This window comes from Agriterribacter sp. (assembly GCF_035445465.1).
In the GTDB taxonomy this organism is placed as follows: domain Bacteria; phylum Bacteroidota; class Bacteroidia; order Chitinophagales; family Chitinophagaceae; genus Agriterribacter.
On the sequence record NZ_DAOMQT010000002.1, the window covers coordinates 1 to 115,343 of the forward strand.

Consider the following 115,343-nt stretch of genomic DNA (forward strand, 5'->3'; position numbering starts at 1 on the left):
TCAGCTTTACCCAAATGACATTGGAGGAAAAAGCGGCTTTTTACGACAGGCAGGTAAGACTCAGGCATATACGATATGGTTTGTATTGTGATGTGGCCAACTTAGAGAACGGCGATCTTTCCTCCGTAACATTAAGGCCACGCGACAGCGACAATCTCTGGACTGCCATGTACCTCGGCAGCCAGTTGTTCAGGTACCTCGTTACGCATGAAGCGGAGGCTAAGCAAAATTGCATCGAATCTTTTGAGGCGATGGAAAGACTGTACACGATACATTCCATCCCCGGTTTTTTTGCCCGATCCTTTGAACGGCGGGGTATCATGTCTTTTAAAAATGAGCACCGCCCATACCTGCAGCACTACTGGTACCCCGGTTACCAGAACACCATTAGCTGGCGACATGCCGCTGATGCGGAGTGGGACTGGAAAGGTGCGGCCAGCAGTGATCAAACCGTTGGACAAATGTTTGCACTCACCCTGCTTGCCCAATACATGGATGATGAAGGAATAAGAAAAAGAGCCATACAATTAATGGATGGGCTGATGTCGCATATTATTGACCATAAGCTCCGGCTGGTTGATTATGATGGCAGGGCTACACTATGGGGGATCTGGCACCCGGAATATGTAAACCGTTTCCCGGAAATGGTGGGCGACAGAAAGTTATATTCTTCCAATATTGTAGCTTTTCTGCAAACCGCATGGCATTTTACGGGGAAAGAAAAATATAAACAGGTTGCGGAGGATTTGCTGTACCAGCACGGTTATCTCCAAAATTTAACGCGCCCCTTTGCTGCTATTGGAAAGGCCCCGCCTGAAGCGGACGCATGGAGCCAAGCCCTGTCGGGAGAATGGAACCATTCGGATGATGAAATGTACTTCCTGGCTTACTGGGGTTTGTATCCTTATGCACTGAACGACTCGCTGAAAGAACAATACCGAAACGCCATACGGGATCACTACGAAATAAAAAAAACCGACAGGAATGCCCTCTGGAATTTTTGCTACGCCCTTACAGGCGCCGGCGATTTTAATTTGAAGGAAAGCGTCTGGCATTTAAAAGAAATGCCGTTAGATATGATTGAATGGACGATGCACAACAGCTATCGCGCAGACATTACTTATATAGAAGAAAACTTCAGGGGTCAAACCACTACCGAAGTGCTGCCTCCCGATGAACGGCCGGAACAGAAACACAACCGGAATCTTTTTACATTAGACGCGCAAAATAAAGGGCATAGCGAACAGGGCGCCGGCGATACTTACTTATTGCCTTACTGGATGGGCCGCTACCTGGGCGTGATCAGTGCACCGGATAAGCCGTAAAAGAACGAAGGGGAAGGAGCCTAACGTTCACCCATAACCGTTTTAATAAAACTTTATATATTCTTTTATACCACCGGCACAATTTTCGCGTTTTCCTCACTCCCCGTTCAGTTGTTAAGCAATTGAATGATTTTTAAGTATTAAACCCGAATGATGTTTGTATGAGCCGCCTGGTCCGGAATATATGCCTTTTGCTTTTGCCTGGTGCGTTTTGCCTGTTGGCCGGCACTTCCGGATTAAGCCAGACAAGCCCGGCTACGCTGCATTTCAGGTCATTTGAGGCGGGTATCTTTAATAAAAACGCTATTCAGTTAAAATGGGTAATAGCAGGTGAAACATCAGACAGCATTCATTTTATCGTGGAACGCTCTGCCGACGGCATCCTTTTTCAGCCGCTGTATAAAACCATGGTTTTGCCGGAGCCCGGCACTGCCCATTACCAGTATACAGACCACTTTGCTTTAACAGACAGCGCTTTTTACCGGGTAGCGGGATTCAGTGAAAAAGGGGTGGGACCTGTTTCGGAGGTTCGTAAAATTCAATTCCCCGGCAAATCCAAAACCGAAGTGATCATTATGCCTAACCCTGTTTTTAACAATGCCGCTTTAATTATAAATGATGAAAGCCTGGGTGATATTTCCTGCATTTTATATGACATGACCGGGAAAAATATACGCACCTACCAGATCAGGAAAACCACCGCCTACCTGCAGCAGATATTGGATATGTATAGTGTACCCAGGGGAGAATATATTTTAAGCATCCGCGGCGCTTCTATCAGCGAGTCCAAAAGAATTCTAAAGCAATAGAAGGCTTATCTTTGCCCGATATGATGAGCAAGAAGTCTTTATTGGCCGTTATACTCGCAGGCCTGCTTCCCTTAACCTGTTATTTTTTGCTGAAATATTTTACAGCGGAAGCCGTTGTAATGCCCAAACGCTATTTTTACGATACCGTGCAAAACAATACCTCTTACGGCAAAACAACATCTGATACCGTTTGGCATAAAGTAAGAGATTTTACCCTTACCAACCAGTTCGGGAGGCAGGTTTCCCTCAGCGACCTGGAAGGAAAAATTATAGTAGCGGATTTCTTTTTTACTTCATGTCCCATCGTTTGCCCTACCCTTACCCGCAATATGAAACGTTTGCAGGATGCTTTCAGCAAAACAGATACTATCGTCAGGTTTCTCTCTTTCAGTGTAGACCCCCAAAGAGACTCGGCCGAGCGGTTAAAAAAATACGCAGACAAATATGGCATCAATCATGATACCTGGTGGATGCTCACCGGCGACAAGGATGAAATTTACGATATTGCCAAAAAGGAATTCAAAGCCAATGTTGCCGATACCAAAGTAGATACTAATTTCATACACACCGAATATTTTTTCATCCTCGATAAAGACAGGGTAGTGCGTGGATGGTATAACGGTATGGACAGCATTCACCTCAACAAATTAGCCAGCGACGTGGTGCTGCTGATGCTGGAAAAAGATAAAAAGAAAAAGCGAAGGTTTTTCGGAAGCTAAGTGCTTCTTAAAAATCATAAAACAAAAGAGATGGCAACAGAAAACCTGCTTCCGCCCCTTATAAAAAAGAATGATAAGCTGGCCCGTTTGCTGATAAGCATTGTTTCCATCCTGATATTTATAGCTATAGTATTGCTGGGTCGTATAAAAATTGAAGCCAGCCTGGGATTTGATGTGCATGTATTTGCAATGATTAATGCGATAATCAATTCCTTTGTATCGCTTTTATTAGTTGCCGGCCTGGTTGCCGTAAAGCGCCGGAATTATGTGCTGCACAAAAAAATAATGATCAGCGCCATTATGCTATCCGTGCTGTTCCTGGTTTCTTATATCTGCCATCACCTTTTTGCAGGCGAAACAAGGTTTGGCGATATCAATCATGATGGGCTGGTAACCGATGCCGAAAAAGCGGCAGGAGGAACATTAAGAATATTTTACTACATTATTTTAGCCACGCATATCCCGCTTGCAGGAATTATTCTTCCGTTCATTTTATTTACCGCCTACCGGGGGCTAACAGCGGAATTTCCACGGCATAAGAAATTAGCCCGCATTACCTGGCCTATTTGGCTGTATGTTTCCATAACCGGGGTGCTGGTATATATATTAATAAGACCTTATTATTGATGTAATATCCTATATATAATAACTCCTCTTACAGTATCCTCTATATAGATTGACTTAAATCAATTTTTAAATTTTTTCAATAATTTTAACGCTTTACCCCATCCGTTTTTTCTATTGGGTTTTATCTTTGGCCTCATTAGCTTTCAACCTTAAAATAACTTAATTATATCTCAACGGGTGTGCATTAAATATACCCATCCCGGCAAACTATTTTCCCTGTCATGATTCAACATTTAAGAAAGCATAAGAGAACCATAGCATACTTCCTGCTGCTCGGCTTTTTGAATATCATGACCTTCCTGCCTGTAAGCCTTATGGAAGACAGTTCCGCCAACATGGATTACCCGGTTTTCAAAAGCGGGGAATGGACTGCGATGTATGAACAGGAGGATAACGCGCCTGCTACTATACTTGAGCTGCTGCTGGAAGATATTGCTGGGCTGAAAGACAGGCTTCCTGATCATGAAAAGCCCGGCTTCAATGCGCATTTCTTTAATTCCAAGAACAGGGTAAGCGTTTGCTTTTTCCAGAGCTTCATTATACCACCGGCTATCCCGGAAGTTCAGCCCATGCTCATTGCAAAACATGACTTCCCGGAGGCTTCTCACGCGAGTAAGCTACCCCATCTGCAACATCATAATTTCATCTTCCGGCTTACTCCTTTTTGAGGTTGTAAATTCTTTCATGCATTCAATGAATGCTATTTGCTATTTCACAATTCTCATTTGAAATCCGATCAGCTGGTCGGGTTCATGTCATTCATTTTAATTACAACCCCAAAGGATGAAAAATATAAGGTATATCGTTGCCGGCATTATTATGGCAGGATGCTCGGTGAAAGGAAATGTTCAGGATAATAAAGACCTGCCCCAATTACCCGTTTTAGAAGTATCGCTTAAAGATACCTCCTTACATCAGGATTATGTAACCAGCATTGAAGCTGTAAAAAATGTAGAAATCCGTACCAGGGTACAGGGATTTCTGAATAAGATATTTGTAGATGAAGGACAGGTGGTGAAAAAAGGACAACCTCTTTTCCAGTTGGATGAAAATGAATTTGTAATTGCCCTCTCAAAGGCAAAGGCGAATGTAAGCAATGCCATGGCCGAAGCAAGAACAGCCGAAGTAGAACTGCTGAGGGTAAAAGGTTTGCTGGCGAAAAAGATCGTATCTCCTACCGAAAAGGATATGGCAGAGGCCAAACACAAAGCGGCAAACGCTAAGGTGGAGGAAGCTTTGGCTGCTCAAAAGAAAGCAGAAACCAGTCTTTCCTATACATTTATACGCTCCCCGTTTGATGGCATCATTAACCGTATTCCGTTTAAAGCCGGTAGCGTACTTGATGCCGGCGCCCTGCTCACCACTATTTCAGACAACCATGAAGTATACACTTACTTTAATGTTTCGGAAAATGAATACCTCAATTACCGGAAAACCGCAACGGAAGACAGGAATAATAATATCAACCTGCTGCTTGCCGATGGAACGGTATATCCCTACTCCGGAAAAATTGAAACAGTGGAAGGTGAATTTGATGAAAGCACAGGATCTATCGCGTTCAGGGCAAGGTTTCCCAATCCTTCCAGGCTGCTCAAGCATGGCGCGTCGGGTAAGGTAAGGCTTACAACAAACGCCGGTGACGCTTTGATCATCCCCCAAAAAGCTGTATTTGAAATACAGGATAAATATTACGTGTTCGTTGTTAACGCCGACAATACGGTAAAAATGAAAACCGTGGTGCCGCAGGCAAGAATAGCGCAATCGTATATTATCAAAGAGGGGCTGAGCAAGGGAGATAAAATTGTATACGAGGGTGTACAGAATATCCGCGAAGGCACCCACATACAACCTATTCTTATACAAAGGCAATTATAACAACCCCAGCTTGTATAGTGGCAATGATGCTTCATGCGCACCCTGGCTGCAGATGCCCGGCTATGCAGGTAAAGCGCTTGCTTTTATATTACCTGTTGATACATGAAACAAAACATTTAAAAACCTACCTGTTACAACAACCGTTTTTATGATAGAAACTTTTATCAGGCGACCCGTATTGTCGCTGGTTATTTCATTGATCATTACTTTACTGGGTGTGCTGGCACTGTTTACCCTGCCCATTACACAATTCCCGGATATTGTGCCGCCCTCAGTAACCGTAACGGCAAGATATACGGGCGCCAACGCCCAGGTAAGTGCCGATGCGGTTGCTACACCGCTCGAAAGGGCAATTAACGGGGTGCCTGGGATGACCTATATGAATACGGTAACCAGCAACAACGGAGTAACCCTCATCACTATTTCTTTTAAAGTAGGCACAGATCCCGACCTGGCTGCCGTAAATGTGCAGAACAGGGTAACTACCGTGCTGGATGAGCTGCCCGAAGAAGTGATAAAAGCCGGTGTGGTAACGGAAAAAGAGGTGAACAGTATGCTACTTTACCTCAATATCGTGAGTGAAGATACCGCCATGGACGAGCAGTTCATTTTTAACTTCACCGACATTAATGTGCTGAAAGAACTGAAGCGTATTGATGGTGTGGGCTTCGCCGAAATAATGGGCGCAAAGGACTATGCCATGAGGGTTTGGCTGAAGCCCGACCGGATGCTGGCGTATAACGTGTCGGCAGATGAAGTGATTGCGGCCCTGCGCAGCCAGAATGTAGAAGCCGCTCCCGGCAAAACGGGCGAGGGCTCAGGCAAGCAATCTAATGCAGTGGAATATGTGTTACGCTATACGGGCAAGTTTTCGGAACCCGAAGAATATAAAAATATCGTGTTACGCGCAAATGAAGATGGCTCGGTACTCCGGCTAAAGGATGTAGCCGGGGTAGAATTTGGCGCGCTCAGCTACAGCATGGTTTCCAAAACAGACGGTAAGCCTTCGGCATCTATTATGATTAAACAGCGGCCGGGGTCTAACGCAAGAGAGGTAATCAGTAATATTAAAACACGTATGGCGGAACTGAAGGAATCTTCTTTTGTGCCCGGCATGGATTACAATTTCGCGTACGATGTATCGCGCTTTCTTGATGCTTCCATCAGTGAAGTATTAAAAACATTACTGGAAGCTTTTGTACTGGTATTTATCGTGGTTTTCCTGTTCCTGCAGGATTTTCGATCTACCCTTATTCCCGCGCTGGCCGTGCCGGTAGCGCTTATAGGTACCCTGGCTTTTATGCTGGCGCTGGGCTTTTCCATTAACCTGCTCACGCTTTTCGCACTGGTGCTTGCCATTGGTATTGTGGTAGACAATGCCATTGTGGTGGTGGAGGCCGTGCATGTGAAGATGACGGAAGATCACATGGGAGCAATGGATGCCACTATTGCCGCCATGAAAGAGATCACCGGCGCTATTTTGGCCATTACACTGGTCATGTCGGCCGTGTTTATACCGGTAGCGTTTCTGTCCGGACCCGCAGGCGTTTTTTACAGGCAGTTTTCCTTAACCCTGGCCATTTCCATTGTAATATCGGGCATTAATGCTTTAACGCTTACCCCCGCGCTCTGCGCTCTTATGCTGCGGCATCCCGCGCCGGGAAAAAAGAAAAGCCTGGCGCAGCGGTTTTTTACGGGTTTCAACAAAACGTATAACAGCACACAAGGTAAATACCAGCACTTAATAAAACGCCTGGCCGGTAAAAAAGCAGTTACTATGGGCCTGCTGGTCATTTTCTTTGTGGCTACATGGGGCACCAGTGCCGTGCTGCCATCGGGCTTCATTCCTACGGAAGACCAGGGTGTGATTTATGTAAATGTTACTACACCTGCAGGCTCTACGGTTGAACGTACCGGTAAAGTGCTGGATGAAGTACAGGAGGCAGCACAAAACTTAGATGCCGTTGATAATATTTCAACCCTGGCGGGTTACAGCCTCGTTACCGAAGTATCCGGCGCCTCTTACGGTATGGCTATGATTAATATGAAAAGCTGGGACAAAAGAGCGGAATCCGTAAACGAGCTGATTGAAATACTGCAGCAAAAAACGAAACACATTGCCGATGCGAGTATTGAGTTCTTGCCACCGCCAACTGTTCCGGGTTTTGGTAACTCAAGCGGGTTTGAGTTCCGGCTTTTAGATAAAACCGGCAGCGAAGATTTGCAGCAAACACAAAAAGTGGCCAATGATGTAATTGCCGCCGCAATGAAGTCGGGCGCGGTAAGCAACGCGTTCACGGGCTTCAATCCCAACTTTCCCCAGTACATGATTCATGTAGATCAGGATATGGCCGCAAAAAAAGGCGTCACCATTGAAAATGCCATGAACACCCTGCAAACGCTGCTGGGGAGTTATTACGCCACCAATTTTATACGGTTTGGCCAAATGTACAAGGTAATGGTACAGGCCTATCCTCAGTATCGCTCCGGCCCAGAAGACATACTTAACCTGTACCTTAAAAATAAAGATAATGAAATGGTTCCCTTTTCCACTTTCATAAAAATGGAAAGGGTATTTGGACCGGAACAGTTAACCCGGTATAATATGTATACTTCTGCACTCATTAATGGAGACGCGGCACAGGGTAAAAGCAGTGGCGATGCCATTAAAGCGGTAGAGGCCGCTGCCAAAGAAGTACTGCCGAGAGGATTTGATTATGAATGGTCGGGTATGACCAGGGAACAAATCCTGTCGGGTAACCAGGCCCTCTACATTTTTATTATTTGCTTAGTGTTTGTATACCTCATCCTGGCTGCACAATACGAAAGCTTCCTGCTGCCGCTGCCTGTTATTCTTTCGCTGCCCGCGGGAATTTTCGGGTCTTTTCTGTCATTGAAGCTGGCAGGACTGGAAAACAATATTTATGCACAGGTAGCGCTGGTAATGCTCATCGGGTTACTGGGTAAGAATGCTATTCTTATTGTGGAGTTTGCCATCCAGCGAAAAAAACTGGGCTCTTCCATATTAGAAGCAGCTATAGCCGGAGCTACCTCCAGGCTACGGCCTATTTTAATGACCTCCTTTGCTTTTATTGCCGGGCTTATCCCGCTTTGTATTGCAACCGGTGCAGGAGCGCTGGGCAACCGGTCTATCGGCACCGCGGCCGCTGGTGGCATGCTTACGGGAACCCTGTTAGGCATTATACTGATACCGGGGCTGTACGTTGCTTTCGCAGGTATTGAGGAAAAATTTGGGTTGAAAAAGAAAATAAAACTAAAAGTGCAGGCTATGAAGTTTAAGGTAACACCGGAAAAAGAATAACCTACAGGTTTGCAGTACGGCTGCTTCTGTAGGCAGACCGTACTGCTTTTATCTAAAAAATTTAATTACATATCATTTTATGAAAAAAATCAGCGCTGTTCTGTATCCCCGGCTTTGCGCATATGCTTTTTTGTTAGTATCTATACCGGCCTGTGTAACCCAGCAGCCCGCGGTGCAATACCCAATGCCTGATGTACCCGGCAGCTACAGCAACCATGCCGATAGCTCCAGCTTAAGCAGTCTTACCCGTGAACAGTTTTTCCGCGATGCCGTACTTCTCGGGCTTATTGATACAGCTATTAAAAACAACCTTACGCTCAAAACCACGGTGGAAAAAATTATGATAGCGAGAGCCCACCTGCTTGTGCAGAAAGGGTTAAGGCTTCCTTCCCTGAACGGTTTTGCTTCGGGCGCAGTAGATAAATACGGCAAATACACTATGACGGGCGTAGGCAATTTTGATACCAACCTTTCCCAGAATATTACCGAGGATCAAAAAGTAACAGACCCGCCCCGTGATTTTTTCCTGGGGTTAAAAAGCTCATGGGAAATTGACCTCTGGGGAAAGCTGAAAGCGAAGAAAAGATCTGCCTACAATACGCTGCTGGCTTCCGAAAAAGGAAGGCACTGGGTTACCACCCAACTGGTAACGCAGGTGGCCTCTTACTATTATGAACTGCTGGCTTTAGACAACAGGCTGGAGATCATCCGCAGGAACATAACATTACAGGAAAGAGCGGTTGAAATAGTAGAGGCACAAATGGAAGGCGGACGTGCCAACGCGCTGGCCGTTCAGCAATTCAGCGCTCATTTAATACACACGCTCAGTCTTGAGCAGGAAACCCGGTTAGCCATTATTCAACTCGAAAATGAAATGAATGTGCTCCTGGGCCGTTTTGCACAAACGCCTATCCCCAGGGGCCTGCCCATACGGCAGCAACAAACGCCGGAAGTGATAGCTTCCGGGATACCCGCAGATTTATTAACAAGACGGCCCGATATACAGCAGGCGGCGCTGGAGCTGGCAGCAAGCAAAGCCGATGTAACAGCCGCACGGAAAGCTTTTTTGCCCTCGGTTACCCTTACTCCTTACCTGGCGCTGAATGCTTTTAAGCTGCCTTTATTATTCAACGGCAGCTCCATTGCCTATGGATTACTGGGAGGAATTACACAACCCCTGTTTAACCAGCACCAGCTGAAAGCCGGTTTTGCCGTTGCCAATGCCGAACAACGCATTGCATTTTATAACTACCGGCAAAGCATTTTACACGGTTACGAGGAAGTATTGAGTAATTTAAAAGGAATTGAACATTACATGAAAATTGTTGAGCTGAACCAGTCTGAAGTGGGCATGTTAACCGATGCTGTTAGTACATCAACCGAATTGTACCTGAACGGGTATGCCAGTTACCTGGAAGTGATAACCGCACAAAAAGGCGTACTGGAAGCTGAATTAAAACACACTGCTTCACAAAAGGAATTGCTGACCGTTGTGCTGGACCTGTACCGCTCCCTGGGAGGCGGCTGGGAATAAGTAAATAAACGCAGTGTAGCAGCCGGTCATTTTATTTTTAACTTTGAAAATTAAAGAACCGGTGGTAATGCATATTACAGGAAGAATACAACAATCAGCCAATTACAGAAAAGGTTCATTTCAGAATTTTTCGCAAACACCTGTGTTCAGAATGATGTACCGCCTATAAACCTGCGGGCAAAATGTTTACTTCCCGTACATTGGGGAAAATTTTCCCTGGTCAATCATCCATGGAATAAGCCTGTTACCCTGGCTGTAAAAAAAGCTGCCGGATTAAACGTACCTATTACTACACCAATGATGAGCGAAACTGTGATTATTAATAATGCTGAAATTGAATTTTTTTTCCGGGAATTATACCCTGTCATACAGGAGCAGGCATACCTTGTAAAACAGAAGGGAAGCGGGTTAACGGTGGCTTAACAATAAAAAAAGCAGCCTGAAGCATTATTTAAATAATTAAAAACATATTTGTGCCTACTAATTCCTCCAACCGTTTTGGTATGCGTTCCGCCACCTTAAAATGGATAGTGCTAACAGGCGCCGTTGTTATCGGCTTAATTATAGCCATGCAGCTATACTGGCTAAACCATATCTACAAATTAGAGCAAAAGCAGTTTGATACCAACGTAGTAAAATGTGTTCGCGGCCTTTTTGAAGACATGAACTTATCCGATAGCCCCGGCAGTCATTTGCAGCAAATGATAACCCTGCGGCCTTCATCCAACACCTTCGTTATAAGCATCAGCAACTTACCGCATGAAGATACGCTTGCATTTTATCTTACCCATGAGCTCATGGACTTTGACATTTTAACCGAATGCAATGTAGCCCTGTACGACAAAACAAAAGGGTACTATATTTTCCAGCAAAATATTGCTTCCCCGGCATCAGCATCGGGGGTTGCACCTGTATCGCCGGCGGTATATTCTACAAACTACCATTATATTCTTCTCCATTTTCCCGACAGAAGCGGGTATATCTTATCGCAAATGAATTTATGGATTATCGGCAGTATTGTTTTGGTGCTGGTATTGATTGGTCTTGCCATTAGCCTGTTTTATTTTTACAAGCAAAAGTTCCTGATCGAAATACAAAAAGATTTTGTTAATAACTTTACCCATGAATTTAAAACGCCACTGTCGGTAATGAAAATTGCTTCGGAAGTACTGTCGCAGCCCGGCATAGCCAAACAGCCCGAACGCATGGAGAAGTACACAACCATCATCACGCACGAAACGGAGCACCTGCAAAACCAGGTGGAGCGGTTATTAAAAATGGCGGTATCTGAGCAACATGTGCTTCGCGTAGAGATGGAACCCATCCCGGTAAAAGCGCTTATTGAGCAGGCAATATCCAAATTGCAGCCTCTTGTGGAAGCAAGAGGCGCAAAAATTGAAATTAAAATTGAAGCGGATGAGGTGGCTGTAACAGCCGATAAAACGCACCTTGAGCTGGCTATTGTTAATCTCATTGAAAATGGCATCAAATATTCCGGCACACCTTTAATTATTATTGAAGCCGGCAAGTGTGGCACAGACAATTTTATATCGGTAAAAGACAATGGCGTGGGCATTGATAAAAGATTCTTTAAGCATATATTTAAGAAGTTCTACCGTGTGCCTACGGGAGATGTGCATAATGTAAAAGGGTTTGGCTTAGGCCTGAATTTTGTTAAAAAGATCGTGGATGCCCATAATGGGAAAATTGTTGTAAACAGTGTGCCCGGTATTGGTACGGAATTTAAAATCATTTTACCCGGATAATTTTTTACACCATGCAATCTGTTAAAGCCAATGTATTACTTGCTGAAGATGATCTGTCGTTAGGCTACGTTATTAAAGATAACCTTGAACAGGAAGGATACCAGGTGCTGCTCTGCGCCGATGGGGAACAGGCGCTGCAATACTTTCAGAAAGACGAATTCGACATTTGCCTCTTAGATGTGATGATGCCGGTTAAAGACGGCTTTAGCGTAGCCAAAAAGATCCGGCAGAAAAGCGACCTGATCCCTATTTTATTTATTACAGCCAAATCTATGGAGGAAGATAAACTGAAAGGCTTTACCAGCGGTGCGGATGATTATATTACCAAGCCGTTCAGCATGAAAGAACTGCTGATGCGGATGGAGGTTTTTTTACGCAGGACAAAAAAATTATTTTCAGACCAGACCCTTGAATTTGAGCTCGGTAAAATGCATTTCTCCTATACCGATCTTAAAATTTACAATGGTGAAGAGACTTCCAATTTAACGCAGAAAGAGGCAGACCTGCTGAAGTTTTTATGTGAACACCCCAACCATATTTTAAAAAGAGATGAAGTATTGCTGAATGTATGGGGAAAGGATGATTATTTCCTTGGCAGGAGCATGGATGTTTTTATCACCAAGCTGCGTAAGCATTTTAAAAACGACCCCTCGGTTAACCTCGAAACCATACACGGTGTGGGGTTCCGGTTTAATGTACCGGCATGAAAAAAATATTTCTTGTAGCGGTTTCAGGTTTATTAATAATAAGTACAGCATCTGCACAGCAAAAAGCTACGGCAGTTCATACGCTGCAATCGTTCAGGATACTGGCTCTTTTCGAAAACGGCGGGCATCACCTTGCATTTACAGATGCCGCGCGGCCCTGGTTAGATTCACTCGCCGTTAGGTATAACTTTTCTATAGATTATATCCATTCAACCGATACGATCAGCAATGCCGTACTCAGCAGTTACCAGCTTTTTCTTCAACTTGATTATCCACCCTATGGTTGGACGGAACAGGCCCAACAGGCATTTATTCAATATATAGAGCAGGGCAGGGGTGGATGGATCGGGCTGCATCATGCAAGCCTCCTTGGCAATTTTGACGGGTATAATATGTGGTCATGGTTTTATGATTTCATGGGTAGCATACAATTTAAAGACTATATACCCGCATTTGCCAGTGCGCAGGTGCATATTGAGGACACTTCACACCCCTGTGTAAAAGGACTTCCGGAAAACTTTAGTATAGAAAAAGAAGAATGGTATACTTACGATAAAAGCCCACGGTCCAACGTGCATGTTATTGCATCGGTTGATGAAAAAAGTTATGCGCCCGGTTCACCTGTAAAAATGGGCGATCACCCGGTAATATGGACGAACGACCACTACCCGGCCAGGAATATTTATATCTTCATGGGCCATTCCCCCGGTCTCTTCCAAAACGAAGCGTTTACCCTTCTTTTCCGAAATGCCATTTTATGGGCCTCGCAAAAATAAGCTGCACGGTGGTATACACCTATTTCCCGGCTCATCACCACGCTATGAGATGCCATATCTATCGCATATTTTTTTCCGTGAATACTCCAAACTATCTGTAACAATATAAAATATGCATACCAAACAAAAACGGCTATACGCAGTTTGCTATTCCTGTGCAAAATATAATCTGCCATTCTAAAAGAAATGAACTAACTTAATACCACTAAAAGTTCTTTTTATGATACACCTAACGATTTCCCGCATAGCCATATGGCTCCTGGCCGTTGTTATGATTATCTTCGGTATTATGCATTTTACCCATCCGAATGAGATGCTCAACTATGTGCCGCTGTATCTTCCAAGAGGAATAGTATGGGTTTATGTGGTTGGCATTGCTTTTATTCTTGCTGCCATGGCTTTTATAACCAACCGCTTTGTATCGCTTGCGGGGTACCTCCTTGCCGCGTTGTTAATTGCATTTGTGCTGCTAATTCATATTCCCAATCATTTAAATTCAGGTGATCCTACGATGCGGCAGTTAGCGCTTGTGAACGCACTGAAAGATACTGCCATGGCAGGGTTTGCAATGTACATCGCCAGTATTGCAAAACACCAGCGGTTAACCGAATCTGATAAGTAATACCGCGGTCTTTATGATCCCCCCGTTTTTACCCTGTTTAAAAAAGGAGGAAAATGCATTTCATTTTCCCCCCTGAATTGTGCCTGCTACAGTCTATTTTACCGATAAGGCCTGATCAATAATAAAATTAAGGTTGGTGCGGTGTGCCCGGGTTTGTTCGTTGGCGGATACTGCCGTAGCCAGCATGGCTTTTACTTTTTTGAGTGAAGCCAATGCCGCTGCTTTGGAAGCGTTATCATACGTGTTGGGCAACGGACTTGCCGCAATGGCCGCCAGAGCCTTTACATACTCCGTTTGCAGGTTTATCCTGTAAAGATTTACATTGGTCTTAAGATCGTCTGCAAAGAAATACCTGTTCAAATCGGATGTAAGATTAGCGGTGCTGTACGTATTACCATACAACCCGCTGTTATTGATACGCTGTAAAGTAACCGGGTGCAGCAATTGCGCTAACACCGATAGCTGAATGCCCTGAACGGTTGACTGGGGTTTATAATCCTCCGTAGAACTAAAGAAGTTGAAGCCTCTGCGTTGCAGCTGCAGGTAAGGAAACAATGCCGCATCGGCATTAAAAACGTTGGGAGAGAAAATATATTTGTTCAGCAGCGCAAGCGCTTTCTTTTGTGTTGCGGGAGGAACAGGGGTAAACGGTTTAGCGGTGGTATTTTGGCCTGCAAAGCTCCTGTCTACATATACCCCGCCAATATAGCGGCTTACTGCGCTGGCCATCTGGGCCCGCTGGCTCTGCAGCATCAGGTAGCGCTGGCGCAGTTGCTGGTAGCTTTGGCCGGGCTTGCTGTACCGTTCTTTTAATTTGGGCATCATTATATTCACCAGCTTAAAACGGTCTTCGGCATAAGCCATCATATCATTGCTCATATCGCTTATCATTACTCTTGGGTCTATCCCTCTTCCCGGCGAACGCATATCATCGGCATCATTACCGAAAGCAAGCTGCGGATCGGTGCTGCGGCTGAGTATTTTATTCAGCGCCGCTTCCTCTTCGCCGGCAGCAAAAGGCGTGTAGCCATATTCGATAGCCCATAAATCATACGGACCGGCTTTTGTTGTATAGTAATTGCCCTGCTTACTGCGGTTGAGGCTTACATTAATGGAAGGATAATCCATTACGGAACCGATCATCCCTATTTTATCCGTAATGCTTTTATCGTTTACCTGCGCGGGGCTAAGCATCTGGCTGGCCTTCATGTTATGATTCAGTCCGAGGGTATGCCCCATTTCATGCATAATAAGATAAATAAGAAATTCCTTATGCATTTCCTTTACTTCTTCCGGCCTGTTATCCAGCGCTTCTAATACAGTTAGGCCGGTTATATACTGCGCCTGTAACTCCCGGGCTATATTACAATACTGCAGATGCTGTTTATCAAAGCTTACATGTGGCTCATCACCGGCGTCAGTCCAGGGTAGTTGAACGGCAGGTAGTCCTGTGCCATTACTACCATTGAACAGGTCGTCATAATTAACGGTACCCGCGCCGCTTCTCCATTCTACCGTAATGTCTGCCCCCAGGATCTGGCCGGTACGCGGGTTAAAAAAGCTGGGGCCAATGGCGCCATAGCTGGGGTAAGGGCTGCTCACCCAGCGGATAACATTATAACGGATGTCTGCCGGATCCCAGGTAGCGGTATCGGGCATAATCTTCATTATAATAGCATTTTTAAAACCCGCCTTTTCAAAAGCTTCATTCCATTTTTCACCGGCTTCTTTAATGATTGCGCGATATTCAACCGGCGTGGTATTTTCTATCCAGTATACCACCGGTTCCACCGGCTCGCTTAGCGCGGCAGCAGGGTCTTTTTTTACGAGGTACCAGCGGCTTATAAAATCTTTATATGGCGTAGCCGATGTAGAAGTAAGGTCCTGCACCTCCGCTCCAAAATAACCTACTCTGGGGTCATCGCGGCGCGGGCGGTAATCATTTTCCGGCATGGCAAGAAAAGAATGCTGCATCCTTACCCGGTTATAGCGCGCATCCGTTACATCATCTCCTCCCCGGTTAAAAGGTGCAGGATTATCGTAAGCGAGGTCTACCAACACATCGGTATTGTCCGGATAAGATCTTATCTGGTGGTATTTCGATTTGGCAGCATTGAGCATGCCCAGGTTAAAGACCGCGGCAGGTGGTACCCCTGGCGGTACCGTGGGCTTTACCGGGTCTAATTTATCGCTGATAAATAAACCGTCGGCGGCAATCAGGTAGCCTGTAGAATCTTCGGCCACTACCTTCTCTGAAAAAAAGATTGCCGGCGGGGCATCTACATTCGCAGCTTTACTTACCGCATTGAGCGGATCGTAATAAAAATTGGTATTCTGCTGTGCGAATTCCAGCTTGTCGAATGGTTTGGCGATACTGAAAACAAAGGTTGTCCTTATCATATTCTGGTTCAGGTAAAGCCTTGTTGGCCCGCCCATAGAAAAACTCTGGTAGATATATTCTTTTCCCAATTGATCCTTCTTTATATACAACTGTATGCTACCCGTAGCGGTATCCTGGTATATGGTAAAAAGACCGTCTGTTTTTTTACTCGATTTTATTTTTTCTGTAATAGCAGGCTTCGGGGGTTTGGGAGGTGCTTTTTTTGTTGTATCCACTACAGCGGCAGGAGCGGAAGTATCTTTTTTCTTTTGTTTTTTTTGAGCCAGCACCGTAAAGCTGATGAAGCAGCAGCTTAAGGCAAGCAGGAAAGCTTTTCTATACATAAACCGGTATTTTTTACCAAGATAGAGCGTTTGGCTTTTATACCGGTAATATTTTTTTAGGAGGCTTATTAACGTGTTAACAGAATAAAAAGAATTACAAGTGGAAATAATGCGAAGGCGGTAATGCGCATATGTTGCTTTTGTTTAAATACCCTGTTTATCCGCCGGTATGCTTCACTTTTCCATCTTCAATCTTCCTGCTCTCATACTCCTCTTTCATTTCCCATTTCCAGCGGTTATGACTCCATAAGTATACCTCCGGTTGTTTCCGGATCACTTCTTCGAGATAGCGTACATATTGCAGGGTAAGTTCTCCTTCCTTCATCTCTGCAGGGTGCAGGCTGGCTAATTTCGTTTCAACAAGATAGTATCCTCTTTTAGGCTTGGAGAAGCGGGCAAATACAACAGGTATATCATTAAACCGCGCATTTTTTTCAGGGCCCATAACAAAGGGGGTCCAGCGGTCAAAAAATTTCACCCAATGCGCCCGTGAAGGATCACCCGGATTCTGATCGGCTACCAGTGCCAGCAGGTATTGTTTACTGCGGTAAGGCAACATGGCGTTTTTCATATCCGTTGCAGGCAGCATGATCGTGCCTGTTCTTTCCCTGAAATATTTAAACACCCGGTCAAGCAATTTGCTGCCAATAGGTATATATACGGCAAGGTAAGGGTATAGCAGCTCCTTCGCCACCCTTACATTCACCCATTCCCAGTTAAAATTATGTCCCGCATGCACCTGGCAGCTTTTACCCGTGCGGTACAGCTCATTTAAAACGGATGGATCGAATTGTATCCTTTTGCGGAGATTTTTTTCAGATATGGAAAGCAGCTTGATGGCTTCCAGAAAAGTATCGGTAAAGTTCCTGTAAAACTTTCTGATGAGCGCCATTTTTTCCTTATCCGTTTTTTCGGGGAAGGCAATAGAAAGATTTTTCATCAGCACCTTCCTGCGGTAGCCTATCACATAGTGCAGCAAAAAGCTGATAAAGTCGGATATGCGGTATATAACCCACAACGGCAGAAAAGAAAACAGATACAGTAAACCAAGTATAAGATAATACATGAGCGCAAAGATAGACAGGATTTGAAATTACCAGCGATCAGCTTTCAGCCGTGAGCTATCCGTGAGTTATTGCTGATTTCGGATTTGCTGGTTTATCGTTTATTCCTTCGGATTTCAAGCTTAAAGCTTCGGATTTGAATTTTTTTTGTTTCTTGTTATTTTTGTCTTTTGGTGCTTTGTATTCCCTTCGTTTTTCGGATTTAAGGCTTCGGATTTGAGACTTATTTGGTGCTTGTGATTTGGTTCTTGGTTCTTTATATTCACTTCAAATTCCGGGCTTTGTATGTAAACTTCGGACTTCTGATCTACAATACAATATTCTGCACCTGTTCACTCTTATGCGGATAATCGGTATTAAAATGAAGCCCCCGGCTTTCGTGCCTGAACTGGGCCGATTTAACGATGAGGTATCCTACGGTGATCATATTGCGCAACTGGCAAAGCTGTGGCGATACTTCCGTGGTTTTATACAGCTCTTCCGTTTCTTCATGCATCATATCTAACCGGCGCATAGCGCGCTCCAGGCGGGTATTGGTTCTTACAATGCCCACGTAATCGCTCATCAGCAACTGCAGCTCTTTCAAACTCTGGGTAATCAGGATCATCTCTTTAGGAGCAGTGGTTCCTTCGGCCCGCCAGTCGGGTATGGCATCCCGGCGCCAGCTTCCCCATTCCTCCGCCGAAGTGTTCTTTATTTTTTTTACGGCATCCACGTAAGCCCTGTGCGCAAATACCATTGCTTCAAGAAGAGAGTTGCTGGCCAGCCTGTTGGCGCCATGCAGGCCCGTTGAGGCACATTCGCCCGCCGCATATAAATGGCGGATGGAAGTTCTTGCCCATTCATCCGTTTTAATACCCCCGCAACTGTAATGTGCGGCCGGCGCTACGGGAATCATATTTTTAGCCACATCAATACCAATGGATAAGCACTTTTCGTGGATATTGGGAAAGTGATGCAGGAATTTTTCCTGATCCATATGGCGGCAATCCAACCACACATGCTCCGTTCCGGTTCTTTTCATTTCATTGTCTATGGCTCTTGCCACAATATCGCGCGGGGCCAGGTCTTTGCGGGCATCATATCTTTCCATAAAAGCTTCGCCATCACTATTGCGCAGTATACCTCCATCGCCCCGTACGGCTTCTGTTATCAGAAAAGCCTGTCCCTTTACACCCGGTTCGTATAAGGCAGTAGGATGAAACTGAATAAACTCCATATTTTCAATCCGGCCTTTGGCCCTGTAGGCCATCGCTACTCCGTCGCCGGTGGCAATAACGGGGTTGGTAGTAGTACGGTACACCTGCCCGTTACCTCCTGTAGCCAGCAGGGTAATACCTGCTCTTACTTTTTCAATTTTTTTTGTACGGAGGTTCAATGCATACACGCCGAAGCACTCGATATCGGGGGTAGACTTGGTAACCAGATAACCTAAGTGATGCTGTGTAATAATATCTACTACAAAGCAGTGGGTGACCACCTCAATATTGGGTTGCGACTTTATTGCGTTTAAGAGCGCCCTTTCCATTTCCCTGCCGGTTACATCTTTATGATGCAGTATACGAAATTCGCTATGGCCGCCTTCCTTACCGAGCGCATAATCGCCATCCTGGTCTTTGTCGAACTTAGCGCCCCAGCTAATGATCTCCCTTATCCTGTCTACACCTTCCCGCACTACGATCTCCACCGTTTTCTCATTACATAAGCCATCGCCGGCAATGAGTGTATCTTCAATATGCTTTTCAAAACTGTCGTTTTCATTATCCCATACACCGGCTATGCCGCCCTGGGCATATTTGGTATTGGTTTCATCGGAAGTGGTTTTGGTGAAAATGATTACTTTTTTATCGGGGCAGTCGTTGGCAACTTTTAACGCATAGGTAAGTCCTGCAATGCCGGAACCTATAACAAGAAAATCGGTGTGCATGGTTATTGATGAATATTTAATGCAAGGTAAGATGGACAAATTGAAAATGAGGAAAAGGTCCGTATTTGAAATTTAATATCTGAAATTTGAGATGGAACCGGTACTGATTTCTGATGTTTTCTTCGTATTTCAGGGTTTGAAGTTTATCCGCCCCGGCGGACAGGCCTGCCTGCCGATAGGCAAGTTTGTTTCTTGTGCTTTGTATTCCCTCGGATTTCGAAATTTAATATTTGGATTTGAGACTTGTTTGGTTCTTGTGATTTGTCTTTTTGTGCTTTGTATTTCGTATTTCCCGGCTTCGGATTTAATTTCCCACCCACAACCTATCCCTGATTTTAATCAGTTCAATAAATGATTTTGAGCAGTTTACGCAGAGATGACGATTTTATGACAATGTGCTGACGGTAAGATGGCAGTTGTCTGCTACATTTGCACCTGTTTATGTTACACCCTGACACATACGATGTTTGTAGCGGATTAGACCATTTTGTTATTATTGGTGTTAATTATCATAACGCCGATACCTCCACCCGCAGCAGCTTTGCAGTATCTGATGCCGCTTACGGCAGGATCACTGAACAGGCTATACAAAAGGGAATTACAGATATTTTTGTGCTCTCTACCTGCAACAGAACCGAGGTATACGGCATTGCCGGCGCCGGCGCGTTAACAGACCTGCTGTGTGAAGCCACAGGCAATACGGTTCAGGGGTTTAAGCAACACGGATATGTGCATCATGGAATCAATGCCGTAATGCACCTCTTTAAAGTAGCCGCAGGGTTAGATTCCCAGATCCTCGGGGATTATGAAATTTTGATGCAATTAAAAAAAGCAACAAAATACGCAAAAGAAAAGGGTTTACTCGGTACTTTATTAGACAGGCTTGTAAACTTCTCGCTTCAGGCTTCCAAAAGGATCAAATCGGAAACCCGCCTCAGTACCGGAACCGTTTCCGTGGCCTACGCCGCCATTGAAGTAATACGCGAAAAAGTAAAGGATATTGAACATAAAAATATTTTACTGGTTGGGGCAGGCAAGTTTGGCTGTAACGTGGCTAAAAATATCAATGAATACTTTCCGGGCGCTACGGTACGCATTACAAACCGTACACATCAGAAAGCGGTAGCATTTGCACAGCAATACCAACTGGAATGCGTTCCCTATGAGCAGCTTGGCATTATTGCAAATGAAAGTGATGTGCTGATTGCCAGCACTACTGCCGAAGATTTTACTATTCTTCCCGGGTTCTTTCCTGTACAAAAGCCCAGGCTGCTGTTAGACCTTTCTGTACCCAAAAGCATTGATCCCGATGTAGAATCATTGCCGGGTACCACGCTAATGGATGTAGATGAAATATCCGCTATCCTCCATAACACTTTCGCTATGCGGAAGGCGGAAGTGCCTAAAGCATTGGCCATCATTCAGGAAACCCTGGGCGAGTTTGTGGAATGGCATAAAATATTTTTACACCGTCATTTTTTGGGTGAGGTAAAATCCAAATTGTATGAATTAAGCGAAACACGTGCCTGTATAATGCCGGATAGCAACGAAAAAGAGGTTACAGATGCAAGAATACAGAAAGCCGTGAAGACGCTTGCCGTGGACCTTCGTACACATACCGCAAAAGGCTGCCAATACATCAGCACGATCAATAAGTATCTGCAAATGGATCCTTCATAAAGAGAGGAGATAGCAACCCCTCATGTTTCTGAAAATTTCCGTTTAAGTATAACCCGTTCATGAAGCATATAGTAAAAATTGGCACACGTGATAGTGCGTTAGCCGTTTGGCAGGCAAAAAAGGTTCAAACGCTTTTGGCAGAGCAGGATGTGGCCTCAACCTTAGTATATATAAAAAGCGAGGGCGACATCAATCTTACCGTACCGCTGTACGAAATAGGCGTGCAGGGCATTTTCACCAAAGCCCTTGATGTGGCATTGCTTCAAAAAAATATTGACGTTGCCGTACATTCCTATAAAGATGTACCTACGCAACTGGCAAAAGGAATAGTGAAGGCGGCCGTACTCAAACGCGATTCGTACAAAGATGTTTTAATATATAAAGCCGGAACACCACTATTAGAAGAATCACTTGGGTTTGCCGGTGGAAAATGGCTTCAGAAAAACAGTGATGTAGCAGGAGAAATAACCAGCTTCACCATTGCTACCAGCAGCATACGGCGCAGGGCACAATGGCTGCACCGCTACCCGCATCATACTATAGACAATTTACGCGGAAACATTAACAGCAGGCTCAGAAAGCTGGAGGAAAGCAACTGGCAGGGAGCCATTTTTGCCGCTGCCGGGCTGGATCGCATTAACCTGCGTCCACCAGCAAGCATCGAATTAGACTGGATGCTGCCTGCCCCGGCGCAGGGGGCCGTGGTGGCTGTTTGCCGTGCCGAAGACCAATGGCTTAGAGATATTTTTATATCCTTAAATGATATGCATACGGATATATGCACCGGGGCCGAGCGCGATTTTTTACGTGCCTTATCCGGCGGCTGTTCTACACCCATAAGCGCATTGGCACAAATTGATGATGGCTTTCTTCACTTTAAAGGAAGCATTACTTCGGTTAACGGGAAAGAAACAATAGAAACGGAAAGAAAAACGGAGCTGAATAAAATGGAAGACACCGGTAAAGAAGCCGCCCTGGAAATTTTAGCTAATGGCGGAGATAAAATAATTGAATCTATCCGGAATGGCGGAAAATAAAATTGAAATATTATCAACGCGGGAGCTAAACACTGCATTGCTGCAAAAGGCAGCCTTGCAAAATATAAATGTGGAGGCCAACGCTTTTATAAAAATTATACCGGAAGTTTCGCAGGAAACAAGGGCGTTAATTCAATCACTGGCCCAGCAGCAGCTCACCGTTATCTTTACAAGTGTTAATGCGGTTAATGTCATCACCACACAACTAACCGTTGTTCCTGCATGGAAAATTTTTTGTATAGGCGGCGCTACTAAAAACGCTTTACTCCGTTTTTTCAACGCCTCCTCCATTATAGCCTCTGCAAAAAATGCCATCCTGCTTTCCGAAAAAATAATGGCATATGGAAATGTAAAAGAAGTGGTATTCATTTGCGGAAACAGCCGGATGGATCATTTACCCGACAGGCTCGGCGCTGCGGGCATAAAGGTAAACGAGCTGGTGGTGTACCAAACGGTAAGCACGCCAATAGCCACTGTAAAGGATTATGGAGGTATATTGTTTTTTAGTCCCAGCGCCGTGCATAGTTTTTTTTCCATCAATACCCTCCCTGTGCACACGGTATTGTTTTCCATTGGTGAATCTACTACTGCAGCAATAGCCGCCTACTGCAGCAATAAAGTGGTCACCAGCTCATGGCCAGCGGAAACAGACATGCTGGACATGGTTACAGCTTATTTTAAATGATTATGAAGAACGATTTATTATTAAAAGCACTCAGCGGTAAACCTGTAGAACGCCCGCCGGTTTGGATGATGCGGCAGGCAGGCCGTTATTTACCCCAGTACATGAAGCTGCGGGAAAAATATGGTTTTTTTGAGCGTTGCCAAACCCCTGAGCTGGCATGCGAAATTACTTTGCAGCCCGTAGATATCATTGGCGTGGATGCGGCTATCCTTTTTTCTGATATACTGGTAGTGCCGCAGGCTATGGGGCTTGAAGTGCAGTTGATAGAAAGTAAGGGGCCCTTTCTGCCAAACCCCGTAAAGACCGCTTCCGATTTACACCGGGTATGTATACCCGATGTGCACGAAAAGCTGCAATATGTGTTTGATGCCATACAACTGATTAAAAAAGAATTGAACAGCCGTGTGCCGCTTATCGGCTTTGCAGGAGCGCCCTGGACCCTATTATGCTATATGGTACAGGGTAAAGGCAGTAAAACCTTTGACGAGGCCAAAGCTTTTTGTTATACCCAGCCCCGGGTGGCACATCAACTGCTGCAAATGATCACCGACACTACCATTGCTTACCTCGAAGCGCAGGTGGAAGCCGGGGCGGATGTGATCCAGGTATTCGACAGTTGGGGCGGGCTGCTAAGTCCTGCTGATTTCGAAACCATTTCCTTACAATACATCCGGCAGATCGTAACCGCGTTAAAAGACAAAGTACCGGTTATTGTTTTTGCCAAGGGAGCATGGCATTCTTTGGATGCTATGGCAGAAACGGGCGCACAGGCACTGGGCATTGACTGGTGCATTACCCCGCAAATGGCCCGGAGCTTAGCGGGAGATAAAGTAACTTTACAGGGTAATTTCGATCCCGCAAAACTATTGTCACCCATCCCTGTTATTAAAAAAGAAGTGGAAGCAATGCTTGCCGCTTTTGGCGGGGAAAGATATATCGCAAATCTCGGGCATGGTATTTTACCCAATATACCCGTTGATCATGCCCGCGCATTTGTAGATACGGTTAAGGGATGGAGCAACGGGAGGGCGCAATAAAACGCATTTTAATGAAAACCTGAATGGGCTGTATTAAATAAACGAAAAGAAATGAAAACCCATAATCTGTCGGGCATTGACGAATCATTCACCATTCACCATTCACAACTCACTACTAACAGTTGGATCAGTTATATACATGATCTTCAAAACCATATTTGCCATGCAGTAGAGCAGGAAGATGGGGAAGCCGGGTTTGTGGAAGATAACTGGGACCGGGACGAAGGAGGAGGAGGAAGAACCAGAGTGATATCGAATGGAAAGGTATTTGAAAAGGCAGGTGTAAATACATCGGTTGTGCACGGCAAAGTAAATGACGCCATGCGAAACCAGTTGAAGATCAATGGCGATAGCTGGTTTGCCTGCGGGCTTAGTATTGTTATACACCCGCTTAACCCTTTTGTGCCTACGGTACACGCTAACTGGCGCTACTTTGAGCTATACGATACGGCAGGAAAGATAACAGACCGGTGGCTTGGCGGAGGCGCCGACCTTACCCCTTATTATTTGTTTGAGGAAGACGCGCGACACTTTCATCAAACCCTTCGCGATGCCATGCAGCCCTTTGGGGAAGCGCTATATCCAAAGTTTAAGCGGCAATGCGATACCTATTTCTCTAATACCCACCGCGGTAATGAAATGCGGGGGATCGGCGGCGTGTTTTATGATTATCTCCGCCCGCTGAATGATGAAGACGCTAACCGGTTATTCGCCTTTCAGCAGGCTAACGGCAATTGCTTTATTAATGCCTACCTGCCGGTTGTTGCTAAAAGAAAAAACACGGAATGGAACGAAAAGCATAAGCACTGGCAGGAGATCCGCAGGGGACGTTATGTTGAGTTTAACCTCATACACGACAGGGGCACCCTGTTCGGTTTAAAAACCAATGGAAGAACCGAGAGCATACTCATGAGCCTGCCACCCACTGTACGATTTGAATATAATTATCAGCCCGAAGCAGGGAGTGAAGAAGATAAACTGCTGCAGGTTTGTTTGCATCCGCAGGAGTGGGTGTGAGGGTAAAATTAAGCCCGAAGCCGGAATTTCGAAATCCGAGGGAATACAAAGCATCAAGAAACAAATAACAAGAAACAAATAAAATTCAAATATTAAATTCAAAGCAGAATACAATTTCAATGCTCAAAAAAAATAGCTATAATACGGACTACTGAAAAATGAGAAAGCAGCAGCGAAATGAAGTAGAAATCACAGTAGCAGAAAAGCACTATCAAGGCTCCTTCCCGAAAACGGGCAGTAATCGTTTTCGGGCGGCTTTTTTGGTTACTTTTTTTCCGCAAAAAAAGTGACAAACAGTAAAAGACAATTTAACTCCGAGGCTGGAATTTCGAAATCCGAGGGAATACAAAGCATCAAGAAACAAATCACAAGAAACAAATAAAATTCAAATATTAAATCCGAAGCCTTAAATCCGAAAAACGAAGCCAAATGCAACGATAAACTACAAACAACAAATATCAAACTGATACCATGTACTTACAACGCAGAAACCGTATACTTCGCAGCAATGCAGCCATTCGCAGCATGGTAGCCGAAACGGTATTAACGCCCAATGATTTTATTGCGCCCCTTTTTATTGATGAAGGTAGGGATATCGCTTACGAAATTCCTTCCATGCCCGGATATTACCGTTATTCGGTTGACAATACGGTTAAAGAAGTAAAAACACTGTGGAGCATGGGCATTAAAAGCGTTTTGCTTTTCATAAAATGCAAAGACGAATGGAAAGACAATACGGGCAAAGAAGCATGGAACGAAAACGGGCTGATGCAACGCAGCATTAAAGCCATTAAAGATGCGGTGCCGGAAATGATCGTAATGACGGATGTGGCACTGGATCCTTATTCTGAATACGGCCATGACGGCATCGTAAAAAACAGAAAGATATTAAATGATGAAACGGTTGAAGCCCTTGTAAAAATGAGCCTGAGCCATGCCCTGGCAGGCGCCGATTTTGTTGCGCCCAGCGATATGATGGATGGCCGCATTGGCGCCATCCGGAAAGCGCTGGAAGAAAATCGTTTTACCCATACCGGCATTATGTCGTATAGCGCTAAATACGCTTCCTGCTTTTACGGGCCGTTTCGCGATGCATTGGATAGTGCACCCGGCTTTGGTGATAAAAAAACCTACCAGATGAATTATGCCAACCGCATAGAAGCCGTGAATGAAACACTGAGGGATATTGATGAGGGCGCCGATATTGTAATGGTAAAACCGGCTATGGCTTATCTTGATATTATAAGAGAAATAAAAAATACCGTTACCGTTCCAGTAAGCGCGTATCATGTAAGCGGGGAATACGCCATGATAAAAGCCGCGGCAAAAATGGGCTGGCTCGATGAGTCAAAAGCCATTATAGAAAGCCTTACTGCTATCAAACGCGCTGGTGCTGATCTTATAGCTACTTATTTTGCAAAAGATGCGGCGGGGATGTTGACCTGAGGAAGGTGAATGGTGAATGAGGCAATGGTGAATGAATAGACAGCATATGAGATGTAAGTGTAAAACAATTATTTTGCAGCCAGTGATTTAAACTATTTGAATAATATTGACATGAAAAATATAGAAGAAAAGATGGTCAGCACCTTTAAATTATTGACGGGGTTAATACTATCTTGTTCAAAGCATTAATATAGGCATCGCCCAATCACTATTCACCATTCACTTATTCACCATGAATTACCAATCCAGCAAAGCCTTATTTGAACGTGCCCAGCATTCCATCCCCGGCGGCGTAAACTCTCCCGTACGGGCATTCAAAAGCGTTGGAGGCACCCCGGTATTTATTGAAAGAGCCAAAGGAGCTTATTTATACGATGTTGACGGGAATCAGTATATTGATTTCATCAACTCCTGGGGTCCAATGATCTTAGGTCATGCCTATGAACCGGTTATCAAAGCTATTCGCGATAAGGCTGGCTCATCTACCTCCTTTGGCGCGCCTACCGAACTGGAAATTGAAATAGCCGAGCTCATCAAAAGCATGGCGCCTAATGTTGACCTGATCAGAATGGTAAGCAGCGGCACCGAAGCCTGCATGAGCGCTATACGGCTGGCAAGAGGCTATACCGGCAAAAATAAGCTCATCAAATTTGAAGGTTGTTATCACGGCCACGCAGATTGCTTTTTGGTGAAAGCAGGAAGCGGTGTGGCCACCTTTAATATACAAAAAGTGCCGGGGGTAACACCAGGCGTTGCCGCCGATACCTTAACCTGCGCTTATAATGATATAGCTGCCGTTGAGAACTTAGTAGCGGAAAACAGGAATGAAATTGCCGCTATTATTATTGAACCCGTAGCCGGTAACATGGGCTGTATTTTGCCTGGAGAAGGATTCCTGGAAACGCTCCGGAAAATTTGCGACAGGGAAAATATATTACTGATCTTTGATGAAGTAATGACCGGGTTCAGACTGGCCAAGGGAGGCGCACAGGAAAAGCTGAAGGTGAATGCCGATATTATTACTTATGGAAAAATTATCGGCGCCGGCATGCCGGTAGGTGCTTTTGCGGGCAGAAAGGAGATCATGAATCATATAGCGCCGGTAGGGAGCGTATACCAGGCCGGTACCTTAAGTGGCAACCCTTTGGCAATGATTGCTGGATACACGCTGCTTCGGGGGTTAAATGCCAACCCGGTAATATATGATGAGCTGGAAACCAAGGGCGCCTATCTTGAAAAAGGATTGAGTGAGGTATTCAGGGCCGGGCCGCATCCTTTCCGGATCAACCGTTTGGGAAGCATGATCAGTGTGCATTTCAGCGACCACGATATTACAGATTTCACCTCGGCATCGGAAGCAGATATTGAAGTTTTCAATAAGTTTTTTCATCATATGTTGAATTCCGGCGTATATTTGCCTCCTTCTGCTTTTGAAACCTGGTTTATAAGTAATGCCATTACCTATCAAGACCTGGACCGTACCATTGATGCGGCGTCCCGTTTTTGATCCATCATATCAATAAAGGTCACCCTGCGTGACCTTTATCATTTTACTGAAGCAAGTATATCAATTATCATGATAAACACATCTGCCAAACAGGGGATAATATTAATGAATCTCGGCTCGCCCGATTCAACCGAAGTGAAAGATGTTCGCCGTTATTTGATGGAGTTTTTAATGGATGGACGGGTGATTGATTACCCTTACCCGTGGCGGCTGCTGCTGGTAGGCGGTATAATTGTACCCTTTCGCGCTCCAAAATCAGCGGCTGCTTACCGTTCTATATGGACGGAAGGCGGTTCTCCCCTGATTGTAATTACCCAACAATTACAGGAAGCGGTGCAGCAACAAATGGAAGCGCCTGTTGAAATAGCCATGCGGTACGGCAACCCATCCGTTGCCACAGCTTATAATAATTTGATGAAGCGGTTGCCGTCGCTTGAAGAAGTGATCGCTGTTCCGCTCTACCCCCACTTCGCCATGTCATCGTACGAAACAGCGGTAGAACATGCGAAAACCATACACAAAAAAGGAAAATATCCTTTTTCCCTTTCCTTTATCAAACCATTTTACAACGAGCCCAATTATTTACAGGCAATGGAAGAAAGTATCATTCCTTACCTGCAGCAGGATTATGATCACATTTTATTCAGCTATCACGGTGTACCGCAAAGGCATATACATAAATCGGATATTACGGGCAACCATTGTTTAAAAACAGAGAACTGTTGCCAGACCGATTCTCCCGCGCATGCTTTTTGCTACAGGCACCAATGCTTTGAAACCACACGCCTGCTTACCCAAAAGCTTAATATCCCGGAAAGCAGGTACAGCATTTCCTTTCAGTCGCGGCTGGGTAAAGGATGGCTGGAACCTTTTACCGATATACGCCTGGCGGAGCTCCCCAAAGAGGGTAAAAAGAAAATAGCAGTGCTTTGCCCTGCCTTTGTGAGTGATTGTTTGGAAACGCTCGAAGAAATAGCAGTGGAAGGAAAGGAAACCTTCTTACATGCAGGCGGGGAATCTTTCACTTTTATTCCCTGTATTAATACGGATGCCGCATGGGTAAATACAATAACTTCATGGATGAAAGCGTACGCGAAGGGTGAACGCAGCATGATCCTGCAGTAACGCAGAACAATAGCCCTACAGTACAGGAAGCGGCTTAAAACAAAATGGCATTTATAGATACCGCTTCCGGATTTAATAACAACAGCAGAAAGAATTAATTTATTGTATTGCATGAAAGCCCTGGTATACAAATCTACAGGAAGCTGGTACGTAGTGAAAAGCCAGGACGGATCGTTGTACAATGCGAGGATAAAAGGCAGGTTTAAAATGGATGGCATTACATCTACCAACCCCGTTACCGTTGGCGATGAAATAGATATAGTAATAGAAGAAGGCGAGGAGCAAAGCGCTGTTATCACGCATATTTATGACCGGCGTAATTATATTAACCGGCAGTCGCCCGCTCATAAATACCATCATCATATTATCGCGGCCAATATTGACCAAACCTTACTGATCTGTACACTCAGGGATCCGCGCACATCACAGGGATTTATTGACCGTTTTTTGGTTGCCGCTGAAGCCTACCATATACCCGCGGTATTGGTATTCAATAAATCCGATCTGCACCGGGAAAAAGAAATGCGCCAGTTTGAAGAGAGAAAAGCCATGTATGAGGCAATCGGGTATACCGTTATTTTAATGAGTGTAGAAAAGGGTGAAGGGATAAAAGATATACAACAAATTTTACAACATAAAACTTCTTTGATCAGCGGGCATTCGGGCGTGGGAAAGTCTTCATTTATTAACGCGGTAATGCCGGATTTTGCGCTCAAAACACAGGAAGTAAGCGGCTGGAGCGGTAAAGGCCTGCACACTACCACGTTCGCGGAAATGTTTGATCTTCCTTTTGGCGGAAGAATTATTGATACGCCGGGGATCCGTGAATTTGGGCTTGTTGATATTTCAAAGCAGGAGCTTTCGCATTATTTCCCCGAGATGAGGGAAGTTATAACGGATTGCCAGTTTAATAATTGTTTGCATATTAATGAACCGGGCTGTGCTGTTAAGGCAGCGGTAGAAGAAGGGAAAATCAATATAGAGCGTTACCTGAGCTATTATAATATACTCGATTCTATTTCGGAGAAAGGATACTAACTGAGCTGCTGCAAAACCATGGCCAGCTCTTTTATCGCTTCATTGTCTTTTGCAACGGCCCGCCTTAGCCGCACAGGTAAAATAGATACGCCATCATATATGTTATAATGCAGGGTAAGCTTATGTCCGTTGTAATTAAAATCCCAGTAAGACGTATCGAGGTCATCAATTTTGTTGGTAAACTGTACCTGTAGCTTATCGGCAAGTAAACCGGCTACGCCATAAAATTTGTCGAAGCCGCAGTTTTCATCAATTACAGCCTCAGTACAGCCATAATCGTTACGCAGGGTCAGGTTCATAGCTTTATTTTTAGTGGTGAGACTAATTTTTAAAAGACTTTGCCTTAGGCGCCTTTTCCCCGCTCAGTACTCTTTCTGCTCCAACGCTCTTACCATTAGCCGGGCACCCATATTTTGGTGAGCACCCACTTATATACGACACCAGCAAAAAGCCGCATGCTGCACAAATGATCAATTTTTTCATAGCATTATGGTTAAATGTAGCTATTGCTTTCCCTTATATTTTTTATTAATAGGAACGATTAAGGATGATTTTTGGTATGCAGGTATAATAAAAGCCGCCTAAACAGAGTTATGCTGCCGGTTAAAAGCTGCTTAAAAATAATTCCGGGGGTCTAGTATAATGTGTTGCCTTTATCCACGATACACTAATTATCACGAATAATTCGTGCCATTTGTAACATTCTGTACAACAAGAGCCTGCAAGGGTTTAATACGTCACTAATACACGAATGGATGTACCAAAACACATTAAGTATTCATGCATTAGTGGCTGATTCAAGTTGTATTTAGCTGGCACTTTTTTTCAGATAAACGGCATATCATCATTTTATAAGGGATATTTGCCTTGCCACATATAAAAAAAAGGAAAACATAATGTTACTGGCTACTGATTTAGACGGCACATTTTTAGGCGGAGCCCCTGCGCAGCGGGCAGCGCTGTATCGTATAATAAACAGTCATAAAGCGCTTCAGCTTGTTTTTGTTAGCGGCAGGGGACTGGCAACCATTTTACCTCTTTTTGAAGAACCCTTAATGCCGAAGCCGGATTTTATTATTTGTGATGTGGGTGCCACTATTGTAAGTGGCAATTCGCTTGAACCCGTTGAGCCCATTCAATCATTGATTGAAGAAAGATGGCCGGGAAAAAAACAGGTAGCCGAATTACTATCCGGCGTAAAAGGCCTCGTAGCGCAGAACGTTCCGCAGCAACGGCGCTGCTCTTATTTTTATGACGTGCATACGGATGTTGACGATTTAAAGGATAAAGTGGAGCAATTGAATTGCGACCTGGTGTTGTCTGCCGGAAAGTTCGCGGATGTATTACCCAAAGGCATTAATAAAGGATACAGCCTGCAGTTGCTGGCCAAACAATATCATTTTACCATAGAAAACATTCTGGTGGCAGGCGATACCTTCAACGACCTGTCTTTATTTAAAACAGGATACAAAGGGGTTGTAGTGGGCAATGCAGAACCCGGCTTAATGGAAGCAACGGCAGGCTTTCCTGCTATATACCATGCAAAAGAAGAGGGCGCAGGCGGCATACTGGAAGCGATGCAGCATTTCTCTTTATTTAAAAAGCTGGTGATCTGATCCGGGCGTTGATTATTATTTACCTAATCCCTATTTTCTTTATCTTTCTTCCGAAAACCTCCAAATTATGCCTGAAAAAAAATTTCAGCCCTTTATAGCACCCGAAACCAGAATGGCCGAATTTACCATTAAAGCCGTATTAACCGGTTCGGTGTTTGGTATCATCTTCGGCGCGTCTACCGTATATCTCGCGCTCAAAGCCGGGTTAACCGTTTCCGCCTCCATACCCATTGCGGTAATGGCTATTACACTCAGCAGGCTTTTTTTAAAGACTACCATTCTCGAGAACAATATCATCCAAACTACCGGGTCTGCCGGTGAAAGCATTGCGGCAGGGGTTGTATTTACACTGCCGGGGTTTTTATTTTTGAGCGATAAGGCCAATGAAGATTATTTTAATTATGTAACCATACTCACCCTGGCAATACTGGGCGGCATACTGGGCACTTTAATGATGATCCCCCTGCGGCGGCCGCTGATCGTAAAGGAACACGATACGCTTCCCTATCCGGAAGGAACGGCCTGCGCTGCTGTATTAAAAGCAGGAGAGAAAGGGGGTGATTTTGCTAAAACCGCTTTTACAGGAGTAGGCTTTGCGCTGGTGTACGCTTTCTTACAAAAGATCGTTCATGTAATTGCCGAAACGCCGGAGTTCATGACTAAGCAGGTTAATAAATTCCTGCCCTCAGCCAAAGTGAGTGGTGAAATAACGCCTGAATACCTGGGCGTAGGTTATATCATCGGGCCCAAAATAGGTGGCGTGCTGGTAGCGGGCAGCGTACTGGCCTCTTTTGTATTGATCCCTTTGCTGGCCACACTGGTACCTGCCGATGCCATTGCCGCGCAACTGGTAAAGCTCGGGGTACTCGCCGATATGAGTACTGCAGGAGGAAGAGGCGGCTGGAACCCCGATACCCATACTTTTGCCGATTTTTCAAACGCCATTTATTGGGCCTATATCCGGCAAATAGGGGCGGGCGCCGTTGCGGCAGGCGGTTTTATAACGCTGCTGAAAACCTTACCCACTATCGTCTCTTCATTTAAAAGCAGCCTGGGATCATTAAAAAATAAGAATGCCGGCAACATAACCACTGAAGAATTGCGCACAGAAAAGGATCTGAGTTTAAAAGTGGTGGGCTTCGGAAGTTTGGGACTGATATTGATCGTATCGGTTTTACCATTCATCCCCGGCGAAAATTTTATCAGCCGCTTGCTGGTGGGGGTGCTTATTGTAGTGTTTGGCGCATTGTTCGTAACCGTTTCTTCCCGTATTGTGGGGCTGATCGGTTCTTCCAATAACCCTATTTCCGGGATGACCATTGCCACTATCCTGGGCACCTGCTTAATTTTTATAGTGGTAGGCTGGACGGGTAAATCTTATGAACCCATGGTGCTGGTGGTTGGAGGAATGATATGCATTGCCGCCGCTAATGCAGGCGCTACTTCGCAGGATCTTAAAACCGGTTATATCATTGGTGCTACACCACGGTACCAGCAATTGGCGCTGTTCATTGGAGTAATCGTTTCTTCCCTGGCAATAGGCATAACCATAAAAGTGCTGGATACCCCCACACCTGAAATGGTAGCGCAGGGCATCCATCATGCCATTGGCCAAAGCACCTATGCGGCGCCGCAGGCCACGTTAATGGCTACACTAATAAAAGGCGTGCTGTCGTTTAACCTGGACTGGCAGTATGTGCTGGTGGGTGTTTTTGTGGCTGTGGTGGTAGAGCTTTGCGGTATTAAAGCTTTATCATTTGCCATTGGTTTGTACCTGCCTTTGGCAACCACTTTACCTATTTTTATAGGCGGCGCTATACGGGGTATTGTTGACTGGCAGGCCAAAAGAAAAGGGGAAGCCATTAAAGCAGGTGAAGAAGACCTTGGCAAAGGCAACCTGTTCGCCACCGGGTTGGTTGCGGGCGGCGCCATAGCAGGAGTGATCGTAGCCTTCCTGGCTGCCAACGATACCATTTCAAAAGGATTGGAAAAGCTGAGCTTTGAAAACGGGATCACTAATGTGCTGGGCGGGGCCTTAGGCTATGAAATATTGGGGGTGATCTTTTTTGCCGTGCTGGGTGGGCTATTGTATAAAGTGGCCAAACAGAAATAAGTTTCTGGTATAACAGGTAACAGCAATTAAAAAACAATATGTCTCCCTTTACCATTATTACATTCGTTACCGGCTGTACACTTATTATTGTCAGTGTAATAACCCTGTTACATTCACCTGAAAAGATCAATACGGTTTACGGTTACAGAACAAAAGCATCCATGCGCAACCAGCAAACATGGGAGGAAGCCAACCGCTATTCTTCAAAGCTGATGCTGCTTTGCGGTGGTATACTTACCGCAACAGGGCTGCTTTCCTTCTTTCTCTCATTCTTAAGCCAAACAGGTATTATTACAGGAATTGTACTCACTTTTTTATTCAGTATCCTGCCCATTCCGCTTACGGAGCGGCACTTAAAAAAGTTGTTTGACAAAGAGGGGAACAGGAAAACGGAATAACAGGTCATACCGGCCGGGTAATCCGGAATACGCTTGTATAAACCGGGTGCTTCATTTAGCTTATATTTATAGCAAAGCTTTTAATTCCGTCAATGGCTACCGAAAGTTCGATCCTTTTCAATATTTCAAGTCCTTAACAATGAAACCCACTCGTTTACTCATCATTTCACTTTGCTTTTTGATTACCGCACCGGCAAAAGCACAAACCATTGCGGAGTCATTTATTAACGGCGATGCATTACCCGATGCCCCGGAACTGGCGGCAAGAGGCCCATATAAAGCAGGTGTACGCACTTTAACCCTTATAAATAAAGACCAGGCAGATATACTACATTCGAAAGGAGGCGTTGATCCATTGTATAACCGCCCGCTGAAATTAGAAATATGGTATCCTGCTATAGTGCCTGAAGGCAAAACCATGCTGGCAGTTTACGAAGATATATTAGGCAGCTCAAATGATTCGTTAAGGCCCATTGTTCCTTTTACTTTTAAGGGCAGGGCACTGCGCGATGCCGTTCCTGATAAGGAAGCTGCTGCATTTCCCCTAGTCATCGTATCACACGGCTACCCGGGTTCAAGGGTATTGTTATCCTATCTCACCGAAAACCTGGCGTCTAAAGGTTATGTAGTAGTGGCCATTGACCACACCGAATCTACACACGCCGAGACAAAAGGCTTTCAAAGCACTTTACTCAACCGGGCTAAAGACATACGGTTTGTATTGAACCAGATAGCGGCCTTAGCGAAAAGTGACAGCGGAAGTTTTTTAGCGGGATTGGCAGATGCCGGCAATACTGCGCTCATTGGATATTCAATGGGAGGCTATGGTGTATTAAATGTTGCCGGCGCAGGTTACAGTGAAAAGTTAGCAGGATTTTTTACTGCCATCACCAATGGAAGCAAAGCCATCAATACCCTTCTGGCAAATAACGCAGACTTTAAAACCTCTTTCGATCCAGGGGTTAAGGCTGTAGTGGCTTTTGCTCCCTGGGGCATGCAGCGTGGCGTATGGGATGAAGAAGGGTTGAAAGGTTTAAAAATACCAGTTTTTTTCGTTGCCGGTAACAAGGACGATGTGTCGGGCTATGAAGATGGAATTAAAGCTATTTATGATGGCGCGATAAATGCCAGCCGTTACCTGCTGACTTACGAAAATGCGAGACATAACGTGGCGCCCAACCCTCCTCCTCCCGAATCATTACAGGCGGGGCTAGCTATGCAGGAATACTATCATTATGCGGAGCCCGCATGGAACGAGCGGCGTATTAATAATATTAACCAGCATTTCATAACCGCTTTTCTGGATGTTCACCTGAAGAAAAAGGACTTAGGGAAATACCTGATGGTAAATGAATCGCCCGCTGCCCAAACCTGGCCGGGATTTAAGCCACGCACTTCCGTGGGCTTGCAATTGCTGCATGCCAGCCCGGGAAATTAAGTATACAACACCCTCGCATAATTTCCGCACCTTCGCATAAATGCGCGCTACATGGATAATGCGATAATGAATGGAACGGTTACTTCCGTTAATCACGAAAAGCAGTACGTTTCCATTGAATACATGCATAAAGATAAAAAGAAAACAATCACCTGCAGAACAGACGATAAGGAAGGGCAGAAAACGAAGAAGCCGCATCAGTATCGTATAGGCGATGTTGTGCATTTCCAGATAAAAGGCGCCGACAGGGGTAAAAGGATAATAGCCTTTAATTTAAAGTTCTTATACAATACGGCAATAGAGCAGCTTATTCACAAAGCGGCAACGGATAACCGCTTTACAGGCTATTTGAAACGCGTGGAGGATGCCCTTTTTGTGAAAGAAATCGGTAGTTATATTTTTTTCCCGCTGGTATTATCTCCATGGGAAATTCCGCCTGCGGAAAAAAGTTTTAATGAACCCGTTGAATTTAAATTGCTGCACCCCGATAAACCCAACCGCCTGTTCGCCGAACTTTTTACGCATAACTATATTCCCGAATTCCGTAAAGCGGTACAGTATTTGAAAAATAAAACGCCAATAGACGCCACTGTAACTAAAGTTTCGCCCTATGGTGCTCATGTAAGTTTCATTAATGACAAAATACAGGCTAAAATGCAGTTGCCCGGTGAAGCCCTTGCCACTATAAAAACGGGCGATTTAATTCCTGTAAGGATTGCTCATTTAAGCAACGCCCGCATCGTAGTAGAAATGTTGCCGTGAAATAAAAAATTGATTTTGATTTCCGAACATCCAAAGTTCGCGTTATATTGGTTTTCATACCGCCTCACTTATGCAAAAATTATTACTCCTGCTGCTCATCGCATGCTTAGGACAATTAAAGGCCGGCGGCCAGTCTGCCGCTGAAAAAGCCATTCTGAAAATATTAGATGATCAAACCCTGTACTGGAACAAGGGAGACCTCAACAATTTTGTAAAAGGTTACTGGAACAACGATTCCCTTATGTTTATTGGCAGCAGCGGCGTGGTGTATGGCTACCAGAACACCTTAACCCGCTATAAAAAAAGCTACAGCGACACTTCAAAGATGGGCCGGCTCCGGTTTGAGATCCTGCATATAAAAAACCTTTCCCCGGAATATTATTACGTGGTGGGTAAATGGTTCCTCAAACGAAGTATCGGCGATTTGAGCGGACATTATACTTTACTGATCCGTAAAATCAAGGGTGAGTGGAAAATCGTTGCTGATCACAGCAGTTAACAACAGGCAGCAGGATTTACCGGCCGTGAAGAAGAAATAAACCTATTAAAAGAAGCTTTACATTTAAAAAAAGCAATGGGCATAGCAGCCGTTTATACTGAAGCCGGCGGCGATGCCGGAGGAGTACAGATAGATATGCTCATAGACAGGGCAGATAATATTATTAATGTATGCGAAATAAAGTTTTATGATGCTCCTTTTATCATAACAAAAAAATATGCAGCGGAGCTAAGAAATAAAAGAGCCTTGGTAAGAATGGCGGCGCCCGCAAAAAAAACGGTGTTTATTGCTATGGTAACCTGCTTTGGCATACAGGAAAACAGCTATGCTACCGAATTGGTGCAAAGCCAGGTAATAGCAGGCGACCTGTTTGGCTGATAAATATTACCGTTAAAGGAATTTTACTGCATAACGGCATCTTATTTCAAAACCCCCGATATTGTCATATTTGGCGGAATGTGGCTATCTTAATGCGATTCCGCCAACTATAAATACCCGTACAACACGCCCTATTCGCTCCAGATCCTGTAGAAATAATAGATCAGTGCCGTAAAGCTTATTACAAACCAGGCATAGAACATCGTATTAAAGGTATTAAAAGATCCCCTGATCAGAGCCCACTCTAAATACAAGCCGAAGAAGATGGTAATAACAGACCACACGATTATAGCTGTTATCACCCGCAAAATTTTTGTGATGATCCGTTTTAATTCGGGTTCAATGCCGTTGCTCATATATGAATGCTTTTGTTTTTAATTTAACAACAACCGGCGGAAAGCTGCCGAATCACCGTTAAACACATTAAAGTCTACCCTGGTGCTAATGCCATTAACCTTCCCGGTTTCGCTGTGCTGCCAGAATATCCACGGTCTTTCAATACGCGGCTTATTAGGCTGCAGGTAGTGCGCAACCCATAACGGGTAATCGTCAAACGCTTTTCCCAAATACTGATCATAAAAATCAACATTGGTATAAATAATGGGTTTTACCTTATAGTACGTTTCAATAGTAGTGAGCCATTCCTGAACCCTTATGCGAAGGGTTGCGGGCTTTACGCCGTATAATTGCTCTACATCCAGCACCGGGGGCAGATCCCCGGGCTCCAGCGTTACCTGCGCAATAAAATTATCTGCCTGCTTTTTCCCGCTTTTTGTAGCCAGAAAAAAATGGTATGCACCTCTTGTCATTCCTTCCTCTCTTGCCCTGTACCAGTTGCGCTTAAACAATTTATCTACGTTTACCAATCCTTCCGTGGCTTTAATAAAAGCAAAGCTCAACTGCATATCTTCTACATTCATCTGCCTTACTTCTTGCCAGTCTATCACATCCTGGTGATGCGAAACATCTATGCCATGAATATTATAATTAACCGGGATCTCAATACCGAAAGCAGTGTAACGCACAAAATGAACATGGTATTCTCTCCAGCGTATATAACCATATATAAGACCGGCGGTTAATAGCATTAAGCCTGTCATTAGCAGCAAAGCCTTCCAGCCGGGGATTGTCTTTTTTTTACGCGCCATGCGGTTTTAAATACGAAGAAATAGAAAAGCACCAGGAAACAAATAACAAGAACCAAAAAAGTTTCAACTCCGAATATTAAATTTCGAAATCCGAAGGGAATACAAATCACCAATAATCAAAGATAAAACCTGTTTGCCGTGGCAAATTCAACTCCGAAGCGGAATGCAATCTCAAACCCGCCTGCCGGACGCAGGTATTAGATTTCAAATTTTAAATCTTTTCCGTCCGAATCGAACAACAATAAACCACAAATCTCAAACTACACATACTCTACACCAGCACGCCTTTGCTTTCGTACATCGTTTCTCTCAACTGTTTCACCCTGCTGTCTTCTAAGTATTCATCAAACGTGGTCAGCCTGTCTATTATTCCTTTAGGCGTTAGCTCTATTACCCGGTTGGCAACGGTTTCCATAAAAGTATGGTCGTGCGAAGTAAGCAATACCACACCCTTAAAGTTCACCATGCTTTCATTGAACGACTGAATGCTTTCCAGGTCAAGATGATTGGTTGGCTCATCTAATATTACCAGGTTGGGGTTTTGAATCATCATGCGGCTGATCATACACCTTACCTTTTCGCCACCACTCAGCACACTTGTTTTTTTCAGGATCTCATCGCCGCTGAAAAGCATTTTTCCCAGGAAGCCACGCAAAAATGGTTCATCCACATCCGCAACATTTGGCGGTACAAACTGCCTTAGCCAATCCATCAGGTTAACATCCTTCTGCTCAAAATAGGGCGCATTATCATTCGGCAGATAGGCTTTGGTAATTGTAGTGCCCCATTCATATTTACCGCCACCCGCCTGCATTTTACCATTAATGATCTCAAAAAAGGAAGTGAGGGCCAGGTGATCTTTGGAAAAGAAAGCGATCTTGTCGCCTTTGTTTACCGAAAAGCTAACATCGCTGAACAACACTCTCCCGTCATCTGCTTTTTTGAATAGTTTCTCTATATTCAAAACCTGATTACCCACTTCGCGGTCCTGTTTGAAAATAATGCCCGGATAACGCCTGTTAGAAGGTTCAATATCTTCTATTACTAATTTTTCAAGCGCTTTTTTACGTGAAGTAGCCTGTTTGCTTTTGGAAGCGTTAGCACTGAACCGGGCAATAAAATCGAGCAGGTCTTTACGCTTATCCTCCATTTTCTTATTCTTGTCAGACAACTGGCGTGCCGCCAACTGGCTGCTCTCGTACCAAAACGTATAGTTCCCGGTATAGATCTTTATTTTCTGCCGGTCCACATCGGCTACATGTGTACACACGGAATCCAGAAAGTGCCTGTCGTGGCTCACTACAATTACAATATTCTCATAATCAGCCAAAAAGTTTTCCAGCCAGCTAATGGTTTCCACGTCAAGATCATTGGTTGGCTCATCTAATATCAGTATATCCGGGTTGCCAAATAAAGCCTGAGCCAGCAATATGCGCACTTTTACAGCTCCCGGCAGATCTTTCATTAACGCCAGATGGTATTCTTCATTAACCCCCAGCTCTCCCAATAATGTTCCGGCGTCACTTTCAGCGGTGTATCCACCCATCTCACCAAACTCGCCCTCCAGCTCGCCGGCACGCATGCCATCTGCTTCGGTAAAATCCTCTTTGGCATAAATAGCGTCTCTTTCCTGCATTACCTGCCACAATTTCTGGTGCCCCATCATTACGGTTTGAAGGGCAGTATGCTCGTCAAAAGCAAAGTGATTCTGCTGTAAAACCGCCATCCGTTCCCCGGGTGTAATGTCTATTGTTCCCTTGCTCGGATCAATTTCACCGGAAAGGATCTTTAAAAAAGTAGATTTCCCGGCGCCGTTGGCTCCAATAACACCGTAGCAATTGCCCTTGTTGAAACTCAGGTTTACTTCATCAAATAATACCCTTTTGCCAAAGGATAGCGATACATTGTTCACTGTAATCATAGCTGCTTCTTATTTTAGATTCCGTCTTTTGCGAAAACAAGGCGCAAAGGTACGATTTAAAGCGCAAGAGAAGAAGGGTTTGGGACTGCAGATTGCATACCTGTTGTGCTGCTGTTTCTTCTAAAAGGAGCAGATATTAGCCTCCGGGTTAACCAACCACTAAATTTTCCCATTCTACTGATCGAAGCTTTTGATTCAACCACCGAATTGCTAATTAGCTGTATTAACCCGGATTGTGGGTCCCGGCTCTCTTGATAGCTTATCTTTTATCAATGCAGTATATCCTTCAAAAATTTATATTCCAATAAAAATCAACGCTATGTAAAATTTACTCTTAATATGATTAGATGGATTTGTTCATAATAATAAGTGTATCGCCCGTCGAAAATAAGCAATAACACTTATTGGGTCGCGTTATGTTTGCGTAATATTTAACCCCCAATTAAACCGCCATGAAAAGATTTTTACTCCTCTTTATAAGTCTTGTTTTATACGTATTATGCGCCTATAGCCAGCCCTGTACAACTTCCGGTAATCAAACTTCTTATGGAACCGGTAATATATGGATAGGCTACGCTTATAATAATACGAACTTTACGGATTACCGCAGCTATGTAAATGAAGGAACGGCAGGGAGTCCTAATTTTGACAGGAACTTTGGAGGAAGCAATGTAAACTACCCTACTACCGGCTGTTTCGTACAAACGGAAACCTTCAGCATGCGCTATAAGCTTACCAAAACCTTTGCCAGTGGCAATTATATTTTTACGGTAGGCGGAGACGACGGCTACAGGCTGAGCCTTGATGGCGGCGCCACCTGGGCAATTAACCGCTGGAATGATCAGTCTTATACCACTACCACCTATTCCATTGCGCTGAGCGGTACCTATAACATGGTGTTGGAATATTATGAGAATGGAGGAGAAAACAGGATTTCGTTTGCCGTAGCCGCTACATGTAACGGAACTGAAGACACGGGTATTTATGGAACAGGTAATATATGGAACGGTTATGTTTACGATGGAACTAATTTTGGAGTATTTGCAGGTATGGTACATGAAGGCTCCGCCAGTGACCCGGCTTTCGACCAAAATTTTGGAGGGGGCAATGTGTCTTACGCTACCAGCGGCTGCCCGGTTCAAACCGAAACCTTTAGCGTTCGTTACCGGCTTACTAAAACATTCGCTGCCGGAACCTATATGTTTACCGTAGGCGCCGATGACGGCTACAGGCTCAGCGTTGATGGCGGCGCTACCTGGATCATTAATAACTGGGCGCTTCACTCGTATACCACCACCAGCTACAGCGCTTCATTGAGCGGAACGCATAACCTGGTGTTGGAATATTATGAAAACGAAGTGGATAACAGGATTTCGTTTGCCATGCAAACCCTCAGCATATTACCTGTTACCCTGGAATCTTTCACCGCCCGCGAAAAGGAAAATACAGTGCAATTGAACTGGAACGTCTCTTCCGGCAGCGATCCCCGCTTGTTTGAAGTAGAAAAGAGCATAGACGGCCAATCTTTTTCAGGTATCGGGGCAGTGCCTTCTCATAACAGTGCTGTTACACAATACAGCTTTACCGATCCGTCTCCTTTCCGGGGCATTGGTTATTATCGCTTAAAAATGACAGACAGGAGCGGCATCTCTACTTATTCAGCAACAGTAAGCATTCGTTTGGCCGCAACTTCGGCAAATACAGTAAGCGTTTATCCTACTGTTGTAACGGGTAATTCGTTTTTTGTAACCAGCAGCAGTAATATTCGCAATGCGGTGATTACCCTTACTGGTTTAAACGGAAAGATCATCTCCAAACAAAAAGCGGGAAATATCACCGCAGGACAGGCCATCCGCGTTTCTGCAGGCGCTGCCGTTTCAGGTAAGGGGATATATGCGGTTACGCTATCCGGCAGCGACTTCGGAATAGCTACAGGAAAAATAATTATACAATAAGCTTATATGTGAAGGGGGTTAAAGAAAGCAGGTTTAAAAGGGAGCCCAGTTACAGCTTTGTAGTTGGGCTCCTCCTTTTAATGAAACTCGTAAAAGATGTTTATATTTATTGATTTAAGTACCTCTTTCAGCGTTTAAAACCCTCTTTTATATGAGCTTTGCCTTTCCCGGGTTGCCCCGTCAATTAACTGGTATTATATTTTTTTTGTATGCTGCTTTTTCGCTTGCCCTGTTGCTGGCAAGTTGCCAATCGCCGGGGCAAAAGAACGAAGAGAACAAGCCGCTTTCCGAAGCGCAAAAGCATATTCCGGAAAATGCATTAAGCGGTTTGAAAGGAGCCGAAGACCTGCAGATCAGCTTATTTGCTCATGAGCCTATGCTGCTCAATCCTACCAATATGGATATTGATGAAAAAGGCCGCGTGTGGGTATGCGAAGGATATAATTACCGCTATTCGCTCAACCCCGATAATCCTTACAAAAAAGAAGGAGACCGGATTGTAATACTTGAAGACAGCAACGGCGATGGGATGGCGGATAAGCAAACCGTTTTTTACCAGGGTGAAGATATTAATTCTGCTTTAGGCATCGCGGTGCTGGGCAATACTGTAATTGTTTCCCGGAGCCCCGATGTATTTGTTTTTACCGATGAAGATAATGATGGCAAAGCCGATAAAAAAGATACGCTTTTTACGGGCATCAGCGGGCAGGAACATGATCACGCCATACATGCTTTTAATTTTGGGCCCGATGGCAAGCTGTATTTTAATTTTGGCAATGAAGGCAGGGGATTAAAAGACAAATACGGTAACCCGGTAAAAGATATTTCAGGGAAAGAAATTACAGCCAACGGCCACCCCTGGCGGCAGGGTATGGCTTTTCGCTGCGATACAGATGGTAAAAACGTAGAAGTGCTGGGTAATAATTTTCGTAATCCCTATGAGATTACAGAAGATTCCTACGGCACCCTGTGGCAATCCGACAACGATGATGATGGCAACCGTGGCGTACGCATCAATTACGTAATGCCCTATGGCAATTATGGCTTTACAGATGAAATAACCGGCGCCTCCTGGCCCGAAAGACGTATTAACATAGAAGATTCCATTCCTTACCGGCACTGGCATTTAAATGATCCCGGGGTTGTTCCCAATATGCTGCAAACCGGAGCCGGTTCCCCAACAGGAATACTGGTGTACGAAGGCGATCTGCTGCCCGAACGATTCCGCGGACAACTGATCCATAGTGATGCAGGACCCAATATAGTGCGTTCTTATGCCGTTGTTCCTGACGGAGCCGGGTATTCAGCTACTATCAATAATATTGCTGAAGGCACCGGCGATAACTGGTTCCGTCCTTCAGATGTTTGTATAGCGCCCGACGGATCTTTATTCATTTCCGACTGGTACGACCCCGGTGTAGGTGGTCACCAGGTAAAAGACTTTGCGAGGGGAAGGATTTTCAGGGTTACGCCTAAAAAACATAAAGGCTATAAAGTTCCTGCGCTGGATCTTTCCACAACCGAAGGCGCTGTAACGGCTTTACAAAGTCCTAACCGCTCTACCCGTTACCTGGCATGGCAAAAAATAAACAGCATGGGTGAAGCGGCAGCGCCCGCTTTGGAAAAATTATACACTTCAGAAAATCCACGTTTCAGGGCCCGGGCTTTATGGCTGCTGAGTAAAATCCCCAATAAGGGTATTACTTATGTACAGGAGGCATTAAAAGATAAGGATCCCAACATCCGCATTACCGCGTTAAGAGCCGCGCTGCAGGTAAACGCAGACACCATTGCCCTGGTAAAAACATTGCTCCATGACGAAAATATACAGGTAAAAAGAGAGGCGGCCTTGGCCCTTCACCGCAACAGTTCAGATGAAGCCCCGGCAGCCTGGGCCCAACTGGCGCAGCAATATGATGGTAAAGACCGCTGGTACCTTGAAGCCTTAGGCATTGCCGCCGAAGAGCAATGGGATCGCTTTTTTAACGCCTGGCTGCAATTGGTGAACAATAACTGGAATACTCCTGCCGGAAAAGATATTGTATGGCGGGCAAGAGCAGCAGCTTCATTGCCCTTACTGGCTAAGATTGTCAGCAATCCGGCAGGCGATCCCCGGCAGGAACTGAAATTTTTCCGCGCCTTTGATTTTTATAAAAACGGTAATAAACAAAAAGTACTGTTATCCCTGCTGGAAGGACACCACCCGCAGCAGGGCTATATTAACGCAATTACGCTCCTGCAGCTTGACCCTTCAATACCCCATACCACCACCGTTAAACATGCTATAGAAAATGGATTGAACAGTGTGGCTCAAACACAGTTATACATTGACCTGGTTAGAAAATTCAGATTAAAGGGTAAGAACACTGAACTTTTGAAACTGGCCAACCAGGGCAGTAGTGATGCCATTAAGGCAGACGCCCTCCGGCTCCTGCTCGAGTCGGGAGGAAGCAAGCTTATAACAAAAGCATTGTTACAAAAAAATGATACGCCGGGGTATATGATAAGCCTTCTGGGCAAAGCGGGCAGTGATGCTTCAAGAAATATTCTTCAGCAATTCCTTATCAATAAAAGCAACCCGGTTGAATTAAGAACAGCGGCGGTACGGGCCTTCTCTACCGGACGACGGGGGGAAACCAGCCTGCTTGAACTGGTAAAAAACAAAAAATTACCCAAGGATCTTGAACCTGTTGCTACAGACATCTTTACAAAAACACACCGGAAAGACCTGAAACAGGAAGCAGCCCAATACCTTGCCATATCATTACAAACCAATAAGCTGCCGCCTCCCGAAGAGCTCATGGCAATGCAGGGTAATGCAGATTCCGGCGCCGTGGCTTTTACCACGTATTGCGGCACCTGCCACCAGGTAAAAGAACAGGGTATCGCTTTCGGCCCCGATCTTTCGGAAATTGGCTCAAAATTATCAAAGGAGGCTTTATATACTGCCATTCTTGAACCATCGGCCGGAATAAGCTTTGGATTTGAAGGTTATGCGTTTAAGCTTAAAACCGGGGCTACCGTATCGGGTTATATCGCCAGCCAAACCGAAGACGAGATCAGTATTAAAATGATCGGCGGCATCATTGAAAAATACAGGAAAGCAGATATTGTTTCTAAAACGCAATATGATCAGTCGCTGATGCCCGAAGGGTTGGCAGAAGGCATGGGAGCGCAACGGTTGGCCAACGTTGTAACATACCTTGAGCAGCTCAGAAAAAAGTAGGCGTGCTGAGGGCAGGTGTTTTATTATTTTAGTTTGTCAATTGAAATTGCCGGTGAACTAATAGGATTGTTTGTTTCAGAAATTTTTTTAATCGTTTTAATGTCAATAGATTTATTAATCAAGAAACCAGATCTGATGGTTAGGTTATCACCCTCTATTGTATAGTTTGTTGTCAAAAATATATGAGTAATAAATAGAATTGCTAATAAAAGAATTGTAATTCTTATCCAATCAGGTTTTTCGCTTATAGTCAAAAATAAAACTGTTCCAAATACAAGAACAAGCGGTATTACCAATTCAAGTCCAATTTTTGAGTTATACACCTTTTTCACTTCAAAATCCAAATTTTTGATCAATGTCATTCTGAGCTTGCCGCCAACGGACAGGGCTTTATGCAGGTTGGGAATTAGGTCTTATGTATGAGTTGAATATTTCACCGATATTAATTTTACAGTGAAATATAATTTTATCATCATAAAGCTTATTGCCATGACTAAAGTTAAAGAATTAGATTTTAAAGGAACTACCATTTTTTGTGGTCTTGATGTACACAAAGTAAGTTGGCGTGTAAATATCCGGGATACAGAACTTGAGTTAAAAGACTTTATCCAACCGGCAAGTGCTGATTTATTACACAAGCATCCCACCAGAAATTACCCAGGTGCAAAGTACAAAGTGGGGTACGAAGCTGGCTTTTGCGGCTTCGGGATTCAACGTGAACTTTCTGCCCTCGGCATAGAATGCATTCTGCCGACAACCGCTGCCGATTGAAACAGGTAAATGCCAATGCAATTTCTAAAGGTGGCGACCATCACAACAGAGACTTCACTGAAGGTGAGTTAAATAAATTATTGCATCTTTTTGGCATCTATTTTTTTCCCACCATCTATTAAAAATAACCCTGCAACAATCCCGGAAGAATCTTTTTTAAATTCTATCTGAACATCAGCACCCCTGATAAAGAAAAAATCTTCCTTTTGTGGAGTTAAAAGGATTTTATCTTGCCCTGTTGCTTGCCCAAAAAGCTGCCCGTTCTCAACAGTAATTGCAATCGAAACCTGTGGGGCAACCTGATAGGAGCCAATATACCTGTTTAATATTTCAGGGCTTAAGGTTACTTCTTTAATTGTTTCTGGCAGCCTGTAGGGTTTATCATAAACAATATCCAAAACATCTTTTGCAATATCGTTGATAGATGTATTTACAATATTATTCAGAATAACAATGCTAATGTCATCCTGATCAATCCTTCCCAGGTAAGAAGAATAGCCAAATGTCAGGCCGCCATGAGCAATTAATTTTTTACCATCTATATTGAGGGTATAATTTCCATAGCCATAATTGTTTTTATTCGGTGTTGTTGCTCTATCAAAAGATGCTCTCGATATTATTTTATATAATGAAATGCCTTTCTGCCATTTACTCAAATCGCTGGTTGTAGTATACATAGCACCGGCAGCATAAGACACAGTAGGATCAAATTCCAATGATTCTTTCCCACCTTCTTTTGAATATATCATATAGCCTTTTGCCTTATTATCACTTTTTAATTCACTAAAGTTGAAGCCGCTGGAGGTCATTTTAAGTGGGTTGAATATCATTTCCTGAACCACTTTTTCATACGGTTTTTTGGTTATCTTTTCTATGATGTAACCCAATAGAATATAGTTAGAATTACTGTATTCCCAATTGCTTCCCGGTGTAAATTTTAATAGTTTGTTTTTGAAGGAAGCTAGCATTATTTCCTGGGTGACAGGTTTCATTGCTGCTGTTTGCATAAAAACCTTGTCATCCGTATAATTGAAAATACCTGAAGTATGGTTGAGCAGGTTTTCAATAGTAATGCTGTCACCGTTTGGGTAATCAGGAAAATACCTGCTTAATTTATCAGTTACATTCAGCTTTTTCATTTCCTCTAACTTTAGTATTACTGTAGCAGTAAACTGTTTAGTCAAAGAGCCAACCTGAAAGACCGTATTTGTATCATTAGGAAGGCTATCTGAAATGCTTCTTAACCCATATCCCCGGTTTAATAAAATTTTGCCGTTTTGCGTAACCAGTACGGAACCATTAAGCTTATTTATATTGAAGTATGCTTCCATTAACTGATGCAGTTTTTCCTCCTTAGTCTGTGCATATATAGTTATGGAGATAATGGTAATAAAAAGTGATAATAATGCTTTCATATCAATTTGCGATTTAATTAAGGATGATACCTTTTTAGTTATAAACTTTGGTTATTAGTTTCATGTGGAGAAGATTTCCTTATCCCTTTACTCAACAGATAAATCCCTAATGTAAACTCAAAAAAGGCAACCATTATAGCGGATGCTCCTGTCAAAGGAGATGAACGATCTATAACACCAAACATGAGGGAAAAGTAACCAGCAAATAATGGGAATGCACCTATTATGCCAATGACTGAAAGCCAACGGGGCACTAAACGTGATTTGTATAACAATATACCCAACAATAAATCATCAATTGCAGGCATAAAGCTTTGACCAAGTACAAAAATGCGGTCATAAAGTGCCACTAATGCACGACTCGTGGCTATGGCATTTTCTCCTACTCCTTGTTGATGCAGTGTTACTGCCCCTAATATGAACGCCACACCAACGAATATGGTACATGCCTCTAATATGCGGGCTGCAACAAGTCCAAAAGCAAGTATTTCATTTTGCTTTTTTAAAACGGAATACATAATAATGGATGATATGATGCAACACAAGGCAACAATGATTTCTAATATTGCACCCATTACAATCTTGTTGTCATTGGCATTGCTTAGCAAATAGTCAGGCTCGTGTATGGGTTGATACAGAAATAGTGTAGGGATAGAAACAAAGGTGAGTATGTAAAAGAAACCCGCCCAGAAAGCAGTTTTACGGGACAAATGTATCGTACCATTTTCTATTGATATGAAATCATTAGTGGTTGAAAGTGCTGAGTTCATTTCATTTATTTTTTATTAATGAATTTTTCTTCTATTAACTCTTTGTTTACCATCATTCCAGTTGTTGCCCCCATTGAAACTGCATTGGCAACTGTCCGTATACGGCTTACATTATCACCACAGGCATAAATACCTTTGATTGTCGTTTTTGGGGAATGGTCAATTCTTATATATCCGTCTTCGGTAAGTTCACAACCTAATTGTTCAGGTATTGGGCAATGTTGTTCAAAAGGAAGCCTTGTATAAATTGCTTTAACGGTTTTCTTTGAGCCGTCTTTAAAAACGATATTTTGAAGTTGCCCGTTGATGTGTTCAAATTCCTTAATTTCTTTTTCTTCTGTTTTGATGCCATGCCTTTTAAGGGTTGCTGCTTGTTCGGTAGTCAATGCAGATTTTCCATTTGTAAACAGTGTTAACTCTTTTGTCCAATTTGAAATGAGCCTGGAAAATTCAAATCCATATTCACCATTGCCCAAAATTCCTGTCGTTTGATTTCTTACTTCGTATCCGTGGCAATAAGGACAGTGTAGAACGGAAATACCCCAACATTCAGATAAACCTTTGATATTCGGCATTTCGTCCTTAATACCTGTTGCAAAAATTAATTTGGCTGCAGTGAATATATATTCCGATGATGTTTGAATTTCAAAACCATTTACGGTTTTACTTGCGTTTGTAGCCAAGTCGTCTAAAAATTCAACGGTGTCGTACATTGACACTTGTTTCTTTGCAAGTGTTGCAATTTCTTTTGGCGTTTTCCCGTCTTGAGTTAAAAAGTTATGTGAATGCGGGGTTTGTCTGTTACATGGCTTGCCGCTGTCAATTACCAGTACTTTTCTCAATGCTCTACCCAATGCCATTGCTGCTGCAAGTCCTGAATAACTGCCTCCTATAATAATTACATCAAAGTGCTTTTTATCTATCATTTTATTTTTATTTAAAAGAGGATTGAAACTTAACGGCAGAGCAAATGCTGTTGCCATTATCCCACTTCGTTTTATAAAAGTTATTCTGCTAAGGCTTTTCACTACTCGATATTTTTTGCTGTATCCTATTTAGCATGGGTAATCCTACAAACACCATCCACGGGACCAAAACTAGCGTTAAGGCAAGTGTTTTCATATACAATGGAAGGTTAGATAAATAGCTTCCGAACAAAATATTAAAGAGAGTAATAGAAGGATAAATCACTATCCATATCTTAATTGCTTGCATTATTTTAGCTTTTGTAGTCATTTCAATACTTTATGGTTTAATAATTTGTCCAGTTACTGTTCCAAATAAACTTTTCTTGAAACCAAACTCCAGTTCTTTCATGGTTGTAGGTTTTTCACCTGGGAAATACGGAAAATAGTGTGGCGAATCTTCAATAACAGTAGGGCTTACAGCATTGATACGAATACCATTTTCCAACTCAATAGCTGCTGCTCTTACAAATCCTTCTATAGCTCCATTTGCAGCTGATGCATTGGCAAAATGAAGTTGCGGATCGTGGGTCAGAGCACCTGTAATTAAAGTAAAAGAGCCTTTTGGTTTTATATAATGCTGACCAATTAATACCAAATTGATTTGACCCATCATTTTCCCTTCAACTCCGGTTCTAAAAGTTTGGTCATTAAGGTTTTTCCAAGGACCTACAAATGTGGAGCCGGCAGTTGAAACCAGTGCATCAAAAGTGCCAACCTTTTCAAACATCTCTTTTATTGATTTGGTAGATGTCGTATCTACTTGTATATCGTGAGAAGTGCGACTTACTCTAATTACTTCGTGGTTTTCTTTTTCAAGTAAATCAGCTAAAAACTTTCCCATAATACCTGATGCTCCTACTATTATTATTCTTTTTTTATTTTCCATTTTTTAATGATTGTGATGTAAAATTATATTGACTTAACCGCTACCCAATAGGACATTTGATTAGTTCAATAGGATTGCTACAAAGTTTTGTCTATGCTGATTATAAAGTCAATTTTATAAATACGCCATAATTGTTTTTGGTACTTTTATTTGCACCATAGCGATCATAATTGTTTGCAAGTCCAAAGCTGAAATATTTGTACGTTAAGCCCAAACGACTATACGCATAGCTCCGGAAATGATTTCCATTTTCTAAATCATGGTTGTAATGTAACTGTAGGCGTGAATAAACAGCCCATTTCTCATTTATGGCAGGCTTATACTCTATGAGGGCAAAATTGGAAATCTTGTGTGAATTGATAAAATAATAGCTCGGCATATATATCAACGAAAGCGTTTTGCTCTGATACATATATTGCAAGCCTATAAAATTTTTTAAGCCCTCTATAGAAGTAAAACTTACACCGGAGTTGATGCTGACTCCTTTGAACAAGTGATGATAAATAAGTGTCGTGTTTTGAAATTCATTGTTGCTGAGATTGTCTTTGTAATCGGCAGCATAAGACGAAATGGAGAGCAAGCCAATTTTTTTCTTTTCTGCAAAAACCTTGTTTACCAGAAGTTGTAAAAATTGTCGTTTGCCACCAACCATTTCTTCCACAGAAACTGTTTTAGGTTTGAAATTAGCAGTTGAATCCTGGGCGTTTAAATTTTGCGTGCTGAATGTAGCAGCGATTAAAATTGCTAAGAGATGAATCTTTTTCATACAAATACTTTTTTTGAGGTAATTAAAAAATTAACTCCGCAAAAGTATCTACATGGAAAGCCTGCCTTATAGGACAGGCTTCAAGTTGAACAGCACTTATTTAAATTTCTGTCTAAATAGCTCGGGAGTAAGTCCTGTTTGCTTTTTGAAAAATCGTATAAAATAGGAGGGGTCTTCGTAGCCCAAATCCCACGCAATGTCTTTAACCTGCCTGGGCGTAGCCAATAAATATCTTTTTGCTTCAAGTAGTATATATTCATCAATGAGAGTTGAAGCAGTTTTCCCCATTGTTTTTTTTGTTATTTCATTCAATTGGTAGGAAGAAAGATTCATTTCACCAGTATAATATGCAACTTGTTTTTGTGTTGCAATATTTTTTTCCAATAATTCAGTAAACTCTTCTAAGCGTTCCATAGTATACCCGCTACTGGATACTGTATTGCTTTCAGGGTTTTCGCTCTGTCGTACGTACTCTATAAAAAAGAGTTCAAGGGCAGCCCTGATAGCATCCTTATACCCCTCCTGTTTATTAATGCATTCTTCAAAAATGTTGTCCAAAAAAAAGCCGAGTCTTTGAAATCGGTTAGATTCAAATTCACAAAAATTCTTATTGCTTGCTTTACGTAAACGTTGTGTTGATAACTTATCAGATGGGTGATAAAATTCAGTATCAAATTCCATCAGGTATCCTTGTGTACCTGCCTTTAATTGAAGTTGGTGAACCTGCCCGGGACGCAAAAAGAAAACACTTTTATCTGTAACCCGATGAGGTGTAAAATCTATTTCGTGAATGCCTTTGCCTGATTGGATTAACAAAACAAAAAAGAAGTTGTGGCGGTGCAAATCATGTTGCAAATCATTTCCATTGAGTATACCCTCAATCTTACGGATACTAAATCGTCCAGTATTATTTAGCTCCTTTTGAGCAGAAGTTATATGTCGTACAGGAATTGACTTCATACACTAAAGGTATCAAAATATAAACGTAGTCCTTTGTTTGACATATGCAATGAAAATTATTAGCGGCATAAACGTATGATTAAAGGATTTGCTGTAGTTATGGGTGGGTGGTGCGTTGCATTTTTAGTTTTTGTCCCGATAGCTATCTGGATTGGCTTTTGTGCGGCAGTTATGTGCGCCTTGCAATGTGCTAAAAATAGCGTGGGGCAGGGCGGCAATGTTTTAGGTTGTGTCAAACTGGAACGCAGCGTTCCAATAGGGTGACACACAACGCGTGTATTTATGGCAGCAAAAGAACAGATAGGAAAATATTGAGCGAGTCCTGTTTATTGTGCCCTAACTACGGGCGCTTTATATACCGGCACTGTGCTGCAGGGTTCGCCGTACATAAGACTTTTAACCACGGGGCGCAGCTTTTGCGTAATGGCGGCATAGGCTGCTTCAGGCAGCACCGCATCGCCGCATCCCTTTATAACAATCCTTTTACCATCGTAATCCGCGGCATTAATATTTGTAATATTATTTAGCATCAGTGTTTGTAATAAATCTTTTTCGCTGCCAAACACCACGTCTTTCGCTATAGGCTGTAAATAAGAAACGATGAGCATATAGGCCCACATAGGTATAATGGCATCTGCGGTATTGGTTAAGGCAATATACTTCCCGCTGTACTGTTGCCAGTTTGTTTGCTTTAATGCCTCCCTGAAATCTTTTTCTTTTAAAATCAATCCTTTAAACAGGTAGTCTTTAATATCAAAAACCGCTGTCTCCACTTTTGGATAATACGTTTCCAAATCTATGGTAACAATACCGCTTTCGGCTACTTTGTTAATTATCGTATCGGTCATAAGTACAAAGTTACCGAAATAAAAAAGGTCGCCAACTTTAAGCCGGCAACCCGTTTTATAAAAAGATAATACCGTTATTAATACCCGGCCTTCAACCGGGTGTCTTTTATGGTTGCGGCGTCTCTTAATGCCTGCATTACCGAATAGCTCATCGTTTGCCTCATTTGCATTGCCATAGCTTTTCGTTGTTCTTCCACATTTGCTGCATCATTGGGCAATGCAGCAATATTTTTTACCTGCACCACATATACACCTGTATTACCGGTCAGCGGCGGTGATACTTTTGACTGGTAATTTTTATTCAGCGCAGCGCCTATTACAATCAGCTCATTGCCAAAGCCGGGTTTAAAATTATCGGCAAAACGTATACTATCTGCCTGCTGTACTTCCTGACCGGTATTTTTTGCGGCTTCGTCAATAGTAGCATATGTGCCAAATTTTGTAACCAGCTGAGCCGCTTTCTTTTGATCCCGTAACCTGGGCTCTACCGTAATTCTTGCTTCCGCGGCGGATTGCAGGCCTTCTTCCTTTTCGCCGGTAATAAGCGCCACTACGTATTGGTCGCCCACCGATACCGGATCGGAAACCGTTCCGGGTTTATTGCTGTATATCCATTTAATAAAAGCCCTGGATGGTCCAACTCCTATAACCTGGTAATCCATTTCTTTTACACTTTCTGCCAGGCGCTTATTAAGCTTTTCCTTTTGCACCGTTTCGTCAAAGGCTTTGGCGGTACGGCTTTGAGAAGCAAACTGCGTTGCTGCTGCCGACGCCGCACGATCTGTTTCCACACTGGCTTCTATCGGCTTCGATAAATAGGCAATTTTATATGCCTGTTCAAAATTCTTCTGATCCTGGATCTCTATATAATGATACCCGTATTCTGTTTTAACAACGCCTTTATCGCCTGTTTTTCCTTCAAAGCAAAAATCATTAAAGGCTTTTACCATTTGCCCGTTAGGGAAATAACCCAAATTGCCAAACACCGGTTTCGAACCCTGGTCATCAGAATATTGGGTAACCAGTATCTCAAAAGAGGCGCCACCGGCTATAGCCTGCTGTATACTGTCTATTCTTTTTTTGGCAACAGAGTCGGGCAGCGTTGGCTGCCCCGTTTGCGGATCAATGGTGGCTATTAATATATGACGGGCTTTTACGGAATCGGGCAGCACTTTTGATCCGATCATTCGGGCAACAACAATGGAATTACCATCATAATAGGGACCATATAATTCTCCCGGAGCTAAACTAAACAAAGCATCCTTAACGGGTATCTGTATCCGGCTTTTGCTCATGTATCCGTCAAAGAATGGCGACTTGGTTCCCTGCCTGGTAACAAAAACACCCGGGTCTTCCGCTTCGCTAAAAGGTTTTTTGAGCTCCTCCATTTTGTTCCACAAATTCAGGCTGTCTTCTTTATTAGGCGCCGCATTAAATAACACATAGGCAATGCTGCGGCTTCTCTCCTGCTTGAAATTGTTTTTATGCTTTTGGATATAATCGTTGATCTCGGCATCAGTAACTTTTACGGCCGAATCGGCAACGGTTGAATAAGACAAACCCACAAAAGAAATATCGGCTACCTGGCCTGCTACTGCATTTTGTTTTTCAATTAACCATTTTGGTATATACGTACCGTTAGTATAAATGCTCATCAGCTTTCTTTGTATCTGGCTCAGCACAATAGGATCAATAAGCTGATCATGCACCTGGCGCAATTGAACGGCATCCTTGCTTCTTTGTAATGTTTTAAACGCATTACGCGCCGCTTCAATATTATATACGCCGGTTTGCGGGTCGGTAAACTGTTGCTTAAATTCCTGGGGGGCATCTTCACTAAACAACAAATCGGTAAACTCTTTCGATGTAAAATCTATACCCAGTTTCGCCGCTTCTGCGGTTACCAGTTCTTTACTGATCAAACCGTTCCATATCTGGTTTTGAATTTCCTGACGCATAGATTCATCTACCCGGTAGCCCTGCGACTGGTATTGCGTTTCCATTGTTCTCGTTCTTTCATCAAAATCTTCCTTTCCGATTTTAACGCCGTTTACTTTTCCAATTGTAGAAGAAGGTCCTGAAAACATCCGGCCGGCTCCTCCTACAAAAGCGTCCTGAACTACAAAAGCAATTAAACTGACCCCTATGACCCCAAACACAAAAACAGCAGCTTTGTCGCGAATCGTCTGAATAATAGACATATAATATTGAGTGTATTTTTTATGGACGGCAAAAATAGGGTAATATACGTTTATCAACAAATTGTGGAAAACCATCGTAAAGCGGTATCCCGCTGCTTTTCTAAAAGTGGATATCTCTTTGCAAAACAAAAACAATAAAAAAGAGCGGAACTACGTTTATAGCAATGCACAGCCATTTGTTAATAGTGTTCCTTTTCTGTGGAAAAGCCCGGCTTTCCTTCTTTTTTTATGTGCTGTTCCGGGCAACAGATTATTTTGGAATTCTCCTTCTTTTTTACCGTACCGGAACAAGGGTTAATAAAAGGAACTTCACCACAGCTTATGCACAGCATTTTATAGAAAAATAATCAAAAAGTTTTCCGCAGCCTTAATCATTCAACATTGTGCATAAGGTATTAAAAATACTTGCTCCCTCTTACTTTCCTGTTGTTGATAGCCTGTGAATGAAAGTGTATAAAGTATTAGTTTTAACTTTGACAAGAAAAGGGTTTACTTATGTTTCCCCATATTCACAGCCGTAATAGTAATAGGGCTTTTAAATAAATAATTAATTATTATTAAATACTATGGCAGTAATTAACATTGACGAAGCAAAGCAAAATGTACAGCGGGTAGGTTTTTTAGATGTTGATATTGATCCCCGTTTAGATTTGTTTAAGGAGATAGAAAGATTAAAGCGGGAAAAGAATGCTGTAATACTGGCGCATTACTACCAGGAACCGGATATACAGGATGTAGCGGATTATATAGGAGACAGCTTGGGACTGGCACAGCAGGCGGAGAAAACTACTGCCGACATTATTGTTTTTGCCGGCGTTCATTTCATGGCTGAAACGGCAAAGATTTTGAATCCGCATAAAAAAGTTCTACTACCCGATCTAAAAGCAGGCTGCTCTTTATCTGATTCGGCGCCACCACCTTTGTTTAAAAAGTTCAAGGATGAACACCCTGGTCATATCGTAATTTCCTATATTAACTGTTCGGCGGGTATAAAAGCACTGAGTGATATTATCTGCACTTCTTCCAATGCGCGGCAAATAGTGGAGAGCCTGCCGCAGGAGCAAAAAATAATTTTTGCCCCGGACAGAAACCTGGGTGCTTATATTAATAAAAAATCGGGCAGGAACATGGTGCTATGGGATGGGGCTTGTATGGTGCATGAAATTTTCAGCAGGGAAAAGATCACTAAATTAAAAGTGAGATATCCTGATGCTAAAGTGATCGCTCATCCGGAATGTGAAGAAGTAGTGTTACAGTTAGCGGATTTTATTGGATCCACTACACAACTGCTTAAGTTTTCGGAAAAAGATGAAGCAAAAGAATTTATTGTAGCCACGGAAACGGGCATCCTGCACCAGATGCAAAAAAATTCACCCGGAAAATTATTTATTCCTGCACCGCCCGATAACAGTTGTGCCTGCAATGATTGTCCGCATATGAAGCTTAATACGCTGGAAAAATTGTATTTGTGCATGGAGTATGAGTTGCCGGAGCTAACAATGGAAGAAGATTTAAGGATTGCCGCATTAAAACCAATAAGGCGAATGCTGGAGATAAGTGCTTCCTTAGGCTTGTAGATGCCTCTTTAAGCGCTTTAAAACTATCTGCCCATATACACCATCAAAATTTGCACATCGCTGGGATTGACCCCTGAAATGCGTGAGGCCTGACCGATGGTTCTGGGCTTAACAGAAAGGAACTTTTGCTTAGCTTCCGCAGAAAGGGCGGAAATATGGCTGTAATTGAAGTTTTCAGGGATCATCAGGTCCTCTAATTTGCTCATTTTTAAAACCAGTTCCTTTTCTTTTTCTATATAAATATTATACTTAATTTGAATTTCAGCTTCTTCTAATGCTTCCCGGGTGCTGTTGCCAAGGGCTTCCGATAATTTTGGAAGGGTGCCCTGCAGTTCATTTAAACTGATACCCGGACGCAATAGCAACTGTGCTGCTTTTTGTTTTTGGGTGATAGGGGAAGTAGAAATAGTGGTAAGATAATCATTTACCTCATTTGGTTCAACAGATAATGAATTAATTATATTTGTAATATTAATAACAGCGTCTCTTTTTTCTTCCAACATTTTCATTCTTTCTCCGGAAGCTAACCCTAATGCGTATGATTTTTCAGTGAGTCGCAGATCAGCATTATCCTGGCGAAGCAAAGTCCTGAATTCTGCCCGGCTAGTAAACATACGATAAGGTTCCTCTGTTCCTTTGCTGATGAGGTCATCAATGAGCACGCCAATATAAGCATCGCTTCTTTTAAGAATAAAAGGTGCTTTTTGCTGTGCGGCAAGATGTGCGTTCATTCCGGCCATGAGCCCCTGGCAGGCAGCTTCTTCATAACCGGTGGTACCGTTAATTTGCCCGGCAAAAAAGAGGTTTTTTATGCGTTTGGTTTCTAAAGAATAATGAAGCTGTGTAGGTGGAAAATAGTCGTACTCTATGGCGTAACCCGGACGAAACATCTTAGCTTTTTCAAACCCGGGGATCATGCGAATAGCCTGAAGCTGCACTTCTTCCGGTAAGGAAGTAGAAAAGCCGTTTACATATATTTCTATGGTATTCCAGCCTTCGGGTTCTACAAAAATCTGGTGCCTGTCCTTGTCTGCAAAGCGGTTTACTTTATCTTCTATGCTGGGGCAGTACCTGGGACCAACGCCTTCAATTCTGCCTGCGTACATGGGGCTTCTGTCGAACCCTGTTTTGAGTATATCGTGTACTGTTTGGTTGGTATAAGTGATCCAGCAGCTTTTTTGCTGTTCGGGAGTAATTTTAGGAAGTGGCAAAAAACTAAAGCCGCTTATTGTTTCATCGCCTTTCTGTTCTTCCATTTTAGAGTAATCAAGGCTTCTTCCATCTACACGGGGTGGCGTTCCTGTTTTCAGCCTGTCACTTTCAAAGCCCAAGGCTACTAATTGTTCGGTTATGCCTGTTGCTGCTTTTTCCGCTACCCTTCCCCCACCAAATCTTTTTTCACCAACATGAATGATACCATTTAAAAAAGTGCCATTGGTGAGCACAACCGTGGTAGCTTTTATTTCATGTCCCATGCCGGTAACTACACCTAAGCAACGGTTATCTTTAACGAGCAGACCTTTAACCATATCCTGGTAAAAATCTATGTTTGGTGTTTGTTCCAGCATTGTTCTCCATTTCTGAGAGAAGAGCATGCGGTCGCTTTGAGCCCGCGGACTCCACATTGCGGGCCCCTTGGATTTGTTCAGCATTCTGAACTGTATCATGGTGGTATCGGTAACGATTCCCGAATACCCTCCTAAGGCATCAATTTCTCTCACAATCTGGCCCTTGGCTATTCCACCCATAGCGGGGTTACAGCTCATTTGCGCGATTGTTTGCAAATTCATGGTAACCAGTAAAACCTTGCTGCCCATATTGGCTGCTGCTGCTGCTGCTTCACAACCTGCATGACCTGCACCTACAACAATAACATCATATACTGAAAACATGCGGCAAAATTACGGTAGCGGAAAATAAAATGCTTTTTTATTTAGAGGGATCAATTGATATATGATAACAGTGTTTCACGTGGAACGATGGTATTAATTGCAGGAAAAATTCTGAACCATAAAGAACTGGTTTATTTTTCCTTTTATTGGGTAAAAGGACACGGCTATACTTTTCATGCCTGGATCTAATATATTTTTGCGGTGCCCCAGGCTTTTTACTCCTGTATCAATAAGGAGGAAAATAACAGATTGCAAACCGTTTTCTTTTCCTTCATACACATTTTCAGAAACGCATTCAAAATAGCCAAAGCTGTTCATGCGTTCCTGGAATAATTTCCCTTTGGAGGAATTGTGCGAAATGGTCATTTTGTTAGAGCCAAGGTCTTTGGCATGATTAGCGGCTACCTGATATAATTTTTCAGATGGTTTTATTAGAGACAAAGGAGCTAATGCAGATAATTCGGCGATAAGGGAGCGGGTATAGCTGTTTTTTACTTCCGGAAATTGTTCTAAAAAGGGGTATAGAATGTTGTTTAAAAAATCCCTGGGACGGCTTCTTACCATATTAACCCAGTATACTGCTTCTTTTTCTTCTTTTGAAAGCGAAGCATATCCGCTACTGGCAGCTAACCAGTTTTCAACCATCGTATCTTTTAAATGACTAATAATGAATGGTTTGTCAGTTAAAACAATAGAACCCTGTCCAAAACCAGAGACACAAAAAAAGGAAACAATAATAATAAGCAAAAAACGTTTCACGTGGAACGGTATTTATTTTTGTTGAAATACAACTGCAATAAACGATCTTCTTTTCTTCTCATGTCTTCTTTTTCGCTTTTTAACTTATCCTTATGTCCGCACAGGTGTAAAATGCCGTGAAAAATCACCCGGTGTATTTCTTCTTTAAAGCTGGTGTGCATTAACCGGGCATTCTCCTTAACCCTTTCTATGCTGATATATATTTCTCCTTCAATATTGTTTTCCGTTCCCAGGTTAAATGTTATAATATCGGTGTAATAATCATGTTGTAAATATTGCCGGTTGATGGCTAATAAATATGCATCAGAACAAAATATGCATTGAAGAGAAACCATTTTTTTCTTTTCGGCCTTGAAGATGTTACGGATAAATATTTTTAGGTCTTTTCTGCTTTTTAGCGCAAATTGCCGGTATGGGAAATAAAAGTTAATAACAGGCATCAATAATCCTTTTCCGAAAATCGTAAATAATGCTGCAAAACTACCAATAGATTTGTTGATATATGAAGAGACTTTCTGAAATAACGCCCGGTATTACCGTAATCATCAGGGAAGTAGAAAATGATGAGCTGTTTTTGAAGCTTATGGAGATGGGCTTTATTCCGGGTGAAATGATCACTGTAGACCAGATAGCGCCGTTGGGAGATCCCATTTCAGTGTCGGTTGCGGGATATAGTTTAAGTTTGCGCTTAAATGAGGCTAAAAGTGTACTGGTAGAAGAGTTGATGATTAAAACAGCCTGATAGTATATTAGCATGTATATAGGTTTGTATTTTGGATCGTTTAACCCTGTTCACCATGGGCATTTGATCATTGCAAGCTTCATTGCAGGCCATACGCCGCTCAACCAGGTTTGGTTTGTGGTTTCTCCTCAAAATCCTTTTAAAGTATCACATTCCCTGTTAAATGAATACCAGCGCCTGCATCTGGTTAGAACGGCCATAGAAGGAGAACCGAAGCTCCGCGCTTCCGATATTGAATTTCATTTGCCCAAACCCTCTTATACTATAGATACCTTAGCTTATCTGGAAGAGAAATATCCGCAGCATCGTTTTGCCGTTATTATGGGCAGCGACAGCTTTCAAAACCTGCATAAGTGGAAGAATGCAGATGTGCTGATGCAGCGCTATCCTGTTTTTGTATATAAAAGAGCAGGCTTTGAGGTCTCCGCCGGACAATCGACTAATATTACTGTATTAGACGCTCCCCTGCTGCAAATTTCGGCTACCCAAATACGGGAGATGGTGCAACAGGGAAAATCTGTACGGTACTTGGTTCCGGACAGTGTTAAAGAAGAAATAGAAAAAAATGGGTACTACAGATAAAGTACGTTTAACTTAACGCTGCTTATTTTATCAATGAAAAATCAATCCAAGTACCAGGCATATCAATGCAATTACAGGGGCAGGCAGTTTGGTAAAAGTGAGCAGCAAAAATGTTCCGGCAATTACGCCAATATTTAAAAAGCTGGTGGTGGCTTCTTCGTTTACTTCAAAAAAAGAAATGTCTTTCATCAGGAAAAAAGCAGATGCCGCCATAATGCCTACTACGGCCGCGTTTATTCCTTTTAAGGAGCGGTAAATGGCCGGGTATTTTTTTAGATTGTGCCACACCGGGAAGAAAAACAATACCAGCAGGGCGCTGGGTAAAAAAATGCCAAAAGTACCAATGGCACAGCCAATAGCCTGCATGCCGGGGCCTTCATTTTTTAGCGCCTCCCCTCCCACAAAAGCCGAAAAAGAAAAAGTAGGGCCGGGTATGGCTTTTACCATTCCCGCCCCGGTAAGAAATTCATTCTGGTCAATGCTGATCACGTTTTGATTTTTGAGCTGTACGCGCTGGGTTGCCGGACGAACCACGTATTGCTCATACATCATGGGCATCAGCACATCTCCCCCGCCAAAAACCATTCCGCCAAAACGATAGGTATTTTCAAAAAGATTAAAAGCCTTACGGTGCTGCCATTCATTTTTGCGCGATAGCTCACTGAAAAATCCCGCAATAATAAATATTAAAAAAAATATTACTATATTACCCCATTTAACGGGTCTTGGCTCAATACTTATTGTTTTGGAAGTCTTTTCCGTAAAATTGGTGATTAGTCCGCCCAGTAAAATAACTGCCGGAAAAATGACGGGTGAATTAAAAAGAAAATAAGTGGCGATCATGGCGCCGGCCATAATGAGCCGGGCAATGCGGTTGCCAGAAACCAACGTATATGCCCTGAAGGCAGCAAAGGCCAGGAAGCCAACAGCCATTGGCTTTATAAATTTAAACAGATCGTTTTGCAGCGTTGTTTTACCGGCAAAATCGAGGGCAAAAGAAAGCCCGCTCATGAGCAGGCAGGCGGGCAATATCCAAAGCAGCAACGTTAAAATGGCCAGGGGCAGCTTTCCTTTTTTATAACCTATGAGGGTAATGATTTGTGTAGAGGATGCGCCGGGAAGCAACTGGCAAAAGGCATTGTATTCCAGCAGTTCCTGCTCCGTTATGTCTTTTCTTTTGGCAACGAAAGTTTTCATCATCATTCCAAAATGGCCCTGCGCTCCCCCAAAAGCTGTTAAGCTATATAAAGTAACAGCCTTCAAAAAAGAGATATGCCGTAAAAGTTTCAAACTCATCCTATAAGCATTAAAAGGTAACTACAGGAATATGCATAGCGGGATTTTTAGCGTATTTTGAGTACCGAAGCGGAATTTTGCATGAAATTAGCATCAATTCTTTTAAAATTGTATTTCAGAGAAGAAAGCCCTGCCCATTGTGCTTATGAACAACTAAAGCCAGCTATATTTTGTTAAGTAAAAAACAGGATGATGAAAACCATTATTGTTCCTACAGACTTTTCACCGGTGGCTATTAATGCCATGGAGTATGCCGTGGATCTTGCGCTGGCTGTTGATGCTTCCGTAATGCTGCTGCATGTATACCAGGCGCCTGTATCGTATGACAACAGTGATATTCCGTTGCCACTGATGGATATTGGTGAGCTGGAAAAGATCAACAAGGAAAGAATTGATGAGCTAAAAGAACAGGTGCAGCGGGTTGCCCCGGATAAGCTTGCCATAACTGCCGAAGTAAGATTAGGCGACCTGTTAGACGAGCTGAAAGCAATATGCGCTGCCAGTCATCCCTTTGCCGTGGTGATGGGAACAAAGGGCGCCGGTTTTGTAGAAAGGTTATTGGTGGGAAGCTCTACTTTATCGGCCATACGGCATCTTACCGCTCCGGTGCTTGTTATTCCGCCAGGCGCCGTTTTTAACGGTATACAACGGATCGGCTTTGCCTGTGATTTTAAAAAAATAGTGGATGCCGCACCCGCGGCTGCTATAAAGGAATGGGTAACCACCTTTAATGCAACGCTAAGCGTTTTAAACGTGGATGATAAAAATAGTAATATAAAAGATTCGGCTGAGCAGTCGGTATTGCTGTACTCGTTATTGCAGGAGCTCCGGCCAAAATATTTTTATATTGATAACCCCGATGTAGAAACGGGGATCAGCGCATTTGCAGAAAGCAATGATGTTGACCTGCTGATTGTAATACCCCGCAAGCACCGTTTATTAGACTTACTGTTTCAAAAAAGTCACACCAAAGAACTGGTCTTTCATTCGCGTATTCCCATTTTATCGGTGCATGAGAAGGACTAGGGAATAGTTTCTGGTTTACAGTTTATGGTTTACAGTTGCATTTCGCTTCGGATTTGAATTTGCCACGGCAGACTGGGTTTATTTGATTATTGGTGATTTGTATTCCGCTTCGGATTTCGAAATTTAATATTCGGATTTGAAACTTGTTTGGTTCTTGTTATTTGTATCTTGATTCTTTGCTCAATACATGGAACGGCAAAAGCAAATAACAGCCGATGGCTCACACACTTTATATGAGCCTGTTCTCAACGTAACCTATCATTCTGTTCACGGCGCGGTGCAGGAAAGCCGGCATATATATGTGGAAGCGGGCTTGCGCTGGTGGATGGATATACAGCCTGTGGCACTTAATATACTTGAAGTAGGTTTTGGTACGGGGCTCAATGCTTTATTAACGCTGGAAGCAGTACAGGAAAGGCAATTGACGGTTCATTACCATGCTATAGAGCCCTTTCCATTGAATGATCGGGAGTTCAGCGGACTGAACTATTGTGCCGTATTGCAGCGGCCAAACCTGGCATTGCCTTTCAGGCAAATGCATGTTGCGGCAGGGAACGAACCGCTCGCTGTTTCCCCCTGGTTTATTGTATACCGGCATTTAACAACGGTGCAGGAGTTTCGGACACCGCAGTTATTCAACCTCGTATATTACGATGCTTTCGCTCCGGATGTGCAGCCGGAATTATGGGCATGGGAGCTGTTTAAAAAGATCTTTGACGCTATGGTAATAAACGGCGTGCTGGTAACCTATTGCTCTAAAGGAACAGTGCGTCGAGCGCTGATTGAAGCTGGGTTCAGTGTTGAAAAAATACCCGGTCCGGCGCATAAGCGGGAAATGATAAGGGCCGTAAGAAAATAGAGATGCGCTAAGGCAAAATGGTAGTATACAAGCCAACTTCTTTCGTTGTATAATGGCCGGATTCGTCAAGCGGTATTCCTTGAAAAAAAAAATATCCTTTAATTACTCATTATATTGAATAATTTTACTCATTATATTGAGTAATTTGTAAAAAATGTTTGTACGCCCTCATTTACAAGAGCTTATTCAAAGGATACAGGAGCCACGCAACTTCGTACAGGTGGTAATGGGACCCCGGCAGGTGGGAAAAACCACATTGGTTGTACAGTTAGCGGAGAAAATAAAGATACCTCATCATTTTGTGTCTGCCGATGCTATAGCTGCAACGAATACTACATGGCTGGAGCAGCAGTGGGAAGCAGCCCGCACAATGATGGATCAGCAAAAAATGCCGGAATTTCTATTGATCATTGACGAGATTCAGAAAATAGAGCAGTGGAGTGAAGCGGTGAAATTATTATGGGATACAGATAGCCGGAAGAAAAGAAATATGAAAGTGATACTGCTCGGTTCATCCCGGCTGCTGCTACAACGGGGGCTTACGGAATCGCTGGCGGGCAGGTTTGAAAGCATGTATCTGGGCCACTGGTCTTTTACCGAAATGCAAAAAGCGTTTGGGTGGAATGTTAATCAGTATGTGTGGTTTGGCGGGTATCCCGGATCAGCGGAACTTATAAAAGATGAAAACAGGTGGAAAGCGTATGTTCAGCAATCTTTAATTGAAACGAGTATCTCCAAAGATATACTCATGCTTACCAGGGTAGACAAACCGGCGCTGATGAAACGGCTTTTTGAAATGGGGTGCCTGTATTCCGGCCAGATCCTTTCCTATACCAAAATGCTGGGGCAATTGCAGGATGCAGGTAACACCACTACCCTGTCGCATTATTTAAATTTACTAGATACCGCCGGGTTGCTTGGCGGACTTGAAAAGTATGCTAAAGATATCATCCGTAAGCGGGGATCCAGCCCGAAGTTCCAGGTACACAATACTGCATTGATAAGTGCTCAGCGTAATGAAACCTTTCGGGACATCATTGTACAACCTGCTCAATGGGGACGCATGGTAGAGTCGGCCGTAGGAGCTCATTTGATCAATCATGCGCTAACAGAAAGGTTTATGCTGTATTACTGGAGAGAGCGAAATGAAGAAGTAGATTTTATTATTGAAAAAGGGGGTAAGGCTGTGGCTTTGGAAATAAAGAGCGGGGCAGCACAAAGCCGTTCGGGGATGACGGCCTTCCAAAAACAGTTTAATCTATATAAAATATTGTTGGTTGGAAATTCCGGCATGCCCTGGCAGGATTTTTTGAAACTAAATCCTGTGGAGTTGTTTGGGTGACCCCGTTGCGGCAAAGGTGCAGGAAGAACGGTCTGTGAAAAGCTGCTAAAACCCCATTGTAAAGGGCTTTCTTAAAACTCCGCGCTTCCCGGCGTTCTCGGAAAAGCAATGGCATCGCGGATATTGCTCATGCCGGTAACGAATTGTACCATGCGCTCAAAGCCCAGTCCAAAGCCGGCGTGAGGCACCGTGCCGAAGCGGCGGGTATCTAAATACCACCATAGCTCTTCCGCGGATACATGCATGGCTTCCATGCGTTGCAACAACAGGTCTAACCTTTCTTCACGCTGGGAACCGCCCACGATTTCGCCAATGCCCGGCGCTAAAATATCCATGGCGGCAACGGTTTTGCCATCATCGTTCCGGCGCATATAAAATGCTTTTATGTTCATCGGGTAATCCGTAACGATAACCGGCTTTTTAAAATGTTTTTCAACCAGGTATCTTTCGTGCTCGCTCTGCATATCAATGCCCCATTTTACTTCGTACTGAAATTTCTTTTTCCTGTACGCGGGCGACTGCAATAAAATATCAATGGCCTGTGTGTAAGTAATCCTTTCAAAATTATTATTGAGCACAAAATCCAATTTCTCCAGTAGCCCCAGCTCACTGCGTTTATCCTGCGGCAGTTGTTTCTCTTCATCGGCAAGGCGTTGTGCTAAAAACGCCAGATCTTCGGGGTTATGTTCTATAGCGTAGCGGATGATGTATTTAATGAATTCTTCCGCCAGGTTCATATTGTCTTCCAGGTCGCAAAAAGCCATTTCGGGCTCAATCATCCAAAACTCCGCCAGGTGTCTGGGAGTATTGGAGTTCTCGGCCCTGAAAGTAGGTCCGAAAGTATATATTTCACCCAGGGCGGTGGCGCCCAGCTCGCCTTCCAATTGTCCGCTTACCGTAAGGTTGGTTGCGCGTCCAAAAAAGTCTTCTTTATAATCAATAGTGCCATCTTCGGTAAGCGGCGGATTATGGGCCGGTAAAGTAGTTACCCTGAACATTTCCCCGGCTCCTTCTGCATCGCTTGCGGTAATTACCGGTGTGTGCAGGTACACGAATCCCTTATCATTAAAAAACTGATGTACAGCAAAGGCTAAGCTGTGCCGCACCCTGAACACCGCGCCAAACGTGTTGGTGCGAAAGCGCAGGTGGGCAATCTCCCTTAAAAATTCCATGCTGTGTTTTTTGGGTTGCAGCGGATATTTTTCAGCATCGCTGTCGCCAAGGATCTCTATGGTGGCGGCTTTCAGTTCCAGCTTTTGGCCCTTGCCTAAAGAGGGAATAACCGTGCCGGTAATTTTTAAAGATGCCGAAATGGTAACCCGTTTCAGCAAAGCCTCATCAAATTTGCCCAGTTCGGCTACTACCTGCAGGTTATTATTGGTAGAGCCATCGTTGAGTGCAATAAACTGGTTATTTCTGAAACTGCGCACCCATCCCATAACTGTAACCTCCTGGCTCTCTGGTTCCTGTAACAGCAATTGCTTTATTTTAATTCTTTTATTGAACATATGATTCTTTTTAAACAGGCTTCACAAAAATGCGTTGCAAAAAGGAAAGCGCACAAAGATAAGGGAGTAAAAATTTTTTTAGATTCCGGAAATTTGATGTATTATTGCCACGGAATCAAACTGATCAATTCTTACCAAGCTCCGGGATTCTATCAGTTTTAGCCATTCCGCACCAATTTCATTCAACCAAAAATTCATTTCAACATTTCTCTTTCAATTATCAGGTGTTTTTGATGAGAGGTTAAACCGTTAAGTATATTTATGTACGACATTCTGCAACTGAATGATATGCTCGTTCCTGAGCTGCTTGATATTGCCGAGCAATTGAGCATTGCTAACGCTAAAAAACTCGATAAACAGGAACTCATCTATAAGATTTTAGATAAACAGGCCATTGAAAATAGTGCGGCAACCAAAGGAACGGAAGAGAAGGGCAAACGCAAACGCGTTGTAAAAACAACTACATCCAACAGTACGGAAGAAGCCCTTGTGGAATCTGAACCAGAAAAACCAACCGCTCCCGCTCCCGCCAGGAAAAGAAAAATTGTTGCCGCTGATCCCGAAAAAAAGACGGAAAAGAAAATAGTAAAGAAACCCAGGCTTTTCCAGGACGAAACCCCTGAGCAGGCTGCAAAAAAACGGGAACAGGAAGCCGCCGCTGTTGCTATTCCTCCTGCCGATGAAACAGATGATGCCGATGAAGCAGAAGAGCAGGAAGAATTAGCCGGAGAAGAGACGGTACAGCAGGAAACAACACCGGCCGAAGAATCGCAAGCCGAACGGAGGCAATACCCTAACCGCCGTGAGCAGAACTTTAACATTGAGTTCGATGGTGTGATCATGAGTGAGGGCGTTTTGGAAATGATGCCTGATGGGTATGGCTTTTTAAGAAGCAGTGATTACAATTATCTTTCCTCTCCCGATGATGTATATGTTTCTCCGTCGCAGATAAAATTATTCGGTTTAAAAACCGGCGATACGGTGTCGGGTGCAGTTCGTCCGCCGAAGGAAGGCGAAAAATACTTCGCCTTACTTAAAGTGGAAACGATCAATGCCAAATCGCCCGAAGAAGTAAGAGACAGGGTGCCTTTCGATTACCTTACACCTTTGTTCCCTTTTGAAAAGATGAACCTTTTCACGCAGCCATCGGCATTGAGCACAAGAATGATTGATTTATTTACACCTATCGGTAAAGGGCAGCGCGGATTAATTGTGGCGCAGCCTAAAACGGGTAAAACGGTTTTACTGAAAGATATAGCCAACGCTATTGCTGAAAACCATCCCGAGTGCTATATGATGATCGTGCTGGTTGATGAACGCCCCGAAGAAGTAACCGATATGGAAAGAAGCGTAAGGGCGGAAGTTATTGCTTCTACCTTTGACGAGCCCGCGGAAAAGCACGTAAAAGTATCTACCATTGCCCTGCAAAAAGCCAAGCGTTTGGTAGAATGCGGGCACGATGTGGTTATCCTGCTTGATTCCATTACCCGCTTGGCCCGCGCACATAATACCGTTGCTCCTGCATCGGGTAAAGTATTGTCGGGCGGCGTGGAAGCCAACGCCATGCAAAAACCCAAACAGTTTTTTGGCGCCGCAAGAAAAATTGAGAATGGCGGATCATTAACCATACTGGCTACGGCTTTAATAGATACCGGTTCAAAAATGGATGAAGTGATCTTTGAAGAATTTAAAGGAACCGGTAATATGGAGCTGCAGTTAGACAGGCGCCTGGCCAACAGGCGCATATTCCCGGCTATAGACCTTGTAGCTTCTTCTACCCGCCGCGAAGACCTGCTGTTGGATAAGGATGTGCTGAAAAGAATGCATTTGCTGCGTAACTACCTGGCCGACATGAATGCCGAGGAGGCCATGAATGAATTGCTGAAACGGATGAGAGGAACAAAAGACAACCAGGAGTTCCTGGCCAGCATGAATAGCTGATAAGGCATAAAGCTGTCAGCAACCAGCATTCAGCTATAAGTAGTACATGTGAAACAATCCGAAGCGAGGCAACAATAAACCACAAATCACAAACAATAAACTTATAAATCCATTGAACCGGGATTTTTAAAATGACCATTCAGCTTTATTCTTTCTTTTAAGGTTTCTGTTTCTTTTAATACGGAAATGATGGTATGAAGGTGCCGTTTTAAATATTCCTGCCGGTGTATTTCCTGTGTGAGCCCAAGCAGCTCCTGCTCTTCCTCAACAGACAAGCCCGCGTGGTGTGCTATATCAAAAGCTTTCAGGCGTTCATCCGGGAGCCTAAATTGTTTGGTGATTTTTAAAAGCCGGTGCATTTCTCTCATGCTCTTTAACACTTTTTTCATGAGCGTTTCGCTCCCGGTTTCATTGGTTTCGGGGTAATTAACGATGGCGCCGCTATACAGCTTATCCGGAATGCGTTTGATAAGCTCCAGTATCCGGAAAACAGCAGTACCTTTTATGCGGATATCCATTTCGCCGTTATCATATATTTTCACCAATTCCTGCACCTTTACAAGAGTGCCCAGATCACCCATTCGGCTATTGATAATGGGCGGTATGCCAAAAGGCTTTACATCGCTGAAACATTCTTTAATAAGCTGCTTATAGCGGGGTTCAAAAATATGCAGGTTTACTTCTTCCCCCGGAAATACTACAATGCTTAATGGAAAAATGGGAATAAAATTAGTCATGAATTGTAAATCGCTAAGAAGCTGTTTAAAATCAGGTTTTTGAATAACCATTGAGCCGTTTCTTGAGGCTGTTTCAAAAAGGCCGATATAGAAGATATGCCACTAAGCCACAAAGCGCTGATCTTCCCGTTTTATTTATCTTGGTGCCTTCAACGCATCATAATATCCATTCTGCGGTTCCCCACAGCCATTTTTCTTCTTTTTTATTAGCTGTTTCAACGATCAGCAGCCCGTCCGGCGTTACGCCTTTTACGAGGGCCTCCAGCAAAATGCCGTTGTGTTTAAACTTCACCTGCTCATTTAGCTTATACATTGCCTGCCCGTAGTTATGTAAAATTAGTGTTTCATTTCCTGCTTTTAAAGTTTCATACCTTGCTTCCAGGCATGCACACAACTCTTTGGCAAGATCAATTACTTCAAAGCTTTTACCGGTTATTTGCCGGAGTGATGTTGGCCGGGCTACGGTTTCCTCAAAATGGCACTGGTTAATATTGAGGCCTATGCCGGCAACCGCATATAACCATTTCTTAGACCGTATGCTATTTTCTATTAATATGCCGCCTGCCTTTCTGTCACGCCAGTAAATATCATTCGGCCATTTGATGCGGGTTTCATCGCCGGCGTATTTTTTAAAAAAGTCATACGTACCCAGTGCAATAGCTGCATTCAGCAAAAAAGATTGTACAGGAAGTAAAAAGGAAGGCGCTGTAACAACGCTTATAATTATATTTTCCCCTGCCCTGCTTCGCCAGGTTTTCCCTCTTTGCCCTTTGCCCTTAGTTTGGTTAAGCGCAAACCAGGCATCGCCATGCTTTGCCAAACGGGCATGAACCATTTGCATGGCATAGTTGTTGGTGCTGTCAATACTGGGTAATACGGTAAAAGACTGTCCGAAGGATTGCATAAGAGAATACCGAATTAATTACTATTTTTGAGCAAGTTATATAATCGTAAAACAAATAAGCAGTTGCATCGCATTGCTTTTTTAAATGATAACCAAATCAGCCCCGAAAAAAAAGGGTAAATCTAAAATTGATTCTATTGGCAGCATTACAGGTGTTAGCTGCACGGCCCAAACGTGCAGCCAGGTTGACGAGGAACAGTAAGCTATTTAAAACCATCATCAGCGCCATCCGTCAAAAAAAAGGAGAAAATATTGTTTCGCTGGATCTGCGTAAAATACAGGAAGCCGTTGCAGATTTTTTTATCGTTTGCGAAGCTTCCAGCAATGTGCAGGTAAGGGCTATTGCCGATGCAATAGAGCAGGAAGTTAAACTACACACCGGTGAATTGCCGTATCGCCACGAAGGTTACCAGGCCCTGCAATGGGTGCTAATTGACTATGTAAATATTGTAGTGCATGTTTTTCAGCCGGAAACACGGAAGTTTTATAAGCTGGAAGAAATGTGGAATGATGGCGGTTATACAGAACACGAAGCATGATCTGCAGAACAAAACCTAAACGGTCATTTTTTTAATAACCGGGCGTATCCGGTTTTTTAATTATAATTTAAATTATTTAAGCGAAGAAGTTTATGGCACAGGATAATAATCAGGATAAAATTCCCGGATTCAAAAAGCGACCGGATGGAGACGACAAATCTCAGCGACGCGGTCCAAAGTTCAGTATTTACTGGGTATATGGTATCGTTGCGCTTTTGCTGGTAGGCTATCAGCTCTATAAAGGCGCTACGCCAACAGCAACCATTATTTCGGATCTCCAGTTCCGTAACGAAATGCTTGTTAAAAATGATATTCAGAAGCTGGAGCTGGTTCGCAATAAAGATATGGTAAGGGTTTTTATAAACAAAGACAGTTTAAATAAACCCATTTACAGAGAATTACTGGGAGACAGGTGGTCAATTGTTTCAAGAACCGAAGGACCACATTTCCAGTTTGAAGTTCCGGATGCCAAAACCTACACGGGCACAACGCTTGCTGAGTTTTACAAAGAGCATGCGCAGGTAAAAGAAGTGCCTGTTAAGATAGTAAGTGATCCCGAATGGTTTGGCTCTTTGCTCAGCTACATCTTTCCGCTGCTCATGTTTGCCCTGCTGTTCATTTTAATGATGCGTAAGGTAGGCGGCCCCGGTGGTGGTGGTGGCCCTGGCGGTATTTTCAGCATTGGCAAATCAAAAGCTACTTTGTTTGAAAAAGGCACGAAGGTGAATATCACTTTTGCCGATGTGGCCGGACTGGAAGAAGCCAAGCAGGAAGTAATGGAGATCGTGGATTTTTTAAAGAACCCCAAAAAATATACGGCGCTCGGTGGCAAAATTCCAAAAGGCGCATTGCTGGTTGGCTCTCCGGGTACCGGTAAAACCCTGCTGGCAAAAGCCATGGCGGGGGAAGCGCAGGTGCCTTTCTTTAGTTTGAGCGGCTCCGATTTTGTGGAGATGTTTGTTGGCGTAGGGGCAAGCAGGGTAAGGGATTTGTTTAAGCAGGCCAGGGAAAAGGCACCCTGTATCATATTCATTGATGAAATAGATGCGATTGGCAGGGCAAGAGGTAAGAACATGATGATGAGCAACGATGAAAGAGAGAATACGCTTAACCAGTTGCTTGTAGAAATGGATGGCTTTGGCACCGACAGCGGGATTATTATACTTGCGGCTACCAACAGGCCGGATGTGCTGGACAGCGCTTTATTGCGCCCGGGTCGGTTCGACAGGCAGATTACTATTGACAAGCCGGATGTAAAAGGAAGAGAAGAGATTTTTCATGTGCATTTAAAACCCATTAAAAAATCGGCCAAGCTAGATGTATTTAAACTGGCTGAACAAACGCCCGGCTTTGCCGGCGCAGATATCGCCAACGTGTGTAATGAAGCCGCTTTGATAGCTGCCCGTAAAGGAAAGACCGAAGTGGAGATGAACGATTTCCAGGACGCGATAGACCGTGTGATTGGCGGGCTGGAAAAGAAGAACAAGATCATATCGCCCGACGAAAAAGAGATCATTGCTTATCACGAAGCCGGACACGCTATTTGTGGTTGGTTCCTTGAACACGCGTATCCTTTGCTAAAAGTTACCATCGTTCCCCGTGGCACGGCCGCCCTCGGGTATGCACAGTATACACCAAAAGAGCAATACCTTTATAATACAGACCAGTTAAAAGACCAGATTGCCATGACCCTGGGCGGAAGAGCAAGTGAAGAGATCTTCTTTGGAAAAATTTCCACCGGCGCCAGCAACGATTTGCAGCAGGTAACCAAGATCGCTTATTCGATGATTACCATATACGGCATGAACGAAAAGCTGGGGAATATCAGCTATTATGATCCGCAGCAGGAAAACTATTTCACCAAGCCTTTCAGCGAAGAAACCGGGAAAATAATTGATGAAGAGGTAAGAAAGCTGATAGACGAAGAATACAGCAGAACCAAGAACCTGTTGCAGGAAAAGAAGCAGCAGGTGGAAGTCATTGCAAAAGAACTGCTCACACGCGAGGTGCTTTTTCAAAGCGACCTGGAGCAATTGATCGGCAAACGGCCTTTTGAAGAGAAGAAGCCCGCCGATGTGGTGCACGACCATCATCATCATGGTGACCATACCGGATCCAATGGTTCTGAAGGCGGCGGCATCAGCGCTGGTGTTCCTCCTGCTGAAATCATACCAAACTCCTAACGTAATGAAGGTTTCTCCTGCAAAGGAAAATATGCTTAAAAAGATACGAAAGGCACTGAGCACACCAGTGCCTTTGCCTTTTCCCCAAAGCGAGGGAAACCAGTCTGTGTTTTTACCCCCTGCGGATGATCCTGAAATACTTTTTGCCGAAGCGTTCAGCGCGCTGCAGGGCCGTTTTTTATATTGCGCCGGGGAAACAGAAATGCAGCAGCAATTATCGCTGCTTATACAACAGAGGCAATGGAAAGAGGTTTTTTGTAAAGAAACCCTGCTGCGGGAAAAGCTGGCTCATATTGCTTTTTCTCAAAAGCCCCTCGCCGGGGCCGATGTGGCTGTTACGGGATGTGAAATGCTAATAGCCAGAACAGGAAGCATTGTGATGAGCACGGCACAGCAAAGCGGCAGAACAACCAGCGTGTATGCACCGGTGCATATTTGCGTAGCTTATGTTAACCAACTGGTGTATGATGTTAAAGACGGGCTGCAACTACTAAAAGAAAAATATGCAGGCAAAATACCCTCCCTCATTACTTTTGCAACGGGTCCGAGCCGGACGGCTGATATTGAAAAAACGCTGGTGGTTGGCGTGCACGGACCAAAAGAAGTATTTGTGTTTTTGACAGAAAATTGAAGCATTTCATTTTATCTTGCACAAATGCAGGTTCCTACAGGAAAAAATATATACTTTCTTTCCGATTTTCACCTGGGTGTTCCCGATCATGCTTCAAGCCTGAAACGGGAAAAGCATATTGTTCGCTTTCTTTCCGGAATAAAAGAAGATGCCGCGGCCATTTTTATCGTGGGCGACCTTTTCGATTTCTGGTATGAGTATAAGAAAGTAGTGCCCAAGGGATTCGTTCGCATCCTGGGTAAAATGGCGGAGCTAACAGACAGTGGTATACCCCTGTATTTTTTTGTAGGTAACCATGATATGTGGATGAGCGGGTATTTTGAAAATGAGCTAAGCATCCCGGTATATTATGAGCCAAAGGATTTTGAGTTTAACGGAAAAAAATTTTTAATCGGTCATGGCGACGGGCTTGGCCCCGGCGACACGGGTTACAAGTTCTTAAAAAAAATATTCCGGAACAAAGCCTGCCAGTGGCTGTTTGGGCTCCTCCCTCCGTATATAGGTATGGGCATTGCGCACTGGTCGAGCAAAAGCAGCAGGGCGGCAACGGGCGAAGATGATGCGCAGTTTTTGGGAGAAGACAAGGAATGGCTGATCAGCTATTGCAAAGAAGTGCTGCAGCAAAAGCATTACGACTTTTTTATTTTTGGCCACCGGCACCTTCCCATTGATTTTTCTCTGAGTGGCGGCAGCCGGTATATTAATTTGGGCGACTGGATACGTTATAACAGCTATGCGGTATTCGACGGACAGCGTCTTGAACTGAAATATTTTGAATCCTGATGCGCTTCCTCCTTACTATATTATTATGCAGTGCCGCGTTACAACTATATGCGCAAACGGATACGGTATTGCAAAGCAGCAGCGTTGTTGCGCTTTCGCCTTCCGTTACCATCTATACCGGTAAGGCCAGGCAGTTTGCTGCCGATAACCTGGGAAATGTGTATGTGCTTACCCCGGCTGGTCTTTTAATAAAATTTAATGATAAAGGCGACACACTGAATGTTTTTAACGAAGTACGCCGCTATGGAACGGTGTATGCGATGGATGTAACCAACCCTATGAAAGTGCTGCTGTATTATAAAGACTTTTCAACGATAGTGATGCTGGACCGCTACCTGAACAGGATAAATGTAATAGACCTGAGAAAGACCGGTATTTTCCAGGCAAAGGCTGTAGGTCTTTCCTATGATAATAACGTTTGGATATTTGATGAACAATCGGCAAAGCTTAAAAAGATTGATGAAAACGGCAGGCTGCTTATTGAAACCGCCGATCTGCGCCAGGTATTAGATGTAATGCCTTCCCCGGTAAAGATAACAGACAGGGACGGGTTTGTATATATGTATGATGCGGCGAACGGACTGTATATATTTGATTATTATGGTACGCTCAAAAACACCATAGCGCTAACGGGTATCAGCGATTTGCAGATAACAGGTAAAACCATTGCAGGCCGGCGGCGGCATGAGTTTGTTCGGTATACGCCGGGAACGCTGGAATTAAAGGAGGCGCCGCTTCCCGTGGCAATACAACAGGCTGAAAAAATATACATCACGCAACGGGGTATATATGTGCTTAACGATACGGGAATAGAGCTGTATCCTATCAACTAAAGAACGGTAACATGAATGAATTTCTGAACAGGATTGTTTTAGATAACAGTATCGGAGATTATCTTACGGTAAGCCTTATTATTTTGGGCATGTACCTGCTCAAAAAATATTTCAGCAGGCCGATAGCCGCTGCTATTATTTATTTGCTCCGCAAAATTGGCCGCAGGGTAGACCGGCAGGCCTTCATAAAGCTGATACTGGCTCCCCTGGAATATTTCATCATTGTACTTACCGCCGTTATCGCCCTTTCCTCGCTGCATTTCCCGGAAGTATTGCAATATGATTTTTACAAAACCAACACAAAAACAATTGTAGACCGCATAGCAACCGCGCTGCTTATTGTTTCCTTTTTTTGGTTGCTGCTCCGGATGATTGACTACCTGGCACTCGTTATTGCTAAAAATAATGCCGGCGGAGAACTACAGGGAGAACACCAGCTCATTGTTTTTTTTAAAGACTTCCTGAAAGCCATTGTAAGCATAGCAGGCATATTAACCGTTATCAAATTTGCTTTCCGCTACCAGATCATGGACCTCCTTACCGGATTGGGTATCGTAGGTGTGGCGCTGGCATTGTCTGCCAGGGAGAGCCTGGAGAATCTTATCGCTTCCTTTATCATTTTCTTTGATAAGCCTTTTGTTGTAGGTGATGTGCTTAAAGTACAGCAAGTAACAGGTACGGTAGAAAGGATCGGTTTCAGAAGCACACGGTTACGTACAACCGAAAAAACATACGTTAGTGTGCCCAACAAGCAAATGGTAGATAGTATTGTAGATAACCTGAGCCTGCGTACACAGCGCCGTGCCGATTTAAAGCTGGAGCTTGACACCGCTACAACGGCAATGCAAATTCAACAACTGTTAGATGGGATGCAGGAAATTTTACAGCATCCCAAAATAGAGAACAGGAACATTTTTTTAAACGATATCGTACAACAGGGATATCTTGTACAAACCGATTATTATACAGCTCCCATCCCCATGGATGAGTTTAATGCCATAAAGCAGGAAATAAACCTTAAAATGATCCGGTTAATGGAAAGCCTGGGCATTGAAATGTCGAAATTCCCGCAACAGGTAAAGCCATAAGAGGTATAGAAGCTGTTATTTGAAACCTGTTCGGTAAAAAATTTTTATCTTGAACCTTACTAATATTTGATGCATAATGGAACAGGAACAACTCACTTCAGGCATTGGTACCCGGTTGCAGCATACGCAGTTTGGCCCCGGTGTTATTGTAGGCGTTAAATACGCGGTCTATATCATTTCTTTTATTAACCACGGCATAAAAGAAATTGATAAAACCGATCCGCAACTCGATGAGATCATTCCGGAAAATGTAACAGCAGAGGTGGAAACCGTTTCAGAAACGGAAAAGTCGCTGCTTAAAATATTACGCCTATGGGGAGATGTAACGGAGAAAGTGCCTTTGGGCGACAGGTGGACCGGGGGAACAATGCTCCTGCAACCGGCAGACCGCTCATTGAAGCCGAAAGAGATACCCGTGGAAGTTTTCTTTCACAAAGTTGTAATGCTGCGCGACAGGCTGCGGGTACTGGAGCAGCAGATCAATGCGCACAAAAAACTCAGTGATGAGGATAAAGTAAACCTTCAGCAATACATTACCCGCATTTATGGATCCTTAACTACATTTAATGTGCTTTTTAAAAATAAAGAACAATGGTTTATCGGCGAAAAAGGAGGTAAAGAGGAGTGAGCTGCGGAACAACTCCTGTTACGGGGCAGTCTCCTTCGTTGAGAGAATTAAAAGCTATGTGTGTTTATGTGTCTCCTATGATCCATTTGTTAAAAAAAATACATTTAAAACACATAGGCACAGTAGGAACAAAGGAATACAATGGAAAGAATAAAAAGAACTATGTGTACCTATGTGCCAATGATCCTATCTGTTAAAAGAAACGCGTTAAACATAATTTTTGAAGCATGAAGCAACACGTTCTTCTGTTATTTATTTTTTTGTTGTATAATATAGCTGTTCATGCACAAAACTATAGAGCCATACACCAGAAGGCCGTTGTGGTGGATACACATAATGATGTGCTTTCTTCGGCTACCATGCATGGCCTGAACATAGAAAATGATCTTACCGGTAAAGCCCATTCGGATATTGCCCGGTTTAAAAAAGGCGGGGTGGATGTGCAGGTGTTCTCCGTTTTTTGCGATGACACTTTTGGAAAAGATACAGCATTCCAATTTGCCAATCTGGAGATAGACTCCCTGTATGCTATTGTTAAACGTAACCCTGCTAAAATGATGATGGTTACTTCGCCTGCGGATTTACAAAAAGCGGTGCGCCAAAAGAAGCTGGGCTGCATGATCGGTGTGGAAGGCGGGCATATGATAGAAGACCGGCTCGATTATTTAGACAGCCTGTATAAGCGCGGCGCCCGTTACCTTACGCTTACCTGGAATAATTCTACTTCATGGGCCAGTTCGGCAAAAGATGAAACATCTAACAAGGGTGCCGATACTGAAATGCCCCGTGGGGAAATCAAAAGGAAAGGGCTCACTGATTTTGGCCGGCAGGTAGTAAAACGGATGAATGCAATGGGCATGATGATTGACCTGTCGCATGTGGGGGAGCAAACATTTTATGATGTAATAAAGCTTACCACGAAACCGGTATTGCTGTCGCATAGCAGCGTATATGCCATTTGCCCGGTGTTTCGCAACCTTAAAGATGAACAGATAAAAGCGGTGGCAAAGAACGGCGGTGTGATACAGGTAAATTTTTACTCCGGTTTTTTAGACAGCAATTACCAGGAAAGGCGGAAGGAGATATTTGAACGCCACCGTGCCGAAAGAGATTCGTTGAAGCAACTGAACTGGCAGCCCTATGCCATTGCAGAATGGCTGGGGAAAAAATACGCCGCCGAAATGGAAACAATCCGTCCGCCCTTATCCCTGCTCATAGATCACATTGACTATATTGTAAAGCTGGTGGGAGTGGATTATGTGGGGTTGGGAGCAGATATGGATGGTATTGAATCACTGCCGCAGGAATTAAGCGGTGTGCAGGATTATCCGAAAGTAACAAAAGCGCTGGTTGACAGGGGATACAATGAAAAAGATATATTGAAGGTTTTAGGTGGAAACTTTATCAGGGTTTTTAAAGCCAATAGTAACACAGCTTTAACGTCTCAATAAAAAGCCGGCATATCAAACGGCTTCATACCATTCTCCCAGCCCTATCCTTACCAGCACCGGCGAGCTGCCCGTGCAATCAATAACGGTAGATGGCGTTACGCCGCCAATGCCGCCATCTACTACAATATCTACGAGCTTATTAAAGTTATCTTCAATGATTTCTGGATCGGTATACGCTTCCACTATATCACCGGGCAGTGTTGTGCTTAATATGGGGTGCCCCAGCTCCTGCACGATCATTCTTGCAATTTTATTTTCAGGTACCCTGATCCCTACTGTATTTTTTTTGCTTTTTAAAATTTTGGGCACTTCTTTACTCGATGGTAAAATAAAAGTATAAGGCCCGGGTAAATAGGTTTTTAGTATACGGTATAAAGGCGTATCAATACTTTTGGTATAAATGCTCAGGTCGCTGAGATCGTAGCATACAAAGGAAAAATTAGCTTTTTCCGGATCTATATGTTTGATACGGGCAATGCGTTCTATGGCTTTATGCTGAAAGATATCGCACCCCAATCCATAAATGGTATCCGTTGGGTATATAATGATACCACCATCCTGCAAACATTCAACAATGGTTTTTATCTGGCGCGGTTGCGGGTTAACCGGGTGAACGTGTAGAAGCATATATGAATAGCGGGTTTTTTTGTAAAATTATATAATGGTACGCCCCAGCGCCTGAAAGGTGAAAGAATAGAAGGGCAGAGCGTTTCTCCTTTCCGGTAATCAGCCCCACACTTTGGTTCCCTCGCTGCAGTTGGCGCAAATATCAATATTCCTGCGGCTGGTCATCAGCTCGCTGCGAAACTGTTTGTAGTTGTCGTTATGCCATATTTCCTTAAACGACTGTGTTTTTAAATTACCCAGGCGATGCATGGCATCTTTATCAAAACAACAGGGAACTACCAGCCCGTCCCACGTAATTACATTGGCGTGCCATAGCTTCCAGCAATGATTATCCAGCCTACTCTTAATTTTATAGGTGCCTTCCCTGGTTTTTTTGTAACGGCTGAATTTATCAATAGCAGGGATCAGGTTGTTGGGGTCGTTTTCATAGTCGTATACCTGGGCGGTCTTATACCACACATCGTCAACTCCTACTTCTTTTGCTAACTGTTTTACATCCTGTATCTGGTGTTCGTTGGGTTTCACCACCAAAAACTGGAATATTACAAAAGGGGTCTTACTTTTTAGTTCCCGCTTCCACTTCACAATATTTTTAGCGCCCTCTATTACCTTATCTAATTTGCCGCCGCGGCGGTATTGCTGGTAAACTTCCTGCGTAGTGCCGTCAATAGATATGATGAGCCGGTCTAAACCGCTTTCAATGGTTTTTCGGGCATTATCGTCATTAAGATAGTGTGCGTTGGTAGATGTGGCGGTATAAATTTTTTTGTTTGAAGCGTACCGCACCATTTCCAGGAAGCCGGGGTTAAGGTAAGGCTCGCCCTGGAAATAAAATACCAGGTACAGCAGGTCTTTATATATTTCATCAATCGTTTGGCTGAAGAAATCTTTTTTAAGCATGCCGGTAGGCCGTGTAAAGCTCCTTAACCCGCTCGGGCATTCGGGGCAACGCAGGTTACAGGAGGTGGTTGGCTCAAAAGAAATGGAAATAGGATAACCCCATTGTACGGGCTTTTTTTTCCAGCGGCTGATATAATAGCTGCTTAACACCTTGGCTGCATTCCAGGTACGCCGTAAGCTGAGCTTTGATAATAAATTAATGCTATCGTAAATATGAATGCCCGGCATGAACGTAAAGGTAAAGAATATGAGCTATCCACTTTGTATATAGCGGTCTGAGGCTGTCTCAAAAGGGGCCGGTATGGAAGAAGTGCCACTAACACACAAACCTGCTGACGGCAGGGAGGAACACAAAGTTCTGATCTTCCCGTTTTATTTTCTTCGTGCCTGCCGCCTGCTGTCTGGCAGGCAGATTAGCGACTTAGTGCAAATATTACTTTTTAAACAACCCCCCGGCTATATACTTATTTCAATAATTCATCCACCCGCACCAGGCGGTATTGTTTAGCTTTCAGGTATTGCAGCAGGTTGCCCAAACGGTTATACATTTTATCCGTTCGTTTGGCGTCGGTACCAATATGCAGTAATAAAATAAAGCCATTCAGCCCCTGCTTTTGTTCATAAGCTATTATAGATTGATATATGGTATCCGTTGAGCGGTAATTTTTCATGTCGGGTGTAGTGTAATCGGCATTGCTTAATGTGCCTGGTGTAAAGTTGATCAGCTTCAGCCCCTGCTGCTTTGTCCAGGCGGTAATGCTGTCGTTGTACCATTCGTAGGGAGGCAGAAAAAAAGGCGCATTGCTTTTTGTGATGCCAAACCGGTTCATAGTGGTATAGCTATCCTGCAGATCAGAAGTGAATGTTTCTTTTGTTACCAGTAAGCTGTCTCTTTTATACCAGTCGCAATACAGCAAATGCTTATCAGAATGGCTTCCTAAGTAATGTCCGTCTTTCTTTAAAGTGCTGATGAGCGTTGTAAATGCAGGATTGCGGTAAAAATTCCCGGTAAGGAAAAAAGAAGCCTTTACCTTTTGTTGCTTTAAGGTATGAGCAATAACGTTACCGCCATCTCCAAATTCATCTCCTGTAAAAACAATGGCAATGGTTTTAGCGCTTGTGTCGCCCCTCACAATACCGCCATGGTTGTAGCTAAATTTTTTGTGCTGGTTATTGCCGGCTATCGTTTTTTTTTAGATGAATTTTTTGCCGGTAAGGAATCGCCGCTTTCCTTTGCCGCCAGCAGGTAGATCAGCGAAGCTGTTCCGTCCATGGTGGGCTCGTTGGTGCTGTAATCGCCCGAATCATCGTGGTATACGGCCAACGGACTTTGAAACTGCGCATATTCGTCGGGTTTAGTAAGCTGAAGCCCGATAAGGTTTCCAAAAATGCTTCCGTACACCGGCCCATCCACAATGCCGCCATTAACCGGGAAATTTCCCACTTTTAAAAAAGAGGCATGCGGGTCATCGGGCGTGTCGCCCCAGGCCGGCAGGCCATATACCATGCCGGTTCCCCACGGATTACAGCCAAACAACCAGTCGAAATTTGCCTGCTCCAGTTCTTCGAAGCTTTTATCGCCTGTGGCCTGCCGGTACCAGTAACATTGTATGGCAAATGAGGTAGTAAGGTTATTGCTGCACCATATGAAGGGCACGCCGCGCAGAAAAGCATTCTGCTTTGCTTTGTTCCATACCAGTTCAATGCCCTGCTTATAATAGGCCGCTACTGTGTCTCTCCGTTTATCGTTGAGTTTTTTGATCAATTCGTAATGGCCTACATTGATGAAGGGATACCATTGGTAATGGCTGGCGGTATCGGCGCCCAGCCAGGGGGTTAGTGGCTCCTTTTGCGCCAGGCTGTACGCATAATCTATACCGGTAGTTCCTGCTAACTGCGGTGCGGCGGCATTGCCCAGCATTGCGCCCGCCAATTCCATATCGTCCATCCAGTTGTCTTCGGCATAAATATAGGGTGATACCACCGAAGCGGTTTGGGTGTTACCCGGTTTCTTTAATCCAAATGCAAAGGCAGAATAAGATCGCTCCTTTAATGTTTGCGCGTAATTATTGTCGAGGGTATGAAATAGCTGCCACCCCAGTGAAAACGCGCTGCTGAATTTCCCTGCCGTTGAAGAAGTGCCTTTGGTATCGTTCATAAATTTTCCTCTTATTTGCGGCTCACCGCTCACAAAATACACGGGGCGCTGGTATCCGCGGCCATATTGACTGTCCATTGCGGGCATACGCATCCCAATATGATCACGGTCATCTGCTACCTGGTTGAACATCCAGTCTGCACGCGGGTGCATTTTCAGCAGCCAGTCTAATCCCCAGCGTGCTTCATCCAGCACATCGGGTATATTATTGCTGCCTTCCAGCCCGTTAGCCTGGTGAGCATCGCCAAAAGCCCCGGGGAAATCGCGGTAAGCGGCCAGCAGGTGAAAGGTGGCATTTGCCGAAGTGGTTACGTATTGCAGGTAATCGGTAGCATCGTGCCAGCCGCCGCTAACATCAATAAATGTACTGTCGGGCATGGGGCCGTATAAGGTATAGCCATCCTGTGTATGGCAACTGTCTTTGGTTATTGGGTTAAAATTGTTGCGTTGCTGGCGCATATAGTATAAACAAAAATCTGCCGCGCCTTTATACACATCCTTACCAATTTCAAATTCGGGTGATACAATAGTGCCAGCCTGCAAATAATAACGCCCTGGTTGTTTAAACGCGGAAAAATTTAAACGCAGTGTTTCCCTGAATGGACCGTAAGCACCTAAAGACCTTCCTGCTTTTGCGCTGAATACCACTTTTTTTGAAGCCGCGTCTATTAATTGCCATTGCTTAAACGATAGCGTTTCTTTGCCGCCCCATACCGCCACTTTAATGCCCTCAGGTGTATAGCCCAACTGGTTAATGCGAATCCACGTGGATTGTGAAAAAGCAGATTGAGCACCTGCTATTATGCAAATAAGGATAATGATCCGGGTAATAACATTCATTTTATTTTATGTTTTGTGTGATGCTATGTAAACAGGAAGACGTCTTGCTTTCCTTCTGGTTTTGCATGCACGGCTCACTATTCACCACTCTCTATATTAAAATTTTTTAGATCCGGAGCAAAGTTTCGTTTTCGCTCTAACTCGTACCGGTAAATAATATCCCCCACCTCTTTAAAAAAAGGGTAGCCTAGCTCTTCGTATTCGTAGGTATCATCATTCAGTATCCCATCGCGGTTTACATAAATGGTGCCGCTCAGCATAAACTCCACCTTATTTTTGAAATCAGCGATGTAAGCGATATCCGTTAAAAAACCATAGCTCCAGCCTGTTTTATTGAACACTTTAATATACGACGGTATTTTGGTTCTGCCAGATCTGAACAGGAAAAACTTCGTGTAGCTGTCGAAGTATGTGGCGGTATCATATTCAGGATATTTACTTTCGGCAGGAAGCATAGACATATACCGGTAAAGAAGCCGGTAATCGCCGGGTGTTAAATTAAACCGTTGCCTGGCGTTTACTGATGCAGGAAACAAAACGGACTGTAGTATTTGCTGCAGGTCTTCAAGCGGCGCGTTGTTATGGGTGGTAAAATCCATAGGCTCATGTACCAAAAGGTCATCGCGGTTATAGTGTGCCCGTCCCACCAGGATCTTTTTACTAAAATCAAATGCTATGTTGCTGTAAGCGGCGGGTTGCGTGTACAGGGGTTCTCCCGCTCCGTCAACAAAGCGCACAGGGTTGGTATGGCGGTTCTCTTCTTCGGTGGCCCGAACAAAACGGCGGGTAATGCGAAAATCTGTATACCCCATTTGCCAGAGCCTTTCATTGATGGTTTTTTGCCCTATAAACTCGTACAGGCGGTTATAGGCGTCGTTATCGCTTACTAAAAATATTTTTTTGATGTAATGTGCTATGGAGGGTAACCCGTGTTCAGCGGTACTGTCTGTGAGCACTGCTGTTTGGCCGGAGTAAGCACTGTCGGTTAACATGGGTGTATATTTATTTACACCTGCCTTGCTCAGTGTATTCAGCTTTTCCAGTGCGAGGAAAGCCAGCGGCATTTTTACGGTGGAAGCCGGGTTGAAATACCGGTTTTTATCAACATGGCAATAGTAGTGTTTAAAAGAAGGGGTATTGTTGCTGTTGCGGTCAATTTGTGTATAAATCAACTGGTATTGAAAGCTGTCGGGATTGTTCAGGATGTGAAGCAGGGGCGCAGAAGCGTTGCTATATAATAATTCAGACAGCCATGCATCTGTTTTTATCTGGGCGTTCATATATTGTGAGGTGAAAAGCAAAATGAAAAGCAGGAAAAACATTTTCATACGAAAAGATACAAAAATCTGCCTTTAATTCTATCCGTCACTTTCCTTTGAGCACCTTATTGCTAAAAAAAACCTGTTTGAACCAATAAAGCGCTATTGTAAAACATTCCTTTATATTGCAATATAAATCTTAAGCGTGCAATTAGTTTCATACCACCGCGAGTCGCATGACCAGTTAGCCCTGCTGATAAACGGACACTTGTATAATACAGATGAGCTGCATCCCGACCTGCCCGGCAGCATGGGCATGTTCCTGAATTACTGGGAAGATGCTTTTCCTTTAGCCAAAAGGGCCGAAGAAGGGGTAAAAGCAGGGCGGTTCCTGCAAAACAGGGGTATTCCTTATGATACGGTTACAATATTATCACCTGTTCCATTTCCCACTTCTTACAGGGGCGCACACGCATTCCGGCAGCACGTAGCTGCGCTTGGGCGTAGCCGTAATGCACCGGTAGCGCCGGAATTTGATCAGTATCCTGTATTTTATTTCGGCAACCATTACAGCGTACAGGGTCCCGGAGAAGTACAATGCATGCCGGATCATTTGGAAAAGTTAGACTTTGCACTGGAGGCCGCCGTGGTAGTATGTAAGCAGGGCCGGAATATTCCGGCGGCTCTTGCGGATGAATATATAGGAGGGCTTATGATCATGAATGGTATATGCGCAAGAAAATTACAATCAGTAGAAATGCCGCTAAATCCCGGCGATGTCAAAGGAAGAGATTTTTCAACCGCTTTAGGCCCGGCGTTGATAACCCTTGATGAGCTGGAATTTTTAGAAATACCCGCAAAAACTAATCATACCGGCAAGTGCTGGAACCTGGTGATGAAATGCAGGGTAAACGGCGAGCTGGTAAGCGAAGGCAACCTGGGCGATATGGACTGGACATTTGCCGAAATTATCGAAAGGGCTTCTTACGGCGCCAATTTGTATCCCGGTGATATTATTGGCAGCGGAACCGTAGGCACGGGATGTTTCCTGGAACTTAATGGCACAGCTAAATTGAGTAACCCCGGATATACTGAACAATGGCTGCAACCCGGCGACACGGTACAATTAGAAATAGACCGCCTTGGCATCCTGAACAACCTTATTGTAAGGGATGAGGAGAACTGGAGCATTTTAAAGCAGAAAAAAATTTAACCGGAAGGTATCCGCAATTGCACCCCATCTCTCTACCTTTATACTATCAATTTATAAACATGACCAACAAAATACCGGCTATCGCTTCCCTGCTTTTTGTATTGTTCTTCAGCTCCTGTTTGGATACCGAGGAAAAGATTGTAATCAATAAAAACAACAGCGGCGTGTATACTGTTACCTTAGATATGAGCAAAATGCTCGCGCTCATGGATCAGATAGGACAGGAAAATAAAGATGAAACCAAAATACCTGAGAAGAAAGACTCCACTGTTTATTTTAAGTCTTTTACAGATACCTCCACCACGCTTACCGCTAAGGAAAAGGAATTGTTTAAAGAGGGGAGCCTGCGGATGCAGGTAGATGAAGCTGCAAAAGAATTGATAGTCACCCTTAATTTTCCTTTCAAACATATTAATGATTTACCGGAACTGAAATCATCTTATTTAGCAGTGATAGATAAACTGGGCGTATCCGACAAGCTGAAAAATGAAGGTGATAGCGGATCTGACGAAAATATTCCTTCCGATTTATCAAAAGACAAGAATATTTTAAACCCTTCGCAGGAGGCATACGCTTTTGCCGCTGCTGCTGGTAAGATATCCAATACCCTGATCAATAAAGAATTGTTCAATAATAAGATACAAAATGATTCGTCTATGCAAATGCTGCAGCAAATGACGATGATGATGGGCGATATGAATTATAAGACGATTATTGTAGCACCCGCCAAGATAAAAAAATACAAAGGCAATCAAACCATTTTGTCGGACGATAAAAAGACCGTTACTTTCCTAACCACGCTAAGCGATATGCTCAACCGGCCCGAAGCCGCCGAGTATAGTGTGGAATATTAGTTGTGTACCGGATCTTTGCAGATGCTTCGCGGCCAGGCGGCCAATGACAGATATGGTTAAATCCGAAGCCGGGAATCCGAAATCCGGGGAGAAGAGAAAGAAGAAGTATCCCTTCTATTGTTGGCAGTTACTCTCCTGATACCTGACGGCTGAGCCGCTGATACGCGATATCTTATGTCTGATTGCCTGCCGGTTAACAGCCATCTTAGTTTTGTTTACCTTTGCATGTAGTTTTCTTTTATACTTATATTATGCAATGGTATTGTGAATCCTTAACTGAATATAAAAGGCTAAAAACCAGGGAAGTAAATATTGGTGGATTGTTAACCGGCAACTTTCATCCCATTCGGCTGCAAACCATGACCACTACAGATACTATGGATACCCTGGGCACTGTAGCGCAGTCTGTTCGCTGTATTGAAGCCGGCGCGGAAATGGTACGCATCACGGCGCCCAGCAAAAGAGAAGCGGAAAACCTGCTGAACATTAAAAATGAACTTCATAAAAGAGGATACCATACGCCCCTCGTTGCCGATATACATTTTACGCCCAATGCCGCCGAAATTGCCGCCCGTATTGTTGAAAAAGTACGGGTGAACCCCGGCAACTATATTGATAAAAAGAAGTTTGAATTTATTGAATATACTGATAGCGCATACCATTCCGAAATAGAAAGAATAAGGCAGCGGTTTACCCCATTGGTGAAAATTTGCAAAGAATATGGAACGGCTATGCGCATTGGCACTAACCACGGATCGCTGAGCGACCGTATTATGAGCCGGTACGGAGATACGCCTATGGGCATGGTGGAAAGCGCTATGGAATTTTTGCGGATCGCCCGCGATGAAAGTTTTCACAATATTGTGCTGAGCATGAAGTCCAGCAACCCCCAGGTAATGGTGCAGGCCTATCGCCTTCTGGTGCGGCAAATGGCTGATGAATTTAAGGAATGTTACCCGCTTCACCTTGGTGTTACGGAAGCCGGCGACGGGGAAGACGGGAGAATAAAATCGGCCATCGGTATCGGCACATTGCTGGAAGACGGAATTGGCGATACCATACGGGTATCCTTAACCGAAGACCCCGAGTTTGAAATACCCGTGTGCCGCGATATTGTGAAACGCTACAGTGCCGCCTCACTCACCACTCACCATTCACCACTCACCATTCACCACTCACCCCCCACCGCTCCCTACTCCCCTTTCCAGTACAAACGGCGGGATACCTTTGTGGTTAATCATATCGGCGGACGCCACGTTCCGGTAGTAGTGGCAGATGTAAGCAAAGCAGGTGAAATTACAGCAGGAACTTTACAACGCATAGGGTATAGCTACAATGAAGCACTTGATAAGTGGAACATCAGCGACCTGGCGGCCGACTATATATTTTTTAACGGTAATGAATTGCCATTTGCATTACCCGGCACATTAAAAGTAATACTGCCTGCAAAAAAATGGACGGAATGCTCAGACAAAGAAAAGTATTATCCTTTATTTTCTTTTGATGAATACCCCGATGCGACCGTGCAAAACAAAAGCACGATATTAAATGTAGTAATGCTGGACTGTTTCAATGAAGGCGATTCGTTTAATTTAAATAGTCTGAACAGCATTAAAGATGACCCCACTGTTGTGCTGGCATTAAGCAGCACCAATAAAAACGCGATGCAATCGGTACGGCGCATGTTCATGGAACTGCTGCAAAAAGATATCCGTAATCCTGTTATATTAATGACGGACAGCAACTGGCAAACACCTGATGAGCATCTTATTCATTTTGCAACAGAAACCGGCGCTTTGTTTTTGGATGGCTTTGGCGATGGCATTTGTTTGGGAATAACAACAGGCAGCTATGGGCTGCTTTCCAACAGCTACGGGCAGCTCAATGCCAGTGGCAGAAATTACGTAGATAACCAAAGCCCTGAGCAGTTCATCAATAGCACGGCTTTTTCCATTTTGCAGGCAACCCGTACCCGTATTTCAAAAACAGAATACATTTCCTGCCCTTCCTGTGGCAGAACGCTGTTTGATTTGCAGGAAACCACCGCCAGAATACGTGCGGTTACCAATCATCTCAAAGGCGTTAAGATAGCCATTATGGGCTGCATTGTAAACGGTCCGGGTGAGATGGCCGATGCCGACTTTGGTTATGTGGGCAGCGGTCCCGGTAAAATAACATTATATAAGGGCAAGGAAGTAGTGAAGCGTTCTGTTGACAGCAATATTGCTGTTGAAGAACTTATTAAGCTGCTTAAAGAAAGCGATGCCTGGGTAGAGCCATAAGGCCGGGCATAATATTTCCACATCCTTTAGCTACTTTACTTTTCTTAATACCGGGATGCCCGTCATACCCGCCGCATCGCGGTAATCAATTACCAGCTTACTTCCGGTATGTTCAAAACGATAGCGCTTCCCGGTAATGGAACCGTTTACGGTGAGCGCTGTTTTGCCCGTGTACTCAAATTGCACATCTTCCCCCATTTTGGGCGTGTAATTATACACAGCGCCTGCAGCCTGGTGCTGTTCCTGCTGCCGGTTTTCATTTCTTTTTTGTCCGCAACACGACATGATTTTTATTTTTTAATCTTCTGAATACAATGTTTTATCAACCCTTGTTGTATTGTTTGAGCTGAACTGTTCAAACAAACATGCTGCACCTGAAATAGCCGGCCACAGCAGCAAAAGTACTTGCCAGCTAAATGCCATCCAACATGCGAAGGGCAGGGCTACCCAAATGCTCAGGCAATAAAAGCAGTCGAGCAGGTTTCCTAAGAAACCCGCTCCTGCTTTTTTCCTTAACCGGTAAATGATATCGAATGGTCCGTCTTCTTTGGAAAGAAGGTGCGTAAGCCGCCAGGTTGCCAGTATGCAAACCACAAGTTGAAGCCATTCATTCTGTAGCATGGTTAAGGTTTTTGTATGCCAATTAATACCTGTCCGCCTGAGAAATAAGGGTAACCGCTTTCTCCGTTGGTTAACCGCAGGTAGCCGCTCAGTGAAATACCGAATGCGCAGAAAGGTTGACCGGGTTCCAGCCAGTGACCACTTGCCGGAAGCAGCGTAACGGTGTAATAACCTGTTGCATCTGCTGCGGCTTCATTGATCGTTCCGCGGAAATAGGTAATGCAGTTCAGGTCATTGCCGTGTACATAATTTCTTCCGCTGTTTATAGTGGCATCGAGTATGCCCGGCGCCATAAAATTAGCGGGAGCGGCGGCCGGAGTAAATGCAAAGCCACCTGCGCCTTTGGCCATGGATAATCCATAATTGTTCATAAAGCCGATTGAAGATGCAGGTTTATGTATTGCTTTAAACTTTACGGTAAGCCCCGCGCCTTCCACAACAGTTCCGTTTACCAAAGGTAATGTAAACAGGGCGCATTCACCCAAAGGCCCAACGCCATCCATTGTAATTTCAGGATCAATGTGCGCAGCTACTTCCTGGCTTTCAAAATACAGGGGAACGGTTTCTTCCGTTCCGGCCACAGGGTTGAGGCTGGCATCGAATCCCTGGATCCTGAAAATATAGCTGCCCGGAACAAAGTCGCCGGTAGCTATCCTTGCTTTTATATTGCGGTAGGCAATAAGCCAGCTATAGGTAGTATCCGTTTCCACGTTCAGGTAAGCATCTTTTGCCGTATCAAACACAGGCGTATCCACTACATTAATACCCTGGAACCGGGGTAATGAAAATTGTTTGGTAAAGGCCGTGAAAAAGGTGAACGGCGCATTGCGGCGGTACCACAGCCGGTAATATTTCACGGCGTTATGGCTGAGGCAACCTCTTAACTGCAAAGTGCCGTTCCATGCGGCGCAACGCACGGCGGGCGCACCGCTTCCATAAGCGGTAATAATGCCCAACTCGTTAAGAAAATTATTAGAACCAATGCGCGTACCGGAAGCTGCAGGCGGCCCCAGCACAATATTTCCAACACCCTGTAAAATATGCTGCCCGTTGCATGCCAGCGGAATGAGGCACGATTTTGTTTTGGGAACACAAATATTGATCCTTCTTAAATGTCCGATATTCCAGTTAGGGGCAGATTCAAAAACGGGCACAGCAGAGCCGGGGCAGAGCAACTGAACCAGCACATCGGGCGCCAATTGTTCGGTAGTGGTTTCACCGGAAGCCGTATCTGTTTCTATTTCATCAGCAATGTCTGCCGCATTAACCTTAAAGCGGAAAATGTAATTGCCGTTGCGGTCGGCAAATGAACTGCCGAGTTCTGTTCTTTCTCCGTTGCCGGTATAGGGGTCGCCCGATAATTCACCTGTACTGCGGTCATATTCCTGGAAGCTTAGTATAGCATTGGGCAGCGATCCGCTTTCGCAATACAAACGGTAGCGATCCACAATTGTTATGGCATCGGAGCGAAGGCTGTTGGCTATATTACCTGAAATGATACCCGCTGCGCTGGTAGATTTTTGTGCGGAGATCAGTCTGTTAAATGCAAATCCTTCTTCATTTTTACCGCGTGGCTCACCTGCCGCTGAAACCGTATCCGGTATGCTGCGAACGGTAAGCCTTTCTTTTGCCGGGATAGGCGCGGCTTCAGTTAGCGGAACTACCATTGGTGTAAAGGGATCTCCGGGAGAGGGCGGTAGTGGTTGCGGATTCAGCGCCACTGCTTCCAGCGCTTTTACCCTGCCCGGATAATAGCTTCCGATGAGTTTTTTTAATGCCGGGTTAAGCAGGGCATCTTTTAATGCCACCAGGGTATCTATTACTATATACCTTCTGTTGCATGGATTGAACAGGCAAAAGCCCTCATAATAACTCACATTGCCATAAATGATATAATCATTGGCATCAACCGGTGTACGGCAGGTGAGTATCAGATCATCAAAATCTTCATCTCCTCCCGCATCATTGGATTGAATATCGAACCGGTAAAAACCGCCCGATGAAACAGGAAAGGTGATCTGCATGCCGGAGGGAATAAATCCTGTTCCGGGATTGTTTTGTATGGTAACAGACCAGTTGCTGCCGTTTACAAAAACTTCGGGCGATCCGGGTGTGCCGGCATAAGTGCCGTTGCCGGTATCGGCGCCTTCTATCTTAAACTGTTGGGGAAATGCGGCCGATTTTGATTTTACGCTCACGAGCCACATGCCCTGCATTTTGATTGACATAAAAAATGATTTAATAATTAAAAGATAACAGTAACTGTTTTTTACAGGCTTTGCACCGGCTCCTGAAAGGATATTGAATAATAGTAAGGGGGGTAACGAATGCGGTAGCGGGTATTCTTAAATACCTGCGGAATATTTTTTGTTACCCCCTGTGCGGATCATTAACATGGATGTTTTATGTAACGGGAATCGTTTTATTATTTTACAGGATTATCTTTACCGCATGAGCATGATCAGAAGGCAAAGCATTATTTCCTCCATAGTAATATATATGGGTTTTGCCGTGGGGATGCTCAATGTTTATTTCTTTACCAAGGAGGGACTTTTTACGCCGGCTCAATATGGATTAACCAAAATGTTCATGGATATATCTATCATGATGGCGGCTTTGGCCGGACTCGCCATGCCGTCCTATATTTTTAAATTTCACCCTTATTATAATTATCATCTTCCCGCCCGTAAAAATGATATGATTAGCTGGGCATTGCTCATTGGCTGCATTGGCTTTTTGCTGGTAATGCTGGCCGGCTGGATATTTAAAGACCTGGTGATCCGTAAATTCGGGGAGAACTCCCCCGACCTTGTTACCTACTATTACTGGATGTTTCCGATGGGACTGGGCCTCACCCTGTATACCATACTTGAATCGTATGCCTGGAGCATACATAAGCCGGTACTCACCAATTTTTTAAAAGAAATATTGTGGCGCCTGTTTACCACAATGCTTATTGTTTTATTTATTTTTCATGTCATTACCGGCTTTGGTGTATTTATAAAGCTGTACGCTTTTACCTTCCCCGGTATTGCCATCGTTCTGTTTACCTATTTAATTGCTACTAAGCAAATCCATTTTACTTTTAAACGGAGCAAGGTTACGCGGCGCTACTTTAAAAAAATTATTTCGCTTTGTCTTTTCGCATATTCAGGTATGATCGTTTTTACCCTTTCGGGTGTGTTTGACTCGCTTGTTATTGCTGCCGTATTAGACGATGGATTAAGCAAGGCGGGCATATTTGGGCTGGCGCAGGTTATGACGAGCGTAATACAGGCGCCGCAAAGGGGTATTATTGCGGCTTCTATTGCACATTTATCTAAGGCCTGGAAGGATAAGAACATGCAAATGCTGCAAAAGATCTACCAGCGTTCCTCTATTAACCTGCTGCTTTTTGCCGCCGGTATTTTTGTATTAATAGCGCTTAATTATACGGAAGCCATTTATACATTGGGACTGAAAGATGCCTACCTGGCGGGGTTCAGTGCTTTTATACTGCTGGGGCTCACCAGGGTAGTTGACCTGGGCACAGGCCTTAATGCGCAGATCATCGGCACTTCAAACTACTGGCGTTTTGAGCTGGTGAGCGGAATCATCCTGCTGGCATTTATGTTACCGTTAACCTATTTTCTTACAAAGCAATATGATATACTGGGGCCTGCCATAGCCAATCTTATCTCCCAGGGAATAATTTACAATTTGATTCGTATTATTTTTCTCTGGAAAAAATTCAAACTGCAACCTTTTACGCCTGCCAGCCTGTATGCCGTAATAGTGGCGGTTTGCTGTTACGCCATTTGCTACTTTGGCTTTAAAAATATACATGGCTTTGCCGGTATGTTTTTGCGCAGTGCGGCATTCATTATACTATATGGTGGCAGCGTTATTTATTTTAAGCTTTCGCCTGATGTGCAACCGGTTTGGCAAAGTATTAAGGAGAGAATGGGGGTGTAAAGTCCGAAGCCGGATCCCGACATGTGCGGAACGAAATCTGAGGGAATACAAAGCACCAAAAGACAAATAACAAGAACCAAACAAGTCTCAAATCCGAATATTAAAATTCGAAATCCGGGGGAATACAAAGCATCAGGAACCAAATAGCAAGAACCAAACCTGCCTGCGGCAGGCAAGCTTGTCCGCCGGGGCGGATAAGATTCAAATATTTAATTCGAAGTCTTAAATCCGAAAAACGAAGTCCAATGCAACCATGAACCACAAATTAGAAAATCCGAAGCCGGAATTTCGAAATTCGAAAGGGAATGCAACTAAGCGCAAAGTGAGGGAAAAAAGAAGGAGGACTTATCCAATTTTTAGTAGCTACTTCCCTGATACCTGATCGCTAATTACCGCAACGGATAGTCCCTGCATCCTGCAACTTGTAACCTGCATCCTGCACCCATCCTCAAACCCCCTCGTGCGTAAGCTTTTCCGCATTTTCAGCAAACTGGAGCGCATCAATAAACTCCTGGAGGTCGCCGTTCATTACATTATCAAGATTATATACGGTAAGGCCTATACGATGATCGGTAACCCGTCCCTGCGGAAAATTATAGGTCCTGATCTTTGCCGACCGGTCGCCTGTGCTCACCAGGCTTTTCCTGTGCCGAGCAATTTCATCTTCCTGCTTGCGCACCTGTTCTTCATATAGCCGGGTACGCATCATTTGCATGGCTTTTTCACGATTTCCCAATTGCGAACGTTCAGTCTGGCATATAATAACCGTGCCGGTAGGAATATGCGTTAGCATTACCTTGGTTTCTACTTTATTTACATTTTGTCCGCCCGCGCCGCCGCTTCGTGAAGTTTCCATTTTAACATCGCTTTCTCTCAATTCAAAATCTACTTCATCCGCCTCTGGCATCACCGCCACGGTAGCAGCGCTGGTGTGCACCCGTCCGCTGGCCTCGGTATGCGGTACCCGCTGCACCCGGTGTACGCCGCTCTCGAACTTCAGCGTACCATACACATCTTCGCCTACCACTTCCAGCTCAACTTCTTTGTACCCGCCAACGGTACCTTCATTTTCGCTAAGGATTGTCGTTTTCCATCCCCTGCCTTCACAATAGCGGATGTACATGCGCAGCAAATCGCCCGCGAACAACGAAGCCTCATCGCCTCCCGTTCCGGCACGTATTTCCAGAATAGCGTTCTTTTCATCCTGCGGGTCTTTGGGTATCAGCATCTGGCGGATCCCCGCTTCCATCTTTTCCTTCTGCTCTTCCAACAAAGGCAGCTCCTCTTTGGCCAGCTCCCGCATTTCCGCATCATCTCCATGTAATACTTCAGTATAAAATGCAAGATTCTCCAATACCTTTTTATACGCGTCATACGACTGCACAATCTTTTCAAGGCTGCGGTATTCCCTGCTGGTAGCGGTAAACCTTTTATTGTCGTTTACAATTTCCGGATTGGTTAACGCAACACCCAACTGGTCAAATCTTGCCTTTATCGCTTCTAATTTGTCTAACATCGCTATGGTTCCACAATTGCCCGTGGATGGTTTTGTGTTATTTTTGTGCTCCCGGCTTTCGAACCGCTGCGCAACTTATCTTGCCTGCCTGGCGGCAGACAGGCGTTGCACACTTCAGGTTGCGGTAAGCCCTTCAGCTTTTCAGGGCAGCAAAGTTAATTCAGCTATGGCGTATTGCAAATTTCAGGCAGATCAATTATTTACCGGGCGCCAACTGCTCGGTCATTCACATATTCTCATTACCGATGAAGGGGGCACTGTACTGGATATAATAACTGAAGACGCAGGGGAGGACATTCAGCAACTCACCGGCATGCTCATGCCCGGCCATATAAACTGCCACTGCCACCTGGAGCTCAGCCATATGCGCAACCATATCCCCGCAGGGCAGGGACTTACCGCCTTTATATCGGCCGTAATGCGTTCGCCGCAGGTTGAACAGGAAGAAAAAAACCGGCACATGGCCCTGGCCGACCAGGAAATGTATCTTAAAGGAATTGTAGCAACAGGCGATATCTCCAATCAAACCTGTTCTTTACGGCAAAAAGTTAAAAGTCCTGTACAATGGTATAATTTTCTTGAAATCACCAATCTTGATGACACAAAAGCCGCAGAACGGGTGGCACTATACAGCCGGATGGAAGACGAATTTATGCAGGCGCTTCCGGCTGATTCAGCAACAGCGCTTTCCCCGCACGCCATATACAGTGTTTCCCCACTCACTTTTTCTCTTATCAATACCCATACAAAAAACAAAACAATAACCATACATAACCAGGAATGTGCCGATGAGGATGAACTGCTTACTAAAGGAAGCGGCCGTTTCATTCCCTTTTATGAAAGTATCGGCCGCAAGTCTGTACCGTTACCTGTATCCGGGAAAAGCAGTGTACGCACCTGGCTGCCTTATTTCAACAACGGGCAAACCATTATCCTGGTACACAATACCTATATGGCTGAAGAAGATATCGTGTTCGCCAATACATACGCTTTACAAAACGGGTTGCGGTTAGTATATTGTTTTTGTCCCAATGCCAATTTATATATAGAAGAAACACTGCCCGCGGTTGATCTTTTCATCAAACACAATTGTCATATCGTTCTGGGAACGGATAGTTATGGCAGCAACCGGCAATTAAGCATTACCAGCGAAATGGTGGCTATTCATTCTCATTTCCCGCATATTCCGGTAGCTACCCTGCTGCAATGGGCTACCTTAAACGGAGCGGAGGCCCTGCATTGGGAAAACAGCCTGGGCAGCTTTGAAAAAGGCAAACAGCCGGGCATCGTACTGGTAAAAAAAGATTTAAGCAATTCGGTAAGGATCCTGTAAACCGGCTCCTCCTTATCTTTGTTTGCTTATGGGCCACAAAAAATTAATACGGTTTGAAGCAATTAAAGCGTTCCCTAACGTATTGCAATACCCGCAGGGCATGCAGGGAAAATGGAATGCCTTTTTTGGCAACGGTAATGGCATTACGCTGGAGCTGGCCTGTGGCAAAGGGGAGTATACGGTAGCGCTGGCTCAAAAATATCCCAACCGGAACTTCATAGGTATTGACCTGAAAGGCAACCGCATATGGGCAGGCGCAAAAAAATGTTTGGAAGAAGGAATAAAGAATGCTGCGTTTTTACGCACACAAATTGAAAAGATCACCGATTATTTTGCAGCCGGCGAGGTGCAGGAAATATGGATCACTTTCCCCGACCCGCAGTTGCGGCTTTCAAGAGCAAAGAAGCGGCTCACACACCCCAGGTTTTTACGGCTGTACCGGCAGATACTTGCGCCTGGCGGCTTTGTTCACTTAAAAACAGATTCACCCAACCTGTATCATTTTACTAAATTAGTATGCGCAATATATGAGCTTCCCCTAACGGAAGATGATGAGGATGTATATGCCCGGCAGGAGGTCAGCGAAGAGCTGAAAATAAAAACCTATTACGAAAGCTTAGACATTGCAGGAAGTAACCGGGTGCACTATTTGAAATTCAGCCTCCCCCAGAACCTTCCGCCGGAAAAAGATGAGCAACTAAAGCAATTATTGCATGAAACGCAGATCAAAACCGGCGGTTACGGATAACAAAACCGCTATACCGGCAAAAGTAAAACGAAAGGACTCTTTTTTTGAATCGGTATATGACGTGGTACGGCTCATACCCAAAGGACGCGCCACTTCATACGGTGCCATTGCGGCCTACTTAGGCACAAAGCTATCAGCCCGTATGGTAGGCTGGGCAATGAACGCAGCAGGCACCGCGCTTCCGCCGGTACCGGCGCACCGCGTAGTAAACCGCAATGGTATGCTAAGCGGGAAGCATCATTTTGCCACACCCACTTTAATGGCGGATCTTTTAAAAAGTGAAGGCATAAAAGTTAAAAACGACACCATTGTGAATTTTGAACAGATATTCTGGGATCCAGCCAAAGCATTGGAACCCGGATAACAACAGGATGCTGATGCCCCTATGACGGATACCGGTATGAGCAGGTGATCAATAATTTTTGCACTGCCGCTATAGTATCTCCCATCCATATTTTACTCTGTACACAGTGATGTATAAGCCATATAGAATAATCCTGCCATTGGCTGCTTTTGGTTTTTTTTCAATGGCTTCCTGTTCAAATAAAAAATTAAACATGCCAATGCGCTTTACCGAAACACAGCTTACCCATGACCCTCATGGTCATTTCCTGAATTCAACCCAGGTTTTTTCTCCGGATGATGAATGGATCGTATACGACACCCGCAATGATGATGGCGGCATTGGCGTTACCGGCAGCATTGAAATGGTAAATGTACAAACAGGTAAAATACAACCCCTGTATCATACGCAGCATCAAACAAAATATGGACCGGGCGTAGGTGCGGCAACCTTTTCACCGGCTGATCCTGCGGTTTTGTTCATTCATGGCATACGTAATGCCAATGAAGAACATCCTTATGGTTTTACCCGTCGTACAGGTGTGGCTATCCATACCGCTAACCCTTTTGAGCCTGTGTTTATGGATGCCCGCAATATAACGCCTCCTTTTACGCCCGGGGCTTTGCGCGGCGGAACGCATGCGCATACATGGAGCGGCGACGGGAAATGGATAAGCTTCACTTATAATGATTATATCATGGAGCAGTTATCCAAAACAGATACGGCCGTTAAGGACCTGAGAACTATTGCCGTAATGATGCCGGGAAAAGTAACCGTGCCGGACGATGGCGCAATGGAAAATAATAATGGTGAATATTTTTCGGCAGTAGTGGCAAAGGTTACGGAAAACCCCGAACCGGGAAGTGATGAAATAGACAAAGCATTCGATGAAGGCTGGATCGGTAGTAAAGGATATCAGAAGACCGATGGAAGCCGGCAACACCGTGCTGTTGCTTTCCAGGGCAATGTACGAAATGAAAAAAACGAAACGATAGCGGAAATTTTTGTAACCGATATTCCGGATGATATTACCAAAGCCTCTCCTGGCGGCCATTTGGAAGGAACTGCTTACACCCGTCCCGATCTGCCTGCGGGAGTAGTACAAAGAAGGATTACCTATACCCAACAAGGCGTTCAGGGACCCAGGCATTGGTTGCGTACCACCCCCGATGGAACCCTGATTTTATTTATGGCAAAAGATCCGAAGGGTGTTATTCAGGTTTTTGGCGTATCGCCCAATGGGGGAGCCATCAGCCAGGTCACTTTTAATGATTTTTCTATCCAGGGACCTATCAACATAAGTCCCGATGGTAATTATGTTTCCTATATAGCCGATAATAGTGTATTCATCACCGGTATAAAAACCCATGCTTCTGAAAGGTTAACCCCCCGCGATATAACTGAAGAGGCGCCCTTCGGAGCAGCAATATGGTCGAACAATGGCCGGATATTAGCTTTCAACCGCCGGGTAAAAAAAGAAGAAGAAAAATATGTACAGCTGTTTTTGCTGAAGCAGCAATAGATAAAATTTGAGCAGATTTTGAAACACTAATCCTGGTTCAGTGTTTCAAAAGTGCCTTCCCATTTAACATTTGTAAAAGGTTTGCCGTCTATCTCAACGTATGGATCGGCAAAAATATTCAATGCCGGACCTTGTTGGGCGGGCTCAAGCACCACATCTCTTCCGTGCGAAACAGTAAGATAAAGGTTGCTTAAAGTTCCAAATAAATAATCCCGGAGTTCCGGATGTTTGTCGGCTTCAGACGCATCAATGGTGATCCAGCCCGGACCCTGCACATAAAACCTGGCCCAGCAATGCCAGTCTTTTACTTTCCCTTTACCCAGGGTGGCTCTCAATGGCAAGCCAAAAACGTGGTCTGCCGGGATCCCCTCAGACCGGCACAATGCAATAAAAACAGAGTGATAGTCTGAACAATCACCTGTTTTGCTGTTGCAGGCCCATAGCACATCGCCAATTCCTGCACCCGGCGCTTTGTAATTGTAAATCATATTATCAATCAAGTAATCATATATCTGCCGTGCTGCTTTAATGGGCTCTTTTTCTAATTGCAATTGCTGCCGGATGGTTTCAACCGGTCCGTCAAGAGGGATCAACCTGTTACCTGCCAGGTACACCTTCATCTTCCCGCCAACATCTGCTTTGGGCAAATTGGTCAGGGCCCTGGCTTCCGGTACCAACTTTTCCCATAATTTTATTTTATACTTCAGGGTAATAGTTAAGCTGTCCTTAGCGTTTACCTTATCCATCATAATCTGGCTATAATATATCTGGTTGCCATATTTGCGCTCAGTAGTTATTTTCCCTGAGGCCGGTCCTGACAGCAATGCTACTGTTTGCCGTTCATCAGAGGAGGGAACAGGTATCCAGCAGTTTAATTGCTTTGCAGCGGAGGGAATATTCGTAATATGGCAGGTATAGGTAAGTGTTAGTGTACGCGGCTGAGTAGTATCGGCATAGCCGCTGCACGCAATACAACAGGCTGCTAATAATGTTAGATACAACTTGTATGAACGCACCCGTCTGGGAAACAAAATACCTTGTTGTTCCTGCATTTTCAGGTATTAAAAATATTTAGACAAAGTACAACCGGATGCAACAGTTTTCAAAAATTAAAGCTCAACTTTAGTCAATACAACTGGAAAATAAGCAGGCATCCAGATTATGAAGATAAGCTAATTATGTTCATCAAAATCATGCGTTTTATAAAAATGAAGAGGTGAAACATCCTTACAAAACTTTCATTATGAAACATAAATACATTTTATTTTTTAGCCTGATTGCTCTTGCAGTATGCAGCAGTTGCAACCGGTACTATTACAAGCCCAATGGGGTAAATGCTCCTTTGTTTACAGATGGGGGGCAGGCGCACCTGAATGTAGCGGGCAGTATAGGCGGTAACGGCGGAGATTATGACTATGAGGGAACACGGTATGTTTTTGATTTGCAAGGTTCGGTTTCCCCTGTAAAGCACCTGGGTATTATTGCCAATTACAGCACCTACGATTATACCCCCGATAATCCCGATGCCATCAATGGTAATGTAGATGGTAAAGCGCACTTACTTGAGTTTGGTGTGGGAGGATATTACGCCAAAGGCAACAAATTTAAAATGGTTGCAGACTGCTATGTGGGCTATGGAACCGGCCAGATCAGGAGTGATGTTGATATGCGGCTGAAACGTTTTTTTATACAGCCCGGTATAGGTGTTCGCTCTCCTGCCTTCGATGCCGCATTTAACCTCCGGCTGGTGAGCGCGAAATACGATCATTTTAATGCAAAAGGAATGAGCAACGATTATCTTTTGCAGCAAAACCTTATCAACAGCAGCGGGCGAAGGATTGATAATACCAATTATGCTTTTGTTGAACCCTCTTTTACGGTAAGAACAGGATACAAATTCCTTAAGGTACAATTGCAAACGGTATTTGCCCAGGAAATTACGAGTGTGCCCTGGGATTACAGTCCGGCCAGGTACACGGTGGGACTATATTTCAGTTTGGAAGATGCCATAGCGGAGGCCATGAAGGGCCGGTAACTTACCGGTTCCAGGCAGGTTTGCGCTTTATTATTTTTTTATATACAGGACAATCAGCGGTGTGCGCGCCGGGTAAATATCCTGTGCTTAGAAGAAACTCATTTACAATTTCACCTCCTGTGAATTTGAAGGTGGCTTTAAATATCTTCATCCATTCTTCTTTGGTTTTAGGATGATGATGTTCTATCCAGTTTTTGAAAGAGCCGAATTCCTTTTGAAGCTGAATAACCGCTTTGGCATTTTCAATGGCCGCATTCACTTTCAGGCGGTTTCTTATAATGCCGGCATCACTGAGCAATCGTTCCCTGTCCTTCTCCGTATATTTTGCAATACGGGCTATGTTGAAATTGTGATAGGCTTTCCGGAATCCTTTCTCTTTTTTTAAAATGGTAGTCCAGCTTAAACCCGCCTGGTTGATTTCCAGAATTAAACGGCAAAACAATTCATTATCCTCGGCAATAGGAAACCCGTAGTGGTTATTGTGATAATCCCGGTGCACATTTTCTTCCTCAGCGCTTAACCCGTTTACATAACTGCAATAGCTCATGGTATAATATGTAATTTAGCGGTCAGCTTTCAGCTGTCGGCTATCGGCAAATGATGTCTCATAGCCGGGTTGGAGTTTATGGTTTTTAGTTTTTTGTTTAACGTTGTATTCCTTCGGATTTCAAACTTAAAGCTTCGGATTTGAATTTTATCTGCCGCAGCGAACAGGCCTGGTTCTTGTCATTTGTGATTTGGAGCTTCATCTGTCCGCGGTCTGACCCTCCTTTGTCGGGTGCCGACCGCTTTCATTTTCACATTTCAATACTCACACATTCACCGTATCATATACCACCACTTTTTTCCAGAGGTGTTTGCATTCCTCGACGAACTTCAGATGAATGGGATCGGTTTGATAGCTATCCTGGTCTGCCTTATTATTAAACAACAGCAGCCACGATACAGAATAGGAACTGTCTATTACATCGCGGCTGGTATTGGCGGGTTTGCCAATATAAAAGGTTTTAATGGTTTTTACGGCGGAGAGCTTACGCAATCCGGCAACCAGTTGCTCAAAGTCTGTTTTACTGTCAGGGTTATTCAACCAAAAATAAACGTGATGGATAAAAGTATTGTTATCACTCATAGCTTGTGTATTTACAATAGCGCCTGCTGTTATTACCGTAGCAATGGCTGTTTTAGTAGTTTGATGAACAAACTTACGACGCGAAATTTTATGCATGGGTAAATTTATGAAAAGCTTACTTCATTTCCTTCAGCCAGTCTTTTATACCCTTATAGATTTTTTTGGCTACCGCATTATGAAAGCGGGGATCTAATATACGTTTTTCATCCTCCACGTTACTTAAAAAAGCCACTTCAACCAGGCAATTGGGATAATCTGTTGGGCCGTTAAGGGAAAAATTAAAACCGCCCACATTCCCCGCTTCAGCCAAAGAAAGCTCAAGCATACGCCGTAATATAGCCTGAGACAGGCTTCTGAAACCAATATAACGGTAATAGGTACTCGTTCCTTTAACCGTCATATTGCCCGAAGAATTAAGATGAATACTGATCAGCAGGTGTGGGTTTTCGGACCTCAGCATTTCCACACGTTCCGGCATACCAAGCGTAGTATCCTTTTCGCGGGTCATATATGTTGCCACTCTTTTCCGCTTCAATAATTTGTTTACTGCCTGCGCAATTTTAAGGGTATATTCTTTCTCTTTTATATTACTGGTTATGCCTGTAGCGCCTGTGTTTGTTCCGCCATGCCCCGCATCAATCGCTATTTTCAGCTTGCGGATCTTTAAATCCCCGGGCTGCCGTTTTACGCTTATCACCAGCTTTTGTCCGGTACTGTCGTAGCCAATGTGATATCCCCAGTGCTGCGCATGCTTTAACTCAATGAACACCCGCATCACATCATCTTCTATTTGTTCATACCAGGCGTTTTTGATTTCCTTCACCGAGCCAAACTGTGATATCCAGTTGGTATTGGAAGTAGCGCCAAAAATATCCACCACAATACGTGCCGGACTGATCTGCTGTACACTGCGATAAGGCAGTCTTTCATCCAAGCTAATGGTAACATAATCGAAGCGGTCATCTCCGTACACACGCCAGCTCGATGTAAGATAATAGGGCTTCGGCATTTTGCAGGGCAGCCATTGGGTAGCGGCCTTGTCAATATAGGCGAAATGATGCGCAGAGAGCTGTACTTTATAATCGGTGTTCACGGAATCTACCACCCGCATTACAATGCCCGTATCGAGATAAGTCATTTTTGCGCCGCCTAAACGGTCCTGCCCCAATCCATATTTTAAAAATGGGAGCTTACCGGTGGTTTGTATCATCATCATTTTTGTAGTATCCTGCGCGGCAGCAATAAGGGGAAAACAGAGCAGGAAAGAGCAAAGCACTTTTTTCATTTGCTGAAGATAAAGCAAACCTGTTTTAAAAAGAAAACCCCACGGCAGGCAGTGTGGGGTTTCTTTTTCTGTGTATCCGTTATGTTTTACATGCACGGAAAAGATAAGCACATCCTTATAGATCGTAATCAGGCGGCTTTCGCTGCAAGGCGTTTCTTTTTTATACGAATGATAATTATTGGCGGTTGCGCAACAGCAGGCATGCAGGTTTAAAGGATAAATGATTTAGCTTTTGATAACAGGAAAGGCAGGATTTGAGACTGGTGCAGGTTACAGGAGGGGTACATGTTACAGGGGTATTGCTCATGGCTCCTGTTTTGTGTTGCTGATAGCAGACCGCTGATCGCCCTCTTCGGATTTCGGATTTTAATTTTCGGATTTAGTATTTAAATCAACTCAGGGAACAGGCCTGCCTGCCGGTAGGCAAGTTTGGTTTTTGCTTTTTAGTTCTTGTTATTTTGCTCTCCTCTGCATTTATCATTTCTCAATGATCACTTCTGTACCAATGGGCAGCATATCATACAGTTCATCCATATCGCTGTACCGTACAGCAATGCAGCCGGCGGTCCAGTTAACATATTTGTCAATCACCCATTCTTCATTGGGTCGCGTGCCATGAATGCCTATGCCGCCACCAATGGTGGCTTTTTTAGGTATAGCGCCCGTTGCTTTACGCATTTGAAACTTTTCATAGCTTTCTTTGGTTGGATAATCGAGCATCAGAAATTTTCCCCATTGCTTGTGGATCTTCTTGCCCACAATCCTGAAATGCCCTTCGGGAGTAAGTCTGTCGCCTTCCATGCGCTTATCTTCCTGGCTTTTATTACCAAAAACTACCGGGTAGGTGCCATACCAGCCCTCCTGGTCAAATAAGGTCATCTCGTAGGCGCCCTTTTTTATTACCAAACGGTAAGCCGAACTGGCAGGGACATTTGCAGCCTTCTGCTTAAACTGAGTGGCCGAAGTATCCAAAACGGCTGAAGGTGTATCGGTTAAAACAAATGATTTCTTATTAATGCTTTGAAAGCCAAAGCATGTTCCAGACACCAGGAATGCAAAAAGAAATCGCACAGGATTGATCATAGTGAATAACAATTAGGCATCAAAAAAAACGCATAGCCGGGCTTAATATTTCCACTTACGCATTTCTTTAACCTTTGATATAACCGCAAATTAAAAGCCGTTAATTGTTAGTTTTTACATAATAAATGGTTTCGCTTCTCAGCATTTGCTTTACAGACTGTTAAAATATTTCGCTGGAAATAAATAGGGGTTACCAAATATCAACCCGGGCGGCAACATATTTAAATATTATAAACCTGCCTTAAGCTCTAATAAAAAACCTTTAAGCTTTTCTAAGCGCTGTATGATCCCGAAGTTCTGCTGCGCTTTCAATTTGTTTTTTTTAAGGTAGTCCTTAGCGCCTTCAATGGTATATTTCCTTTGCCGCAGCAAGTGATGGATAAGAGAGAGATTTTTAATGTCTTCAGGTCGAAAATGCCGGTCGCCCTTCCTGTTCTTTCGTGGTTTTAAAATATCAAATTCGGTTTCCCAGTAGCGTAGCAAAGAGGTATTGAGGTTAAACATTTCAGCTACTTCGCCAATGCTATAGTATTGTTTTTTAAAGAGCGTTTCATCATCCGGGATGCTGATCATGGCAGATTCGGCATCCATTTCTTTTATGGATTTCCGTCCTCTTTTGCCTTTTTTTACGGGAGTATTTTCTTTCTTATGCCTGGCAGGAAACGCCGGCGTACCGGGTGACGGAGCCTGATCAGCAGGCTCCGTTGTGGCATTAGCCACAGGAATAGCGGGTTGCTCCTGCTTACCGGGCTCCGCCTTAAGGGTAGGTTTAACAGGCTGCTCATCTGCATGAGATCCAAACAAATCCAATTGCTTAACCATACTGCTAAATTAACGGTATGCAGAAAAAATGATACCGGAAATTATCAACATTAATCAAAGCTCTGATTGCCGGATGCGGCTATTTTTACGATCCGGTCAAATTGCTCCGGCGTAAGATCATTATAAAAAAAGTAAATGGGATCAATATGCCGCTTATTTTTCCGGACTTCATAATGTAAATGCGGCCCGGTAGATTTGCCCGTGCTGCCCACCCAGCCTATCAGCTCTCCACGTTTTACTTTTTGTCCTACTTTGGCTTTAATGCGGTACTGGTGTCCGTACAGGGTTTCATACCCGTATCCATGATTAATAATAACATGATTGCCATAACCATTACCGGTATTGCCCGCCAACCGCACCACACCATCTGCCGTGGCATAAATAGGTGTGCCCTGCGGTGCGGCAAAATCGAGCCCTGCATGCATTTTAACGGTTTTATAAACGGGGTCTATACGGTAGCCGAAGCCCGAAGCTACCCGGCTGAGATCCTTATTGCTCACCGGCTGAATAGCCGGGGTAGCTGCCAGCATCTTTTCCTTATCCCTTATCATGGCCTCAATGTCCTGGTACGATTTTTTCTGAAAAGCAATACGGTTCATCATTTTATCTAATGTAGCGGCAATGGAGTAAGCCAGCTCATTATCCTCCATGCTTTCCGCCAATTGTGCTTCCTGCTGCTTTTCCATACGCTTTGCCCTGGCGCTGTCGGGTATAGGGTTGGCTTCAAATATCTCGCGGTATACGTGATTGTCTCTTTTTTCCAGCTCTGCCATCTGTTGCTGTATAGATTTTACCTTATTGTTCAGGAGCCGGTAATCATCCTTAATGCGCTCATTTTCCTGGCGCATAAGCATTTCTTTAGGTGAATCAATAACCCGGAAAGCGATTACCACAATGATTAAAGCGGTTACTATAGCCCCGGCTAAAAACCCCAGTATACGCAGGAGCTTTACCCTCAGGGGAGTCACCAGTTTTTCGTAACGGAGTGAATTGGTATTGTAGTAATACTTTATTTTTTTCATGAAGCAGGTATCTGACGCCGGCTTTATTCACCATATAAAATCCAGCTATAATTTAACTACCTTCGCACCCGGTTTTGCGGGTAAAGGCAAATATAAAATTTAAACGTTCAAACCCCACAAAAAATATAACGGAGTAATGATGACTTCAGTACAAATAAGGCAGGCTTTCCTTGATTTTTTTCAATCCAAACAACACCGCATCGTTTCATCAGCTCCTATTGTGGTTAAGAATGATCCCACGCTTTTGTTTACCAACGCAGGAATGAACCAGTTTAAAGATTATTTCCTGGGAAATAAAAACGCGCCTTACCAGCGGGTAGCCGATACGCAAAAATGCCTGCGGGTAAGCGGCAAGCATAACGACCTCGAAGAAGTAGGGGTAGACACATACCACCATACCATGTTTGAAATGCTGGGCAACTGGAGCTTTGGCGATCCTGCCCGTCCCGAAGGCGGGTACTTCAAAAAAGAAGCGATTGCCTGGAGCTGGGAACTGCTAACGGAAGTATACAAAGTATCAAAAGACCGTATTTATGTAACCATTTTTGAAGGAGACGAAAAAGAAGCCCTGCCCAAAGATGAAGAAGCGTACAATGAATGGAAAAAAGTAATTGCGGAAGAAAGGATATTGCCGGGGAAGAAAAAAGATAACTTCTGGGAAATGGGCGATACGGGCCCCTGCGGTCCCTGTACAGAGATACACGTGGATTGCCGGAGCGATGAAGAGAGAAAAGCCGTGGATGGTAAAACCCTGGTAAATAATGATCATCCGCAGGTAATTGAAATATGGAATAATGTATTTATACAATTCAACCGTTTAAAGAACAGCAGGCTCGAGCCACTTCCGGCGCGCCATGTAGACACCGGGATGGGATTTGAAAGATTAGTGCGGGTATTGCAGGAAAAGAATTCAAATTATGATACAGACATTTTTACCGGTACTATTGCGCATACAGAAAAAATAACGGGCCGGCAATACGATTTCGGCAGCAGTAAGCAGTCCATAGCTTTTAGGGTGCTTGCCGATCATATCAGGGCTATTTGCTTTACCATTGCCGATGGGCAATTACCCTCCAATACCGGCGCAGGCTATGTAATAAGAAGGATATTAAGGAGGGCTGTAAGGTATTATTATTCTTATCTGGATTACAAACAACCCCTGCTCCACCAGTTGGTGATGGATATAGCCCTGCAGTTCAAATATGTTTTCCCGGAATTGTACCAGCAGGCAGCATTTGTTATAAAAGTGGTAAGGGAAGAAGAAGATGCCTTTTTGAGAACGCTGGAAAAGGGTTTGAAACGCATGGAGGATATTATCGGGTCGGCAGGGAATAATGCCGTCATTTCAGGCAAAGACGCGTTTGAACTATATGATACTTACGGGTTTCCTGTTGACCTCACACGCCTGATTGCCGAAGAAAATAAGTTAGCGGTGGATCAGAGCGGTTTTGAAAAAGAAATGCAGGAACAAAAAAATCGCAGCCGTGCGGCAACAACAATTGACACCGAAGACTGGATTGAAGTTAACAAAGCAGATAAAACCGCCTTCGTTGGCTACAATGACCTGTTGATAGAAACACGCGTAGTTAAATACAGGAAGGTTAAAGCAAAAGGAAAAGAACAATACCAGTTGGTATTAGCCACCACCCCCTTTTATGCCGAAAGCGGCGGACAGGTTGGCGATAAAGGCGTGCTTCAGTTTGGAGATAAAAAGATTGCCGTTACAGATACTAAAAAAGAGAATGACTTGATCATTCATTTTGTAGAAGAGCTGCCGGCCGATATTACACTTCCGGTTACCGCTTCGGTAAATTTTGAAAACCGTTTGTACACCATGTACAACCATACCGCCACGCATTTGCTTCATGCCGCGTTGCGTCAGGTATTGGGTAACCATGTGGCACAAAAAGGCTCACTGGTTTCGCCCGGTGAGCTCCGTTTCGATTTTTCACATTTTGCTAAAGTTACCGAAGAAGAGCTATGGAAAGTGCAGGCACTGGTGAATGAAAAGATCCGCGAAAACATTCCTGTTGTAATAAAGGAAATGCCTAAGGAAGAAGCATTACAATCAGGCGCTATGGCATTGTTTGGCGAAAAATATGGCGATACGGTACGGGTAGTAACCATTGACCCTGCATATTCAGTTGAACTGTGTGGCGGCACGCACGTTGGCAATACGGGTATGATCGGCTTCTTCACTATTGTTACAGAATCCGCGGTAGCAGCGGGCGTAAGACGCATTGAAGCATTAACCGGGCCGGCAGCCCTGCAGTATGGTTACGACCGTATAAGCGAGTACAGGCATATCAGCGAATTACTGAAAGCTAAAGACCCTTTAAAAGCCATTGAAAAGCTGTTAGAAGATAAAAATGCATTGCAGAAGAAAATTGATGGGTTAGAAGCCCGGCAGTTAGTACAGATCAGGAACGAGCTGCTGCAAAAAGATGAAACAGTAAATGGTGTAACTTTTATTGGTGATATTGTACAGGTAAGCCACGCGGATGCATTAAAGAAGATTTGCTTTGATGTAAAAAATAATCTCCGGGATTATGTAATTGTGCTCTGTGCTAATATTGACGGAAAGCCCTTTGTGGCCGTGGGTATGTCTGAAGTAGTTGCAGCGGCAAAGCAATTAGATGCGGCAAAGATCATTAAAGAGCATATTGCCCCGTTGATAAAGGGCGGCGGGGGAGGTCAAAAAACATTAGCCACGGCAGGCGGGCAGGATGCATCTCAGTTACGCCAGGTTATAGAAAAAGTAAAGTCTTTACTATAAAAAAATTTTACGGGTTATATAACTTGTTGAGGATGTATTGTAGAAGAAATTCCCCTGCCCCGGTAAAAATGAATGTAATTTCCGTTAACTTTAACAGCATACTTAATCATTATAAATAAACGAACCGTACCAAAATACTTTTCACGGCTCATTTTCAGTCAAACGGGAAAGCATTCCGGTACGTATGCTTTTGCAGGTTCTTTCATTGGTTTGATTATTGAGGGTAGTAATAAAAAAATCTATATATGGCTAAAGTAAACATCGGTATTACAGAAAAAAACAGGCAGGCCGTTGCCGGCGCACTAAACCAGGTTTTAGCAGACGAGCATATATTATACAATAAAACCCGCAGCTACCACTGGAATGTAGAAGGCCCGAGCTTTATGGAATTGCATAAACTGTATGAAGAACAGTATACAGTGTTGGCCGAAATCATTGACGAGATCGCTGAAAGGATACGTACGGTTGGGCATTACGCGGAAGGAAGACTGAAAGAGTTATTGAAGCTGGCTACTTTGGATGAGCCCCAGGTACCAACCCGGTTTGAAAAGCAAATACCCAACTTAGATGCTGATCATGAAACGATCATCAACAACCTGCGCAAGCTGATCAAAGAATTTGATGAAAAGTATAAGGATATTGGCAGCAGCGATTTTTTAACCGGCCTGCTTAAGCAGCATGAAAAAATGGCCTGGATGCTGAGATCTTATGTAGGATAATAATACCTTACTTATTTGAAGAAGGAGACAACCGGACTGATTCGTCTTTGTCTCCTTTTGTTTTTTTACCACCGGGGCATTACAGCAGCAAAAAGTATAGGGCAGGCGATCCCGCGCATATCCGGTATTCCCTGTCAGAAAATGTAATTATAAAACTTGTTTATTAAATGCGGCAAAATGAATAATTTCATTACCCGTTGCCTGCATTATCCGTGCATGGCATTGTTCCCGGGTAAATCATTTTATTCATTCAAAATACCTTTACAATGCGCCTGCCTTTACCTCAAGCAGTCTTTTTATTTTTTGTGGTTTGTTTTACCGGTTGTGCAACACCGCCTGATCAGGCAGCTATTCCAAAAATTGACAGGGAGTATGTCCTGGATGCTAAAATGACGGGGTATACCGGTATGGGCGGCGATATAGAAGGAATAAGAAATCCTGTATTGCGGGCAAAAATGGGGGAGCGGGTTATGATCAGGATTATTAACGGGGAGGTGATGTCGCACGATATTGTATTTGAAAAGGCAGGAGTGAAAAGCATGCCTGTAGTAGATAAAGGCGATACCACCAGTGTGGTGGTAGAGGCGAAGGAAGACGATACTTACTTTTGCAGTATCCCGGGTCACAGGCAGGTAATGCAGGGACGTTTTGAAATAGTAGAAACCTTTGATATGGCAGTGGTGGATGAAGGCGTATCGCCCCGTAAAAACGGTAAACCACTGAACCTGGGCTTCGAAAGAGGAAGCTTACAGGACTGGAAAGCAACCGGCAATGCGTTTAAACCCGGATCAGTGGCTTTTGATGCCGCGCCTCTCTACCCCGATTCGTTCCAGCTAAAACAGAGTGGCGATTATTACGTAAGCAGTGGCGGCACTTCCAATTACCAGGCCACGGGTGCCTTAACTTCGGAAACCTTTGAAGTAACGCATCCCTGGGCTTCTTTTAAAGTATCGGGCGGAGCATTAGAAGGGGTTAGAGTAGAATTATTACTCGCCGATTCTGCCCGGCCTTTCTTTAAAATTTCTGGAAGTATTACCGACGATCATATAACCGGCCCGCGGCAGGCTGCTTTCAGGCCTGTGGTGGTTGACCTGAAGCCATACCTGGGCAAAAAAATGTATATCCGACTGGTAGATGAAGAAAACGGGAAAGTTCCCGAGATCCATTATATCCGCGATAATGTGTGGGCGCAGATCGCTTTTGATGATTTTCGCTTCCACCGGGAACGGCCGCAATTTAATAATGAATTACGCCCGGAAGATATCGTGATCCTGCCGGCAAGGGATATTGTTAAGTATGCAGGGCTTTCGGGAACGGAAGCCGCTAAAGCCATGACGGTTCCGGAAGGATTTTCTGTTCAACTGGCGGCCGCAGAACCGGATATTGTTAAACCTATTGCCTTTACCACAGACGACAGGGGCCGCCTGTGGGTTGTGGAAGCACAAACCTACCCTGTGCGGGCTGAAGAAGGAAAAGGCAGGGACCGGATACTGATTTTTGAGGATACAGATGGTAATGGCACGCTCGACAGCCGGAAAGTATTTACAGAAGGACTTAACTTAGTAAGCGGCATCGAACTCGGCTTTGGGGGCGTATATGTGGGCGCCGCGCCGTATTTATTATTTATTCCAATTGATGAAACAGGAGACAGGCCGGCAGGAAAACCCGAAGTACTATTAGATGGATGGGGCTATGAAGACACGCACGAAACACTGAATACCTTACGCTGGGGGCCGGACGGATGGCTATATGGCACCCATGGTGTATTTACCCATTCCAATGTGGGAAAGCCCGGCGCTCCTGATGCAGAACGGCAACGTGTAAACGCAGGCGTATGGCGCTATCATCCCGTTCGTCATGAATTTGAAGTATTCGCCCATGGCACAAGCAATCCCTGGGGGCTCGACTTCAATGATTACGGCCATGCTTTTATTACGGCCTGTGTTATTCCGCATTTGTATCACATGATACAGGGAGGAAGGTATTACCGCCAGGGTGGGAAGCATTTCAATCCCTATACCTATGACGACATTAAAACCATTGCCGATCATGTGCACTGGATGGGTAACAGCGGGCCCCATGCCGGCAACTTCCGGTCGGCCGCCGCAGGTGGCGGACACGCCCATGCCGGTGCGATGTTTTACCTGGGAAATAAAAGCTGGGGACGCGACAGGAACGCTATTATGATGAATAACCTGCACGGGCACAGAGTGAATACAGACCTGCTGTTGCGTTCGGGTTCAGGCTATACCGCAAGCCACGGCAAGGACTTTATACTAAGAAATGATTCCTGGTCGCTCTGGCTCAATTTTGAGATCGCGCCCGGCGGATCGGTATTTGTAATAGACTGGTACGACAAAAACCAATGCCATAATCCCAACCCGGCTGTGCATAACAAAACACTTGGGCGCATATTTAAAATATCGCACCGCGATGATAAATGGGAACCTATAGACCTGTCTAAAAAAACCAACCTGGAGTTGGTACAATTGCAGCTTCATGACAATGAATGGTATGTAAAACACGCCCGCCGGCTGCTGCAGGAAAGAAAAGCAGGCAGTGATGTGCATCAGGCTTTATGGAAAATATTAAATGATAATCCCGACGTTACCCGGCAATTAAGAGCGCTGTGGGCCCTGCATGTAACAAAGGGGATCAGCGAACAACAGTTGCTGGGCCTGCTGGAAAATAAAAGTGAATATATACGCTCCTGGGCTATACAATTGCTGGCCGAGGAGAAAAAAGTTTCTGCCGATGCGCAACGCCATTTTGCCACATTGGCCCAAAAGGATACCGCTGCGCTTGTACGCCTGTATATTGCTTCAGCGCTCCAGCGAATGGAGCTGAACCAGCGATGGGACATTATTAAAAATCTTTGTGCCAGAAATGAAGATAATACAGATGTGAATATACCGCTGATGGTATGGTATGCATTTGAACCGCTGGTAGCAGCAGATCCGGCCAGGGCTTCGGCTTTGGCAAAGGATGCCCAACTGCTCAATATTGCCGGTTATGCAGCGCAACGTTTAAGTGAAGTTCAAAAATAAAGTCGAAAATGAAGCATATAAAAAAAGCGCTTTTAATGGTTCCGGTGATGTTTTTTGCAGCCGCCGCAGCGGCACAAACTTCGTTCCAGAAGTTATACCCGGTAAGCTTTTCCAACGTAACCATTAATGATCCCTTCTGGAAACCGAAAATGGAAACGGTAGCTACCGCTACGCTTGATGCCTGTGTTCGCTACACGCAGGATAAAACAGGGCGCATCCGCAATTTTGAAAAAGCTGCCAGGCGTTCCGGCAGGCATGAAGGCATCTATTACGATGACTCCGATGTATATAAAGCCATTGAGGCCATTGCTTATTCCCTCAAAAACTATCCTGACCCTGTATTGGAGAAAAATACGGATGAATGGATTGAAAAGATTGCTGCAGCGCAGTTACCGGATGGTTACCTGAATACCTATTACATACTAACGGACATTGATAAGCGCTGGACGGATATGGAAAAGCATGAGGACTATTGCGCCGGTCATCTTATAGAAGCCGGCATCGCTTATTATAATACCACCGGAAAAAATAAGCTGCTGCATACGGCCATCCGCTTCGCCGACCATATTGATTCCGTTTTCCGCCGGCAAAACAGGCCATGGGTGAGCGGCCACCAGGAAATTGAGCTGGCGCTGATGAAGCTCTACCATCACACACAAAATAAAAAATACCTGGAGCTGGCCAACTGGTTCCTGGAGCAAAGAGGGCACGGGAACGGCAAAGGGGTGATCTGGGATCAATGGAAAGATCCTGAATATTGCCAGGACGGGCTGCCGGTAAAGGATCAGCGTAAAATAACAGGGCATGCTGTAAGGGCGATGTATTTATATACCGGCGCCGCCGATGTAGCCGCCGTTACCGGCGATGCGGGCTATACTACCGCCATGGATGCGATATGGCAGGACGTGGTATTCCACCATATGTATATTACCGGAGGAATAGGCGCACAGGGAAGCAACGAAGGATTCGGCAAACCCTATGACCTGCCAAACGCTACCGCATATTGTGAAACCTGCGCCTCTGTAGGTATGGTATTCTGGAACCAGCGTATGAATATGCTTTCCGGCAACGCAAAATACATTGATGTACTGGAGAGAAGCCTGTACAACGGAGCGCTGGACGGCTTATCGCTTTCGGGTGATCGCTTTTTTTATGGTAACCCCCTGGCATCTTCAGGCAATCATAACCGGAGTGAGTGGTTCGGAACAGCCTGCTGCCCCTCGAATATTGCCCGGCTGGTAAGCTCCCTTGGCAATTACATATATGGAAGCTCGTCAAACGCGGTTTGGGTAAATCTGTTTGCAGGCAGTGCAGCCGGTATTCAAATGGCCAACAATAAAGTAAAGCTCAGTATGGAAACTGGCTATCCCTGGAAAGGAAATGTAAAAATAGTGGTATCTCCGGAAAAAAAGCAGCAGTTTGAATTGCGTATACGTATTCCGGGCTGGCTTTCCACGCCTGCGCCGGGCGACCTGTACCGTTATGAAACACCGGAAACAGATGTTCCGGAAATAAAAGTGAACGGAGTGCTGGTTCAATATACTGTTGACCAGGGATATGCCGTAATAAAGCGGGTTTGGAAAAAGGAGGATGTACTAACGATGGAACTGCCCATGAAAGTAAGAAGGATTGTAAGCAATCCTGCCGTTAAACAAAATGAAAACAGGGTAGCGCTTCAGTACGGCCCGCTGGTATATTGCGTGGAAGGCGCGGATGATGCATTTGCCGCAAAGCACGTAATCGTTCCGCCCGGCACCGGGTTCAAAACAACATTTGAGCCTGCTTTACTGGGTGGTGTAAACACCCTCGTTTTTAATGCTCCCGTAGTAACAATAAGCGGGAACGGGTTATCCGTATCTACGCTCACCCAAAAGGTAACGGCTATTCCTTATTTTAGCTGGAACAACAGGGGCGCCGGTGATATGCAGGTATGGCTGCCTTCGGCAATTCAGAAAATAAGTATAAATGAATAAGCGCTTTGTTGTTTTTACAAAAAGAAACAATAAGATATGGATATCTCCTACATCATTAATGAACTCGGTGAAGAGCGGGAACACTATTTTAATGCGGTGGCTCCGCCTATTATACAAACCAGCAATTTCGCCTTTAAAAAGGTTGATGATATGCGGAGGCTGTTTGAAGATGAGTATAGCGGGTATATCTACAGCAGGGGGCTGAATCCAACGGTTGATATCCTCCGAAAAAAATTAGCGGCGCTCGATGAAGCCGAAGATTGCCTTGTATTCAACAGCGGCGCTTCGGCCATATTCGCATCCGTGCTGGCCAATGTAAAAGCAGGCGATCATATTGTTTCGGTTAAGAAGCCTTATTTCTGGGCTCAACAAATGTTTAATGTAATATTGCCGCGTTTTGGCGTAACAACTACGTATGTTGATGGTACACAGATAGAAAATTTTGAAAGAGCCATCCTGCCCAACACCAGCGTCATTTACCTGGAATCGCCTAATTCATGGAGCCTTGCATTGCAGGACCTGGAAGCCGTGGCTGAGCTTGCCAAAGCGCAGGGTATTATTACGATTTGCGAC

The 115,343-nt window shown here is 44.1% G+C and carries 101 protein-coding genes and 1 pseudogene (1 of these 102 running past the window's edge); 60 read left to right on the forward strand and 42 right to left on the reverse strand.

Annotated elements, in window-relative coordinates:
- The 12 genes and pseudogenes from PLE34_RS01155 to PLE34_RS01210 all read left to right on the forward strand — a co-directional run.
- Nucleotides 1-1,325: pseudogene (locus tag PLE34_RS01155) on the forward strand (hypothetical protein); the annotation flags it as partial.
- A gap of 161 nt (nt 1,326-1,486) precedes the next feature.
- On the forward strand, nt 1,487-2,134 hold the full coding sequence (locus tag PLE34_RS01160) for a T9SS type A sorting domain-containing protein (RefSeq protein WP_324553291.1): 648 nt from the start codon (nt 1,487-1,489) through the stop codon (nt 2,132-2,134).
- Nucleotides 2,135-2,154: 20 nt separating this feature from the next.
- Nucleotides 2,155-2,853: an SCO family protein gene (locus tag PLE34_RS01165; RefSeq protein WP_324553294.1), complete on the forward strand. Its 699-nt coding sequence runs from the start codon at nt 2,155-2,157 to the stop codon at nt 2,851-2,853.
- A 30-nt stretch (nt 2,854-2,883) separates the two neighbouring features.
- Nucleotides 2,884-3,480, forward strand: a complete 597-nt coding sequence (locus PLE34_RS01170) for a DUF420 domain-containing protein (protein ID WP_324553297.1) — start codon at nt 2,884-2,886, stop codon at nt 3,478-3,480.
- Nucleotides 3,481-3,701: 221 nt separating this feature from the next.
- A complete protein-coding gene (locus tag PLE34_RS01175; protein WP_324553299.1) occupies nt 3,702-4,148 on the forward strand; it encodes a hypothetical protein in 447 nt (148 codons plus the stop codon).
- A gap of 115 nt (nt 4,149-4,263) precedes the next feature.
- Complete coding sequence (locus PLE34_RS01180) at nt 4,264-5,355, forward strand: efflux RND transporter periplasmic adaptor subunit (protein ID WP_324553302.1); 1,092 nt, start codon at nt 4,264-4,266, stop codon at nt 5,353-5,355.
- A gap of 148 nt (nt 5,356-5,503) precedes the next feature.
- On the forward strand, nt 5,504-8,677 hold the full coding sequence (locus PLE34_RS01185; RefSeq protein WP_324553304.1) for an efflux RND transporter permease subunit: 3,174 nt from the start codon (nt 5,504-5,506) through the stop codon (nt 8,675-8,677).
- Nucleotides 8,678-8,756: 79 nt separating this feature from the next.
- Nucleotides 8,757-10,211, forward strand: a complete 1,455-nt coding sequence (locus PLE34_RS01190) for a TolC family protein (RefSeq protein ID WP_324553306.1) — start codon at nt 8,757-8,759, stop codon at nt 10,209-10,211.
- Between the two features lie 473 nt (nt 10,212-10,684).
- A complete protein-coding gene (locus PLE34_RS01195) occupies nt 10,685-11,977 on the forward strand; it encodes a sensor histidine kinase (protein WP_324553308.1) in 1,293 nt (430 codons plus the stop codon).
- Between the two features lie 11 nt (nt 11,978-11,988).
- A complete protein-coding gene (locus PLE34_RS01200; RefSeq protein WP_324553310.1) occupies nt 11,989-12,684 on the forward strand; it encodes a response regulator transcription factor in 696 nt (231 codons plus the stop codon).
- Nucleotides 12,681-13,460 carry a ThuA domain-containing protein gene (locus tag PLE34_RS01205; RefSeq protein WP_324553313.1) on the forward strand — a complete coding sequence of 260 codons (780 nt, stop codon included), beginning with the start codon at nt 12,681-12,683 and terminating at the stop codon, nt 13,458-13,460. Before PLE34_RS01200 ends, PLE34_RS01205 begins: the two co-directional genes overlap by 4 nt.
- A 220-nt stretch (nt 13,461-13,680) precedes the next feature.
- The gene (locus PLE34_RS01210) at nt 13,681-14,082 is read left to right on the forward strand and encodes a DoxX-related protein (protein ID WP_324553315.1); all 402 of its coding nucleotides are present in this window, start codon (nt 13,681-13,683) and stop codon (nt 14,080-14,082) included.
- A 93-nt stretch (nt 14,083-14,175) separates the two neighbouring features.
- On the opposite strand, the gene PLE34_RS01215 is transcribed toward PLE34_RS01210, so the two are convergent.
- The 3 genes from PLE34_RS01215 to nadB form a co-directional block, all read right to left on the reverse strand.
- Nucleotides 14,176-16,806, reverse strand: coding sequence for a zinc-dependent metalloprotease (locus tag PLE34_RS01215; protein WP_324553317.1), 2,631 nt, complete (start codon nt 16,804-16,806; stop codon nt 14,176-14,178).
- A gap of 157 nt (nt 16,807-16,963) precedes the next feature.
- A complete protein-coding gene (locus tag PLE34_RS01220; RefSeq protein WP_324553320.1) occupies nt 16,964-17,872 on the reverse strand; it encodes a lysophospholipid acyltransferase family protein in 909 nt (302 codons plus the stop codon).
- A gap of 305 nt (nt 17,873-18,177) precedes the next feature.
- Complete coding sequence (gene nadB / locus PLE34_RS01225) at nt 18,178-19,797, reverse strand: L-aspartate oxidase (protein ID WP_324553323.1); 1,620 nt, start codon at nt 19,795-19,797, stop codon at nt 18,178-18,180.
- 441 nt (nt 19,798-20,238) lie between these two features.
- On the opposite strand from nadB, the gene hemA reads away from it, so the two are divergent.
- The 9 genes from hemA (at nt 20,239) to rsgA (ending at nt 30,369) form a co-directional block, all read left to right on the forward strand.
- On the forward strand, nt 20,239-21,477 hold the full coding sequence (hemA, locus tag PLE34_RS01230) for a glutamyl-tRNA reductase (protein ID WP_324553326.1): 1,239 nt from the start codon (nt 20,239-20,241) through the stop codon (nt 21,475-21,477).
- 59 nt (nt 21,478-21,536) lie between these two features.
- Nucleotides 21,537-22,514, forward strand: a complete 978-nt coding sequence (locus tag PLE34_RS01235) for a hydroxymethylbilane synthase (RefSeq protein WP_324553329.1) — start codon at nt 21,537-21,539, stop codon at nt 22,512-22,514.
- Complete coding sequence (locus tag PLE34_RS01240) at nt 22,501-23,199, forward strand: uroporphyrinogen-III synthase (RefSeq protein WP_324553332.1); 699 nt, start codon at nt 22,501-22,503, stop codon at nt 23,197-23,199. The genes PLE34_RS01235 and PLE34_RS01240 overlap by 14 nt, the downstream gene beginning before the upstream one ends.
- 2 nt (nt 23,200-23,201) lie before the next feature.
- The gene (gene hemE / locus PLE34_RS01245; RefSeq protein WP_324553335.1) at nt 23,202-24,236 is read left to right on the forward strand and encodes a uroporphyrinogen decarboxylase; all 1,035 of its coding nucleotides are present in this window, start codon (nt 23,202-23,204) and stop codon (nt 24,234-24,236) included.
- Between the two features lie 51 nt (nt 24,237-24,287).
- Entirely contained in the window at nt 24,288-25,253 is a 966-nt protein-coding gene (gene hemF / locus PLE34_RS01250) for an oxygen-dependent coproporphyrinogen oxidase (protein WP_324553338.1), read from the forward strand.
- A gap of 471 nt (nt 25,254-25,724) precedes the next feature.
- Nucleotides 25,725-26,699 (forward strand): porphobilinogen synthase, encoded by a 975-nt coding sequence (gene hemB / locus PLE34_RS01255; RefSeq protein ID WP_324553341.1) that lies wholly within the window; start codon nt 25,725-25,727, stop codon nt 26,697-26,699.
- A gap of 232 nt (nt 26,700-26,931) precedes the next feature.
- On the forward strand, nt 26,932-28,206 hold the full coding sequence (gene hemL, locus PLE34_RS01260) for a glutamate-1-semialdehyde 2,1-aminomutase (RefSeq protein WP_324553344.1): 1,275 nt from the start codon (nt 26,932-26,934) through the stop codon (nt 28,204-28,206).
- A gap of 69 nt (nt 28,207-28,275) precedes the next feature.
- Complete coding sequence (hemH, locus tag PLE34_RS01265; RefSeq protein WP_324553347.1) at nt 28,276-29,331, forward strand: ferrochelatase; 1,056 nt, start codon at nt 28,276-28,278, stop codon at nt 29,329-29,331.
- A 111-nt stretch (nt 29,332-29,442) separates the two neighbouring features.
- Complete coding sequence (rsgA, locus tag PLE34_RS01270; RefSeq protein ID WP_324553350.1) at nt 29,443-30,369, forward strand: ribosome small subunit-dependent GTPase A; 927 nt, start codon at nt 29,443-29,445, stop codon at nt 30,367-30,369.
- Here rsgA and PLE34_RS01275 read toward each other — a convergent pair.
- A complete protein-coding gene (locus PLE34_RS01275; RefSeq protein WP_324553353.1) occupies nt 30,366-30,668 on the reverse strand; it encodes a DUF3630 family protein in 303 nt (100 codons plus the stop codon). The genes rsgA and PLE34_RS01275 overlap by 4 nt on opposite strands.
- 22 nt (nt 30,669-30,690) lie before the next feature.
- Nucleotides 30,691-30,852, reverse strand: coding sequence for a hypothetical protein (locus tag PLE34_RS01280; RefSeq protein WP_324553356.1), 162 nt, complete (start codon nt 30,850-30,852; stop codon nt 30,691-30,693).
- 413 nt (nt 30,853-31,265) lie between these two features.
- Between PLE34_RS01280 and PLE34_RS01285 the strand changes: the two genes are divergently transcribed.
- From PLE34_RS01285 to PLE34_RS01315, 7 genes are all read left to right on the forward strand, one after another.
- Complete coding sequence (locus tag PLE34_RS01285; RefSeq protein ID WP_324553359.1) at nt 31,266-31,985, forward strand: HAD-IIB family hydrolase; 720 nt, start codon at nt 31,266-31,268, stop codon at nt 31,983-31,985.
- Nucleotides 31,986-32,052: 67 nt separating this feature from the next.
- Nucleotides 32,053-34,098 (forward strand): OPT family oligopeptide transporter, encoded by a 2,046-nt coding sequence (locus tag PLE34_RS01290; RefSeq protein ID WP_324553362.1) that lies wholly within the window; start codon nt 32,053-32,055, stop codon nt 34,096-34,098.
- 38 nt (nt 34,099-34,136) lie between these two features.
- Nucleotides 34,137-34,496 carry an SdpI family protein gene (locus tag PLE34_RS01295; RefSeq protein WP_324553365.1) on the forward strand — a complete coding sequence of 120 codons (360 nt, stop codon included), beginning with the start codon at nt 34,137-34,139 and terminating at the stop codon, nt 34,494-34,496.
- A 139-nt stretch (nt 34,497-34,635) separates the two neighbouring features.
- Nucleotides 34,636-35,934, forward strand: a complete 1,299-nt coding sequence (locus PLE34_RS01300; protein ID WP_324553368.1) for an alpha/beta hydrolase family protein — start codon at nt 34,636-34,638, stop codon at nt 35,932-35,934.
- Nucleotides 35,935-35,985: 51 nt separating this feature from the next.
- Nucleotides 35,986-36,696 carry a hypothetical protein gene (locus PLE34_RS01305; RefSeq protein ID WP_324553371.1) on the forward strand — a complete coding sequence of 237 codons (711 nt, stop codon included), beginning with the start codon at nt 35,986-35,988 and terminating at the stop codon, nt 36,694-36,696.
- A gap of 70 nt (nt 36,697-36,766) precedes the next feature.
- Complete coding sequence (locus tag PLE34_RS01310; protein WP_324553374.1) at nt 36,767-37,195, forward strand: YybH family protein; 429 nt, start codon at nt 36,767-36,769, stop codon at nt 37,193-37,195.
- A gap of 75 nt (nt 37,196-37,270) precedes the next feature.
- Nucleotides 37,271-37,573, forward strand: a complete 303-nt coding sequence (locus tag PLE34_RS01315) for an ATPase (RefSeq protein ID WP_324553377.1) — start codon at nt 37,271-37,273, stop codon at nt 37,571-37,573.
- Between the two features lie 131 nt (nt 37,574-37,704).
- On the opposite strand, the gene PLE34_RS01320 is transcribed toward PLE34_RS01315, so the two are convergent.
- From PLE34_RS01320 to PLE34_RS01330, 3 genes are all read right to left on the reverse strand, one after another.
- Nucleotides 37,705-37,929, reverse strand: a complete 225-nt coding sequence (locus PLE34_RS01320; protein WP_324553380.1) for a hypothetical protein — start codon at nt 37,927-37,929, stop codon at nt 37,705-37,707.
- 18 nt (nt 37,930-37,947) lie between these two features.
- Entirely contained in the window at nt 37,948-38,721 is a 774-nt protein-coding gene (locus PLE34_RS01325; protein ID WP_324553383.1) for a glycoside hydrolase family 25 protein, read from the reverse strand.
- 271 nt (nt 38,722-38,992) lie between these two features.
- Nucleotides 38,993-40,642 (reverse strand): ABC-F family ATP-binding cassette domain-containing protein, encoded by a 1,650-nt coding sequence (locus PLE34_RS01330; protein ID WP_324553387.1) that lies wholly within the window; start codon nt 40,640-40,642, stop codon nt 38,993-38,995.
- A 452-nt stretch (nt 40,643-41,094) separates the two neighbouring features.
- On the opposite strand from PLE34_RS01330, the gene PLE34_RS01335 reads away from it, so the two are divergent.
- Both PLE34_RS01335 and PLE34_RS01340 read left to right on the forward strand, forming a co-directional pair.
- Nucleotides 41,095-42,597, forward strand: a complete 1,503-nt coding sequence (locus tag PLE34_RS01335; protein ID WP_324553390.1) for a PA14 domain-containing protein — start codon at nt 41,095-41,097, stop codon at nt 42,595-42,597.
- 151 nt (nt 42,598-42,748) lie between these two features.
- Entirely contained in the window at nt 42,749-45,823 is a 3,075-nt protein-coding gene (locus PLE34_RS01340; RefSeq protein ID WP_324553393.1) for a PVC-type heme-binding CxxCH protein, read from the forward strand.
- Nucleotides 45,824-45,846: 23 nt separating this feature from the next.
- Here the strand turns inward: PLE34_RS01340 and PLE34_RS01345 are convergent, their stop codons facing one another.
- Nucleotides 45,847-46,167: a PH domain-containing protein gene (locus PLE34_RS01345; protein ID WP_324553396.1), complete on the reverse strand. Its 321-nt coding sequence runs from the start codon at nt 46,165-46,167 to the stop codon at nt 45,847-45,849.
- A gap of 145 nt (nt 46,168-46,312) precedes the next feature.
- Here PLE34_RS01345 and PLE34_RS01350 point away from each other — a divergent pair, with 145 nt between their 5' ends.
- Entirely contained in the window at nt 46,313-46,594 is a 282-nt protein-coding gene (locus PLE34_RS01350) for a hypothetical protein (RefSeq protein WP_324553399.1), read from the forward strand.
- A gap of 77 nt (nt 46,595-46,671) precedes the next feature.
- Here the strand turns inward: PLE34_RS01350 and PLE34_RS01355 are convergent, their stop codons facing one another.
- From PLE34_RS01355 to PLE34_RS01390, 9 genes are all read right to left on the reverse strand, one after another.
- Nucleotides 46,672-48,009: a serine hydrolase gene (locus PLE34_RS01355; protein WP_324553402.1), complete on the reverse strand. Its 1,338-nt coding sequence runs from the start codon at nt 48,007-48,009 to the stop codon at nt 46,672-46,674.
- 38 nt (nt 48,010-48,047) lie between these two features.
- A complete protein-coding gene (locus PLE34_RS01360; RefSeq protein WP_324553404.1) occupies nt 48,048-48,779 on the reverse strand; it encodes a DUF4386 domain-containing protein in 732 nt (243 codons plus the stop codon).
- 5 nt (nt 48,780-48,784) lie between these two features.
- The gene (locus PLE34_RS01365; RefSeq protein ID WP_324553407.1) at nt 48,785-49,762 is read right to left on the reverse strand and encodes an NAD(P)/FAD-dependent oxidoreductase; all 978 of its coding nucleotides are present in this window, start codon (nt 49,760-49,762) and stop codon (nt 48,785-48,787) included.
- 31 nt (nt 49,763-49,793) lie between these two features.
- Nucleotides 49,794-50,015, reverse strand: a complete 222-nt coding sequence (locus PLE34_RS21820; protein WP_502875856.1) for a hypothetical protein — start codon at nt 50,013-50,015, stop codon at nt 49,794-49,796.
- A gap of 9 nt (nt 50,016-50,024) precedes the next feature.
- Nucleotides 50,025-50,633, reverse strand: a complete 609-nt coding sequence (locus PLE34_RS01370) for a short chain dehydrogenase (protein WP_324553410.1) — start codon at nt 50,631-50,633, stop codon at nt 50,025-50,027.
- Nucleotides 50,634-50,733: 100 nt separating this feature from the next.
- Nucleotides 50,734-51,399, reverse strand: coding sequence for a hypothetical protein (locus tag PLE34_RS01375; protein ID WP_324553413.1), 666 nt, complete (start codon nt 51,397-51,399; stop codon nt 50,734-50,736).
- Between the two features lie 96 nt (nt 51,400-51,495).
- Nucleotides 51,496-52,359 carry an AraC family transcriptional regulator gene (locus PLE34_RS01380; protein WP_324553416.1) on the reverse strand — a complete coding sequence of 288 codons (864 nt, stop codon included), beginning with the start codon at nt 52,357-52,359 and terminating at the stop codon, nt 51,496-51,498.
- Nucleotides 52,360-52,685: 326 nt separating this feature from the next.
- Nucleotides 52,686-53,207: a DUF2480 family protein gene (locus tag PLE34_RS01385; protein ID WP_324553419.1), complete on the reverse strand. Its 522-nt coding sequence runs from the start codon at nt 53,205-53,207 to the stop codon at nt 52,686-52,688.
- Between the two features lie 77 nt (nt 53,208-53,284).
- A complete protein-coding gene (locus tag PLE34_RS01390) occupies nt 53,285-55,408 on the reverse strand; it encodes a peptidylprolyl isomerase (RefSeq protein ID WP_324553422.1) in 2,124 nt (707 codons plus the stop codon).
- Nucleotides 55,409-55,974: 566 nt separating this feature from the next.
- On the opposite strand from PLE34_RS01390, the gene nadA reads away from it, so the two are divergent.
- Entirely contained in the window at nt 55,975-56,985 is a 1,011-nt protein-coding gene (gene nadA, locus PLE34_RS01395; protein WP_324553425.1) for a quinolinate synthase NadA, read from the forward strand.
- Nucleotides 56,986-57,008: 23 nt separating this feature from the next.
- Here nadA and mnmG read toward each other — a convergent pair whose 3' ends face one another.
- From mnmG to ybeY, 3 genes are all read right to left on the reverse strand, one after another.
- Nucleotides 57,009-58,877 (reverse strand): tRNA uridine-5-carboxymethylaminomethyl(34) synthesis enzyme MnmG, encoded by a 1,869-nt coding sequence (gene mnmG / locus PLE34_RS01400; protein WP_324553428.1) that lies wholly within the window; start codon nt 58,875-58,877, stop codon nt 57,009-57,011.
- A gap of 93 nt (nt 58,878-58,970) precedes the next feature.
- Nucleotides 58,971-59,636 (reverse strand): CAP domain-containing protein, encoded by a 666-nt coding sequence (locus PLE34_RS01405; protein ID WP_324553431.1) that lies wholly within the window; start codon nt 59,634-59,636, stop codon nt 58,971-58,973.
- Nucleotides 59,633-60,076: an rRNA maturation RNase YbeY gene (gene ybeY / locus PLE34_RS01410; RefSeq protein ID WP_324553434.1), complete on the reverse strand. Its 444-nt coding sequence runs from the start codon at nt 60,074-60,076 to the stop codon at nt 59,633-59,635. The genes PLE34_RS01405 and ybeY overlap by 4 nt, the downstream gene beginning before the upstream one ends.
- Nucleotides 60,077-60,138: 62 nt before the next feature.
- On the opposite strand from ybeY, the gene PLE34_RS01415 reads away from it, so the two are divergent.
- Nucleotides 60,139-60,378 carry a FeoA family protein gene (locus PLE34_RS01415; RefSeq protein WP_324553437.1) on the forward strand — a complete coding sequence of 80 codons (240 nt, stop codon included), beginning with the start codon at nt 60,139-60,141 and terminating at the stop codon, nt 60,376-60,378.
- A 12-nt stretch (nt 60,379-60,390) separates the two neighbouring features.
- Nucleotides 60,391-60,960, forward strand: coding sequence for a nicotinate (nicotinamide) nucleotide adenylyltransferase (gene nadD / locus PLE34_RS01420; protein ID WP_324553440.1), 570 nt, complete (start codon nt 60,391-60,393; stop codon nt 60,958-60,960).
- Nucleotides 60,961-60,990: 30 nt separating this feature from the next.
- On the opposite strand, the gene PLE34_RS01425 is transcribed toward nadD, so the two are convergent.
- Nucleotides 60,991-62,256 (reverse strand): chromate transporter, encoded by a 1,266-nt coding sequence (locus PLE34_RS01425; RefSeq protein ID WP_324553443.1) that lies wholly within the window; start codon nt 62,254-62,256, stop codon nt 60,991-60,993.
- Nucleotides 62,257-62,445: 189 nt separating this feature from the next.
- On the opposite strand from PLE34_RS01425, the gene PLE34_RS01430 reads away from it, so the two are divergent.
- The 3 genes from PLE34_RS01430 to PLE34_RS01440 all read left to right on the forward strand — a co-directional run bounded on the left by PLE34_RS01430 (nt 62,446) and on the right by PLE34_RS01440 (nt 65,483).
- On the forward strand, nt 62,446-63,282 hold the full coding sequence (locus PLE34_RS01430; protein WP_324553446.1) for a universal stress protein: 837 nt from the start codon (nt 62,446-62,448) through the stop codon (nt 63,280-63,282).
- Between the two features lie 187 nt (nt 63,283-63,469).
- Entirely contained in the window at nt 63,470-64,141 is a 672-nt protein-coding gene (gene mnmC2 / locus PLE34_RS01435; protein WP_324553449.1) for a tRNA (5-methylaminomethyl-2-thiouridine)(34)-methyltransferase MnmC2, read from the forward strand.
- A gap of 154 nt (nt 64,142-64,295) precedes the next feature.
- On the forward strand, nt 64,296-65,483 hold the full coding sequence (locus PLE34_RS01440; RefSeq protein ID WP_324553451.1) for an ATP-binding protein: 1,188 nt from the start codon (nt 64,296-64,298) through the stop codon (nt 65,481-65,483).
- 71 nt (nt 65,484-65,554) lie between these two features.
- Here the strand turns inward: PLE34_RS01440 and asnS are convergent, their stop codons facing one another.
- Complete coding sequence (gene asnS, locus PLE34_RS01445) at nt 65,555-66,991, reverse strand: asparagine--tRNA ligase (RefSeq protein WP_324553454.1); 1,437 nt, start codon at nt 66,989-66,991, stop codon at nt 65,555-65,557.
- Between the two features lie 261 nt (nt 66,992-67,252).
- Between asnS and rho the strand changes: the two genes are divergently transcribed.
- Nucleotides 67,253-68,932, forward strand: a complete 1,680-nt coding sequence (gene rho / locus PLE34_RS01450) for a transcription termination factor Rho (protein ID WP_324553457.1) — start codon at nt 67,253-67,255, stop codon at nt 68,930-68,932.
- 101 nt (nt 68,933-69,033) lie between these two features.
- On the opposite strand, the gene PLE34_RS01455 is transcribed toward rho, so the two are convergent.
- Nucleotides 69,034-69,669, reverse strand: coding sequence for an LON peptidase substrate-binding domain-containing protein (locus PLE34_RS01455; RefSeq protein WP_324553460.1), 636 nt, complete (start codon nt 69,667-69,669; stop codon nt 69,034-69,036).
- A 157-nt stretch (nt 69,670-69,826) separates the two neighbouring features.
- Nucleotides 69,827-70,573: a biotin--[acetyl-CoA-carboxylase] ligase gene (locus PLE34_RS01460; protein ID WP_324553463.1), complete on the reverse strand. Its 747-nt coding sequence runs from the start codon at nt 70,571-70,573 to the stop codon at nt 69,827-69,829.
- A gap of 137 nt (nt 70,574-70,710) precedes the next feature.
- Here PLE34_RS01460 and rsfS point away from each other — a divergent pair, with 137 nt between their 5' ends.
- The 8 genes from rsfS (at nt 70,711) to PLE34_RS01500 (ending at nt 78,709) form a co-directional block, all read left to right on the forward strand.
- Complete coding sequence (rsfS, locus tag PLE34_RS01465; RefSeq protein ID WP_324553466.1) at nt 70,711-71,112, forward strand: ribosome silencing factor; 402 nt, start codon at nt 70,711-70,713, stop codon at nt 71,110-71,112.
- A gap of 92 nt (nt 71,113-71,204) precedes the next feature.
- The gene (ftsH, locus tag PLE34_RS01470; RefSeq protein WP_324553469.1) at nt 71,205-73,295 is read left to right on the forward strand and encodes an ATP-dependent zinc metalloprotease FtsH; all 2,091 of its coding nucleotides are present in this window, start codon (nt 71,205-71,207) and stop codon (nt 73,293-73,295) included.
- A 4-nt stretch (nt 73,296-73,299) separates the two neighbouring features.
- On the forward strand, nt 73,300-73,926 hold the full coding sequence (locus PLE34_RS01475) for a LutC/YkgG family protein (RefSeq protein ID WP_324553472.1): 627 nt from the start codon (nt 73,300-73,302) through the stop codon (nt 73,924-73,926).
- A 24-nt stretch (nt 73,927-73,950) separates the two neighbouring features.
- A complete protein-coding gene (locus tag PLE34_RS01480) occupies nt 73,951-74,709 on the forward strand; it encodes a UDP-2,3-diacylglucosamine diphosphatase (RefSeq protein ID WP_324553475.1) in 759 nt (252 codons plus the stop codon).
- Complete coding sequence (locus tag PLE34_RS01485) at nt 74,709-75,542, forward strand: hypothetical protein (RefSeq protein ID WP_324553478.1); 834 nt, start codon at nt 74,709-74,711, stop codon at nt 75,540-75,542. The genes PLE34_RS01480 and PLE34_RS01485 overlap by 1 nt, the downstream gene beginning before the upstream one ends.
- A gap of 11 nt (nt 75,543-75,553) precedes the next feature.
- Entirely contained in the window at nt 75,554-76,630 is a 1,077-nt protein-coding gene (locus PLE34_RS01490) for a mechanosensitive ion channel family protein (RefSeq protein WP_324553482.1), read from the forward strand.
- Nucleotides 76,631-76,706: 76 nt separating this feature from the next.
- Nucleotides 76,707-77,258, forward strand: coding sequence for a DUF8685 domain-containing protein (locus PLE34_RS01495; RefSeq protein WP_324553485.1), 552 nt, complete (start codon nt 76,707-76,709; stop codon nt 77,256-77,258).
- Nucleotides 77,259-77,485: 227 nt separating this feature from the next.
- A complete protein-coding gene (locus PLE34_RS01500; protein WP_324553488.1) occupies nt 77,486-78,709 on the forward strand; it encodes a dipeptidase in 1,224 nt (407 codons plus the stop codon).
- A 12-nt stretch (nt 78,710-78,721) separates the two neighbouring features.
- Here the strand turns inward: PLE34_RS01500 and PLE34_RS01505 are convergent, their stop codons facing one another.
- The 5 genes from PLE34_RS01505 to PLE34_RS01525 all read right to left on the reverse strand — a co-directional run bounded on the left by PLE34_RS01505 (nt 78,722) and on the right by PLE34_RS01525 (nt 84,514).
- Nucleotides 78,722-79,336, reverse strand: a complete 615-nt coding sequence (locus PLE34_RS01505) for an L-threonylcarbamoyladenylate synthase (RefSeq protein ID WP_324553491.1) — start codon at nt 79,334-79,336, stop codon at nt 78,722-78,724.
- 99 nt (nt 79,337-79,435) lie between these two features.
- Complete coding sequence (locus PLE34_RS01510) at nt 79,436-80,464, reverse strand: radical SAM/SPASM domain-containing protein (protein ID WP_324553494.1); 1,029 nt, start codon at nt 80,462-80,464, stop codon at nt 79,436-79,438.
- A 236-nt stretch (nt 80,465-80,700) separates the two neighbouring features.
- The gene (locus tag PLE34_RS01515; protein ID WP_324553497.1) at nt 80,701-81,369 is read right to left on the reverse strand and encodes a polysaccharide deacetylase family protein; all 669 of its coding nucleotides are present in this window, start codon (nt 81,367-81,369) and stop codon (nt 80,701-80,703) included.
- A 47-nt stretch (nt 81,370-81,416) separates the two neighbouring features.
- Nucleotides 81,417-83,234: a glycoside hydrolase family 9 protein gene (locus PLE34_RS01520; RefSeq protein WP_324553500.1), complete on the reverse strand. Its 1,818-nt coding sequence runs from the start codon at nt 83,232-83,234 to the stop codon at nt 81,417-81,419.
- Between the two features lie 77 nt (nt 83,235-83,311).
- Entirely contained in the window at nt 83,312-84,514 is a 1,203-nt protein-coding gene (locus PLE34_RS01525) for a serine hydrolase (RefSeq protein ID WP_324553503.1), read from the reverse strand.
- Between the two features lie 184 nt (nt 84,515-84,698).
- On the opposite strand from PLE34_RS01525, the gene PLE34_RS01530 reads away from it, so the two are divergent.
- The 3 genes from PLE34_RS01530 to ispG all read left to right on the forward strand — a co-directional run bounded on the left by PLE34_RS01530 (nt 84,699) and on the right by ispG (nt 88,842).
- Nucleotides 84,699-85,706 (forward strand): fumarylacetoacetate hydrolase family protein, encoded by a 1,008-nt coding sequence (locus tag PLE34_RS01530; protein WP_324553506.1) that lies wholly within the window; start codon nt 84,699-84,701, stop codon nt 85,704-85,706.
- 59 nt (nt 85,707-85,765) lie between these two features.
- Nucleotides 85,766-86,560, forward strand: a complete 795-nt coding sequence (locus PLE34_RS01535; RefSeq protein ID WP_324553509.1) for a hypothetical protein — start codon at nt 85,766-85,768, stop codon at nt 86,558-86,560.
- A 251-nt stretch (nt 86,561-86,811) separates the two neighbouring features.
- Nucleotides 86,812-88,842 carry a (E)-4-hydroxy-3-methylbut-2-enyl-diphosphate synthase gene (ispG, locus tag PLE34_RS01540; RefSeq protein ID WP_324553513.1) on the forward strand — a complete coding sequence of 677 codons (2,031 nt, stop codon included), beginning with the start codon at nt 86,812-86,814 and terminating at the stop codon, nt 88,840-88,842.
- A 30-nt stretch (nt 88,843-88,872) separates the two neighbouring features.
- Here the strand turns inward: ispG and PLE34_RS01545 are convergent, their stop codons facing one another.
- The 3 genes from PLE34_RS01545 to PLE34_RS01555 are packed head-to-tail and all read right to left on the reverse strand — an operon-like array spanning nt 88,873 to nt 91,691.
- A complete protein-coding gene (locus tag PLE34_RS01545; protein WP_324553516.1) occupies nt 88,873-89,127 on the reverse strand; it encodes a hypothetical protein in 255 nt (84 codons plus the stop codon).
- A 12-nt stretch (nt 89,128-89,139) separates the two neighbouring features.
- Nucleotides 89,140-89,463 (reverse strand): DUF1360 domain-containing protein, encoded by a 324-nt coding sequence (locus PLE34_RS01550; RefSeq protein WP_324553519.1) that lies wholly within the window; start codon nt 89,461-89,463, stop codon nt 89,140-89,142.
- Between the two features lie 2 nt (nt 89,464-89,465).
- A complete protein-coding gene (locus tag PLE34_RS01555) occupies nt 89,466-91,691 on the reverse strand; it encodes a hypothetical protein (protein ID WP_324553522.1) in 2,226 nt (741 codons plus the stop codon).
- A 223-nt stretch (nt 91,692-91,914) separates the two neighbouring features.
- Between PLE34_RS01555 and PLE34_RS01560 the strand changes: the two genes are divergently transcribed.
- Nucleotides 91,915-93,417: a lipopolysaccharide biosynthesis protein gene (locus tag PLE34_RS01560; protein ID WP_324553525.1), complete on the forward strand. Its 1,503-nt coding sequence runs from the start codon at nt 91,915-91,917 to the stop codon at nt 93,415-93,417.
- 448 nt (nt 93,418-93,865) lie between these two features.
- Here the strand turns inward: PLE34_RS01560 and prfA are convergent, their stop codons facing one another.
- Nucleotides 93,866-94,933 (reverse strand): peptide chain release factor 1, encoded by a 1,068-nt coding sequence (prfA, locus tag PLE34_RS01565; protein ID WP_324553527.1) that lies wholly within the window; start codon nt 94,931-94,933, stop codon nt 93,866-93,868.
- A 166-nt stretch (nt 94,934-95,099) separates the two neighbouring features.
- Here prfA and PLE34_RS01570 point away from each other — a divergent pair, with 166 nt between their 5' ends.
- Genes PLE34_RS01570 through PLE34_RS01580 form a run of 3 tightly spaced genes read left to right on the forward strand, consistent with a single transcriptional unit; the run spans nt 95,100 to nt 97,378 of the window.
- Nucleotides 95,100-96,266 carry an amidohydrolase family protein gene (locus tag PLE34_RS01570; protein ID WP_324553530.1) on the forward strand — a complete coding sequence of 389 codons (1,167 nt, stop codon included), beginning with the start codon at nt 95,100-95,102 and terminating at the stop codon, nt 96,264-96,266.
- Nucleotides 96,267-96,294: 28 nt separating this feature from the next.
- Nucleotides 96,295-97,014, forward strand: a complete 720-nt coding sequence (gene trmB, locus PLE34_RS01575; protein ID WP_324553532.1) for a tRNA (guanosine(46)-N7)-methyltransferase TrmB — start codon at nt 96,295-96,297, stop codon at nt 97,012-97,014.
- Nucleotides 96,980-97,378, forward strand: a complete 399-nt coding sequence (locus PLE34_RS01580) for an MGMT family protein (protein WP_324553535.1) — start codon at nt 96,980-96,982, stop codon at nt 97,376-97,378. The genes trmB and PLE34_RS01580 overlap by 35 nt, the downstream gene beginning before the upstream one ends.
- A 69-nt stretch (nt 97,379-97,447) precedes the next feature.
- Here PLE34_RS01580 and PLE34_RS01585 read toward each other — a convergent pair whose 3' ends face one another.
- Nucleotides 97,448-97,573, reverse strand: coding sequence for a hypothetical protein (locus tag PLE34_RS01585; protein WP_324553538.1), 126 nt, complete (start codon nt 97,571-97,573; stop codon nt 97,448-97,450).
- On the opposite strand from PLE34_RS01585, the gene PLE34_RS01590 reads away from it, so the two are divergent.
- The gene (locus tag PLE34_RS01590) at nt 97,572-98,879 is read left to right on the forward strand and encodes a DUF3748 domain-containing protein (protein WP_324553541.1); all 1,308 of its coding nucleotides are present in this window, start codon (nt 97,572-97,574) and stop codon (nt 98,877-98,879) included. The two genes, PLE34_RS01585 and PLE34_RS01590, sit on opposite strands and share 2 nt — an antisense overlap.
- 26 nt (nt 98,880-98,905) lie before the next feature.
- Here PLE34_RS01590 and PLE34_RS01595 read toward each other — a convergent pair whose 3' ends face one another.
- On the reverse strand, nt 98,906-99,931 hold the full coding sequence (locus tag PLE34_RS01595; protein WP_324553543.1) for a transglutaminase-like domain-containing protein: 1,026 nt from the start codon (nt 99,929-99,931) through the stop codon (nt 98,906-98,908).
- 191 nt (nt 99,932-100,122) lie between these two features.
- Between PLE34_RS01595 and PLE34_RS01600 the strand changes: the two genes are divergently transcribed.
- Nucleotides 100,123-100,914 (forward strand): hypothetical protein, encoded by a 792-nt coding sequence (locus PLE34_RS01600; protein ID WP_324553545.1) that lies wholly within the window; start codon nt 100,123-100,125, stop codon nt 100,912-100,914.
- Between the two features lies 1 nt (nt 100,915).
- Here the strand turns inward: PLE34_RS01600 and PLE34_RS01605 are convergent, their stop codons facing one another.
- From PLE34_RS01605 to PLE34_RS01630, 6 genes are all read right to left on the reverse strand, one after another.
- On the reverse strand, nt 100,916-101,461 hold the full coding sequence (locus PLE34_RS01605; RefSeq protein WP_324553547.1) for a DNA-3-methyladenine glycosylase I: 546 nt from the start codon (nt 101,459-101,461) through the stop codon (nt 100,916-100,918).
- Nucleotides 101,462-101,725: 264 nt separating this feature from the next.
- On the reverse strand, nt 101,726-102,139 hold the full coding sequence (locus tag PLE34_RS01610; protein ID WP_324553549.1) for a Dabb family protein: 414 nt from the start codon (nt 102,137-102,139) through the stop codon (nt 101,726-101,728).
- 19 nt (nt 102,140-102,158) lie between these two features.
- Nucleotides 102,159-103,328, reverse strand: coding sequence for an N-acetylmuramoyl-L-alanine amidase (locus PLE34_RS01615; protein ID WP_324553552.1), 1,170 nt, complete (start codon nt 103,326-103,328; stop codon nt 102,159-102,161).
- A gap of 477 nt (nt 103,329-103,805) precedes the next feature.
- Nucleotides 103,806-104,411 (reverse strand): L,D-transpeptidase family protein, encoded by a 606-nt coding sequence (locus tag PLE34_RS01620; RefSeq protein WP_324553555.1) that lies wholly within the window; start codon nt 104,409-104,411, stop codon nt 103,806-103,808.
- A 228-nt stretch (nt 104,412-104,639) separates the two neighbouring features.
- Entirely contained in the window at nt 104,640-105,233 is a 594-nt protein-coding gene (locus PLE34_RS01625; protein WP_324553558.1) for a MerR family transcriptional regulator, read from the reverse strand.
- A 50-nt stretch (nt 105,234-105,283) separates the two neighbouring features.
- Nucleotides 105,284-106,255, reverse strand: a complete 972-nt coding sequence (locus PLE34_RS01630) for a M23 family metallopeptidase (protein ID WP_324553560.1) — start codon at nt 106,253-106,255, stop codon at nt 105,284-105,286.
- A gap of 136 nt (nt 106,256-106,391) precedes the next feature.
- Between PLE34_RS01630 and alaS the strand changes: the two genes are divergently transcribed.
- The 5 genes from alaS to PLE34_RS01655 all read left to right on the forward strand — a co-directional run.
- A complete protein-coding gene (gene alaS / locus PLE34_RS01635) occupies nt 106,392-109,031 on the forward strand; it encodes an alanine--tRNA ligase (protein WP_324553561.1) in 2,640 nt (879 codons plus the stop codon).
- 245 nt (nt 109,032-109,276) lie between these two features.
- Nucleotides 109,277-109,750, forward strand: a complete 474-nt coding sequence (locus tag PLE34_RS01640) for a Dps family protein (RefSeq protein WP_324553562.1) — start codon at nt 109,277-109,279, stop codon at nt 109,748-109,750.
- A 266-nt stretch (nt 109,751-110,016) separates the two neighbouring features.
- Entirely contained in the window at nt 110,017-112,797 is a 2,781-nt protein-coding gene (locus PLE34_RS01645) for a PVC-type heme-binding CxxCH protein (RefSeq protein WP_324553564.1), read from the forward strand.
- Nucleotides 112,798-112,805: 8 nt separating this feature from the next.
- On the forward strand, nt 112,806-114,770 hold the full coding sequence (locus PLE34_RS01650; protein ID WP_324553566.1) for a glycoside hydrolase family 127 protein: 1,965 nt from the start codon (nt 112,806-112,808) through the stop codon (nt 114,768-114,770).
- A gap of 36 nt (nt 114,771-114,806) precedes the next feature.
- On the forward strand, nt 114,807-115,343 hold the 5' end (the start) of the coding sequence (locus PLE34_RS01655; RefSeq protein ID WP_324553568.1) for a trans-sulfuration enzyme family protein. 624 nt of this gene lie beyond the right edge of the window; only the first 537 of its 1,161 coding nucleotides appear in the window; it begins with the start codon at nt 114,807-114,809; its stop codon lies beyond the right edge, outside the window.

What these genes read in the sequence shown, in the direction of transcription:
- PLE34_RS01160 (WP_324553291.1), top strand. Translation starts at nt 1,487, where the DNA reads ATGAGCCGCCTGGTCCGGAATATATGCCTTTTGCTTTTGCCTGGTGCG.
- PLE34_RS01165 (WP_324553294.1), top strand. Translation starts at nt 2,155, where the DNA reads ATGATGAGCAAGAAGTCTTTATTGGCCGTTATACTCGCAGGCCTGCTT.
- PLE34_RS01170 (WP_324553297.1), top strand. Translation starts at nt 2,884, where the DNA reads ATGGCAACAGAAAACCTGCTTCCGCCCCTTATAAAAAAGAATGATAAG.
- PLE34_RS01175 (WP_324553299.1), top strand. Translation starts at nt 3,702, where the DNA reads ATGATTCAACATTTAAGAAAGCATAAGAGAACCATAGCATACTTCCTG.
- PLE34_RS01180 (WP_324553302.1), top strand. Translation starts at nt 4,264, where the DNA reads ATGAAAAATATAAGGTATATCGTTGCCGGCATTATTATGGCAGGATGC.
- PLE34_RS01185 (WP_324553304.1), top strand. Translation starts at nt 5,504, where the DNA reads ATGATAGAAACTTTTATCAGGCGACCCGTATTGTCGCTGGTTATTTCA.
- PLE34_RS01190 (WP_324553306.1), top strand. Translation starts at nt 8,757, where the DNA reads ATGAAAAAAATCAGCGCTGTTCTGTATCCCCGGCTTTGCGCATATGCT.
- PLE34_RS01200 (WP_324553310.1), top strand. Translation starts at nt 11,989, where the DNA reads ATGCAATCTGTTAAAGCCAATGTATTACTTGCTGAAGATGATCTGTCG.
- PLE34_RS01205 (WP_324553313.1), top strand. Translation starts at nt 12,681, where the DNA reads ATGAAAAAAATATTTCTTGTAGCGGTTTCAGGTTTATTAATAATAAGT.
- PLE34_RS01210 (WP_324553315.1), top strand. Translation starts at nt 13,681, where the DNA reads ATGATACACCTAACGATTTCCCGCATAGCCATATGGCTCCTGGCCGTT.
- PLE34_RS01215 (WP_324553317.1), bottom strand. Translation starts at nt 16,806, where the DNA reads ATGTATAGAAAAGCTTTCCTGCTTGCCTTAAGCTGCTGCTTCATCAGC.
- PLE34_RS01220 (WP_324553320.1), bottom strand. Translation starts at nt 17,872, where the DNA reads ATGTATTATCTTATACTTGGTTTACTGTATCTGTTTTCTTTTCTGCCG.
- nadB (WP_324553323.1), bottom strand. Translation starts at nt 19,797, where the DNA reads ATGCACACCGATTTTCTTGTTATAGGTTCCGGCATTGCAGGACTTACC.
- hemA (WP_324553326.1), top strand. Translation starts at nt 20,239, where the DNA reads ATGTTACACCCTGACACATACGATGTTTGTAGCGGATTAGACCATTTT.
- PLE34_RS01235 (WP_324553329.1), top strand. Translation starts at nt 21,537, where the DNA reads ATGAAGCATATAGTAAAAATTGGCACACGTGATAGTGCGTTAGCCGTT.
- PLE34_RS01240 (WP_324553332.1), top strand. Translation starts at nt 22,501, where the DNA reads ATGGCGGAAAATAAAATTGAAATATTATCAACGCGGGAGCTAAACACT.
- hemE (WP_324553335.1), top strand. Translation starts at nt 23,202, where the DNA reads ATGAAGAACGATTTATTATTAAAAGCACTCAGCGGTAAACCTGTAGAA.
- hemF (WP_324553338.1), top strand. Translation starts at nt 24,288, where the DNA reads ATGAAAACCCATAATCTGTCGGGCATTGACGAATCATTCACCATTCAC.
- hemB (WP_324553341.1), top strand. Translation starts at nt 25,725, where the DNA reads ATGTACTTACAACGCAGAAACCGTATACTTCGCAGCAATGCAGCCATT.
- hemL (WP_324553344.1), top strand. Translation starts at nt 26,932, where the DNA reads ATGAATTACCAATCCAGCAAAGCCTTATTTGAACGTGCCCAGCATTCC.
- hemH (WP_324553347.1), top strand. Translation starts at nt 28,276, where the DNA reads ATGATAAACACATCTGCCAAACAGGGGATAATATTAATGAATCTCGGC.
- rsgA (WP_324553350.1), top strand. Translation starts at nt 29,443, where the DNA reads ATGAAAGCCCTGGTATACAAATCTACAGGAAGCTGGTACGTAGTGAAA.
- PLE34_RS01275 (WP_324553353.1), bottom strand. Translation starts at nt 30,668, where the DNA reads ATGAACCTGACCCTGCGTAACGATTATGGCTGTACTGAGGCTGTAATT.
- PLE34_RS01280 (WP_324553356.1), bottom strand. Translation starts at nt 30,852, where the DNA reads ATGAAAAAATTGATCATTTGTGCAGCATGCGGCTTTTTGCTGGTGTCG.
- PLE34_RS01285 (WP_324553359.1), top strand. Translation starts at nt 31,266, where the DNA reads ATGTTACTGGCTACTGATTTAGACGGCACATTTTTAGGCGGAGCCCCT.
- PLE34_RS01290 (WP_324553362.1), top strand. Translation starts at nt 32,053, where the DNA reads ATGCCTGAAAAAAAATTTCAGCCCTTTATAGCACCCGAAACCAGAATG.
- PLE34_RS01295 (WP_324553365.1), top strand. Translation starts at nt 34,137, where the DNA reads ATGTCTCCCTTTACCATTATTACATTCGTTACCGGCTGTACACTTATT.
- PLE34_RS01300 (WP_324553368.1), top strand. Translation starts at nt 34,636, where the DNA reads ATGAAACCCACTCGTTTACTCATCATTTCACTTTGCTTTTTGATTACC.
- PLE34_RS01305 (WP_324553371.1), top strand. Translation starts at nt 35,986, where the DNA reads ATGGATAATGCGATAATGAATGGAACGGTTACTTCCGTTAATCACGAA.
- PLE34_RS01310 (WP_324553374.1), top strand. Translation starts at nt 36,767, where the DNA reads ATGCAAAAATTATTACTCCTGCTGCTCATCGCATGCTTAGGACAATTA.
- PLE34_RS01315 (WP_324553377.1), top strand. Translation starts at nt 37,271, where the DNA reads ATGGGCATAGCAGCCGTTTATACTGAAGCCGGCGGCGATGCCGGAGGA.
- PLE34_RS01320 (WP_324553380.1), bottom strand. Translation starts at nt 37,929, where the DNA reads ATGAGCAACGGCATTGAACCCGAATTAAAACGGATCATCACAAAAATT.
- PLE34_RS01325 (WP_324553383.1), bottom strand. Translation starts at nt 38,721, where the DNA reads ATGGCGCGTAAAAAAAAGACAATCCCCGGCTGGAAGGCTTTGCTGCTA.
- PLE34_RS01330 (WP_324553387.1), bottom strand. Translation starts at nt 40,642, where the DNA reads ATGATTACAGTGAACAATGTATCGCTATCCTTTGGCAAAAGGGTATTA.
- PLE34_RS01335 (WP_324553390.1), top strand. Translation starts at nt 41,095, where the DNA reads ATGAAAAGATTTTTACTCCTCTTTATAAGTCTTGTTTTATACGTATTA.
- PLE34_RS01340 (WP_324553393.1), top strand. Translation starts at nt 42,749, where the DNA reads ATGAGCTTTGCCTTTCCCGGGTTGCCCCGTCAATTAACTGGTATTATA.
- PLE34_RS01350 (WP_324553399.1), top strand. Translation starts at nt 46,313, where the DNA reads ATGACTAAAGTTAAAGAATTAGATTTTAAAGGAACTACCATTTTTTGT.
- PLE34_RS01355 (WP_324553402.1), bottom strand. Translation starts at nt 48,009, where the DNA reads ATGAAAGCATTATTATCACTTTTTATTACCATTATCTCCATAACTATA.
- PLE34_RS01360 (WP_324553404.1), bottom strand. Translation starts at nt 48,779, where the DNA reads ATGAACTCAGCACTTTCAACCACTAATGATTTCATATCAATAGAAAAT.
- PLE34_RS01365 (WP_324553407.1), bottom strand. Translation starts at nt 49,762, where the DNA reads ATGGCAACAGCATTTGCTCTGCCGTTAAGTTTCAATCCTCTTTTAAAT.
- PLE34_RS21820 (WP_502875856.1), bottom strand. Translation starts at nt 50,015, where the DNA reads ATGACTACAAAAGCTAAAATAATGCAAGCAATTAAGATATGGATAGTG.
- PLE34_RS01370 (WP_324553410.1), bottom strand. Translation starts at nt 50,633, where the DNA reads ATGGAAAATAAAAAAAGAATAATAATAGTAGGAGCATCAGGTATTATG.
- PLE34_RS01375 (WP_324553413.1), bottom strand. Translation starts at nt 51,399, where the DNA reads ATGAAAAAGATTCATCTCTTAGCAATTTTAATCGCTGCTACATTCAGC.
- PLE34_RS01380 (WP_324553416.1), bottom strand. Translation starts at nt 52,359, where the DNA reads ATGAAGTCAATTCCTGTACGACATATAACTTCTGCTCAAAAGGAGCTA.
- PLE34_RS01385 (WP_324553419.1), bottom strand. Translation starts at nt 53,207, where the DNA reads ATGACCGATACGATAATTAACAAAGTAGCCGAAAGCGGTATTGTTACC.
- PLE34_RS01390 (WP_324553422.1), bottom strand. Translation starts at nt 55,408, where the DNA reads ATGTCTATTATTCAGACGATTCGCGACAAAGCTGCTGTTTTTGTGTTT.
- nadA (WP_324553425.1), top strand. Translation starts at nt 55,975, where the DNA reads ATGGCAGTAATTAACATTGACGAAGCAAAGCAAAATGTACAGCGGGTA.
- mnmG (WP_324553428.1), bottom strand. Translation starts at nt 58,877, where the DNA reads ATGTTTTCAGTATATGATGTTATTGTTGTAGGTGCAGGTCATGCAGGT.
- ybeY (WP_324553434.1), bottom strand. Translation starts at nt 60,076, where the DNA reads ATGCCTGTTATTAACTTTTATTTCCCATACCGGCAATTTGCGCTAAAA.
- PLE34_RS01415 (WP_324553437.1), top strand. Translation starts at nt 60,139, where the DNA reads ATGAAGAGACTTTCTGAAATAACGCCCGGTATTACCGTAATCATCAGG.
- nadD (WP_324553440.1), top strand. Translation starts at nt 60,391, where the DNA reads ATGTATATAGGTTTGTATTTTGGATCGTTTAACCCTGTTCACCATGGG.
- PLE34_RS01425 (WP_324553443.1), bottom strand. Translation starts at nt 62,256, where the DNA reads ATGAGTTTGAAACTTTTACGGCATATCTCTTTTTTGAAGGCTGTTACT.
- PLE34_RS01430 (WP_324553446.1), top strand. Translation starts at nt 62,446, where the DNA reads ATGATGAAAACCATTATTGTTCCTACAGACTTTTCACCGGTGGCTATT.
- mnmC2 (WP_324553449.1), top strand. Translation starts at nt 63,470, where the DNA reads ATGGAACGGCAAAAGCAAATAACAGCCGATGGCTCACACACTTTATAT.
- PLE34_RS01440 (WP_324553451.1), top strand. Translation starts at nt 64,296, where the DNA reads ATGTTTGTACGCCCTCATTTACAAGAGCTTATTCAAAGGATACAGGAG.
- asnS (WP_324553454.1), bottom strand. Translation starts at nt 66,991, where the DNA reads ATGTTCAATAAAAGAATTAAAATAAAGCAATTGCTGTTACAGGAACCA.
- rho (WP_324553457.1), top strand. Translation starts at nt 67,253, where the DNA reads ATGTACGACATTCTGCAACTGAATGATATGCTCGTTCCTGAGCTGCTT.
- PLE34_RS01455 (WP_324553460.1), bottom strand. Translation starts at nt 69,669, where the DNA reads ATGACTAATTTTATTCCCATTTTTCCATTAAGCATTGTAGTATTTCCG.
- PLE34_RS01460 (WP_324553463.1), bottom strand. Translation starts at nt 70,573, where the DNA reads ATGCAATCCTTCGGACAGTCTTTTACCGTATTACCCAGTATTGACAGC.
- ftsH (WP_324553469.1), top strand. Translation starts at nt 71,205, where the DNA reads ATGGCACAGGATAATAATCAGGATAAAATTCCCGGATTCAAAAAGCGA.
- PLE34_RS01475 (WP_324553472.1), top strand. Translation starts at nt 73,300, where the DNA reads ATGAAGGTTTCTCCTGCAAAGGAAAATATGCTTAAAAAGATACGAAAG.
- PLE34_RS01480 (WP_324553475.1), top strand. Translation starts at nt 73,951, where the DNA reads ATGCAGGTTCCTACAGGAAAAAATATATACTTTCTTTCCGATTTTCAC.
- PLE34_RS01485 (WP_324553478.1), top strand. Translation starts at nt 74,709, where the DNA reads ATGCGCTTCCTCCTTACTATATTATTATGCAGTGCCGCGTTACAACTA.
- PLE34_RS01490 (WP_324553482.1), top strand. Translation starts at nt 75,554, where the DNA reads ATGAATGAATTTCTGAACAGGATTGTTTTAGATAACAGTATCGGAGAT.
- PLE34_RS01495 (WP_324553485.1), top strand. Translation starts at nt 76,707, where the DNA reads ATGGAACAGGAACAACTCACTTCAGGCATTGGTACCCGGTTGCAGCAT.
- PLE34_RS01500 (WP_324553488.1), top strand. Translation starts at nt 77,486, where the DNA reads ATGAAGCAACACGTTCTTCTGTTATTTATTTTTTTGTTGTATAATATA.
- PLE34_RS01505 (WP_324553491.1), bottom strand. Translation starts at nt 79,336, where the DNA reads ATGCTTCTACACGTTCACCCGGTTAACCCGCAACCGCGCCAGATAAAA.
- PLE34_RS01510 (WP_324553494.1), bottom strand. Translation starts at nt 80,464, where the DNA reads ATGCCGGGCATTCATATTTACGATAGCATTAATTTATTATCAAAGCTC.
- PLE34_RS01520 (WP_324553500.1), bottom strand. Translation starts at nt 83,234, where the DNA reads ATGAATGTTATTACCCGGATCATTATCCTTATTTGCATAATAGCAGGT.
- PLE34_RS01525 (WP_324553503.1), bottom strand. Translation starts at nt 84,514, where the DNA reads ATGAACGCCCAGATAAAAACAGATGCATGGCTGTCTGAATTATTATAT.
- PLE34_RS01535 (WP_324553509.1), top strand. Translation starts at nt 85,766, where the DNA reads ATGACCAACAAAATACCGGCTATCGCTTCCCTGCTTTTTGTATTGTTC.
- ispG (WP_324553513.1), top strand. Translation starts at nt 86,812, where the DNA reads ATGCAATGGTATTGTGAATCCTTAACTGAATATAAAAGGCTAAAAACC.
- PLE34_RS01545 (WP_324553516.1), bottom strand. Translation starts at nt 89,127, where the DNA reads ATGTCGTGTTGCGGACAAAAAAGAAATGAAAACCGGCAGCAGGAACAG.
- PLE34_RS01550 (WP_324553519.1), bottom strand. Translation starts at nt 89,463, where the DNA reads ATGCTACAGAATGAATGGCTTCAACTTGTGGTTTGCATACTGGCAACC.
- PLE34_RS01555 (WP_324553522.1), bottom strand. Translation starts at nt 91,691, where the DNA reads ATGTCAATCAAAATGCAGGGCATGTGGCTCGTGAGCGTAAAATCAAAA.
- PLE34_RS01560 (WP_324553525.1), top strand. Translation starts at nt 91,915, where the DNA reads ATGAGCATGATCAGAAGGCAAAGCATTATTTCCTCCATAGTAATATAT.
- prfA (WP_324553527.1), bottom strand. Translation starts at nt 94,933, where the DNA reads ATGTTAGACAAATTAGAAGCGATAAAGGCAAGATTTGACCAGTTGGGT.
- PLE34_RS01570 (WP_324553530.1), top strand. Translation starts at nt 95,100, where the DNA reads ATGGCGTATTGCAAATTTCAGGCAGATCAATTATTTACCGGGCGCCAA.
- trmB (WP_324553532.1), top strand. Translation starts at nt 96,295, where the DNA reads ATGGGCCACAAAAAATTAATACGGTTTGAAGCAATTAAAGCGTTCCCT.
- PLE34_RS01580 (WP_324553535.1), top strand. Translation starts at nt 96,980, where the DNA reads ATGAAACGCAGATCAAAACCGGCGGTTACGGATAACAAAACCGCTATA.
- PLE34_RS01590 (WP_324553541.1), top strand. Translation starts at nt 97,572, where the DNA reads ATGCCAATGCGCTTTACCGAAACACAGCTTACCCATGACCCTCATGGT.
- PLE34_RS01585 (WP_324553538.1), bottom strand. Translation starts at nt 97,573, where the DNA reads ATGTTTAATTTTTTATTTGAACAGGAAGCCATTGAAAAAAAACCAAAA.
- PLE34_RS01595 (WP_324553543.1), bottom strand. Translation starts at nt 99,931, where the DNA reads ATGCAGGAACAACAAGGTATTTTGTTTCCCAGACGGGTGCGTTCATAC.
- PLE34_RS01600 (WP_324553545.1), top strand. Translation starts at nt 100,123, where the DNA reads ATGAAACATAAATACATTTTATTTTTTAGCCTGATTGCTCTTGCAGTA.
- PLE34_RS01605 (WP_324553547.1), bottom strand. Translation starts at nt 101,461, where the DNA reads ATGAGCTATTGCAGTTATGTAAACGGGTTAAGCGCTGAGGAAGAAAAT.
- PLE34_RS01610 (WP_324553549.1), bottom strand. Translation starts at nt 102,139, where the DNA reads ATGCATAAAATTTCGCGTCGTAAGTTTGTTCATCAAACTACTAAAACA.
- PLE34_RS01615 (WP_324553552.1), bottom strand. Translation starts at nt 103,328, where the DNA reads ATGAAAAAAGTGCTTTGCTCTTTCCTGCTCTGTTTTCCCCTTATTGCT.
- PLE34_RS01620 (WP_324553555.1), bottom strand. Translation starts at nt 104,411, where the DNA reads ATGATCAATCCTGTGCGATTTCTTTTTGCATTCCTGGTGTCTGGAACA.
- PLE34_RS01625 (WP_324553558.1), bottom strand. Translation starts at nt 105,233, where the DNA reads ATGGTTAAGCAATTGGATTTGTTTGGATCTCATGCAGATGAGCAGCCT.
- PLE34_RS01630 (WP_324553560.1), bottom strand. Translation starts at nt 106,255, where the DNA reads ATGAAAAAAATAAAGTATTACTACAATACCAATTCACTCCGTTACGAA.
- alaS (WP_324553561.1), top strand. Translation starts at nt 106,392, where the DNA reads ATGATGACTTCAGTACAAATAAGGCAGGCTTTCCTTGATTTTTTTCAA.
- PLE34_RS01640 (WP_324553562.1), top strand. Translation starts at nt 109,277, where the DNA reads ATGGCTAAAGTAAACATCGGTATTACAGAAAAAAACAGGCAGGCCGTT.
- PLE34_RS01645 (WP_324553564.1), top strand. Translation starts at nt 110,017, where the DNA reads ATGCGCCTGCCTTTACCTCAAGCAGTCTTTTTATTTTTTGTGGTTTGT.
- PLE34_RS01650 (WP_324553566.1), top strand. Translation starts at nt 112,806, where the DNA reads ATGAAGCATATAAAAAAAGCGCTTTTAATGGTTCCGGTGATGTTTTTT.